The 91,176-nt window shown below is 37.0% G+C and carries 89 protein-coding genes, 2 tRNA genes, 1 pseudogene and 4 other annotated features (1 of these 96 cut by a window edge); of the genes and pseudogenes, 78 read left to right on the forward strand and 14 right to left on the reverse strand.

The window, feature by feature from the left end; all coding sequences use genetic code 11:
• The 11 genes from ACW2QC_RS10005 to ACW2QC_RS10055 form a co-directional block, all read left to right on the forward strand.
• A protein-coding gene (locus ACW2QC_RS10005) for a replication initiation and membrane attachment family protein (protein WP_457543827.1) crosses the window boundary here: on the forward strand, positions 1–441 show its end. It extends 924 nt beyond the left edge of the window; 441 of the gene's 1,365 nt are visible here — the last part of the coding sequence; its start codon lies beyond the left edge, outside the window; its stop codon occupies positions 439–441.
• Between the two features lie 5 nt (positions 442–446).
• Positions 447–1,376, forward strand: coding sequence for a primosomal protein DnaI (gene dnaI / locus ACW2QC_RS10010; protein WP_457543828.1), 930 nt, complete (start codon positions 447–449; stop codon positions 1,374–1,376).
• A gap of 145 nt (positions 1,377–1,521) precedes the next feature.
• The gene (gene ytxC, locus ACW2QC_RS10015; protein WP_457543829.1) at positions 1,522–2,376 is read left to right on the forward strand and encodes a putative sporulation protein YtxC; all 855 of its coding nucleotides are present in this window, start codon (positions 1,522–1,524) and stop codon (positions 2,374–2,376) included.
• Between the two features lie 336 nt (positions 2,377–2,712).
• Positions 2,713–4,662: a threonine--tRNA ligase gene (thrS, locus tag ACW2QC_RS10020; RefSeq protein ID WP_457543830.1), complete on the forward strand. Its 1,950-nt coding sequence runs from the start codon at positions 2,713–2,715 to the stop codon at positions 4,660–4,662.
• Positions 4,663–4,799: 137 nt separating this feature from the next.
• On the forward strand, positions 4,800–5,414 hold the full coding sequence (locus ACW2QC_RS10025; protein WP_457543831.1) for a hypothetical protein: 615 nt from the start codon (positions 4,800–4,802) through the stop codon (positions 5,412–5,414).
• A 91-nt stretch (positions 5,415–5,505) separates the two neighbouring features.
• Complete coding sequence (locus ACW2QC_RS10030; RefSeq protein ID WP_457543832.1) at positions 5,506–6,762, forward strand: MFS transporter; 1,257 nt, start codon at positions 5,506–5,508, stop codon at positions 6,760–6,762.
• A 158-nt stretch (positions 6,763–6,920) separates the two neighbouring features.
• Positions 6,921–7,050, forward strand: a sequence feature (ribosomal protein L20 leader region).
• A 67-nt stretch (positions 7,051–7,117) separates the two neighbouring features.
• Positions 7,118–7,621, forward strand: coding sequence for a translation initiation factor IF-3 (gene infC / locus ACW2QC_RS10035; RefSeq protein WP_106496951.1), 504 nt, complete (start codon positions 7,118–7,120; stop codon positions 7,619–7,621).
• Positions 7,622–7,639: 18 nt separating this feature from the next.
• Positions 7,640–7,837, forward strand: a complete 198-nt coding sequence (rpmI, locus tag ACW2QC_RS10040) for a 50S ribosomal protein L35 (RefSeq protein ID WP_457543833.1) — start codon at positions 7,640–7,642, stop codon at positions 7,835–7,837.
• A gap of 66 nt (positions 7,838–7,903) precedes the next feature.
• Positions 7,904–8,260 (forward strand): 50S ribosomal protein L20, encoded by a 357-nt coding sequence (rplT, locus tag ACW2QC_RS10045; RefSeq protein WP_457543834.1) that lies wholly within the window; start codon positions 7,904–7,906, stop codon positions 8,258–8,260.
• Between the two features lie 66 nt (positions 8,261–8,326).
• The gene (locus tag ACW2QC_RS10050) at positions 8,327–8,599 is read left to right on the forward strand and encodes a DUF1294 domain-containing protein (RefSeq protein WP_457543835.1); all 273 of its coding nucleotides are present in this window, start codon (positions 8,327–8,329) and stop codon (positions 8,597–8,599) included.
• A gap of 80 nt (positions 8,600–8,679) precedes the next feature.
• Positions 8,680–9,252: a TVP38/TMEM64 family protein gene (locus tag ACW2QC_RS10055; RefSeq protein ID WP_457543836.1), complete on the forward strand. Its 573-nt coding sequence runs from the start codon at positions 8,680–8,682 to the stop codon at positions 9,250–9,252.
• Positions 9,253–9,313: 61 nt separating this feature from the next.
• On the opposite strand, the gene ACW2QC_RS10060 is transcribed toward ACW2QC_RS10055, so the two are convergent.
• The gene (locus ACW2QC_RS10060) at positions 9,314–9,706 is read right to left on the reverse strand and encodes a sigma-w pathway protein ysdB (RefSeq protein WP_457543837.1); all 393 of its coding nucleotides are present in this window, start codon (positions 9,704–9,706) and stop codon (positions 9,314–9,316) included.
• Positions 9,707–9,826: 120 nt separating this feature from the next.
• Here ACW2QC_RS10060 and ACW2QC_RS10065 point away from each other — a divergent pair, with 120 nt between their 5' ends.
• Together ACW2QC_RS10065 and ACW2QC_RS10070 are read left to right on the forward strand one after the other, a co-directional pair.
• A complete protein-coding gene (locus tag ACW2QC_RS10065) occupies positions 9,827–10,312 on the forward strand; it encodes a dUTP diphosphatase (RefSeq protein ID WP_457543838.1) in 486 nt (161 codons plus the stop codon).
• A gap of 73 nt (positions 10,313–10,385) precedes the next feature.
• Entirely contained in the window at positions 10,386–11,471 is a 1,086-nt protein-coding gene (locus ACW2QC_RS10070) for a M42 family metallopeptidase (protein ID WP_457543839.1), read from the forward strand.
• A 58-nt stretch (positions 11,472–11,529) separates the two neighbouring features.
• Here the strand turns inward: ACW2QC_RS10070 and ACW2QC_RS10075 are convergent, their stop codons facing one another.
• The 6 genes from ACW2QC_RS10075 to sspI all read right to left on the reverse strand — a co-directional run bounded on the left by ACW2QC_RS10075 (position 11,530) and on the right by sspI (position 17,420).
• Entirely contained in the window at positions 11,530–12,159 is a 630-nt protein-coding gene (locus ACW2QC_RS10075; protein WP_457543840.1) for a lytic transglycosylase domain-containing protein, read from the reverse strand.
• A gap of 67 nt (positions 12,160–12,226) precedes the next feature.
• Entirely contained in the window at positions 12,227–12,898 is a 672-nt protein-coding gene (locus ACW2QC_RS10080) for an ABC transporter ATP-binding protein (protein WP_457543841.1), read from the reverse strand.
• Complete coding sequence (locus tag ACW2QC_RS10085) at positions 12,891–14,012, reverse strand: ABC transporter permease (RefSeq protein ID WP_457543842.1); 1,122 nt, start codon at positions 14,010–14,012, stop codon at positions 12,891–12,893. Before ACW2QC_RS10085 ends, ACW2QC_RS10080 begins: the two co-directional genes overlap by 8 nt.
• Positions 14,009–15,232: an ABC transporter permease gene (locus ACW2QC_RS10090; RefSeq protein WP_457543843.1), complete on the reverse strand. Its 1,224-nt coding sequence runs from the start codon at positions 15,230–15,232 to the stop codon at positions 14,009–14,011. The genes ACW2QC_RS10085 and ACW2QC_RS10090 overlap by 4 nt, the downstream gene beginning before the upstream one ends.
• 22 nt (positions 15,233–15,254) lie before the next feature.
• Complete coding sequence (locus tag ACW2QC_RS10095; protein WP_457543844.1) at positions 15,255–16,844, reverse strand: hypothetical protein; 1,590 nt, start codon at positions 16,842–16,844, stop codon at positions 15,255–15,257.
• 351 nt (positions 16,845–17,195) lie between these two features.
• Positions 17,196–17,420 carry a small acid-soluble spore protein SspI gene (gene sspI / locus ACW2QC_RS10100; RefSeq protein ID WP_457543845.1) on the reverse strand — a complete coding sequence of 75 codons (225 nt, stop codon included), beginning with the start codon at positions 17,418–17,420 and terminating at the stop codon, positions 17,196–17,198.
• 99 nt (positions 17,421–17,519) lie between these two features.
• Here sspI and ACW2QC_RS10105 point away from each other — a divergent pair, with 99 nt between their 5' ends.
• The 3 genes from ACW2QC_RS10105 (at position 17,520) to pheT (ending at position 22,064) form a co-directional block, all read left to right on the forward strand.
• Entirely contained in the window at positions 17,520–18,257 is a 738-nt protein-coding gene (locus tag ACW2QC_RS10105; protein WP_457543846.1) for a TrmH family RNA methyltransferase, read from the forward strand.
• Between the two features lie 46 nt (positions 18,258–18,303).
• Positions 18,304–18,536, forward strand: a binding site (T-box leader).
• Between the two features lie 49 nt (positions 18,537–18,585).
• Entirely contained in the window at positions 18,586–19,620 is a 1,035-nt protein-coding gene (gene pheS, locus ACW2QC_RS10110) for a phenylalanine--tRNA ligase subunit alpha (RefSeq protein WP_457543847.1), read from the forward strand.
• A gap of 14 nt (positions 19,621–19,634) precedes the next feature.
• A complete protein-coding gene (pheT, locus tag ACW2QC_RS10115; protein WP_457543848.1) occupies positions 19,635–22,064 on the forward strand; it encodes a phenylalanine--tRNA ligase subunit beta in 2,430 nt (809 codons plus the stop codon).
• A gap of 55 nt (positions 22,065–22,119) precedes the next feature.
• Here the strand turns inward: pheT and rnhC are convergent, their stop codons facing one another.
• The gene (rnhC, locus tag ACW2QC_RS10120; protein ID WP_457543849.1) at positions 22,120–23,055 is read right to left on the reverse strand and encodes a ribonuclease HIII; all 936 of its coding nucleotides are present in this window, start codon (positions 23,053–23,055) and stop codon (positions 22,120–22,122) included.
• Between the two features lie 136 nt (positions 23,056–23,191).
• Here rnhC and zapA point away from each other — a divergent pair, with 136 nt between their 5' ends.
• The 12 genes from zapA (at position 23,192) to uvrC (ending at position 36,325) form a co-directional block, all read left to right on the forward strand.
• The gene (gene zapA / locus ACW2QC_RS10125) at positions 23,192–23,455 is read left to right on the forward strand and encodes a cell division protein ZapA (RefSeq protein WP_457543850.1); all 264 of its coding nucleotides are present in this window, start codon (positions 23,192–23,194) and stop codon (positions 23,453–23,455) included.
• 3 nt (positions 23,456–23,458) lie between these two features.
• A complete protein-coding gene (locus ACW2QC_RS10130; RefSeq protein WP_457543851.1) occupies positions 23,459–24,013 on the forward strand; it encodes a CvpA family protein in 555 nt (184 codons plus the stop codon).
• Between the two features lie 121 nt (positions 24,014–24,134).
• On the forward strand, positions 24,135–25,853 hold the full coding sequence (polX, locus tag ACW2QC_RS10135; RefSeq protein ID WP_457543852.1) for a DNA polymerase/3'-5' exonuclease PolX: 1,719 nt from the start codon (positions 24,135–24,137) through the stop codon (positions 25,851–25,853).
• A gap of 17 nt (positions 25,854–25,870) precedes the next feature.
• Positions 25,871–28,216: an endonuclease MutS2 gene (locus ACW2QC_RS10140; RefSeq protein ID WP_457543853.1), complete on the forward strand. Its 2,346-nt coding sequence runs from the start codon at positions 25,871–25,873 to the stop codon at positions 28,214–28,216.
• Between the two features lie 34 nt (positions 28,217–28,250).
• Positions 28,251–28,658 (forward strand): DUF350 domain-containing protein, encoded by a 408-nt coding sequence (locus ACW2QC_RS10145; protein WP_457543854.1) that lies wholly within the window; start codon positions 28,251–28,253, stop codon positions 28,656–28,658.
• A gap of 184 nt (positions 28,659–28,842) precedes the next feature.
• Positions 28,843–30,540 (forward strand): long-chain-fatty-acid--CoA ligase, encoded by a 1,698-nt coding sequence (locus tag ACW2QC_RS10150; protein WP_457543855.1) that lies wholly within the window; start codon positions 28,843–28,845, stop codon positions 30,538–30,540.
• Between the two features lie 134 nt (positions 30,541–30,674).
• Positions 30,675–31,259, forward strand: coding sequence for a TetR/AcrR family transcriptional regulator (locus tag ACW2QC_RS10155; RefSeq protein WP_457543856.1), 585 nt, complete (start codon positions 30,675–30,677; stop codon positions 31,257–31,259).
• A 76-nt stretch (positions 31,260–31,335) separates the two neighbouring features.
• Positions 31,336–32,109 carry an enoyl-CoA hydratase gene (locus ACW2QC_RS10160; RefSeq protein WP_457543857.1) on the forward strand — a complete coding sequence of 258 codons (774 nt, stop codon included), beginning with the start codon at positions 31,336–31,338 and terminating at the stop codon, positions 32,107–32,109.
• 36 nt (positions 32,110–32,145) lie between these two features.
• Positions 32,146–32,919 carry an electron transfer flavoprotein subunit beta/FixA family protein gene (locus ACW2QC_RS10165; RefSeq protein ID WP_457543858.1) on the forward strand — a complete coding sequence of 258 codons (774 nt, stop codon included), beginning with the start codon at positions 32,146–32,148 and terminating at the stop codon, positions 32,917–32,919.
• Between the two features lie 28 nt (positions 32,920–32,947).
• Entirely contained in the window at positions 32,948–33,922 is a 975-nt protein-coding gene (locus ACW2QC_RS10170; RefSeq protein WP_457543859.1) for an electron transfer flavoprotein subunit alpha/FixB family protein, read from the forward strand.
• A 151-nt stretch (positions 33,923–34,073) separates the two neighbouring features.
• The gene (trxA, locus tag ACW2QC_RS10175; protein ID WP_457543860.1) at positions 34,074–34,388 is read left to right on the forward strand and encodes a thioredoxin; all 315 of its coding nucleotides are present in this window, start codon (positions 34,074–34,076) and stop codon (positions 34,386–34,388) included.
• A gap of 155 nt (positions 34,389–34,543) precedes the next feature.
• The gene (gene uvrC, locus ACW2QC_RS10180) at positions 34,544–36,325 is read left to right on the forward strand and encodes an excinuclease ABC subunit UvrC (RefSeq protein WP_457543861.1); all 1,782 of its coding nucleotides are present in this window, start codon (positions 34,544–34,546) and stop codon (positions 36,323–36,325) included.
• Positions 36,326–36,373: 48 nt separating this feature from the next.
• On the opposite strand, the gene ACW2QC_RS10185 is transcribed toward uvrC, so the two are convergent.
• Positions 36,374–36,808, reverse strand: coding sequence for a YslB family protein (locus ACW2QC_RS10185; RefSeq protein ID WP_457543862.1), 435 nt, complete (start codon positions 36,806–36,808; stop codon positions 36,374–36,376).
• A gap of 367 nt (positions 36,809–37,175) precedes the next feature.
• On the opposite strand from ACW2QC_RS10185, the gene ACW2QC_RS10190 reads away from it, so the two are divergent.
• The 4 genes and pseudogenes from ACW2QC_RS10190 (at position 37,176) to ACW2QC_RS10205 (ending at position 40,961) form a co-directional block, all read left to right on the forward strand.
• Positions 37,176–37,796 carry a succinate dehydrogenase cytochrome b558 subunit gene (locus tag ACW2QC_RS10190; protein WP_457543863.1) on the forward strand — a complete coding sequence of 207 codons (621 nt, stop codon included), beginning with the start codon at positions 37,176–37,178 and terminating at the stop codon, positions 37,794–37,796.
• Between the two features lie 28 nt (positions 37,797–37,824).
• Complete coding sequence (sdhA, locus tag ACW2QC_RS10195) at positions 37,825–39,576, forward strand: succinate dehydrogenase flavoprotein subunit (RefSeq protein WP_457543864.1); 1,752 nt, start codon at positions 37,825–37,827, stop codon at positions 39,574–39,576.
• Between the two features lie 16 nt (positions 39,577–39,592).
• Positions 39,593–40,357, forward strand: a complete 765-nt coding sequence (gene sdhB / locus ACW2QC_RS10200) for a succinate dehydrogenase iron-sulfur subunit (RefSeq protein ID WP_457543865.1) — start codon at positions 39,593–39,595, stop codon at positions 40,355–40,357.
• 159 nt (positions 40,358–40,516) lie between these two features.
• A pseudogene (locus tag ACW2QC_RS10205) lies at positions 40,517–40,961 on the forward strand (acyl-CoA thioesterase).
• 40 nt (positions 40,962–41,001) lie between these two features.
• Here ACW2QC_RS10205 and ACW2QC_RS10210 read toward each other — a convergent pair.
• On the reverse strand, positions 41,002–41,226 hold the full coding sequence (locus ACW2QC_RS10210; RefSeq protein WP_010651078.1) for a helix-turn-helix domain-containing protein: 225 nt from the start codon (positions 41,224–41,226) through the stop codon (positions 41,002–41,004).
• Between the two features lie 264 nt (positions 41,227–41,490).
• Here ACW2QC_RS10210 and ACW2QC_RS10215 point away from each other — a divergent pair, with 264 nt between their 5' ends.
• The 16 genes from ACW2QC_RS10215 to ACW2QC_RS10290 all read left to right on the forward strand — a co-directional run bounded on the left by ACW2QC_RS10215 (position 41,491) and on the right by ACW2QC_RS10290 (position 56,704).
• Positions 41,491–41,943, forward strand: a complete 453-nt coding sequence (locus ACW2QC_RS10215) for a MarR family winged helix-turn-helix transcriptional regulator (RefSeq protein ID WP_457543866.1) — start codon at positions 41,491–41,493, stop codon at positions 41,941–41,943.
• Between the two features lie 21 nt (positions 41,944–41,964).
• Positions 41,965–42,780, forward strand: coding sequence for a glutamate racemase (gene racE / locus ACW2QC_RS10220; RefSeq protein WP_457543867.1), 816 nt, complete (start codon positions 41,965–41,967; stop codon positions 42,778–42,780).
• A gap of 102 nt (positions 42,781–42,882) precedes the next feature.
• Complete coding sequence (locus ACW2QC_RS10225; protein WP_457543868.1) at positions 42,883–43,968, forward strand: GerMN domain-containing protein; 1,086 nt, start codon at positions 42,883–42,885, stop codon at positions 43,966–43,968.
• A 144-nt stretch (positions 43,969–44,112) separates the two neighbouring features.
• On the forward strand, positions 44,113–44,886 hold the full coding sequence (gene rph, locus ACW2QC_RS10230; protein WP_457543869.1) for a ribonuclease PH: 774 nt from the start codon (positions 44,113–44,115) through the stop codon (positions 44,884–44,886).
• Positions 44,883–45,473, forward strand: coding sequence for an XTP/dITP diphosphatase (locus ACW2QC_RS10235; RefSeq protein WP_457543870.1), 591 nt, complete (start codon positions 44,883–44,885; stop codon positions 45,471–45,473). The genes rph and ACW2QC_RS10235 overlap by 4 nt, the downstream gene beginning before the upstream one ends.
• Before the next feature lie 90 nt (positions 45,474–45,563).
• Positions 45,564–46,082: a metallophosphoesterase family protein gene (locus tag ACW2QC_RS10240; protein ID WP_457543871.1), complete on the forward strand. Its 519-nt coding sequence runs from the start codon at positions 45,564–45,566 to the stop codon at positions 46,080–46,082.
• A gap of 203 nt (positions 46,083–46,285) precedes the next feature.
• Positions 46,286–46,359, forward strand: a tRNA-Gly gene (locus tag ACW2QC_RS10245).
• A 14-nt stretch (positions 46,360–46,373) separates the two neighbouring features.
• A tRNA-Arg gene (locus ACW2QC_RS10250) sits at positions 46,374–46,447 on the forward strand.
• 147 nt (positions 46,448–46,594) lie between these two features.
• Positions 46,595–47,572, forward strand: coding sequence for a tetratricopeptide repeat protein (locus ACW2QC_RS10255; protein ID WP_457543872.1), 978 nt, complete (start codon positions 46,595–46,597; stop codon positions 47,570–47,572).
• 144 nt (positions 47,573–47,716) lie between these two features.
• Positions 47,717–49,003, forward strand: a complete 1,287-nt coding sequence (gene tig / locus ACW2QC_RS10260; protein WP_457543873.1) for a trigger factor — start codon at positions 47,717–47,719, stop codon at positions 49,001–49,003.
• Positions 49,004–49,389: 386 nt separating this feature from the next.
• Positions 49,390–50,667 (forward strand): ATP-dependent protease ATP-binding subunit ClpX, encoded by a 1,278-nt coding sequence (clpX, locus tag ACW2QC_RS10265; RefSeq protein ID WP_457543874.1) that lies wholly within the window; start codon positions 49,390–49,392, stop codon positions 50,665–50,667.
• Positions 50,668–51,212: 545 nt separating this feature from the next.
• On the forward strand, positions 51,213–53,534 hold the full coding sequence (lon, locus tag ACW2QC_RS10270) for an endopeptidase La (protein WP_457543875.1): 2,322 nt from the start codon (positions 51,213–51,215) through the stop codon (positions 53,532–53,534).
• Positions 53,531–54,118: a ribosome biogenesis GTP-binding protein YihA/YsxC gene (yihA, locus tag ACW2QC_RS10275; protein ID WP_457543876.1), complete on the forward strand. Its 588-nt coding sequence runs from the start codon at positions 53,531–53,533 to the stop codon at positions 54,116–54,118. Before lon ends, yihA begins: the two co-directional genes overlap by 4 nt.
• 273 nt (positions 54,119–54,391) lie before the next feature.
• Positions 54,392–55,216 carry a transporter substrate-binding domain-containing protein gene (locus ACW2QC_RS10280; RefSeq protein ID WP_457543877.1) on the forward strand — a complete coding sequence of 275 codons (825 nt, stop codon included), beginning with the start codon at positions 54,392–54,394 and terminating at the stop codon, positions 55,214–55,216.
• Positions 55,217–55,285: 69 nt separating this feature from the next.
• Positions 55,286–55,948 carry an amino acid ABC transporter permease gene (locus ACW2QC_RS10285; RefSeq protein WP_457543878.1) on the forward strand — a complete coding sequence of 221 codons (663 nt, stop codon included), beginning with the start codon at positions 55,286–55,288 and terminating at the stop codon, positions 55,946–55,948.
• A gap of 15 nt (positions 55,949–55,963) precedes the next feature.
• Complete coding sequence (locus tag ACW2QC_RS10290) at positions 55,964–56,704, forward strand: amino acid ABC transporter ATP-binding protein (protein ID WP_457543879.1); 741 nt, start codon at positions 55,964–55,966, stop codon at positions 56,702–56,704.
• A 34-nt stretch (positions 56,705–56,738) separates the two neighbouring features.
• Here ACW2QC_RS10290 and ACW2QC_RS10295 read toward each other — a convergent pair whose 3' ends face one another.
• Complete coding sequence (locus ACW2QC_RS10295; RefSeq protein ID WP_457543880.1) at positions 56,739–57,221, reverse strand: LiaI-LiaF-like domain-containing protein; 483 nt, start codon at positions 57,219–57,221, stop codon at positions 56,739–56,741.
• A 236-nt stretch (positions 57,222–57,457) separates the two neighbouring features.
• On the opposite strand from ACW2QC_RS10295, the gene hemA reads away from it, so the two are divergent.
• From hemA to ACW2QC_RS10335, 8 genes are all read left to right on the forward strand, one after another.
• Positions 57,458–58,828, forward strand: a complete 1,371-nt coding sequence (gene hemA, locus ACW2QC_RS10300; RefSeq protein WP_457543881.1) for a glutamyl-tRNA reductase — start codon at positions 57,458–57,460, stop codon at positions 58,826–58,828.
• An 18-nt stretch (positions 58,829–58,846) separates the two neighbouring features.
• The gene (locus ACW2QC_RS10305; protein ID WP_457543882.1) at positions 58,847–59,665 is read left to right on the forward strand and encodes a cytochrome C assembly family protein; all 819 of its coding nucleotides are present in this window, start codon (positions 58,847–58,849) and stop codon (positions 59,663–59,665) included.
• 25 nt (positions 59,666–59,690) lie between these two features.
• Entirely contained in the window at positions 59,691–60,620 is a 930-nt protein-coding gene (gene hemC, locus ACW2QC_RS10310) for a hydroxymethylbilane synthase (RefSeq protein ID WP_457543883.1), read from the forward strand.
• Positions 60,620–61,396, forward strand: a complete 777-nt coding sequence (locus ACW2QC_RS10315) for a uroporphyrinogen-III synthase (RefSeq protein ID WP_457543884.1) — start codon at positions 60,620–60,622, stop codon at positions 61,394–61,396. Before hemC ends, ACW2QC_RS10315 begins: the two co-directional genes overlap by 1 nt.
• Before the next feature lie 6 nt (positions 61,397–61,402).
• Positions 61,403–62,383, forward strand: a complete 981-nt coding sequence (hemB, locus tag ACW2QC_RS10320; RefSeq protein WP_457543914.1) for a porphobilinogen synthase — start codon at positions 61,403–61,405, stop codon at positions 62,381–62,383.
• 23 nt (positions 62,384–62,406) lie between these two features.
• On the forward strand, positions 62,407–63,696 hold the full coding sequence (gene hemL / locus ACW2QC_RS10325) for a glutamate-1-semialdehyde 2,1-aminomutase (protein ID WP_457543885.1): 1,290 nt from the start codon (positions 62,407–62,409) through the stop codon (positions 63,694–63,696).
• Between the two features lie 119 nt (positions 63,697–63,815).
• Positions 63,816–64,937, forward strand: coding sequence for a stage VI sporulation protein D (gene spoVID / locus ACW2QC_RS10330; protein ID WP_457543886.1), 1,122 nt, complete (start codon positions 63,816–63,818; stop codon positions 64,935–64,937).
• A 455-nt stretch (positions 64,938–65,392) separates the two neighbouring features.
• Entirely contained in the window at positions 65,393–66,397 is a 1,005-nt protein-coding gene (locus ACW2QC_RS10335; RefSeq protein WP_457543887.1) for a hypothetical protein, read from the forward strand.
• Here ACW2QC_RS10335 and ACW2QC_RS10340 read toward each other — a convergent pair.
• On the reverse strand, positions 66,394–66,582 hold the full coding sequence (locus ACW2QC_RS10340) for a hypothetical protein (RefSeq protein WP_457543888.1): 189 nt from the start codon (positions 66,580–66,582) through the stop codon (positions 66,394–66,396). The two genes, ACW2QC_RS10335 and ACW2QC_RS10340, sit on opposite strands and share 4 nt — an antisense overlap.
• Before the next feature lie 132 nt (positions 66,583–66,714).
• Positions 66,715–66,940, forward strand: a binding site (T-box leader).
• 42 nt (positions 66,941–66,982) lie between these two features.
• On the opposite strand from ACW2QC_RS10340, the gene ACW2QC_RS10345 reads away from it, so the two are divergent.
• Positions 66,983–69,628 carry a valine--tRNA ligase gene (locus ACW2QC_RS10345; protein ID WP_457543889.1) on the forward strand — a complete coding sequence of 882 codons (2,646 nt, stop codon included), beginning with the start codon at positions 66,983–66,985 and terminating at the stop codon, positions 69,626–69,628.
• A 20-nt stretch (positions 69,629–69,648) separates the two neighbouring features.
• On the opposite strand, the gene ACW2QC_RS10350 is transcribed toward ACW2QC_RS10345, so the two are convergent.
• Both ACW2QC_RS10350 and ACW2QC_RS10355 read right to left on the reverse strand, forming a co-directional pair.
• On the reverse strand, positions 69,649–70,524 hold the full coding sequence (locus ACW2QC_RS10350; protein ID WP_457543890.1) for an ATP-grasp domain-containing protein: 876 nt from the start codon (positions 70,522–70,524) through the stop codon (positions 69,649–69,651).
• Between the two features lie 362 nt (positions 70,525–70,886).
• Positions 70,887–71,789: an ATP-grasp domain-containing protein gene (locus ACW2QC_RS10355; protein WP_457543891.1), complete on the reverse strand. Its 903-nt coding sequence runs from the start codon at positions 71,787–71,789 to the stop codon at positions 70,887–70,889.
• 84 nt (positions 71,790–71,873) lie between these two features.
• Here ACW2QC_RS10355 and ACW2QC_RS10360 point away from each other — a divergent pair, with 84 nt between their 5' ends.
• The 21 genes from ACW2QC_RS10360 (at position 71,874) to ACW2QC_RS10460 (ending at position 90,875) form a co-directional block, all read left to right on the forward strand.
• A complete protein-coding gene (locus ACW2QC_RS10360) occupies positions 71,874–73,154 on the forward strand; it encodes a bifunctional folylpolyglutamate synthase/dihydrofolate synthase (protein WP_457543892.1) in 1,281 nt (426 codons plus the stop codon).
• Positions 73,155–73,264: 110 nt separating this feature from the next.
• Positions 73,265–74,989: a diguanylate cyclase gene (locus tag ACW2QC_RS10365; RefSeq protein WP_457543915.1), complete on the forward strand. Its 1,725-nt coding sequence runs from the start codon at positions 73,265–73,267 to the stop codon at positions 74,987–74,989.
• Positions 74,990–75,129: 140 nt separating this feature from the next.
• Entirely contained in the window at positions 75,130–76,032 is a 903-nt protein-coding gene (locus tag ACW2QC_RS10370; RefSeq protein WP_457543893.1) for an SPOR domain-containing protein, read from the forward strand.
• 271 nt (positions 76,033–76,303) lie between these two features.
• Entirely contained in the window at positions 76,304–76,993 is a 690-nt protein-coding gene (radC, locus tag ACW2QC_RS10375) for a RadC family protein (RefSeq protein ID WP_457543894.1), read from the forward strand.
• A gap of 592 nt (positions 76,994–77,585) precedes the next feature.
• Positions 77,586–78,626 (forward strand): rod shape-determining protein, encoded by a 1,041-nt coding sequence (locus tag ACW2QC_RS10380; protein ID WP_457543895.1) that lies wholly within the window; start codon positions 77,586–77,588, stop codon positions 78,624–78,626.
• A gap of 11 nt (positions 78,627–78,637) precedes the next feature.
• A complete protein-coding gene (mreC, locus tag ACW2QC_RS10385; protein WP_457543896.1) occupies positions 78,638–79,516 on the forward strand; it encodes a rod shape-determining protein MreC in 879 nt (292 codons plus the stop codon).
• Positions 79,516–80,043 (forward strand): rod shape-determining protein MreD, encoded by a 528-nt coding sequence (gene mreD, locus ACW2QC_RS10390; protein ID WP_457543897.1) that lies wholly within the window; start codon positions 79,516–79,518, stop codon positions 80,041–80,043. The genes mreC and mreD overlap by 1 nt, the downstream gene beginning before the upstream one ends.
• A 71-nt stretch (positions 80,044–80,114) precedes the next feature.
• On the forward strand, positions 80,115–80,801 hold the full coding sequence (gene minC, locus ACW2QC_RS10395; protein ID WP_457543898.1) for a septum site-determining protein MinC: 687 nt from the start codon (positions 80,115–80,117) through the stop codon (positions 80,799–80,801).
• On the forward strand, positions 80,794–81,591 hold the full coding sequence (minD, locus tag ACW2QC_RS10400) for a septum site-determining protein MinD (protein WP_457543899.1): 798 nt from the start codon (positions 80,794–80,796) through the stop codon (positions 81,589–81,591). The genes minC and minD overlap by 8 nt, the downstream gene beginning before the upstream one ends.
• A gap of 121 nt (positions 81,592–81,712) precedes the next feature.
• Positions 81,713–82,492, forward strand: a complete 780-nt coding sequence (locus ACW2QC_RS10405) for a peptidoglycan DD-metalloendopeptidase family protein (RefSeq protein WP_457543900.1) — start codon at positions 81,713–81,715, stop codon at positions 82,490–82,492.
• Complete coding sequence (locus tag ACW2QC_RS10410) at positions 82,479–83,336, forward strand: M50 family metallopeptidase (protein WP_457543901.1); 858 nt, start codon at positions 82,479–82,481, stop codon at positions 83,334–83,336. Before ACW2QC_RS10405 ends, ACW2QC_RS10410 begins: the two co-directional genes overlap by 14 nt.
• Positions 83,337–83,410: 74 nt before the next feature.
• Positions 83,411–83,488 (forward strand) — a sequence feature (ribosomal protein L21 leader region).
• 14 nt (positions 83,489–83,502) lie between these two features.
• Positions 83,503–83,811: a 50S ribosomal protein L21 gene (gene rplU / locus ACW2QC_RS10415; protein WP_457543902.1), complete on the forward strand. Its 309-nt coding sequence runs from the start codon at positions 83,503–83,505 to the stop codon at positions 83,809–83,811.
• Positions 83,812–83,823: 12 nt separating this feature from the next.
• Positions 83,824–84,153, forward strand: coding sequence for a ribosomal-processing cysteine protease Prp (locus tag ACW2QC_RS10420; RefSeq protein WP_457543903.1), 330 nt, complete (start codon positions 83,824–83,826; stop codon positions 84,151–84,153).
• Between the two features lie 14 nt (positions 84,154–84,167).
• Entirely contained in the window at positions 84,168–84,458 is a 291-nt protein-coding gene (rpmA, locus tag ACW2QC_RS10425; protein WP_457543904.1) for a 50S ribosomal protein L27, read from the forward strand.
• 121 nt (positions 84,459–84,579) lie between these two features.
• Positions 84,580–85,101 (forward strand): Spo0B domain-containing protein, encoded by a 522-nt coding sequence (locus ACW2QC_RS10430; protein WP_457543905.1) that lies wholly within the window; start codon positions 84,580–84,582, stop codon positions 85,099–85,101.
• Positions 85,102–85,116: 15 nt separating this feature from the next.
• A complete protein-coding gene (gene obgE, locus ACW2QC_RS10435) occupies positions 85,117–86,397 on the forward strand; it encodes a GTPase ObgE (RefSeq protein ID WP_457543906.1) in 1,281 nt (426 codons plus the stop codon).
• Positions 86,398–86,436: 39 nt separating this feature from the next.
• Positions 86,437–87,294: a prephenate dehydratase gene (gene pheA / locus ACW2QC_RS10440; RefSeq protein WP_457543907.1), complete on the forward strand. Its 858-nt coding sequence runs from the start codon at positions 86,437–86,439 to the stop codon at positions 87,292–87,294.
• A gap of 156 nt (positions 87,295–87,450) precedes the next feature.
• Positions 87,451–88,557, forward strand: coding sequence for a SafA/ExsA family spore coat assembly protein (safA, locus tag ACW2QC_RS10445; RefSeq protein WP_457543908.1), 1,107 nt, complete (start codon positions 87,451–87,453; stop codon positions 88,555–88,557).
• Entirely contained in the window at positions 88,550–89,509 is a 960-nt protein-coding gene (locus tag ACW2QC_RS10450; RefSeq protein WP_457543909.1) for a hypothetical protein, read from the forward strand. The genes safA and ACW2QC_RS10450 overlap by 8 nt, the downstream gene beginning before the upstream one ends.
• Before the next feature lie 27 nt (positions 89,510–89,536).
• Positions 89,537–90,280, forward strand: a complete 744-nt coding sequence (nadE, locus tag ACW2QC_RS10455) for an NAD(+) synthase (RefSeq protein ID WP_457543910.1) — start codon at positions 89,537–89,539, stop codon at positions 90,278–90,280.
• A gap of 58 nt (positions 90,281–90,338) precedes the next feature.
• Positions 90,339–90,875, forward strand: coding sequence for a YhcN/YlaJ family sporulation lipoprotein (locus ACW2QC_RS10460; protein ID WP_457543911.1), 537 nt, complete (start codon positions 90,339–90,341; stop codon positions 90,873–90,875).
• Positions 90,876–91,176 lie beyond the last annotated feature (301 nt).

Here is a 91,176-nt window from a genome sequence, read left to right on the forward strand (position 1 = left end):
AGTGGAAATCATGCTTCAGCACAAGATTTAAAGATAATTAGTGAAATCATGACGACACAAGGGTTGCCATCACCAGTCATGAATGTGCTTATTCATTATGTTTTACTTCAATCGAATATGAAATTGTCAAAAGCATACTTAGAAAAGATTGCTAGTCATTGGTCAAGGGCAAATTTAAGAACGGCAAAAGAAGCGATGGCATTTGCCAAGAAAGAGAAAAATAAATATCAAACAGGATACACCAAAAAACAAAATTATCGAAAACCTGTTTCAAATGAGGTTGTGCCTGATTGGTTTAAAGAGCGAGAAAAAAAGCAAGCAAAACCAATACAGCAAAAAGGGAATATGGACCAGGTCAATGATGAAAAAGAGAAAGAAGAAATTTTAGCACTTCTACGCAAACATTCAAACAGCAACAAAAATAATCATTTGCAAGGATGATGTTAGTGGAACCGATCCAATCAAGTTTAAAAAAATGGATGCAGAATAACCAAAATTTTCAAGAGAACTATTCCAAAATTAAGCAGGAGGTTCTTGAAGATTCAGAAATCAAGGAATTTATTGCACTAAATCCCCAATTAACAACGAAAGAAATTAATAAGAATCTGATGAAATTGTATGAAAGTAAAACACAATCCAAGCAATGCGACAGATGTCCATCTTTTGATAAATGTATTAATATGATTAAAGGGTATTCCCCGATTTTGGCAGTGGAAAATAATGAGATACATCTATCATATGAAAAATGCCATAGACTTGTAGCACATGAAAAACAAAAAGATCAGCAAAACCTGATCCAAAGCCTATACATGCCGAAAGAAATTCTTAATGCTGAATATGAAAATATTGAGTTTGATTTTGCCAGAAAAGACGCAATCCGTGAAACAAGTAATTTTTTGGATCAAGTACACGTGGGAATACCTGCAAAAGGGATCTATTTTTCCGGACCATTTGGTGTTGGAAAAACGTATTTCCTTGGAGCGATAGCAAATAAGTTAAAGGAAGCAAACATCTCATCTATGCTCATTTATATGCCGGAATTTGTTCGAGAAATGAAAGGCTCAATTAAAGATGACTCTATCAATAAGAAAATAGATTATTTCAAAAAAACGGATGTTCTAATGCTTGATGACATTGGAGCTGAAACACAGTCTGCCTGGTTCCGGGATGAGATTTTGGGTTCCATTTTACAGTACCGGATGATGGAACGGTTACCTGTCTTCTTTACGTCTAATTACAGTATAGAGCAATTAGGTGATCAATTGGCGATATCTAATCGTGGAGGTGTAGAAAAAGTGAAAGCCGGCAGAATTATTGAACGCATCAAGCAAGTAAGTAAGGAAGTTTCCATGTTTGGGGAGAATCGACGTGATTAACTGCAAAGGCTAACAAGGAATGGTACGACCGTTCTAGTTAGCTTTTTTTATGGTCACTTTTGCTATTGTTACTAGTTTATCTGGATCATACATTTTTTTATGTGTTTGTCCATATAATGTAACAGTTTGGTTTTGGGTGAGGGTGATGTTGTTGCTGGAAGTTTATTTTGGTTCTGACAAAGAAGTAATCAGTTTTTGCGAGCATTTATTTCGTTATAACAAACAAATTGAGTTGCATTGGAAAACAGATAAAGATTGGGGGAATCAGTTACAACTGGAATATTTACCAAGCAATGAATCGATAGAAACAATCGCAAAAGCAATGGCTGACGTATTTCTAATTCATCGGTTGCAAGCAATGATAAAACATATTATTGAAGATTATTATTATTATAAAAGTACAGACGAAATCGAGCGCATTATGGAATTAACGCATTGGATTTTTTCTGGTGAAGATGATGATAGTCTACAGGTAAGAAAAAACAAGGATCCAAGTAAATTATTAAACTCCTTATTTATTGCAAATATAAAAAACACGACAACAATCCATTATGATTCGATTGTTAAGTTCCGCTTGAAGGTTTTTAAAGATCAATTAGTACATTATGTAGGCCTTGCAATTGATGAATTTAAACGGGAAGAAGATCATCAAGCATTTGTAAATATGTTGCGTGAATATATCGCAAAGAAAGAATCGGCGCATAATGTTGTCCATGTTTTACAGGGTAGTACATTTTCGTTTTTTAGAGCAAATGGAAAACCATTTTCTCAAATGGAATTGCGCACATTAATGCAGAAAGAGCCCTTATATATTGTTGGGCTTGATGAGAATGAATTAAACTTAGCACCATTGATCGCGATGGCACCACGGAAAATAAAGATATATGGTGACCATCCATCAGAACCGAAAACATTAACTGTAATCAATGTTTTTGAGGAAAAAGTGGATTTTGAGCCATTTAAAAATTTTCCATTCTCTATTCATTCGAAAAAACGATGAAAAAGGGCTTGATTTTCTTTAGTTGAAAGGCTATAATACAATTCATATATTATTTATCATTCAAACAGTAAAGATAAGGACATGATCGTTTGATAATTGTATAAAAAAGAGAATGGAAGTCCAACGGCTGAAAGCTTCCAATATACAACCAAATGATTACCACCTTTGAACTCTGCTATTGAACTGTAGTAAATAGTGGCGTATCATCTGCGTTAAAGATTTATGAAGCCGTAGTAACTACGGGAATTAGGGTGGAACCACGTGACCGACGCTCGTCCCTTTGCAAATATGCAGAGGGATGGGCGTTTTTTAATTCGATAAAAAGGAGCGATAATCATGGCAGCAGAAATGACAATTATTTTTCCAGATGGAGCTGAGAAAAAATTTCCTGTGGGAACAACTGGAGAAGAAATAGCTAGTTCCATTTCTCCAGGATTAAAAAAACAGGCGTTAGCAATTAAGTTAGATGGTAAATTGTATGATTTAAAACGGGAATTATCTCAAGGTGGAACAATGGAGATTATTACGTATAAAAATCAAGAAGGAATTGAAATTGAACGACATTCAGCGGCACATTTGATGGCACAAGCAATTAAACGCTTATATAAGAACGTTAATTTTGGTGTTGGTCCGGTAATTGACGAAGGTTTTTATTATGATATGGACATGGAACATACATTAACGCCCGAAGACCTTCCAAAAATTGAGAAGGAAATGAAACGGATTGTTGAGGAAAATTTGGAAATTGAACGGGTGGAAGTCTCTAGGCAAGAAGCAAAAGACATGTTTCGTGAAATTGGTGATGATCTTAAGCTAGAATTGATAGATGCCATTCCGGAAGACGAACAAGTAACAATCTATAAACAAGGGGAATTTTTTGATCTATGTCGAGGTGTTCATGTCCCATCAACTAGTAAGATTAAAGCATTTAAGCTATTAAGCATTTCTGGGGCTTATTGGCGTGGGGATAGCAACAATCAGCAACTTCAGCGGATTTACGGTACCGCTTTTGAAAAACAAAGCCAAGTTGATGAGTATTTACGTGTATTAGAAGAAAGAAAAGAGCGTGACCACCGTAAGTTAGGTAAGGAACTCGGGATATTTACAGTTTCACAAAAGGTTGGTCAAGGGTTACCACTATGGCTACCGAAAGGCGCAACGATTCGTCGCACGGTTGAACGGTATATCGTTGATCTAGAAGAGCGATTAGGTTACGACCATGTATATACACCAGTACTTGCTAATGTTGATCTTTATAAAACAAGTGGACATTGGGACCATTACCAAGACGATATGTTCCCAGTAATGGAAATGGATAACGAGGAATTAGTGCTACGTCCAATGAATTGTCCGCATCATATGATGGTATTTAAAAATCAATTGTGGAGTTATCGTAATTTACCGGTTCGGATTGCAGAGCTGGGTACGATGCATCGTTATGAAATGTCAGGTGCTTTAGCAGGTTTGCAGCGAGTTCGTGCCATGACATTAAATGATGCCCATATTTTTGCTCGGCCTGATCAGTTAAAGGACGAATTTATTCGGGTAGTGGAACTTGTTCAAAAGGTATATGAGGACTTTGGTATTGAAGACTATTACTTCCGCCTGTCTTACCGTGATCCTGAAGATAAAGAGAAATATATTGATAATGATGAGATGTGGGAAAAAGCACAATCCATGCTAAAAGAAACAATGGAAGAAATGAATGTGGACTACGTTGAAGCTGTTGGAGAAGCAGCATTTTATGGTCCGAAGCTTGATGTACAGGTAAAAACGGCTATTGGTAAAGATGAAACATTATCAACTGTTCAGATTGACTACCAATTACCAGAACGCTTTGATCTGACATATATCGGAGAAGATGGAAAAGAGCATCGACCAGTCGTTATCCATCGTGGAGTTGTTTCAACAATGGAACGATTTGTTGCCTTTTTACTAGAGGAATACAAAGGCGCATTTCCAACATGGCTAGCACCAGTACAAGCAAAAGTTATTCCGGTATCCCCACAAGCACACTTAGATTATGCAAAAAAAGTTGTCGATAAACTAAAATATAGTGGGGTACGAGTCGAAGCGGATGAGCGTGACGAAAAGATTGGCTACAAAATTCGTGAAGCTCAAACACAGAAAATCCCATTTGCTTTAGTTGTAGGTGATGATGAAGTAAATAACAATGCCGTTAACGTAAGAAGATATGGTGAAAAAAAATCCGAAACAATGTCATATGATGAGTTTGAACAATTGATTAGAACAGAAATTGCAGAGAAAACATTGCACAATAAATAAACATAAAATCCCAAACGTATTTTGAATACGTTTGGGATTTGTTTTGAATGAATGGTGGACTGAATTTTTTGAATATGGTATATTTCCCTCAAATCATTTTCTGTATTGGGAAATGAAAAATTATGGAGGTGCATATTGTGGGAACTATTCTTAACAAACACACCGCAGATACACCAGAATTGAAGTCAAAGGCCGAGGAACTTGCAGTGAAAAATGCAAATGTGATTTTGGATGTTCTTAGGGGAATGGTGGAGTTTGATCGATATGGTCAACATTTTTGGATTGGTGAGAATAGGGAAGCGATAGAGGCATGGAATAAGGCATTTGAAATTCTACAACAAGTAAAACAGCAACTTGTAAATTTGCAGAAAGAGGAATATGATTTTATGCAAACGCAAGTGATTGCATCTAAAGTTTTGGCAGCAAAAGAATTGGGATTAATGACCCCTGGTACTGAAACAAGTGTAGAATCAATCTTTGGTCAAGGGTTCGTTTATATGCAACGTATGATTCAGCTATTGGAGCATTTGTGTCAAATGCAGTATGCCGGAGAGCAAGCTTTAGCAAAAGGGGACTTAAAAATAGTATATAATGCAGTCTCAACTACATCAAGACGATTAACCAAAGTTGCCCTTGAGATGTATGATACACTATTGGAGCAATCAAAATTTACACACGAGGTGTCTGACGCTACATCAAATATTCTTCCTGATAAGGTTATTAATGTTAAACCACTTTTACAGGAGGCGTAATAATTTAAGGGAAGGGGGGATACCCTTCGCTTTCTTTTGATTTGAATTGGGGATTTTAATATGTCGCTTCTTAGGGTGAGTAATTTTAATAATGAATAGAATAATAAAGACTTTTATTGGAAACTATAGTTGGGTTTTTAAAGGGTCGTTTGCACGTGTTTCGTGGGGGATGATAGCCTCGAATATGGCTGTCTGGCTCTCCGAATTCACCGTGATATGGTGGGCAGTAAATGAGATGAATTCTTCTTTGCATGCGGGTTTCATTGTTGCATCAGGAGGAATTATTACGGTATTGCTATCACCATGGACTGGGTGGATTGCTGACAGGTTCCATAGGGGGAAAATTGTAGCATGCTGTGATTTTTGTTTATTGGTTCCATTTTTGCTTTTGGTGGGTTTGGTTCATTTTGATATGCTTGCTATTTGGCATATGTATATGATACATCCATTAATATCGTTAATTAAATCGCCTATCAGACCTTCAAGTCAGTCGTTGATACCCGAAGTAGTTAAGAAAGAACATTTGGAAAAGGCTGTTGCATTTCAAAATACTGCTGCTGAGGCCTCGCTTGTTTTAGGTCCAGCTTTAGCTGGGGTAATCATTGGTTTTGGATCGTTTGAAATGGCTTGGGTAACCTGTGTTTTATTAGTTGGACTCTCGTCTTTATTCGAACTGCGTATCCAAGATCCGCGTGGTTCACAGATCGATGTTAAATGGAACAAAAAACAGGTATCAACCGGATTTATACAATTATTCAAACGTCCAGCACTAAGGCTATTTGCTATTTCAACTGCTGTTTCACAAATGATTTTCACTGGTTTTCCACTATACCTTGTTGTTTGGGCAGCAAATGTATTACATGTTAATTCGGAAATCGCAGGTACATTCCAATCATTTTTTTCCTTAGGCGTTGTTGCCATATCGTTCGTCCTCGTTTTTGGGGCGAAACAGAGGCATGTCAAGATTGTAGCACCAATGACCGATATATTAACAGGGATTTTTATATTATCTTTGGTATTTATTGTGAAAATCCCTGTGGCTTATGCCGTGTTACTTATGATTGGACTAATGGCAGGTGCTAGTAATGTTTATTATTCCGGTTTTTTGCAACGTATCACTGAAGGACCAGAACGGGGACGTTTGCTCGCAGCTTTTTTTGCCATTAATGCAGGTTTAACACCATTGGGTAATGCTTTTGCAGGTGCGTTAAGTGGTTACTTGGAACCTTTATGGCTGTTTGTAATTGTTGCTATACCCATGCCCTTAATTGCTTTCTTTAATTGGAAGGCAATACGAATAGCTGAAAGTGTTAAGACAGATAGTCAAGAATTAACTTCCTCAGGTTAAGGAACAATCAAGTAATTTGTAATAACTAGGATTATTGTTCATCTTGTCTTCTTTTTAAAATATGTTATAATAATCTATAGGCTAAGTGTAACTTTTAAATGTTGACATCTATCATACTAGATGTTATTCTATAAAAGTTGAATAAAAACTTAATGATCTGAGACAAGTAGGAGCACCCGCTTCTCACCTGCTCGACGCATATGTTGCTGTTGACTGGTTCCGAATTTCTTTGAATAGATAAATGGAGAACGTGTGGGTGCATCATTGTACCGGCACTTTTTTAATGTAAACAGAAACTTGTCAATGATTATCAGCTTTAAAAATATGATGGAGGTGGCTGGCTATTAGCAAAGATATGAACGTTAATGAAAAAATTCGTGCTAGAGAGGTACGCTTAATTGACGCAAATGGTGATCAGCTTGGAGTGAAATCACGTAATGAAGCATTGGATATTGCTTCAACTAGAAACTTAGATTTGGTTCTAGTAGCTCCAAATGCAAAACCACCAGTATGTCGAATCATGGATTATGGTAAATACCGCTATGAGCAACAGAAAAAAGAAAAAGAAGCACGTAAGAAACAAAAAGTCATTAATGTGAAAGAAGTACGCTTTACACCTGGAATTGGTGATCATGATTTTAATACAAAATTAAAGAACGCTAGAAAATTCCTTGAAAAAGGCGACAAAGTAAAAGCATCGGTTCGCTTTCGCGGTCGTGCAATTACCCATAAGGAGCTTGGCCAGGAAGTTTTAGACCGCTTAGCTGAGGAAGTGAAAGATATTTCCACAATTGAGTCTAAAGCGAAAATGGAAGGTCGTAATATGTTTATGATGCTCGCTCCAGTTAACGAAAAATAATTCTAGGAGGAAAACTACATGCCTAAAATGAAAACCCATAAAGGTTCACAAAAACGTTTTAAACGAACTGGTTCAGGAAAGTTGAAACGTTCACACGCTTATACAAGTCACATGTTTGCACATAAATCACAAAAACAAAAACGTAAATTACGTAAATCTGCACTTGTATCTTCAAGTGACTACAAACGTATTAAATCAATGCTTCCTTATAAATAAGAGAGGCACAAACGAAAATTAAACTAAATTTGAGATACAATTGATTTGTATTAGGAGGGTAAACATATGCCACGTGTAAAAGGTGGAACAGTTACGCGCAGACGTCGTAAACGCGTATTAAAACTAGCAAAAGGTTATTATGGTTCAAAAAGGACACTATTTAAAACAGCAAAACAACAAGTAATGAAATCGGGTCAGTATGCATATCGTGACCGTAAACAAAAGAAACGCGAATTCCGTAAACTTTGGATCGCACGAATTAATGCTGCTGCACGCATGAATGATATTTCTTACAGCAAATTAATGCACGGATTAAAAGTTGCTGGCATTGAAGTAAACCGTAAAATGCTTTCTGATCTTGCAATTAATGATGAACAGGCATTTACGCAGTTAGCAGATAAAGCAAAAGCAGCACTTAAGTAGTAAATGATAGAAAATGACCAAGCTCTTGTAGAGTTTGGTCATTTTTACATATGAGAGGGAAAACCAATGGAAAAAATTAATTTATACTTTGTTTACTTGTTCATGATAAATGTTTTTGGTTTTGGATTAATGGGTTTAGATAAGCGTAGGGCAAGAAAACACCAATGGCGGATCTCTGAAAAAATGTTGTGGATGACGATCATTATTGGTGGATCTGTCGGCTCCTATTTTGGAATGAAACTATTCCATCATAAAACAAAGCATCTCTCTTTTAAATTTGGTGTCCCGATTTTTGTCGTTCTTCATGTTGCATTAGCTATTTTTCTATCTGTGTCATAAAGGCTCGTCTCCTGTCATATACATGTACTAATCGTTATGGAAAAAGAATGCCATATGCTTGGTTGTAAAGGAGGCAGGTTATGGAACTTCTTGGCAATTATCTCATGACGATTATCGGCACAGGTGGACTGTTTGCCCCCATTTTGTTCATTAGCTTTCATTTATTACGTCCATTATTTTTTCTTCCTGTTGTATTTATCTGTGTTTCTGGGGGCGTTTTATTCGGAGCTGTAGCTGGTACCTTATATTCGCTCATTGGGATTACCTTATCAAGCGTCATTTTCTATGGAATCATTCGTCGGATGCCTAAAACATTTAACAGACTTACGAACATGAAACAGAAAATAATCGGGAGGCATTCAGATTTTACAACTTCACAAATTGCTGTGCTAAGGCTTGTACCATTTATACACTTTCATCTTCTATCACTATGTCTTATTCAAATCACAGAGGGCTTTAAAGATTATGCAAAATCCTCATTACTATCAAATATTCCATTAGCATTTGTTTATACTTCTATCGGTCAATGGATATCAAGTCTATCCCCTTTATATATCTCCATATTTTTAGTTGCGCTATTACCACTTATTTATTTACTAAGAAAAAAGGAAATTATTATTAAGTGGCAGGACTTTTTTCAAGTAAGCACATAAAAAAATGCTCACATCAAGTGAGCATTTTTTTATGGGTTAAAGCCAGCCTTAAGGGCATTCCTTAGTCTACAGGGGTTATAAGTAACTTATTAATCGGATGTTTCCATTCGATTTGGGCATATGGATAGCGAATTAATAATTCTTTTTCTAAGAAATATAAATCATCACGAGTTAATCCCCGCAATTCGATTGGTTCAGGTGTAGATATATGAATATCAACAACCTCAAATGATTGTTCTGTAGCCCCCAAATATTTTTCACCCTCGAATAAACAGCCCTTATAAACAAATTGCAAATTCTTTTTGCTATTTTGTTCCTCATCAAGTATAAAAAAAGTCATATTGTCCTTAGCGATCCTTAATTTACGCATTGGATTTTGAAAGTAGTGAAAAACCGTGTATGCAAGAAAGGCTAGTGCGATAAGAATCAATATCCGAAACAGTAGTACAATCATTTTTACCCGTCTCCCTCTCTTCGTTATCATCTTGTACGTATTAGAATTCATGCAGGTTTCACTAATTCCATAAATTTCGTGTTACAATCGTAGAAAATAGTGTAAAGGGGCAATACTACCATGGATTGGCAAAAATTATTTACCATGCAAAAACAATTAGATTTTTATATCGAAACAAACCAAAATGTAATAGGAAAGGATTTATTCCAAGAAAAAATGCTTGCACTTTTTGTTGAAATTGGTGAACTAGCGAATGAAACTCGCTGCTTTAAATTTTGGAGTACGAAATCAAAAAGTGAAGAAGACGTTATTTTAGCTGAATATGTGGATGGTCTCCATTTTATTTTATCATTAGGGATAGACAACGGTTATCAATATGAGCCACGTGCTTTAAGACAAATTTTAAATAAGGAAACGGAGCAGTTTAATCAGGTATTTGAAGCATGCGTTTTATTTAAACAAGATCCATCACAAGCGAATTATCGAAATATGTTTGAGTGTTATTTACAGCTCAGCCAAGTAATCGGATTTGACGAGAAATCAGTGTATATGGCCTATTTAAAGAAAAATGAAGTTAATTATGAACGACAGGATCAAGGGTATTAGAGCAAAAATATTTTGTTATTTTTCAAAATAAAGTTATAATAACAGTATATTAAAAAGGGAGGATCTCATATATATGGCAAAATTAGATGAAACATTAACGATGCTAAAAGACCTAACCGATGCTAGAGGAATTCCAGGAAATGAAAAAGAAGTTAGAGATGTGATGGAAGGTTACATTAAACCATTTGCTGATGAAGTTTACACAGATAATCTAGGAAGTCTTATTGCAAAAAAAGCAGGCAATGAAAATGGACCTAAAATAATGGTTGCTGGTCATTTGGATGAGGTTGGTTTTATGGTAACCCGAATTGATGACAATGGTTACATATATTTTCAGACAACTGGTGGCTGGTGGAGTCAAGTAATGCTTGCTCAACGTGTAACAATTATGTCAGGTAAAGGCGATGTAACTGGAATTATTGGTTCAAAGCCTCCGCATATTTTGTCGGCAGAAGTTAGGAAAAAACCTGTAGAAATCAAAGATATGTTTATCGATATTGGCGCAGCGAGCAAAGAGGAAGCAATGGATTTCGGTGTTCGTCCTGGCGATTCAATTGTACCTTACTTTGAATTTACGCCATTAAAAAATGAAAAAATGTTATTGGCCAAGGCTTGGGATAACAGAATCGGTTGTGCGATAGCAATCGAAGTATTAAAACAGTTAAAAGATCAAGACCATCCGAACATTGTATACGGTGTTGGTACGGTTCAAGAGGAAGTCGGGTTACGTGGTGCACGGACTGCGGCACATAAAATAAACCCGGATATCGGCTTTGGTGTTGATGTTGGTATTGCAGGAGACATGCCAGGGGTTTCGGATAAGGATGCAGACAGCAAGCTTGGTGAAGGCCCACAAATCGTTTTATATGATGCATCAATGGTTTCCCATAAGGGTGTTCGTGATTTCATCGTGAACACAGCTGATGAGAACAATATTCCATACCAATTTACTTCAATGGCAGGAGGCGGAACAGACTCTGGATCTATCCATTTAACAGCAAATGGTGTGCCATCTTTGTCGATTACGATTGCAACACGGTATATTCATTCGCACGCAGCAATTTTACACCGTGATGATTTTGAAAATGCGGTTAAGTTAATTGTGGAAGCAATTAAAAAATTAGATCGAGATAAAGTGAACGAAATAATTTTAGCTTAAATAAAAAAGATCGATAGCATCATATAGCTATCGATCTTTTTTATATTTACCGCCACGGTTAGGCAAAATAGGAGTTCATAACCTTTTTTACGTAATTCTGCGTTTCTCCAAACGGTGGGATCCCTTGATGTTTATCAACATTGCCAGGCCCAGCGTTATAAGCTGCAACAGCTAATTCCGTGTTGCCATTATAGCGGTGAAGCATTTGACTTATGTATTTTGTCCCGCCTTCAATATTTTGACGTGGATCGTACGGGTTGGTAACACCAAGCCCTCGGGCAGTTTCTGGCATTAATTGCATTAGTCCTTGAGCTCCAGCATTACTTTTGGCATTAGCATTATAGTTCGATTCCGTTTTGATAATGGAATGAATTAGTTTTGGATCAATACCATACTTTTTAGCTGCTGCAGCAATATGGGAATCGTAATCAGCAGAAGATACAGGATTCTTATTGATAGCGGAAAAAGGATCCATCGTTGCAGATGACAATACTTGTTGGTAATTAGGTTTACTTATTGGTCGATCAACGTTACCATGTAATTCCGCATTGTTGTTTAGCTGTTCTTGTAACATTTGATTAAAGGCTAAGTCAACGATAGGGGAGTTAACGGAAAACGAATGATCAGCTGATGTTAAAATCGACATTGCTTTGTACTGCATCATTGCTTGTAACTCTTTTATTTCCATACTTGAAAATCCCCCTTTTAAACTATATTTAGTTTACTCTCAAACGATGATAAAGGCAATATCTTTATTATAATTTAATCGTTTCTTTACCAGCTTCTTGTAAAACATGCTGATAAAATGGATCATTACCAACACAGTAAACATGGTCACATAAATTGATAATTTCATCCATGTCATGGGATGTATATATAATTATCTTTCCATTATTTTGGGCCAAATCATTTAAATAGGTTCCTATTTCTTTTCGCGACTTTAAATCGATTCCAACAGTTGGTTCATCAAGGAGTAATAATAATGGGTCGTGGATCAAACTGATTGCCAAGTTTAATTTGCGTTTCATCCCGCCAGACAATGCTTTAACAGGTTCTTTCCATTTTTCTAATTTCATGTCCAAACATAGCTGTCTCAATTCCTGTTTGTTTTTATGCTTCCAGGCTAGTCGTTCAAAAAAGATCATATTCTCTTCCACACTAAATTCTTCCCATAACGCAATATCTTGGGGTACAAAGCCAATTTGCTTTCGGATCTTTTTTCGGCTGCTTTTGTATGTATCACTATTTAACTGGATCGATCCTGCTGTTGGCTTTAACAAGGTGGCTAAAATTTTTAACATCGTCGATTTACCTGCGCCATTCTCTCCAACAAGCCCAACAATTTCACCTGGTTTGACTGAAAATGAAACAGAGTTCAAAATTTGCTTTTTGCCATATTTCATTGATAATGAATCGATATTAAGCATCGGTTTTCTCCCTCCTTACATACCACCATATTGCGAGTATAATGATGATCAACGATGAAAGATTCATCATGCCACCTGTCAGAAAAGGTTGAATAGGACTAAGCATATGAATCCATGACGATTTATCTATTATGTCTATGGTTGGTAAGATTGCTCCACTAAAAATTGCAACAAACAGTGTTATTGCAAAAGAAAAAGTATAATAAATGAATGGGTGTTTGAACTGGCTTGCCAGTAAAAAAGCTATTAAATTCAAGATAATTCGATAACTTAACAAACTCCACAAGGAAACCCGCTCTTGAAACAATATATAAAACAGACTGATACTAAGCAAATCGGTAATGAAAAATAGTAGCGTATACAGAAAAAAGTTTCCCACGAGATAGTTTTTCCATGAATAACGTGTAAAAGCGAACCGTTGTATTACATTTGCACGCTGTTCCGTAATCACCCAATCAAATAATAGTAGTGTCGCTAACAGACAGAAAATAGCCCATAAGCCCCACAGATTAAATGTCTGCATTTTATCTGTCTGCACAGTGGTTGTGTGACCAAAGGAAAATGATGTCTCTAATAAGTTTTCCTCTTCTTGAATTTCTTTGGATTTTGTTACAATTTCATCCCAAGTCCACTGCTTGTTTGACTGGTAATGCCCGATGAGTTCCTGGACAACATACGCTGCCTTTGATCGTCCCGTTTCCTGTTGCACATAGGATAGTATCATTTCTTTCACAGGGGTATAGGCGAACGATAGGTCAGACTGATAACTTGTCAGTAAACGATTACGATTACTGTTTCGTATTTTTTGTTCAAAATCATCATGAATTACAAAGACACTATCTAATTCATGCTTTTTTAATTGGTGTAAAGCGTTTGCTTCATCAAGTTGAAAAACGCTTATGAATGGAGTCGCTTTGATTTCACGAAGCAACTCCAATGACGTATCAGTTTCATTTTCTAAAACAATGCCAACCGGAACTTTGCTGTCATCTTTTATTGCGTCGGTTACTATTGTGATTCCAATCGTTGCAGCAATTGGAATCAAGAGCCAAAATAAAATGCTTAACCAATGCTTTTTCCAATGGATCAAGCGCGTCTCTATAATAGGTTTCATTGATTAACACGCTCCTTCCACAATGACACACCCGTTAAAAGAAAGAAACCAGCCAATGTTAGAAGCGAAAGTGGCAGATAATCTGCATAAAAACGTTCATTTAAGACAATTTCCTGTAACCAATGGAAAGCTTGGTTAGAGAAACTGTATGGCAAGTATGCTTGTAAATAGGCTGGAAAATACAATGATGGGATAATGGCTCCACTAATTAATAATGTAAATCCTGTGAACAATGATTGCACAAGTAACCGCAACTTCTGTGTTTGGATTATTGTTTCGATCAGTGCCAAACCTTCTAAAAAGATAAAACTATATAATAGCGTAATGATGGCTATTCGAACGTAATCCTCTTTATATAATGTAATGTCTGTAAAAAGCTGGAATGCATATAAAGCAAAAACTGCACAAAATGCAGTAATAGCAAGCGTTGTTATGATTTTTGCCAGTAGCTGTTGTAACGCTGAAACACCATATAGACGCATCCGTTGTTTTATTCGTATGTGATCATCACGTGTTAGAAATGAATAGAAAGCAATCAACCAGATGGTTATGATGATAAACCAGCTTGCGAGTGCGTAATAATGAAATGGCGTATTTGTTGCTTGGTTGGTTACTGTTTCTTCATCAAGCATTTTATCTTTGCCAATTGTATAAAGGACAAAACTTGTAAATTGGTCAAATAGCATGTCATTGCGTTCATCAGTCCCCATTGGTAATTGTTTTGCAAAAAAATTAATGGTTAAAATATTCGCCTGTGCTGCCCGGATATGTCGGGAAACACTATCAAGGAGTTCTTTAATCACAAAGCTTTCCGTTGGTTTATTCGGATTTCCAGTAATATGTAAAGTAACAGATTTACCTTGATAAAGATGTTCAGTAAACTCTTTTGGAAACGTTATGTATGCACTAAGGTTATTTTGCTCCAGATCATTGTTGGCTTTCTCTTCAGATAGTGCATTGATCGAAATATAGTTGCCTAACTGAGAGGATTCTTCAATTAATTTTACAACCAACTGCGTTTCTTTGGATTGATCCAAATCGACTAATCCTATTTGAATAGGATCTCTTTCATCTTGGTCAATAAAAGAAGCAATCATGATAGCACATAGCGTTATAACAACAATAGGAAAAAGCAAAAGAAGAGGAAGTGATGGCCACTTCCTCCGTAGTATTTTAAAGTCATGTTTCATAAACAAAAATAGATGATTTATAAACAGCATGGTGCCACTTCCTTGTTAAAACTTAAAGTCCGTTGAGACCGCCACCAGCCCCTAAAATACCCATAAGCCATTGCTGGTATTGTGGCATTACGTCAGATTCAAAATATTGCATGATCTCATTTACAGACATACTGCCAAGGTCTTTCACGCTAGAATCATCAGGTGCTTCAACTTTTTTAATCGTTTTTGCATCTTTTGCTACATGTAGGCTGAACATATCTTGTGTTATACCTGGAGCTTCAACTGAAAACGTGTTTTCTGAGTTCATTTTATCATTATCATATGTTGCCACACCAGACCAATTTAAGCTACCTGTTCCAGAGTCTGGGCTATTTATGGAAAATACGCGTTCATAGTCGCGTTTACCGTCCTTTAATGTCTCGGTTCCATCATAACTTATTTCTGTATTACCTGCTACTAGTTTAATAGTATCGTCAGCTTTATTATTTTTCCATGATAAATCACCGGTTAAGGTCATGGATTCCTTATTCGTTGCATCTCCCGCCGTAAACTCATAGTCGAATTTTTGCGTTTCATCGTTTAATAAATGTGTACCTGTAATTGTCAGGGTACCAATGTCATCCTTATTTGGACCAGCACCGATAGTGAAATCTCTTTTTACAATCAAATCATTTTTAACCCAAATAATTGATGTTAATCCTTTAGGAATATGGGCGTCTTTTAATCCTTTGATTGCTTCATCAAGTCCTTTTTCAAAGTTTTTGATTTCTTGATCAATGTCCACGCCAGCAAATTCTGAGCTTAAACCGAATTGTTGTATTTCCATTTGCTCTGTGATAATCTTTTTTAACCGTTTATCGTCTTTTGCTTTTTTCAAGGTTGTTGAGAGGATATCTTTTACCTTTTGCTCTGAAAGATGTAGGGTAATCTTCTTCGTATCAAAACTTTCCTTGTCAACCTTTACTGTTTCATCTGATGAATCAAATGCTTCGTCAGGAATTTCATCATAAATGGTTGTGATATATTCCTCGGTTAAATACTCCTGATCGTCTTCTGGTAAGCCTTTTGCCATTTCAAAAAAGGAATTAAAGTCAATTGTTTCGTCTTTCGGGAATGTTGGGTCTGCTTCATGTAGTAACTTACCCAGATCTCTATCCTTTAATTGTAGTGTTTCTTGAAGAAAAGGAAGACCGAGCATTACCTTATCTGCATCAAGGAAAAGGTTAATATCACCAATTTCCATTTCACCTAAGTTCGCTTGAATATCAGCCGCAACTTTATTTTCTTGCAAGTCTGTTTGTGTTGTCAGCGTAAGCGAAGAATTATTAATGATTTCCTGTGGATTCATCATCCCATAACCTCCGCTAGTTGGGTCGTTATAATTAGCTGATAATTCGACTGCTGCTTCGGTTGGATTTTCTTCTGTTTGTTTTCGCCAATCAAATTCTGACTGATATCGTTCATTGATTCTTTCTTTCATAAATTCGATTGTGTTTTTCTCAGCTGTAAAGTATTGTGCTTTGTCAGAACCAGTGATTAATACGTAAGCGGTCACACCGCCACCAACTACTAGTAATGCTGCAACGATTATTGCAATAATCTTTTTGGAAAATCCTTTCTTTGCTTCCTCTGAATTGTACGTTTCATCCATGTACAAACTCCCCCTCGCTTTCTTTACCCTCTTACTATTTTATTATTAAGTACTTAGCCTATAACAATAATGTATGAATAATTATATATCATTCCTGAAAAAATTGGTCAAATTGTTCCATGTTTTTATAAAAACTAACTAGGTCTTAAGGTGGTGTTTTGTTTTGGGTTAAAAATGATAAGCTAATTCTTTATGTCTACTATTTAGTAATTTATTGGAAACTAAGTTTAAGGTAGCCGATAATTTTTGAGGGATTTTAGATTGCGAAGGATATTTGCAGGACTAATTATTTATTTTGATAAAAAAATGATAGATGCTTGATTGTGCATCTACCATTGTATAAACACCATATTAACCAGTAGTGGTTGCGTTTTTAACACCTTGTTCCAAAGCATCAACCATTTCCTGTTTTTCTTGTTGGTCCGAATGTTTCCAGATTAATTCAAAAAGAACACCTAAACCAGGAAGCATTTTTTCTTCGCCATTCTGAATGGCATCAACGATTGTGGCTTCTAATTGCTCTTGATCATTTTTAGCGATATTCGTTAATATAGCTTTCCGTAAATTTAAATCCAATCATTTCACCCCTTTATTTCATATAGGATTATGGATAGTTTGACCGATTTATGGTGAAATATGTATGATTAACATACAATAAATGAAGGATGCGATGGAATGATAACGTCGGTGCAAAATGATAAAGTCAAACTTTGGAATAAATTGAAAAAGAAAAAAGATCGAATTCAATTAAAAACATTTTTAATTGAAGGTTTTCATTTGGTAGAAGAAGTACATTCAAGTGACTGGGAGATAAAGGAAATCATTCTGCAAGAGGGGATAGATGTGCCTGAGTTTGCAGAGGGATATCCTATTGTTATTGTAAGTTCGCTTGTTTTCAACCATATTTCAAACACGAAAACACCACAAGGAATTGCAGCGGTAGTAAAAATGAAAAATTACAATCAAGAAATGTTTGAACAAGTGTTGATTCTAGATGCTATACAGGATCCAGGAAATTTGGGAACAATGATCCGAACTGCAGATGCGGCAGGGTTTGATGCTGTTATATTAGGTGATAATACAGTTGATATGTATAATGATAAAGTGGTTCGTTCTACACAAGGGTCGTTATTTCATATTCCCATTTTTCAGGCGAACCTTTTAACGAAAATTTCCCAATTAAAAAAGGATGGTTTCACGGTTTGGGCATCTGCTTTAACTAATTCATCTTCTTATTTAGAAATAAAACCTAGTAAGAAAACGGCATTAATCATTGGGAATGAAGGATCAGGTATTCATGAAGATGTGCTGGGATTGGCAGATATTTGTGTTAAAATCCCGATCTATGGAAAGGCGGAATCCTTAAACGCTAGTGTTGCAGCGGGAATATTGATGTATTATATTAAGGGTTAATCATTGCAACATCCATAAATTTTATCTATAATAAAAGAAATTTGTAAATGATGCTATGAAAGAGCCTGTTAACAAGAGAAAAACGGTTTTAGGGAGGAAATGTCTAGGACTGAAAGCATTTCTACTGTTTACTTGTTAATGTTTCACTCTGGAGCTGACACTTGGACCTTGTTCTCAAGTAAAGGTGTACCGGATCTTATCCGTTATCAAGCTTAAGTTGGACACAGCAGTATTGTGTCAACAAGGGTGGTACCGCGAATTTAAAGCCTCGTCCCTTTTTGTGGATGAAGGCTTTTTTGTTTTTGCTATTAAAAAGGAGGTTTGTTCAATGAAGGAACAATTAGAGGCGTTACAAACAGAAGCACTAGCACGTATTGCTGACACGAGTGACAGCAAGGAACTTCAAGCCATTCGTGTTGCTTATTTAGGGAAAAAAGGATCGATTACAGGGATCTTAAAAGGTATGGGTAAACTATCCAAGGAAGAACGTCCGGTGGTAGGGGAAATTGCCAACCGTGTTCGTGAATCAATCACGGAGGCAATTGAACAAAAAAGTGAGACACTTGAACAACAAGCCCTAGAACAACAACTAGAAAAAGAAACAATTGATGTGACATTGCCAGGTCGTCCTGTTCAAGTTGGCGGTCCACATTTATTAACCAACCTCATTGAGGAAATTGAAGATTTATTTATTGGTATGGGATTTGAAGTAAGGGAAGGTCCGGAAGTAGAGACGGATTATTTTAACTTTGAAGCATTAAATTTACCAAAAGATCATCCTGCTCGCGATATGCAAGACACATTTTATATCACAAACGAATTATTATTAAGAACCCATACGTCACCGGTGCAGGCACGAACAATGCGGGCATATGAAGGAAAAAAATCGGTTAAAATGATATGTCCAGGTAAGGTTTATCGACGCGATACGGATGATGCAACACACTCCCATCAATTTACCCAAATTGAAGGACTATATGTTGATAAAGATGTACGGATGAGTGATCTAAAGGGGATTTTAGATGTTTTTGCTAAAAAAATGTTTGGGGAAGATAGAGAAATTCGCCTACGTCCAAGCTTTTTCCCGTTTACGGAACCATCTGTAGAAATGGATATTTCCTGTAAAGTTTGTCATGGTGCGGGATGTTCCGTTTGTAAAGGCACTGGATGGATTGAAATTTTAGGTGCTGGTATGGTTCATCCAAATGTGCTGGAAATGGCAGGATATGATCCAAACGTATACACTGGTTTCGCGTTCGGTATGGGACCGGAACGAATTGCAATGCTGAAATATGGAATTGATGATATCCGTCAATTTTACACGAACGACAAACGATTCTTAAAACAATATCATAATGCATAGGGAGGTATAAAGCTGTGTTAGTTTCATTAAATTGGTTGAAAAATTATGTAGATATCGAAAATAATACACCGGAAGAACTTGCAGAGAAAATAACGAAAAGCGGTATTGAAGTGGAAGGCATTGAATATGTCGCTGAACAAAGCAAGGATGTAGTTGTTGGGTATGTGAAAGAATGTGCTAAACATCCAAACGCAGATAAGTTAAATCTCTGTCAAGTTGATGTAGGTGAAGACGAATTGCTGCAAATTATTTGTGGTGCACCAAATATTCAACAAGGACAAAAGGTAGCAGTTGCAAAGCCTGGAGCGGTTTTGCCTGGGAATTTCAAAATTAAAAAAGTAAAATTGCGTGGCATTGAATCGAATGGCATGATTTGTTCATTACAAGAACTGGGAATTCAGGAGAAGTACGTTCCTAAAGATGTGGCAGATGGAATATTTGTTTTCCAAAATCATCTAGAAATCGGTCAGGATGTTACACCACTTTTAAATCTTGATGATGCTATTTTAGATTTAGGACTGACACCTAACAGGGCAGATTGTCTAAGCATGTTAGGAGTTGCTTATGAAGTAGCGGCCATTTTGGATAAGCCAATTCATTTGCCGGAAGAAAAAGTTAATCAAGCAGACGAACATGCTGATGATTATGTTTCGGTTAAAGTAGAAGATAAGGAATTGAATCCCTTCTATGGAGCGTTTATCGTGAAAGACGTGCAAATTCAATCATCACCAATCTGGATGCGCAATTATTTAATGGCAGCAGGGATCCGACCGATCAATAATGTAGTTGATATCACGAATTATGTATTGCTTGAATATGGTCAACCATTACATGCCTTTGATTATGATCGTTTGGATTCAAATGAGATTGTCGTTCGACGTGCAGCTGAAAATGAGACAATTGTGACACTAGATGAACAAGAACGTAAATTATCACCTGAAAATTTGGTCATCACCAATGGAAAAGAACCAGTTGCTCTTGCCGGAGTAATGGGTGGTGCAAACACAGAAGTGCACGAAGAAACGAAAACGATTTTATTAGAAGCGGCATATTTCGCCCCTTCGTCAGTCAGGAGAACTGTAAAAGAGACAGGGTTACGTAGTGAGTCTAGCACACGCTATGAAAAAGGTATTGACCCAAATCGTGTGAAACGCGCAGGTATCCGAGCATGTCAGCTTTTAGAAACATATGCAGGTGGGACTGTGTTAAATAATCCAGTAGTTGTTGACGAGCTAGATCATTCGGAAAAGGAAGTTGCTATTAATACGGATGAAATAAACAAACGACTAGGTACAACGATTACAACGGAAGAAATTGCAAACATTTTAACGAAATTACGTTTTTCATATGATCAACAAAATGACCATTTCCATGTAAATATACCTACTCGTCGCGGAGATATTTCTATTTTTGAAGATATGCTTGAAGAAGTAGCACGAATTTATGGGTATGATAACTTGCCATTCACATTACCAGCTGGGGCCTCACAAGCTGGTGCACTAACAGAACGTCAATGGCTAAAGCGACAAGTTAAAAATTTTATGCAAGGTGCTGGCCTGATGGAGACGATTACGTATTCCTTGACTAGTGATGATTATGTTTCGAAATTAATTAGTCCAGAAGTTAGAAATGATAATTTGTCACCAGTCAAGCTGGCCATGCCGATGAGTGGAGATCATAAGTATTTGCGTTTAAGTGTACTTCCTGAGTTATTACAGACAGTATCGTATAACCTTGCTAGAAACCAGACAGATATTGCGTATTTTGAACTTGGCTCGATCTTTATCTCGAACGAGCAAGAAACGACGAAACAACCAGATGAAAAATTACGTTTAGCTGGTGTGTTATCTGGCCTTTGGGAGGAGCACGAATGGCAGCAAGAAAAGAAATTAGTTGATTTTTATGTGGTAAAAGGAATTGTTGAAGGTCTGTTTAATTTCTTAGAAGTTCCAGTTTCTTTTGAACAAGCAAAATTACCTGATATGCATCCTGGTCGATGTGCGAAAATTGTCATGAATAACAATGTGGTTGGATTTATTGGTCAACTTCATCCATCACAAGAAAAACAAATGGATTTAAATGAAACATATGTATTTGATATCAATATGGATCAAGTATTTAATGAATATGACAACAATCCAAGCTATCAATCAATACCAAAATATCCATCAATCGTCCGTGACATTGCTTTTGTACTGGATGAAGATGTACAAGCGGGTGATGTTGTAAACGTGATCCAGGAGACAGATAAAGATTTGGTGAAAGATATTCAAATCTTTGACGTTTATACAGGAGAACATTTACCAGATGGGAAAAAATCAGTTGCATATCGGTTGCTTTATCAGGACCCTGAACGAACATTGAAAGATGAAGAAGTAGAAGAATCCTATCAAGCAATTGTTGCAGCAGTTAATGAAACATGTCATGCATATGTGAGGTCGTAAAAAATAAACCTGGTATGGGCTATTCACCGCCCATACCAGGTTTTATTTAACTAAATTATAAATACTTTTCTGCTTTCTTTGTATTAACAAAATGTGTTTTGGCACAAGTCGTTAGTATATCGTGTCCTTTTTTGTTTATTATTTTTGCAATTACTTGGTCAACATGATTAGAAGCACCTTTTGGTAATGTTATGTCAAGTTTATCAGATAGTTTATCCATTTCATTTAAAAAACTGGTTCGAGCGATAATTGATCCAGCGGCAACTGCAATAGAATAGCTCTCAGCTTTCGTCATGAAATATGTCTTATCCGTAATTTTTTCTTGTTCACTGGCAATATACTTCTTATACAGGCTGGGTTCACAAAACTGATCGATCAAGATTCCTTCAAATTTCAATTCGTCAACTTTCTCCAATACATTTTGAATAGCATGATGATGGAGCATCGCTTTCATTTTCCCTTGTGACCAACCTTTGTTTTTCAATGCGTTATATTTTTCATTACGCAATACTAACAGTGAATAGGTAATATCAAGTTTCATTATTTCTTTTGCTATTCGTTTAATTGTCTTATCGGTTAGATTTTTAGAGTCTTGGACGCCAATTTGTTTTAATTTCTCAATTTGATTTGCATGAACAGCCGCACATGCTACGGTTATTGGACCAAAATAGTCACCTGTTCCAGCCTCGTCTGACCCAATATGGGAAGCTACAAATAGACTAGTTGGTGGTGAGTTTTTGTGGGCTGAATTAGTAACAGGCTTCTTCTTTTTTGCAGATTCCTCTCCATTGTCTTTCGTCCATTTTGCTGATTCAATTTCCGGATTTTTGCCCTGAAAAAGGACCTTTCCAGACCGGTAAGCGGTTATAACTGCATTCGATGTTTTAGCCCGAAAGATAGCTCCTTGTGGTGAAGCGGTAACTGAGCTTGCGTAATATTGCTGCATTTCTTTAATAGTTGTAAGCGGAATAACGTGTACGCTTTGTGGCATATTTATCTCTCCATTCCATTGCTTATAATCACTATAGCAAAGGATTTAACATTTTAAAAAGGTTTATTCTTTAGTTTCCTAAATGCATTCTTCATGTTAAGATAAAGTGAATAATTTTTTCCGAGGGGGTAGCCGTGTGACCCAGAATGATAAAACACGAATAACGGTAGAAATACATAATAAATCATATACAATTGTTGGGACCGAACCAGCACACCATGTCCGTCTTGTTGCTAGTTTAGTGGATCAAAAAATGCATGAAATCCAAGCAGCCAATAAAGATTTGGATACGACTAAATTAGCTGTTTTAACAGCAGTTAATTCAATGAATGATTATTTAAAATTAAAAGAAGACTACGCTAAACTGTTAGGTTCAATAAATAAGAAAGAGGATAAGTAACATATGGTCGATTTCATTTTAATAATATTATTACTTTTTGGTTTTTTAATCGGGTTAAAAAGAGGTTTCATTTTACAAGCATTTCATCTAATTGGCTTTATTGTATCATTTATTGTTGCGATCATTTATTATGATGATTTAGCATCAAAATTAGCGCTTTGGATACCATATCCAGAACTTTCTGGAGACAGTTCATGGGCTGTTTTTTTACAATCGCTGCCACTTGAAGTTGCTTTTTACAACGCAATCGCCTTTGCTATTATCTTTTTCGCGGTAAAAATCATTTTACAAATTATTGCCTCCATGCTCGATTTTGTAGCCGAATTACCAATATTGCATTCCGTTAATCGTATATTGGGTGCGGTTTTGGGGTTTTTAGAAATATATTTGCTACTGTTTATCATATTGTATATATTAGCCCTAACTCCTGTTGGCAATGTGCAATCTTGGATAAGTAATTCATTTATTGCACAACTGATTATTGAACATACACCAATATTATCTGAGCAATTAAAAGATTTGTGGTTTACACACATAGAAAGTTTGTTTGATTTTTAGACGATAAAGAGGCTGATTCAAAATACTAGGGTATCCATTTGTGTCTCATGTACAATAGGTATAACCTTAAATGAATCAGTCTTTTTGCATCGATGAACGAGTAAAGCAGGTGAAATTGAACATGACAAAGAATAAAAAAGATGTATTGAAGCTACTTGAAGAAATAGCGGTCTATTTAGAATTAAAAGGGGAAAATCCGTTTAAGATTTCTGCCTATAGAAAAGCGGCACAAGCTCTTGAACGAGATGATCGATCATTAACTGAAATAGATGACTTCACGAAAATAAAAGGTATTGGTAAAGGTACGGGCGATGTTATTACTGAATTTCTAGAGCACGGAGAATCCGTAACACTACACCAATTGGAAAAAGAGGTTCCGAATGGACTAATACCGCTATTAAACTTGCCTGGCCTCGGTGGTAAGAAACTGGCTAAATTGTACCAGCAACTTGGTGTATCGGATGCTGACTCATTAAAAGAAGCTTGTGTTAGTGGACAGGTAGAACAGCTTGCTGGATTTGGTAAAAAGTCAGTTGAAAAAATTATACAAGTGTTAGAAGACGCAAATAATCGCCCAGAACGGTTGCCAATAGCAACAATGCTGCCACTTGCTGAACAAATGGAAGCACGATTAAAAGAGATCCCAGCGATCGAAACATTTTCGCAAGCTGGGAGTTTACGTCGCATGCGTGAAACAATCAAGGATTTAGATTTTATTATTGCAACGATGAAACCACTTGAAGTTAGGGATGCACTGTTGGAAATCGACAATATTAAAGATGTAATAGCAAGTGGGGAAACTAAAGTATCGGTTACGATTGATGATGTTTTTGATATAAATGTAGATTTTCGAATTGTGAAACCAGAGGAATTTGCGTCAACCCTTCACCATTTTACTGGGTCAAAGGATCATAATGTTGCTATGAGACAATTAGCAAAATCCCGTGGTGAAAAAATCAATGAATATGGGATTGAACTTGATGAAACAGGCGAAATTTTGACGTTTAAAACGGAAGAGCAATTTTTTCGGCATTTCGGATTGACGTACATTCCCCCCGAAGTCAGAGAGAATACCGGTGAGGTTGATGCCTTTAAGAAAGATATGGACCTTGTTCAATTAACGGATATTCGCGGTGATTTGCATATGCATACGACATGGAGTGATGGGGCTCAATCGATAGAAGAAATGGTGAATCAAGCCCGAGCAAAAGGATATGACTATATTGCGATTACTGATCACTCTAAATTTTTGCGTGTGGCGAATGGTTTAAATGAGACAAAACTACGAAAGCAACGAGAAGAAATTGCGAGATTAAACGAAAAATACGGAGATATTCATATTTTTGCCGGAGTTGAAATGGACATTCTGCCTGATGCGACATTAGATTTTAGCGATGAATTTTTGCAAGAAATGGACTTCGTTATTGGTGCTATTCATTCTAGCTTCAGCCAGTCCAAAGAAAAAATTATGGCGCGGTTATATACCGCATTGGAAAATCCATACGTTTCATTGATTGCTCATCCAACTGGTAGATTGATCGGCAGACGTGATGGTTATGCTATTGATATCGATAAATTAATTGAACATGCAAGTGAGACAGGAACGGCGTTGGAAATAAACGCGAATCCAAATCGGTTAGATTTATCTGCTGAATGGGTACGAAAAGCACAGGAACAAGGTGTAGCAATCGCAATAGATACAGATGCACACAGCTTTCATATGCTTGAACATATGAAGTATGGCGTTGGTACGGCAAGACGCGGTTGGTTACAGAAGGAAACAATCATCAACACATGGTCAAAAGAGAAACTAATGGAATTTATGAACCGTAAGAAATGATAAAGGAGTAAGCAGGAATGAATGAACGTATTCTCCAAGTACTTGAATTTAATAAAATATTGGAATCTCTGACAAGTCAAGCTGCAACATCATTGGGAAAAGATCTTGCGTCTTTATTAAAACCAGCAACAGATTTGCAGGACGTGAAGGCCCTGCAGCAAGAAACAGATGAAGCTGGACAAGTTGAACGACTAAATTTATCGATTCCACTTGGTGGGATATCTGACATACGGGCAAGCGTAAAACGAAGTATCATTGGTGGTGTATTAAATACCGGTGAATGCCTTGATGTTGCCAACACGATTTACGGCGGGAGACAAGTCAAAGAGTTCATCGCCAAACTAGAAAAAAATCTCCCCATTTTAGAGGGATTGGTTGAACAAATTACGCCTTTACGCGAGTTGGAACGTCAAATAAAAAGCTGTATCGATGATCATGGGCAAGTGATGGATGGTGCATCAGTTAAATTACGTAGCATTCGATCTTCCATTCGCACATATGAATCAAGGGTTCGCGATAAACTAGATAATTACACAAAATCGAAGAGTAACATGCTTTCCGATGCGATTATAACGATTCGAAATGACCGTTATGTCTTGCCTGTTAAGCAAGAGTACCGTGGAACAATTGGCGGGATTGTGCATGATCAGTCTGCATCAGGCCAAACGTTGTTCATGGAACCAAAAGCTGTTGTTGATCTTAATAATCAATTGCAAGAAGCTAAAGTGGCAGAAAAACAGGAAATAGAGCGTATTTTGCGTGAGTTAAGTGAACACATTGCTGGAGCAGAAACATTTTTACTTGAAAATGTTTCTGTGTTAGCTAAAATTGATTTTATGTTTGCCCGGGCTAAACTAGGTAAGCAAATGAAAGCAGCAATGCCCAAGATGAATGATCAAGGTTTTATTAAGATGATGCAGGCACGTCACCCCTTGATTCCAGCGGATAACGTGGTTGCTAATGATATTGAAATTGGAAAAGATTACACTTCAATTGTCATCACCGGACCTAATACTGGTGGGAAAACAGTAACATTAAAGATGATTGGTTTATGTACATTAATGGCACAATCAGGGCTACAAATCCCTGCCTATGACGGATGCGAAATGGCTGTTTTTGAGCATGTTTTTGCAGATATTGGCGATGAACAATCAATTGAACAAAACTTAAGTACTTTTTCTTCACACATGACTAACATCGTTAATATTATTGAGCAAGTTGATAACAAAACATTGGTATTATTCGATGAACTTGGTGCAGGGACAGATCCACAAGAAGGTGCAGCACTTGCAATGTCTATTTTGGATGAAGTGGTATCAAGGGATGCGCGTGTGATTGCAACGACCCATTATCCAGAATTAAAGGCATATGGCTACAATAGGGAAAATGTAATTAATGCTTCGGTAGAATTTAATGTGGAAACATTGCAGCCGACTTATCGATTATTGATCGGTGTTCCTGGGCGAAGTAATGCATTTGAAATTTCAAAGCGGCTAGGATTAAACGATTCCATTATTGAACGTGCAAAAGATCAAGTTGGAGTCGATTCGAAAAGTGTTGAAAATATGATTGCTTCGTTGGAACGATCACAAATACAGGCTGAGAAGGACTATGAGGAAGCTCATCAAACATTAATAAAAAGTGAAGAACTGCGCAATGAAATTCAAAAAGAGTGGCAGCAGTTTGAATATAAGCGTGAGGAATTATACAAAAAAGTTGAGAAAAAGGCAGAAAAAGCATTACAAAAAGCTAGGGAAGAGGCAGAACTAATTATCAATGAGATTCGTGGTATGAAATCCGCTGCTGATTTAAAAGAGCATGAATGGATCGAAGCGAAAAAGATGCTTGAAGAAGCAAAACCGAAGCTTTCCTCCAAGCCATCAAAGCAGGCAAGCAGACCAACAAAAGAGTCCAAAAATGAACTGCATCCCGGTGATGAGATTAAATTGCTAACCGTGAACCAACAAGGGACGGTTTTGGAAAAAGTGAATGAAGATGAGTACCTAGTCCAGGTTGGGATTATGAAGGTAAAGGTAAAACGAAATGATCTTCAGGCTGTTGGAAAGCAAAAGAAAACGATGGAAAAACCATTAACAACTGTAAAAGGGTCAAACTATCATGTACGCCCAGAACTTGATTTGCGTGGGGAGCGCTATGAAGAAGCCCTACTCCGTTTAGAAAAGTATATTGATGATGTATTACTAGCTGGTTATGCAAAAGTATCCATTATTCACGGGAAAGGAACAGGGGCACTTCGGACAGGTGTGCAGGATTTTGCGAAGCGACATCCAAGAATCAAGAATAGTCGTTATGGATCGATGGGTGAAGGCGGAAGTGGTGTAACGATCATAGAATTACAATAACACACAGCGTACGTGGGGAATGGAGTGTTCAAGGATGAATGGTTTTTGGGAAAATGTTTTTGTCGAGACTGCAGCACGCTATAGTGTGGTTATTTTATGTACGATTGTATTTTTGGCTGTGTTCGAACTTGTTACATCCTATAAGAATTGGGAACAAATCAAGAAAGGAAATTTTGCGGTAGCAATGGCAACAGGCGGGAAAATATTTGGTATTTCCATCATTTTTCGCTATTCCATCGAACACAATGATACACTATTACAAAGTATCGGCTGGGGAGTATTTGGATTTTTATTGTTGTTGGTTGGTTATTTCATTTTTGAATTTCTAACCCCAACAATAAAAATCGATAAAGAGATTGGTAAAGGGAATAAGGCAGTAGGATTTATTTCCATGTTGATTTCAGTGGGATTATCCTTCGTGATTGGGGCAAGTATAGGATAAGGGGAGAAGAACGAGAGTGGAAACATTAGCTAAAGTTTTACTTGTTGTAGCAGTTATTTTTATTGTTGTGGGCGTCGTGTATTTACTATAAAAATTAATTATTTTCAGCAAATTGATGAAAAATATTTCAAAAAATACAAATTAATCGGTATACTATAATTATATAGTATAAGGAGGAGATGAAATGGGGGAGGAAAAAATATGGCATGCTCATTATCCAAAGGAAATACCAACAAGTGTTTCCTATGATGAGAAGCCATTACACGCTTTTTTGATAGAAGGTGCTAAACGATACAAGGAAAAGAAAGCGCTTCATTTTATGGGGAAGGAAATTTCATTTGCGGAAGTCTATCTGCAAGCAAAGAAAATGGCTCATTACATGCAGCAGCTTGGTTTGAAAAAAGGTGACCGTGTTGCGGTAATGTTACCGAACAGTCCACAGTCTGTAATTAGCTATTATGGGGCATTAATGGCTGGGGCAACCGTTGTACAAACAAACCCTTTATATAAAGAACGTGAATTGGAATATCAATTGAACGATTCAGGTGCTACGTTTATCGTTTGTATGGATATCTTATTGCCAAGAGTAAATAACGTAAAAGAAGCAACGTCTATTGAACATACAATTGTTACAGCTATTAAGGATTATTTACCGTTCCCCAAAAACATTGTTTATCCGTTTATCCAAAAAAAGCAATATAATATGGTTGTTAAGGTTGAGCAAACCAATGATACTCACGTATGGACGGATATTATTGCAAACACAACGGATAACTACACAGAAGTCGAAGTAAACCCAAAAGAAGATTTGGCTTTGTTACAATATACTGGTGGAACAACAGGGCATCCCAAAGGTGTTATGCTGACGCACTTCAATCTCGTTGCAAATGTTCAAATGTGTCAAGCATGGTTATACAAAGCACAGCAAGGAAAAGAAGTTGTGTTAGGTGTGTTACCATTTTTCCACGTTTATGGTATGACAACCGTCATGAACATGTCGATTATGTTCGGCTCGAAAATGGTCTTGCTACCAAAATTTGATGCGGAAGAGGTTCTAAAAACAATTCAGAAACAAAAAGCAACGTTATTTCCAGGGGCACCGACAATTTATGTTGGGTTATTAAATCATCCCAATTTAAAAAAGTATGATTTGTCATCGATAGAAGCCTGTATAAGTGGTTCAGCTCCACTACCGGTTGAGGTGCAGGAACAATTTGAAAAAGTGACAAATGGACGGCTGGTTGAAGGGTATGGATTGACCGAATCATCCCCTGTAACTCATGCAAATTTTGTTTGGACAAAACGCGTGAATGGAAGTATTGGGATTCCATGGCCTGATACAAATGCTAAGATTTTTTTGTCGGATTCATTAGATGAGGCGGAAATTGGTGACGTAGGTGAACTTGCAGTGAAGGGACCGCAAGTAATGAAAGGCTATTGGAACAACCCTGAAGAAACCGAAAAGGTGTTAAAGGATGGCTGGTTATTTACCGGTGACCTCGGCTATATGGATGAGCAAGGTTATTTTTACATTGTCGATCGTAAAAAAGATATGATTATTGCTGGAGGATATAATATTTATCCAAGGGAAGTAGAGGAAGTTCTATATGAACATGAAGGTGTACAGGAAGCTGTTGTTGCAGGTGTACCGGATATGTATCGTGGTGAGACCGTTAAAGCATATGTGGTGTTGAAATCAGGCTATAAACTTAAAGAGGAAGATCTAAATAAATATTGCCGTAAGCATCTAGCAGCATATAAAGTACCGAGAATATACGAGTTCCGTGATGAACTGCCAAAGACAGCAGTTGGGAAAATTTTAAGAAGAAGTTTAGTTGATGAAGAGAAAGAAAAATTGCAAAAAAATAGTAAGACTGTCTGAGCTTCGTGCTCCCCTTTTTCCTGATAAATGGGACAAGTTCTATATTGACATAATCAATTTGTGAAGGTACAATATAAAATATGAATGATCGTTCATTCATATTTTATACCAAGGTAAGCACTAAGGAGATAAAGATGAAGAAAAACAAGCCAAAATACAAACAAATTATTGAAGCGGCTGTTGAAGTTATTGCGGAAAACGGCTACCATGCGTCACAAGTTTCTAAAATTGCCAAAAAAGCTGGCGTAGCTGATGGGACAATATATTTATATTTTGCGAACAAAGAAGATATTCTCGTTTCTTTGTTTGAAGAGAAAATGGGCCAATTTGTTGAACAAATAGCCATCAGTATTGATAAAAAACAAAATGCAAGTGAAAAACTGCATACATTAATTGAAATGCATTTCCATCAACTTGCACAAGACCATAATTTGGCAATTGTGACACAGTTAGAATTGCGCCAATCAAACACAGATTTACGTTTAAAGATTAATAGTGTTTTAAAACCTTATTTAGCTGTTATTGATAATCTCATTTTGGAAGGTATTGAAGAAAATATCTTTCAAGAAACTTTAAACCTTCCACTAGTGCGACAGATGATTTTCGGGACCTTGGATGAAATTGTTACAAATTGGGTTATGAAGGAACAAAAATACGATTTAGTAGGGCAAGCTTCACAGGTTCATGGATTGTTAATAAATGGGCTTTCGACAAAATAAGAAAAGCGCTTTCACATTTTTCTAGTGAGTCGTTTAATTTTCTGCTATGATAGTGATAGAAAGGGAGGATTAAATTTTGGGAACTTTAGGATATGAAACAGAAAATCACATTGCAACATTAACCATTAAAAGCCCACCTGCAAACGCTTTATCTAGTACATTGATAAATGATCTAGCTGAAAAGCTTGATGAAATAAAAAAGGATGAATCAATAAAAGCTGTCGTTCTAAAAGGTGAAGGGAAGTTTTTCTCTGCAGGTGCCGATATTAAAGAATTTACTTCCTTACAAAACGCTACGGATTATCAAACACTATCCGAAAAAGGTCAGCAGTTGTTTGATCGAATCGAGCATTTTCATGTGCCTGTAATTGCGGCAATTCATGGTGCTGCTTTAGGTGGAGGCTTAGAACTTGCCATGTCTTGTCATATTCGAATCGCTTCAGAAAATACCAAACTAGGATTACCAGAATCAACACTCGGAATTATTCCCGGATTTGCCGGAACTCAGCGGTTACCACGTTATGTCGGAGCTGCGAAGGCGTACGAAATGATTTTAACTGGGGAACCTATTCACGCGCATGAAGCTCAAGCTTTAGGTCTTGTTAATCGAGTAGTTGAAAATGAAGAAGTTTATCCCGAAGCTATGAAACTAGCAGAAAAAATCGTAGCAAAAAGTAAATTAACGATTAAACGAATAATGAAGTTAATTCCATACTCGATTGTTGATCAGTTCGCAGCAGGAGCGAAAGCGGAGGCTGAGGCTTTTGGCGAAATATTTGGTTCCAATGATGCTAAGGAAGGCGTACAAGCATTTATAGAAAAACGTAAGCCTAATTTCCTGGATAAATAATATCGGTTGAACACTAATTAAAGAGGAGGATATCGCATGAATATCTATGTTTTATTAAAAAAGACGTTTGATACAGAGGAAAAAATTGTAGTATCTAACGGTCAAATTGAAGATGATGGTGCAGAATTTATAATTAATCCTTATGATGAATATGCTGTAGAAGAAGCGATTAATCAGCGTGATGCACATGGCGGAGAAGTTACAGTTGTGACAATTGGTGACGAAGAGTCGGAGAAACAGCTTCGTACTGCACTTGCCATGGGCGCCGATAAAGCAGTCTTAATCAATACGGAAGATGACTTGGAAGACGGTGACCAATTTACGACAACCAAAATTTTGGAAGCGTTTTTTGAGGATAAAGACGCTGACTTAATCTTAGCCGGGAACGTGGCAATTGACGAGGCGAGCGGTCAGGTTGGTCCTAGATTAGCTGAACGTCTTGGGATTTCATATGTAACGACTATTACTAACCTTACTATTGATGGTGATAAAGTAAATATTGACAAGGATGTAGAAGGTGACGTTGAAAAAATCGAGACGACTTTACCTGTTCTGGTTACTTGTCAACAAGGATTGAATGATCCGCGTTATCCATCACTTCCAGGGATTATGAAAGCGAAGAAAAAACCATTGGAAGAGTTAGAGATTGATGATCTTGATCTTGACGAAGATGAGTTGGAACCAAAAACAAAGACAATTGATGTATTCTTACCACCAGAAAAAGAGGCAGGTAAGGTGCTTGAAGGTGAGCTTGATGCCCAAGTTCAAGAATTAGTTTCTCTACTTAAAAACGATGCAAAAGTACTGTAAACCTTTATTTTAGAAAGGAGAAAGACTTATGAGTGATAAACTACTAGTTATTGGTGAAACAAGAGATGGTTCATTGCGTAATGTTACATTTGAAGCAATAGCTGCAGCGAAAAAAATAAATACAGACGGTGAAATTGTTGGGGTTGTTTGTGGAGATAATGAATTAAAGTCACTTGCTCAAGAAATGGTATATTATGGAGCGGATCGTGTTATCACGATTAAACATGACGATTTAAAAATGTATACATCAGAAGGCTATGGCCAAGCTGTTTTGGCGGTGATCAATGAAGAATCTCCAAGTGGAATTGTAATGGGCCATACATCAATTGGGAAAGATTTAACACCTAAACTTGCAAGTAAATTAGAAAGTGGATTAATTTCAGATGTGACAGATATTGAAGTGGATGGGGACAAAGCGGTTTTCATAAGACCCATTTATTCCGGAAAAGCTTTTGAAAAGAAAATTAACACGAGTGACCCTGCATTTGTTACAATCCGTCCGAATAACATTCCAGCACTTGATCGTGATGAATCCAGAACGGGAGAAATTACTGCAAAAGATGTAGATATTTCAGATGTTCGCACGGTTATTAAAGAAGTGATACGTAAAGCTTCGGAAGGTGTTGATCTATCTGAGGCCAAAGTAATTGTAGCTGGTGGACGCGGTGTAAAAAGTAAAGACGGCTTTAAGCCATTGCAGGAACTCGCTGACCTGTTAGGCGGTGCGGTTGGAGCTTCACGAGGCGCGTGTGATGCAGAGTACTGTGATTATTCATTACAAATTGGGCAAACAGGAAAAGTGGTAACACCGGATTTATATATTGCTTGTGGAATCTCAGGTGCAATCCAACATTTAGCGGGTATGTCTAATTCGAAAGTGATTGTCGCAATAAATAAAGATCCAGAGGCAAACATATTTAATGTTGCTGACTATGGCATCGTTGGGGACCTATTTGATGTAATTCCAATGCTAATTGAAGAACTTGAAAAGGTTAAAGTATAATTAACTATAGAGCCTGCCCAATAACTGGGAAGGCTCTATTTCGTACGAACGTGAATAGATACCGGTATTACAAGCAAACTATTCGCAAGGTTATACGAACGATGTTATACTCATAAAAAGAGTTAATGATTAATTGAGGAGGAAAATATATATGGCAATTTCACATGTAACAGATCAAAATTTCGCAAAGGAAACTGCTGAAGGCTTGGTTTTAGCTGATTTCTGGGCGCCATGGTGTGGACCTTGTAAAATGATTGCACCAGTGTTAGAAGAAATTGATGGCGAAATGAGCGAAAAAGTACAAATTGTAAAACTTGACGTAGATGAAAATCAGGAAACAGCTGGTAAGTATGGCGTTATGAGTATCCCAACATTATTGTTGTTTAAAGATGGAAATGTTGTAGACCAAGTAATTGGTTTTCAGCCAAAAGAAGCATTGGTTGAACTAATCAATAAACATGCATAATTAGGCAAATTAGGTGATGTTGAAACTGGGCATTTTGTAATGTGTCCACAAAATAATGATTAATACTATGGAAAATCCCTTGTTACGATTGTGGCAAGGGATTATCTTTCGTTATACTGATTTGTATTAGGTGTTTATAAAGAGGGGGGGATATTTTGAATCAAATAATTAAAGAAAAATTAGCTGTTCTCCCAGCATTACCAGGTTGCTACTTAATGAAAGATAGACAGAATACAGTTATTTATGTTGGAAAATCAAAATTATTAAAAAATCGAGTTCGATCCTATTTCACAGGAGCAAACGATCGAAAAACACAGCGGTTGGTTCAAGAAATTGAGGACTTTGAGTACATTGTGACGTCATCGGAAATCGAGGCACTTATTTTGGAAATGAATCTAATCAAGAAGTATGATCCTAAATACAATGTCTTGTTGAAAGATGATAAAACATATCCATATTTAAAAATTACACATGAACGGCATCCGCGCTTACTTATTACACGGAAAGTTAAAAAGGACAAAGGGAAATATTTTGGCCCCTATCCCAATGTATTAGCGGCAAGAGAGACGAAAAAACTGCTCGACCGATTATATCCATTGAGAAAATGTAATAACCCGTCTGGCCGTTTTTGTCTATATTACCATATGGGCCAATGTCTAGCATGCTCGGAAACTCCTCCATCTGAGGAAACATATAAAGAGATTGTCCAAAGCATTACCTCTTTCTTAAATGGTGGTCATAAGAAAATAAAAAATGACCTCAATCGTAAAATGTTAGAGGCGAGTGAACAGTTGAATTTTGAACGGGCAAAAGAAATGCGCGATCAAATTCATCATATTGAGGCCGTGATGGAACAACAGAAAATCACCTTAAATGATCAAGTGAACCGTGATATATTTGGGTATAGTTTTGATAAAGGTTGGATGTGTATTCAAGTCTTTTTTGTAAGACAAGGAAAACTTATCGAACGAGATGTGTCCGTTTTTCCATTTTTCGATGAACCAGAGGAAACATTTATTAGTTATATTGGTAGGTTTTATCTACATCAGAATCACCCCAAACCAAAGCAAATTTTAGTTCCTGTTGGTAGTGATACAGATTTATTAAAAAAACTTTTAGAAATTGATGTTCATGTACCATTACGTGGCAGAAAAAAAGAGCTAGTGGAATTAGCAACAAAAAATGCCGGCATTTCCTTGAAAGAAAAATTCTCATTGATTGAACGTGATGAGTCCAGAACAATTAAAGCAGTCGAACAATTGGGAGAGATTTTAAATGTTGAAACACCTCACCGGATAGAAGCGTTTGATAATTCCAACATTCAAGGGACTGACCCAGTTTCAGCGATGATCGTGTTCATTGATGGTCGCGCAAATAAAAAAGACTATCGGAAATATAAGATAAAAAATGTTGAAGGTCCAGATGATTATGAGACTATGAGGGAAGTTATTCGTCGGCGTTATTCACGTGTTTTAAAAGATAAATTACCGCTTCCTGATTTAATTATTGTCGATGGAGGTAAAGGGCAGATGAGTGCTGCTTTAGATGTGTTGGAGAATGAATTGGGATTGGATATTCCTTTGTGTGGGTTGGCAAAAGATGATAAACATAAAACAAGTGAATTGTTGTATGGTTTTCCACCAGCCGTAGTTCCTTTATCTAGACAATCACAGGAATTTTACCTCGTACAGAGAATTCAGGATGAGGTTCACCGATTTGCGATTTCGTTTCATCGCCAGCTTCGTGGGAAAAACTTGGTTCAATCTGAGTTGGACAAAATACCAGGTGTAGGTGAAAAGAGAAGGCGTTTGCTGCTAACTCATTTTAAATCAGTTGGAGAAATTAAACAGGCATCACTTGAGGATTTAACAAAACTTGGTATACCCAAAAATACTGCGGAACAAATTATTACGCACTTAAATGAAGAAGAAAAGTAGGTACTGTATTTCATAGAACAGTACCTTTCGTCTGTTTACAAATTTCTTTCATGTATAAATTATGGAAAATTCAACCTGAAGGATTTTCTTGTTGATTTCTTCCAGGCATTCACATGATATACCTTTAATCAACTGAAGTGATTCTGCAAGAAAGCCTGCTTCAATACGGAATTCAGTAGGAAATGGGGCATTTAAGCGGTTTGCAACTGAATCAGCCATAAGATTAAAAATAAGTTCTTTTCTTTTTTCTTTTACCAGTTCCAACCTGCCCCATCCTAATTTTTCAAAAATCTGATAGACATCTTCCAGTGATTGTATTTCAAGTTTTCGAGCCAAATTTTTTCCTATGAAATAGAGGAGTGTATTTGCCTCGGAGCCTAATAATTCAGGTAAGCTTATGTATCTTAACACATTATATCCAGCACCAGAAGATTGCAACTCGTCAAGTAGAGTAATGGATAGTGAATTTTGATCCTTTGCCATTGATGTCATCCTTTCTGTCTAAAAAAAGCGATCTATTTTGCACCCAATAGATTTGATGAGAATCATTTATTTTTATTATCCATTTAATTATGGAGTTGCGCAAGGGTCCATTTTTTCTTTTTCTATTCCTTTTGAATGTTTTCTATCTAAAAAACAAGCTGCATATAACCAAATACACGCAAATAATCACAGTTGTAAAAATTTATAGCTTGTTTTCTTGACGCTTATTGTAGATAGAAGTACAATAAATGTGTCACAAATTGTACATTTTTAGGCAGTAAAAGGGAACAACTAATAAACAATGGCATTACTGTTTAGAAACAAGTGCAAAACAAAATAATATTACATAACTTAAGGGGGGTAACACATGGCGGAACAACGCGAGTTTGGTTATCGCAGACTTCACTCACTATTAGGAGTAATTCCAATCGGGTTATTCTTGATTGTTCACTTAGTGGTGAACCATTTTGCTGTGTATGGAGCAGAAAGCTTTAACGATGCAGCTGGGTTTATGGAAAGTCTGCCATTCTTGATTGTATTGGAAATAGTAGTCATTTATCTGCCAATTTTGTTTCATGCAATATTAGGGGTATATATTGTATTTGTAACAAAAAGTAATACGAAAAGATATGGTTATTTTCGAAATTGGATGTATTTGTTGCAACGTGTAAGTGGAATTATTACACTGATTTTCATTGCATGGCATGTTTGGGAAACACGTATCCAAATCTGGCTTGGCAATGCAACATTAGATTTTAATCTGATGGAAGGCATTTTAACAAATCCTGCAATGTTCTGGTTTTATATTGTGGGTGTTATTTCAACTACATTCCATTTCGCAAACGGATTGTGGAGCTTTTTGGTGTCATGGGGTATTACACAATCACCAAGGTCACAAAAAATTGCTACATATGCTACACTGATCGTATTTTTACTAATTAGTTATATCGGTGTACGCGCTTTAATTACATTTGCTTATGGAGTTTAAGACAATTAACAGGGAGTGAGTTTTAATTATGAGTAATCGCAAAGTCATTGTTGTCGGCGGTGGTCTGGCTGGTCTTATGGCAACAATAAAAGCAGCTGAAGCAGGTGTACGTGTAGATTTATTTTCTCTCGTACCTGTAAAACGTTCTCACTCTGTATGTGCCCAAGGCGGTATAAATGGTGCCGTTAATACAAAAGGTGAAGGGGATTCAACCTGGAGACACTTTGATGATACAGTATACGGTGGCGACTTTTTGGCAAACCAGCCGCCTGTAAAAGCTATGTGTGATGCTGCACCAAGTATCATTAACATGCTTGACCGGATGGGAGTTATGTTTAACCGTACCCCAGAAGGTTTACTTGATTTCCGACGCTTTGGCGGAACAGAGCATCATCGTACGGCATATGCAGGTGCAACTACTGGACAACAGTTATTGTATGCATTAGATGAACAAGTAAGACGCTATGAAGTAGATGGTTTGGTAACAAAATATGAAAACTGGGAGTTTCTTGGAGCAATCCTTGATGACGAAGGTGTTGGCAAAGGAATTGTCGGACAAAATATTAAATCACATGAAATTAAATCGTTCCCTTCCGATGCAACCATTATGGCAACTGGTGGTCCTGGAATTATCTTTGGTAAATCAACGAATTCTATGATTAATACAGGATCTGCAGCAAGTACGTTGTATCAGCAAGGTGCAAAATATGCTAATGGTGAATTTATCCAAATTCATCCGACAGCAATTCCTGGTGATGATAAACTACGATTAATGAGTGAATCTGCACGTGGGGAAGGCGGTCGTATTTGGACTTATAAAGATGGTGAACCTTGGTACTTCTTAGAGGAAAAATATCCTGCTTACGGAAACTTGGTAACTCGTGATATCGCAACACGTGAGATATTTGATGTTTGTGTAAACCAAAAGTTAGGTATTAACGGTGAAAATATGGTATACCTTGATTTATCTCATAAAGATCCAAAGGAATTGGACGTTAAACTTGGTGGTATCATCGAAATTTATGAAAAATTCGTTGGGGATGATCCACGTAAAGTTCCAATGAAAATTTTCCCAGCTGTTCACTATTCAATGGGGGGACTTTGGGTAGACTTTGATCAAATGACTAGCATTCCAGGGATTTTTGCTTGTGGAGAATGTGATTATTCACAACATGGCGGAAACCGTCTAGGTGCTAACTCATTACTGTCAGCTATTTATGGTGGTTCAGTTGCTGGACCAAACGCAATTAAATATATTGATGGACTTGACACACATGTAGAAGATATGTCATCTGAACTTTTTGATGCTAAACAAAAAGAAGAACAGGATAAATTTGAAGAGCTTATGAACATGAAAGGCGAAGAAAATGCTTATCAGCTTCATAAAGAGCTTGGAGATTTGATGACAGAAAACGTTACAGTAGTTCGCTACAATGATAAATTGCTGGAAACCAATGAAAAAATTAAGGAACTACAAGAGCGCTGGAACAACATTAATATTAATGACACATCACGCTGGAGCAACCAGGGTGTTATGTTCACACGTCAATTGAAAAATATGCTTCATTTAGCTCGTGTAATAACAATGGGTGCATACAACCGTAATGAAAGTCGCGGTGCACACTATAAACCTGATTTCCCTGACCGTAATGATGAGGAATGGTTGAAAACAACGATTGCACAATTTGACAAAGAAAACAACGCTCCAACGATTTCTTACGAAGAAGTAGACACTTCGTTAATTGAACCAAGATTACGGGATTATTCTAAAAAACACTAAGGGGAGAAAATAAAAGATGGCTGAACAAAAAACAGTTACATTTATCATAACTCGACAAGACAGCCCAGATTCTGCTCCTTATGAGGAAACGTTTAATATTCCTTATAAAACAAATATGAATGTTATTTCTGGGTTGATGGAAATACGGCAAAATCCGATTAATGCAAATGGGGAGAAAACGACACCAGTTTATTGGGAAATGAACTGTTTGGAAGAAGTTTGTGGTGCATGTTCAATGGTTATTAATGGAACTGCGCGTCAATCTTGCGCAGCATTGGTTGATAAGCTAGAACAACCAATCCGCTTAGAACCAATGAGTACATTTCCTGTTGTTCGTGATTTAATTGTTGATCGCGAGCGTATGTTTGATGATTTAAAACGGATCAAGGCATGGATTCCGATTGATGGTACGTATGATTTAGGACCAGGACCACGTATGCCTGAGAAAAAACGCCAATGGGCATATGAATTGTCCAAGTGTATGACTTGTGGTGTTTGCTTGGAAGCTTGTCCAAATGTTAACGATAAATCAGACTTTATTGGACCTGCATTACTTTCTTTACCACGTCTATACAATGCGCATCCAACTGGAGAAATGAACAAGAGTGAACGGTTAGAAGCATTAATGGAAGACGGTGGTGTATCAGGATGTTCAAACGCACAAAACTGTGTGCAAGTATGTCCTAAAGGTATTCCATTGACGACTTCTATCGCAGCAATGAACCGTGCAACAAATATACAAGCGTTCAAAAACTTCTTTGGCAGTGATAACGCGCAATAATAAATTTTCAAGTTTATAAATACCATGGTCCTTACCTTTAAATGGTAAGGGCCTTTTTTAAAGAGTAAAATTAAATAGTGTACAAAAAGTCACCGTTGACATTTAGCGACTATTTGTACAACCCCTTTTAGAAAAAATAGAATAGGAAAGGAGAAACGCATGAAATCAATTTCGTACATTGAGGATATGGAAAAGTGGAGAGAAGCGTTTTCTTTTTTTATTCCAATTAAAATCCGTTTCTCTGAGACTGATATGTATGGTCATGTTAATAATATATCTCCATTTATTTATTTATTTTGAAGAAGCTCGTATTGAATTTTTAAAGTCCATTGGATTATTCAATAACGCACAAAATGAAGATGGCATACCAGTTGTTGCAGATTTGCAATGTGATTACCATAAGCAGATGTTTTTTAATGACAAAATAAACTTATATGTAAAAGCGAATAGCGTCGGAAATACTTCTGCTGATATTCATTATATGGCACTAGACGACAAAGGTGATATAACATTGACTGGAAGAGGACGATTAGTACATATTCATCCGAAGACTGGTAAACCAATCGCATTAACCGATATCATGAAACAAAAATTGAAACGTTGATCTAAAAACCGGCTTTCGCTTAGCGAAAAGCCGGTTTTTATTAGAGCTTTAATTCCCCCATACGAAGGAGCTCTACTACTGCTTGTGAACGCCCCTTGACTCCTAATTTTTGCATAGCATTTGAAATATGGTTTCGGACAGTCTTCTCAGATATAAACAGTTCCTGGGCAATTTCTTTTGTTGTTTTGTCTTGTACTAAGAGTTCGAATACTTCCTTTTCCCGTTTTGTTAATAATTGCTTCGGTTTATACTCGTTGTCCTTCAAATGTTAACCCCTCCTTACTGTCATAGAGCTGCAGAATGAAGGGAAATTATTTAGTCACTAATAGCTTATGAAGATGTATGTAATCGGTGAGCACAAATTGAAGTGACTTCTGGATTATTTCATTAAATTCACAGTTATAGCGTTATAGAATAGCAACAACCTATGTAATACAGGAACAGTTTGTATGTTGCTAAACGGGCGCTTATGCAATTCTTGTGTTAAAATAAGAAAAGAGTTTGAGCATATGTACGGGAGGTAACCCACTTGAAAAATGAAATCTCAACAGAAACGATCGCTGATTTAGAAAAAAGATTACGTTATATAGCAGGTGTTATCAAGCAAAATGGTCGAAAAATATTAGCGAATTATCCCATCACCTCACCGCAATTTATTGCTCTACAGTGGCTGATTGATGAAGGTGATTTAACAATTGGAGAACTATCTAAAAAAAACGGTTTAGCATTTAGTACGACAACAGATTTAGTTGATCGGATGGAAAAAAACAAACTAGTGGAACGAAAGCGAGATACTAATGATCGACGTGTTGTACGGATACATGTGTTAAAAAAAGGAAAAACAATTATTGAGGAAGTTATTGCAAAACGGCAGGAATATTTAGGTGATGTTTTAAAAAGTGTTTCACTTGAACAGACAAGTGCCCTAAACGAGCTATTATCAATATTATATGAACAAATGAAAAGTATACACGAAAACTAACAGCGAAGATGAGGCGATTTTTTGGATTCGGCAATTGGAGTTATTGATTCGGGAGTTGGAGGCCTAACAGTTGCGCATGAGCTTATGCGTCAGCTACCAAAAGAAAAATTAATTTATTTAGGTGATACACTAAGATGCCCATATGGGCCGCGGTCAAGAGAAGAAGTAAAAAAATTCACTTGGGAAATGGTCGAATTTTTATTGAAAAAAAAGATAAAAATATTGGTGGTAGCTTGTAATACTGCTACCGCTTTCACATTAGCAGAGCTACAAGAAAAATTACCAATTCCGGTCATAGGTGTTATTCAGCCTGGGGCGCGGGCAGCGATTAAATCTACGGAAAATGGTCATGTTGGTGTAATTGGAACAGAAGGGACAATTAACAGTAATGCATACCCGGAGGCCTTAAAGGACATTCGTGCAGATATCCATGTAAATGCCTTAGCATGTCCGATGTTTGTTCCAATGGTAGAGCGAGGAATACTAGCAGGTAAAAAAGCAAAACAAGTCGTAGAGGAAGCGTTACAACCGTTACAAGAAAAAAACGATATGGATACGTTGATTCTTGGATGTACACATTATCCGTTACTTAAAAATACCATTCAAGAAGTAATCGGTAATAATGTAACTGTAATTTCCTCAAGCGAAGAGACTGCCAGGGAAACAAGTACAATTTTAGAATTCCACAATTTGTTATACAGAGGTAATCGAATTCCAAATCATCAATTTTATACGACAGGGGATTTAGCGATTTTTAGTAGAATAGCGAAAGAAATTTTTAAAACAACCATAACTGATTTTAAAACCGTTTCAATTGAAAAAGCAGTCATTAGTTAATATCAAGATTATATATTTTTGATATTTTTTCTTTATTGATTGGTCTAATTTTACGATGGGCTCGTATATATAATAGTACAAACCATCGTAGGAGGGAAAATCATGAAAAAGCGCGGCATATTACTTTTGACTGGAATAATGAGTATTTCCATCATATTGACAGGATGTTTTGAAGGGGAACAATCATTAGAGAAAATGGATCCGCCGCAAGATGCGGAAAAAGTAAATAACCTTGAAAATGCAACGTCAGATGGGAAGACTGCAAATGAAAAAGATAAGGCAGATGAAACCGAGGATGCAGCTGAAGAAAAGGTTGAGCGGCAATTATTTTTGATTGATGCAAATGGATTGGTTGCACCCCAAACATTAGAAATACCGAAAAATGATTCAAAAGAAGTTGCTGCACAGGCATTGGAGTATTTAGTAAAGGATGGTCCAGTCGCTAATTTATTACCGAATGGTTTTCAAGCAGTTCTACCAGTTGGAACGGACGTTCTGGGATTGGATTTAGAAGAAAATGGCACGTTAATAGTAGATGTCTCGAAAGAATTTGAGGACTATGAAGCAAAAAATGAATTGAAAATATTGCAAGCAATGACATATACATTAACACAATTTGATAGTGTCGATAGAATCCAGTTGCGCATAAATGGCTATCCTCAAGAAGAAATGCCTGTAAATGGAACACCAATTGGAGAAGGTTATTCAAGAGCAAATGGTATTAATTTAACGGATACAGATACAATTGACCTAATTGATAGTAAAGCAGTAACCATGTATTATCCTACTGAATACAATGATTCAAAATACTTTGTCCCAATCACCGAACATATAAAAGCAGATGAAGAGGAGCTTTACCAGTCGATTGTCACTTCATTGTTTGATGGTCCAGGGTATAGTGTCAATGCAAAACAAGTCTTTAATGCGGGTGTATCACTAGCTGCCGATCCTACACTAGATAGTGGTGTTCTAGAATTAGTTTTTAATAAAAAGATTATGGAAGATGCAGATAAAAAGATGATCTCGGATGATGTGATGGGTACGCTCGTTCGGACATTGACGGAACAGCGAGATGTAGAAGCTGTTCAAGTGAAAGTGGAGAATGTGGAGAAACTATTTAACGAGAATGGGGAAGAATATAACAAACCAGTGACAAAGGAAATGGTTTCACCAACAGAAAAATTATAGTATGGGTGGCTGGATTGTACAGCCTCCCTTTTTGTTTGAGTATAAGAAAAAAAGAATGATTTCTAATTCAACCCTGATGTATGATCATGTTGCGATAGTGAAAAATATGTTACGATAATGGTTGATACAAGGAGGAGTTTTTATATGAGAAATGACCAACGTAATACAAATAGTTTACGACCAATTACCATTACATCTGATTTTGTAAAACATCCTGAGGGTTCCGTTTTAATACAAGTTGGTGACACTAAAGTAATATGTAATGCAAGCATCGAAGACAAAGTTCCTCCATTTATGCGCGGACAGGGGAAGGGCTGGATAACAGCAGAGTATGCAATGTTGCCTCGGGCCACTGACCGACGGAATATTCGTGAATCATCTAAAGGTAAAGTAAGTGGCAGGACAATGGAAATCCAACGGTTAATTGGTAGGTCATTACGAGCAGTTGTTGACTTAGAAAAGATTGGGGAACGCACAGTCTGGGTGGATTGTGATGTCATTCAAGCCGATGGTGGAACAAGAACTGCGTCAATTACAGGGGCATTTGTTGCTGTTGTACAAGCTTTTGGTAAACTTTTGGAAAATAAAACATTGACAAAAATGCCGGTTACAGATTACTTAGCAGCAACCTCTGTAGGAGTATTACCTGACAGGACAGAAATATTGGATTTGAATTATGAGGAAGATGCAAAAGCAGATGTTGATATGAATATTGTCATGACGGGTGCCGGTGAATTTGTCGAAATTCAAGGGACAGGAGAAGAGGCAACATTTACAATGAACCAATTGCAAGCTATGCTTGGACTAGCATCGAATGGATTATCGGAAATTATTGAAAAACAAAAAGAAATATTAGGGGAATTGGCAAATAGAATTGGAGAAACAGCACGAAATAATGATCCAGGAGTAGGCAGATGAACCAAATAATTATTGCGACAAAAAATCAAGGAAAAGCAAAAGAATTCAATGATTTCTTTAATCCATTTGGCTGGGATGCGATTTCGCTCTTGGATCTACCTGAAACAATACCAGATGTGGAAGAAACGGGTACTACTTTTGAAGAAAATGCTGCTCTAAAGGCAGAAACTATCGCAACCAGAATGGAATCTCCCGTTCTGGCCGATGATTCAGGATTGATCATAGATGCATTGGATGGACGACCAGGCATCTACTCTGCAAGATATGCTGGACTGGAAAAGAATGATCAAGCAAACGTTAATAAGGTATTAGAAGAATTAGAAAACGTCCCACTTAATCAGCGATGCGCGCGTTTTATTTGTGTACTTGCTATTGCCCGACCAAATCAACAAACTACATTTTACAAAGGGATCTGTGAAGGGAAAATTGCACTTTCACCTAAAGGTTCACATGGTTTTGGTTATGATCCAATTTTTATTCCCGATGGCTATGAGAACACAATGGCTCAATTAACACCAGATGAAAAGAATAAAATAAGTCATCGCAAGAAGGCTATTTCCCAATTAGAGCTTGAATTTTTAACGTAGTATATAAAGAGAATGAAGTCATTATTTTTATTATAAAGAAGATGTTCAAAAAGTCCGGTATACCTCCTTTTTGAATACGCGCTAAAAGAGGTGATTGAATTGCCAAAAGTTTTAATCATTAGTGATAGTCATGGTTTAACAAACGAAATTGAACAAATAAAAGAAAAACTTGCAGTCGATCATATGATCCATTGTGGGGATTCGGAGTTGGATTTAGACGCACCAGAACTTGCTGGTTTTGTTAAAGTAGGAGGGAACTGTGATTTTGACACTAGATTTCCTGATGAACAGGTTATCACAATAGCGAATATTAACGTCTATATAACGCATGGACATCTGTATCAAGTAAAAAGAAATTTAATGCCATTATCATATCGTGCCCAAGAAACAGGAGCTCGTGTTGTCTGTTTTGGTCATACTCATATTGCTGGAGCGGAGAAATCTGGAGATCAATTGTTCATTAATCCAGGAAGTATACGCTTGCCCAAAGGTAGGCAAGAAAAGACATATGCGCTTATGGAATGGAGTACAGAGGATAATGTGACTGTATTTTTTTACACAATTGATGGAGAAAGAGTGGATGAACTTACATATCATACCACTTTCTAAACAGTGTAAAAGGCTTGTCAATAGCCTGGTGAACAACCGGAATTGGTAAGCCTTTACAGCTATTTTTGATTTATGTATTGACAAAAAGGACCTTAGTAGATATAATTATTCTTGTCTCTTAAAGAGTATCTATATGGCATTGATTTAAATGCATTTGAAAATATAGAGGCATGAAGTGTGTGAATAAGATTTAATATCCAAATGCGGGTGTAGTTTAGTGGTAAAACCTCAGCCTTCCAAGCTGATGATGAGGGTTCGATTCCCTTCACCCGCTCCATACATAACTAAAATGTCCCAGTAGCTCAGCAGGATAGAGCAACAGCCTTCTAAGCTGTGGGTCGCAGGTTCGAATCCTGCCTGGGACGTCACCGAGCGAGAGAAACCTATACTGATTTAGATAGGTTTCTTTTTTTACATAAAAAAGAAACATAGAAAGGTTTCATTTTTATTGCGTTCGGGTATGTATATTCAGTATCATAATATAACATAGTATAAACGAAAGGGGTGATGGGATGCATGATAACAATAATGTAATACTTTTTCCTAAATGGAAAACAATACTTGAAGAAGAAAGCTTAATTGCGCTTAAAGAAAAAAGATATGACGAAGCGTTGAAAAAATTAAACAAGTTATTAGATTATCACGTTAATAACCATGAAATTATAATTGGGAAATTGATTTGTTTGATGGAATTAGCTTATTATGACGAAGCACAAGATCTGTGTGAGAAGTTACTTGTTCAGAAAGACGAGAATTATTTTCAATATGTACATATTTATTTAACCTTGCTTTTCCAGACAAGTCAGTACAATTTGCTTCTGGAACAAGTAGATTATGAATTTCAAACAGAAAAAGTGCCGAGTCCATATCGAGAACAATTTGAACAGTTATATGATATGAGTCAAAAAATGAATGATCAATTGAAAGATGAAAAGATGTTGAAGTACATAAATGAATTTGTGCAAGCAATTGAAAATCAGGATCATATGAAACAATGGCGATTGGTCGAGAATATGCGGAATATAAAGGCACAGCCAAAACAAAAAATGATTGCTCCGCTACTGACCAACGATACGATTCATCCAGTTACAAAAACAGCTATTTTTCAATGGTTACAGGAATTGAATGTTGCCCAATTATTTGATATACATAAATTAGGTTTGCAATTTACTGTAAACCCAGTAGAAATAACCGAATTAAACATACACACAGTTGTTAAACAAACATTTTTGTTAATCGCCGAGTTGGAGCAAACTAATCCAACACTATTTCATTTACTAGAAAAAATACTACATCAATATGCCTATGTCCGTTATCCAATCATGCCAACGAGTGAGGATGTGGCGGCAATTGCCGATGCCTTAATAATTGTTGGGAAACAGTATTTGAATCTACCAGATAATAATGAGGTTAAAAACGACAAAACTTTACATTACATAGAAGAAATCAAAATGTGTGAAGCATTATATTTATCGATCATTGATGAATAGACCATTAGTAAATGCTTGAAAGGGTTAGTAAATATGTTATAATAAGATGGTTGTAAATTTGCAAGACATATAGAATGTGTAATTTAAAAATTAATGATTGTGAACAATTAATTAATGGGAATAATAGATTTTGGAGGGAATAGTATGTCAGCAAAATGGGAAAAACAAGAGGGTAATGAAGGAGTACTAACGTTTAGTGTTAGTGCCGAAGAATTTGATCGTGCATTGGATCAAGCATTTAAGAAGGTTGTCAAAGATGTGCAAATTCCTGGATTTCGTAAAGGGAAAATTCCTCGTAAAATTTTTGAAAACCGTTTTGGCGTAGAAGCACTTTATCAAGATGCAGTTGACATTGTTCTGCCTGATGCTTATATGAAGGCAGTGGAAGAAACTGGTATTGAACCGATTGAACAACCAGCAGTTGATATCGAAGAAATTGAAAAAGGAAAAGATCTTGTTTTTACAGCAAAAGTAACGGTTAAACCAGAAGTGACTCTTGGCGAATATAAAGGACTTGAAGTAGAAGAGCAAGATGTAACAGTAACGGATGAAGATGTTGACCATGAAATAGAACATCAACGTGAACATCATGCAGAGCTTATTGTCAAAGAAGAAGGAAAAATAGAACAAGGTGACACTGTTGTAATGGATTTTGAAGGATTTATCGATGGTGAGGCCTTTGACGGTGGAAAAGGTGAAAATCATTCACTAGAAATAGGTTCAGGTCAGTTCATCCCTGGTTTTGAAGAAGAATTAGTTGGTAAAGAGTCAGGAGAAGATACTGAAATCGAAGTAACATTCCCTGAAGATTACCATGCAGAGGAATTAGCAGGTAAAAAAGCTACGTTTAAAGTAACAATTCATGAAGTTAAAACAAAAGAACTACCAGAACTTGATGATGAATTTGCAAAAGATGTTGATGAAGAAGTAGAAACATTAGATGAATTAAAAGCTAAGAAAAAAGAAGAATTAGAAGCACAAAAGAAACAAGATGCAGAAAATCAAAAACGCGAAACATTAATTGAAAAGGCTTCTGAAAATGCAGAAGTTGACATTCCGTCTGCAATGGTTGATACAGAACTTGACCGTATGTTAAAAGAATTTGAGCAACGCTTGCAAATGCAAGGTATGACAATGGAAATGTACTTCCAATTCTCTGGACAAGACGAAAATGCATTGCGTGAGCAAATGAAAGCTGATGCAGAAAAACGTGTAAAAACAAACCTTACATTGGAAGCTATTTTCAACAGCGAAGGACTCGAAGTAACCGATGAAGACGCAAATGCAGAACTTGAAAAAATGGCATCTATGTACGGAACAGATATTGATCAGCTTAAACAAATGCTAGGTGGGAATACAGACGCATTAAAAGAAGATCTTAAATTCCAAAAAGCGATCGATTTCTTAGTTGAACAAAGCAAAACTGTTTGATCACAGACGATTAACGTTTAATTACAATTAAAAATAGGCAAGATATAAACAAGGTGCGAAATTTTCGCGCCTTGTTTTCACTTAATAATATATAAAGATAAGTTAGGTGATCGCTTTTGTCTGATGCTTAGTTTTATTATACTGATCAGTTTGTTGTGATAATAAGCTAAAAAATATTTGGCTTATGATTTGACATTTTTATGAATTTCTCCATAATTAAAAAATAAAGATTAAATAAAGTGAAGATTGTTTTTTCTATGATGTACTGGAAAAGGGATATTATTTTGTTTTCTATTTATGATCTGATATGATTGGCTAAGAAAGTTGAAACCGATGCAATAAATCTTAGGAGCAAAGTGAAGTGAACTTTTAGGGGTGAAAATGAAATGTTTAAATTTAATGAAGAAAAAGGACAATTAAAATGTTCGTTTTGTGGAAAGAGTCAGGATCAAGTTCGTAAGCTAGTGGCTGGGCCTGGTGTTTATATATGTGATGAATGTATTGATCTTTGTACAGAAATAGTAGAAGAGGAACTTGGTACAGAAGAAGAAACGGAATTCAAAGAAGTCCCAAAGCCAAAGGAAATTTGTGAAATTCTTGATGATTATGTGATTGGGCAGGAAAAAGCGAAGAAGAATTTATCAGTAGCCGTTTATAATCATTACAAACGAATTAATGCACCAAAAAATGCTGATGATGTTGAATTGGCTAAAAGTAATATTGCGATGATTGGCCCTACCGGAAGTGGTAAAACATTACTAGCCCAAACACTGGCACGGATTCTTAATGTTCCGTTTGCAATTGCAGATGCAACTTCTTTAACGGAAGCAGGCTATGTGGGTGAAGATGTCGAGAATATTCTGCTAAAATTAATCCAATCTGCTGACTACGATGTGGAGAAAGCTGAAAAAGGGATTATTTATATCGATGAAATTGATAAAGTTGCTCGTAAATCAGAGAACCCTTCGATTACACGTGATGTTTCTGGTGAAGGTGTACAACAGGCATTGTTGAAAATTCTTGAAGGTACTGTAGCAAGTGTCCCACCTCAAGGCGGGCGAAAGCACCCACATCAAGAATTCATCCAAATCGATACATCAAATGTTTTATTTATATGTGGTGGAGCATTTGATGGAATTGATCAGATCATTAAACGCCGACTTGGCAAAAAAGTTATCGGTTTTGGTTCAAATGAAAGTCAGCAGGATTTAGATAAAGGAGAATTACTATCTAAAGTATTACCTGAAGATCTACTCCGCTACGGACTTATCCCGGAATTTATCGGTAGACTTCCAGTAATCGGGGCATTAGAGCCACTGGATGAAGAAGCATTAGTAGAAATCTTGACTAAACCGAAGAATGCCTTAGTAAAACAATATGAAAAATTATTCCAAATGGATGAAGTTGAGTTAGAGTTTGAAGAGGAGGCACTAATTGAAATAGCCAAAAGTGCTATTGAGCGTAAAACGGGAGCACGTGGCTTACGTTCCATAATTGAAAGTATTATGTTGGATGTAATGTTTGAACTACCATCACGTGAAGATATTGAGAAATGTGTCATTACAAAGGATACAGTCGCAGAAGAAGATGGCAGTCCAAAACTTGTTTTTAATGATGGAACGGTTACTCAAGGAGACAAAAAAATTCCTAAAGAAAGTGCTTAACGATAAACTCATATAAATGTGAGACTAGCTTAAAGCTTATTGACTCCTTTCCTTTTAGTAAATTGTGCGGGAGTTTATCAATGCTTTTTCGCTAGTCTCTTTTTTGTTCACATAAGACGTTTTCGTAATGATTGTGGTTGCTTTTTAAATTCGTAATTGATATAAAATGCGCGTAGTGTTTTATTGATTGGTGCTTCATCATCGCTGCGGAAATTGATATGGGAGTATTGTGCTCCGTTGATTTCCGTAGTGGTGGAAGAGCACCATACATCGTCTCAGATAACATCGCATTCTATATTTATTGTGCAAAAGCAACAAATGTTTTCGATAGGGCGAGTAATCGCAATCGCAATCTTTTAGAAAACAGCCTTACATAATGTATAATGTACAGTGAAATATTTGTTTAGTTCACGAGCAAAAGGTAATACTAAACACAGCTTGATTTCTCCTATCTGTTTTACAAATGGATAAGATTTCTATAAAATTTAAGAAGATAAAGAGGATTACATAGAACAAATACTAAAGAAAATGTGGAGGTACATATAATGACAAACAGTACAAATCAAATTCCCCTCCTACCGTTACGTGGATTACTTGTCTTCCCATCAATGGTGTTGCACCTTGATGTGGGAAGAGATAAATCAGTTGCAGCGTTAGAAAAGGCGATGATGGGTGATCAGACTATTTTTCTTGCTGCACAGAAGAAAGTTAGTATTGATGACCCAGAACCAACGGATATTTATCGAATAGGCACGTTGGCTAAGGTCAACCAAATGCTTAAGCTACCAAATGGAACAATCCGAGTACTTGTTGAAGGGTTATACCGTGGTGAAATTGTCCGCTTTGTTGACCAATCAGATGAATTTGCAGTTGAAATCAATAAATTAGAAGACATACATGGAAAGACAAACGAGGAAGAGGCTTTAATGCGCTCATTGTTGTCGCAATTTGAACAATATACAAAAGTCTCCCGAAAAATCACAAAGGAAACATTTGCAACGGTTTCGGACATTGATGAACCAGGAAGACTTGCTGACATTACGGCATCACATTTATCCCTTAAATTAAAGGACAAGCAAGATCTTCTTGAAATGGAGAATGTTAAGGATCGCTTAAATCATTTAATTGAGTTGATTTCCAACGAGAAAAAAGTACTTGATCTAGAGAAAAAAATAGGGCAACGTGTCAAGACATCGATGGAAAAAACGCAAAAGGAATATTATTTACGCGAACAATTAAAAGCAATTCAAAACGAGCTTGGTGAAAAGGATGGCAAAAGTGGTGAAGTAAGTGATCTACGGGATAAAATTGAGAATTCCGATATGCCGGATCGCATTCAAGAAGTAGCATTGAAGGAGCTTGACAGATATGAAAAAGTTCCCCAAAGCTCTGCAGAAAGCACTGTTATCAGAAACTACTTAGAATGGTTATTGGCTCTTCCATGGGCAAATAAAACGAATGATACAATTGAAATTGAAAAAGCGCACAAGATTTTAGATGAAGACCATTATGGATTGGATAAAGTAAAGGAACGTATTTTAGAGTATTTAGCCGTGCAAAAATTAACAGAATCAATTAAAGGACCGATTCTTTGTCTTGTTGGCCCTCCAGGTGTTGGAAAAACCTCGTTAGCTAAGTCGATTGCAAAGTCAATCAATCGGCATTTTGTCCGTATTTCATTAGGCGGTATTCGGGATGAAGCAGAAATACGGGGGCATCGAAGAACTTATATCGGTGCAATGCCTGGAAGAATTATTCAAGGAATGAAAAAAGCCGAGACCATTAACCCGGTGTTTTTATTGGATGAAATTGATAAAATGTCAAATGATTTTCGTGGTGACCCTTCATCTGCAATGCTTGAGGTATTAGACCCTGAGCAAAATAGTAATTTTAGTGATCATTTTATTGAAGAGACATATGATTTGTCGAATGTGTTATTCATTGCTACCGCCAATTATGTAAATAATATACCAGGACCATTACTAGATCGAATGGAATTAATATCAATTGCTGGTTATACAGAAGTAGAGAAATTGCATATTGCGAAAGAGCATTTATTGCAGAAACAATTGAACGAAAACGGATTAAAGCGGGGGAACCTGCAAATACGTGATGATGCATTATTGAAATTAATTCGTCAGTATACGCGTGAAGCTGGAGTTCGAGGACTTGAGCGACAAATAGCAAAACTGTGCCGGAAAGCTGCTAAAGTGATCATTTCCGAGGATAAAAAGCGGGTTATTATTACGGAAAAAAATATAGAAGAATTCCTTGGAAAAACAATCTTTCGTTATGGACAAATGGAATCAGAGGATCAAGTAGGTGCAGCAACTGGTCTAGCATATACGACAGCAGGCGGAGACACTTTATCAATCGAGGTTTCACATTATCCTGGCAAAGGAAAGCTGACACTGACGGGTAAATTAGGAGATGTCATGCGAGAGTCTGCTCAGGCTGCGTTTAGTTATATACGTTCGAGAGCGGAAGAACTCCAGATTGAACCAGATTTTTATGAGAAATATGATATTCATATTCACGTTCCAGAAGGGGCTGTACCAAAAGATGGTCCATCAGCCGGAATTACGATGGCAACGGCTCTTGTTTCTGCACTATCAGGAAAGGCCGTGAAAAAAGAGGTAGCCATGACTGGGGAATTAACATTACGTGGTCGTGTTCTACCAATTGGCGGTTTAAAGGAAAAATCATTAAGTGCACATAGGGCAGGCATTACAACCATTATCATGCCGGCAGAAAATAAAAAGGATATTGATGATATCCCGGAAAGTGTACGTAACGATTTAACATTTATACCTGTTGATCATTTAGATACCGTATTAAAGCATGCACTTGTTGGGGGAAAATCATGAAAGTAACCAATGCAGAAATTGTTATTAGTGCTGTAAGTAAAAAACAATATCCCGGCGATCAGTTGCCAGAAATAGCACTTGCTGGCCGTTCCAATGTTGGGAAGTCATCATTCATTAATAAGTTAATTAATAGGAAAAATTTGGCACGAACATCGTCTAAACCTGGTAAGACGCAAACACTGAATTTTTATAAGATTAATGAGATGTTTTATTTTGTTGATGTTCCCGGATATGGCTATGCTAAGGTGTCCAAAAAGGAACGAGAAAAATGGGGCGGCATGATGGAGGAATACTTTGAGACTAGAGACACTCTACAGGCTGTGTTGTTAATAACCGATATTCGTCATGAACCAACGGAAGATGATGTATTAATGTACGACTTTTTGAAACACTATGAGCTCCCAGTTGTTGTGATTGCAACAAAGCTTGATAAAATCCCCAAAGGCAAAAGAGCGAAATATTTGCAGCGGACAATCCAAACATTACAGGTAGAAACAAATGATATTGTTTTACCATTTTCCGCTGAAACCGGCGAGGGCAAAGATGAAGCATGGGGGATTTTGAAATCATATATAAATAACTAAAAGGGCTGTCCACGGGGAATTAAGGTACCCCAGTGGATAGCCTTTTTAGATTTTTTATTCTGAAAATCAAAAGCATTCTTAAGTATTAGCGCGCATTTTCCTGTATATATAAGGATGTGGTAGTTATATATACGAGATAAATAGAAACGTTCTTGTACATGATTATATAGGTAAGGATACGGTTAGGACATGATTTAGATTATTGCTATAATTTAGAATATAAATGCTTGTATTATTTTATTTCAACTACTTATTCGAGGGGATGGTTAGTTTATGAAAAAACTGAAAATTACGGTATTTTTCGCATTATTTTTGTTTTTGTTAACTGCATGCGGTTCAGATGAAACTTCTTCAGAGGATTCAACAAATGAAAATGATGACAATAGTAAAAGTAGTGAAACGTATGACCTCATTGAAGATGGAAAGCTTACATTTGCAGCATCAGGTGAATTTAAACCATTTAGTTATATGGAAGATGGAAAAATGATTGGTTATGATATTGCGGTTGCTGAAGCAATTGCTGATAAATTAGATCTGGAACCTGTTCAACAAAAAGCCAAATTTTCTGGTATTGTTACCGGTGTAAAGCAAGGGCGGTATGACATTGCAGTTGCAAGTCACACGATTACGGATAAGCGACTGAAACAGGTTGATTTTTCAGAAGCATATTATTATTCCGGGCCAGTAATTTATACAAGACCTGATAGTGATATTCAAGCAGCTGATGATCTGGAAGGTAAAGAGATTTCCGTATCTAGGGGATCCACATACGTGGAAATGGCGCAAAAATACACAGAAAATATTCCACAAGTTGATAGTGATGTAGTAGCACTTCAATCGTTAGCTAAAGGGCACCATGATGCAGTAATTACGGACTCGATTACAGGACAAACGGCAATTGATAATGGATTAGAGATTGAGAATAGAGGCCAGCTTGGTGTCAGTGAACAAGCAGTAGCAGTTGCTAAAGATAATGATAAGTTACAAGAAGCGGTAAATGAAGCATTAAAAGAAATGAAAGAAAGCGGCGAATTGAAAGAATTAGCTATGGAATGGGTTGGTGTTGACATTACAGAAGAACCTGAAGAATTGAATTAATAGCTACCACTACTAAAGCAAATGTGCACATAATTTGTGCACATTTGTCCCTTTAAGGAGTTGAATTCGTTGACTGCAATTACACACTTTTTTGATGTATTTATGAATAGCTTTGACTTATTTTTAAACGGGTTTTGGATTACAATCAAGTTATCTGTGGCATCATTATTAATCGCCTTTATAATCGGACTATTTTTTGCAATATTAAAGATTTCTAATGTTAACGTTTTGCAATGGATTGCCGATGCATATATCTGGCTTGTCCGAGGTACACCACTTATTGTACAAATATTTATTCTTTACTATGGTTTAACGGAAATAGTTCTCCTTGATAAGTTTTGGGCTGGTGTAGCTGGACTTGCCTTTCATAGTGGAGCATACATAGCCGAGATTATCCGTGGAGCAATACAATCAATCGATAAAGGCCAAACAGAAGCTGGCCGATCACTGGGGATGACTACAGGGCTAACGATGCGACGGATTATTTTACCTCAGGCATTCCGCCGTGCAGTCCCATCACTTGGTAACCAATTCATTATTGGTATAAAGGATTCCTCACTTGTCTCCTTTATTGGTATGCAGGAGTTGTTTGGTGTTGCTAGTACTCAAGGATCTAACAACTTTGACTACCTTCCTTATTATTTTACCGTAGCAATTTATTACTTAATTATCGTATTGGTACTAACTGTATTAGTTAACATGCTTGAGAAAAAGATGGCTGAAAGTGATTAAGCGAGGAGGGTCGGTATGTGTGAAAAACAAGAGATGATAAAAGTGGAAAAGTTGAATAAATCATTCGGTGATCTGCATGTACTAAAAGATATTGATCTATCAGTTAAAGAAAGCGATGTCGTTGTGTTGATTGGTGCAAGCGGATCAGGTAAAAGTACATTACTAAGATGTCTAAACTTTTTAGAAATGAAAAATAGCGGAAAAATAAGTATCGAAGGCGAACAAATTGAAAAAAATACACACGATTTAAATAAGGTTCGCGAACGGGTTGGCATGGTGTTTCAACATTTTAACCTGTTTCCCCATAAAACTGTACTTGGCAACGTTATCGAGGCACCAACACAAGTGAAAGGGGTTGAACGAGAGCAAGCGATAGAAGAAGGTAAAAAGTTGTTGGATAAGGTTGGTCTTGGTGATAAATATAATGTGTATCCTTCGACATTGTCAGGTGGTCAAAAACAACGTGTAGCAATAGCCCGCGCATTGGCAATGAAACCGGAAGTTATGCTTTTTGATGAACCAACATCTGCACTTGATCCAGAATTGGTCGGGGAAGTACTCTCCACAATGAAGGAGCTTGCCGTAGAAGGGATGACAATGGTCGTTGTTACACATGAAATGGGGTTCGCTCGTGAAGTAGGAGATTGGGTTATTTACATGCATGACGGTAGGATAGTAGAATACGGGCCACCTAGTGAATTATTCGATAATCCAACAGAAGAGCGAACACAAGCATTTCTAAGTTCCATCTTATAATAATAACGAGGCGGTCCATTTAAGGACTGCCTCGTTATTTTCTTTTCTTTAAAAAGTAAATTCCAATAATGATAATAACAATTGGCCAAAATCTTTCGATAAAGTCGACAATGGTATAGATCCAATCAAACCAGACAGGTAGTCGTATAGAGAAGATCAGTAATAACGAGATCGCTACTAAAATGACACCTGGTAGCAATCCTTTTTTTGTTCGTAAATAACGAACGATAAAAGCAATTCCCACAATAAGCGGATACACAGCCCAATGATCGATCCAAAAAGTATAATGATTGACGCCATGGAAATGGATACCAAGCCCTAAAATAATTGTTCCAGTGAATAAGTTTTGATAATCTTTGGAACTATAGCTATGTATAAGCAATGCAAAACCAATAATAATTAAGAGTGTTGTCCATGAATAAAAATCAGTTACAATTGGCAATTTTAATTCGCGCAATAAGAAAAATGCTCCAAGGCCAATTAATAAGTAACCGGCAAATGAATTTTGTTTTTTCATAATTTGCTTCCTTTCCGGAATGTAAACAGATTGATTTCTTGCTTCGTCATGTTAGGTATGATAAAGTACAAACGAGTTAAATGAATATACGTTTTATCCTATCATATTGTTTCAAAATCTGTTCACATTTTTAAAAAATATGATGGGTTTTTCATGTTATAATAAGATTTAGATTAGAAAAGTGTATGCAAACGATTATGTTTGAATATCCTTTTATGTTTTGTGGGGGTAATAAAGTGCATATCATCAAGGTTGGATTTAATTATAAGTCAGCCCCAGTTGAAATTAGGGAAAAACTACAATTTCCTGAACAAGAAATTGGTCGTGCCATGTTACGGTTAAAAGATCAGAAAAGTATTTTGGAAAATGTTATTGTTTCAACATGTAACCGTACGGAAATTTATGCGGTCGTTGATCAAGTTCATACAGGACGCTACTATATTAAACATTTTTTAGAGGAATGGTTTCAAGTTGATAAGGAGGAGTTTTCTTCCTATTTGCGAATTGCGGAAAGTGATGGTGCGATTGAGCATCTATTTCGTGTAGCATCTGGTCTTGATTCCATGGTACTTGGAGAAACTCAAATCCTTGGGCAAGTAAAACAGGCATTCTTAACTGCACAAGAGATACAAACAACAGGAACCATTTTTAATGAGTTATTTAAACAGGCGATCACGTTTGCTAAACGGTCACATAAAGAAACTGCAATTGGCGAACAGGCAGTTTCTGTCAGTTATGCGGCAGTAGAATTAGCTAAGAAAATCTTCGGTGATTTACAAAATAAGCATGTTGTCATTCTCGGTGCGGGCAAAATGGGTGAATTAGCAGCTGAAAATCTTCATGGTTCAGGGGCAACCAAAATAACGGTGATCAACCGAACACTTGAAAAGGCTGAGCATTTGGCTGAAAAATTTCAGGCAAAAGCAGAACAATCGGATCACCTGTTGGAAGTCATGAAGGATGCTGACATCTTAATCAGTTCAACTGGATCGGATTCTGTTGTATTGACAAAAGAGGATCTAGAACCAATTCAGAAAAAACGTAAAGGTAGTCCGTTATTTCTTGTTGATATTGCTGTTCCGAGAGATCTAGATTCACGGTTAGGTGAATTAGATAGTGTTTTCTTATATGATATTGATGATCTGCAACATATTGTAGATGAAAATTTGGCATCACGTAGAACGGAAGCAGAAGCAATTGAAGTAATGCTGGAAGCGGAAATTGTGACATTTAATGATTGGTTACAGACGTTGGGAGTAGTTCCTGTCATATCGGCACTACGAAAAAAGGCATTAGCTATTCAATCAGAGACAATGAAAAGTATCGAACGGAAAATGCCAAATTTAACGGCTCGTGAGAGAAAAGTATTAAATAAACATACAAAAAGTATTGTTAATCAATTGTTAAAAGATCCTGTTACACAAGCAAAAGAAATGGCGGCAAAAGAAAAAGCGGATGAATCATTGGCGTTATTCATGAGTATTTTTGGAATAGAAAATGACGTGAAGGCTGAGATTGAAAAACAGGCAAAAAAAAATAGTAAAGTAGAACAAAACAAAAATGAAAATGTATCCTTTCCAAATTTAAAAACGTTGAATGCGCAGTAAGATGAAAGGATTCCACTTATGACTGAATCAAAATGGCTTTATGAGATCATACTTATCATTTATGGTTTAAGTTTGATTGGATACTTTATTGACTTTATACAACATAACCGGAGGGTAAACCAAATTGCCTTCTGGTTACTTAGTATGGTTTGGGTTATACAAACCGTTTTTTTGTTAAGTGAAGTATTTTTTGAAGCGGCTTTTCCTGTCTTTACAATTTATGATAGTTTATTCTTTTATTCGTGGGTGCTTGTAACGTTCTCGCTAATTATAAATAAATTATTTTCGATACACTTTATCGTGTTTTTTACTAATGTTTTTGGCTTTTTTATTTTATTATTCTATTTATCAACTAAAGTACAAGAAGGAACGCAACAACGTGGAATAGAGATAGTTAATGAACTGCTAATCACCCATATAACGCTTGCCATTGTGTCATACGGATTCTTTACTATCTCGTTTCTTCTGTCCATCATGTATATCGTGCAATATCGATTTTTAAAACAGAAAAAAGGCTTTAAATGGATGTGGCGATTTGGTGATTTAAAACGACTTGATACCTATTCTTTTATGGCAATTACACTAGGTGTACCCTTACTTTTAATCGCTATTATACTAGGTTTTGTGTGGGCAGAAGTTGCCAATGCTGAATTTTATTGGTTCGATTTAAAAACGATTGGCTCACTGTTTGTATTAGGAGTCTACATCGTGTATTTATTTCTGAGGATCATGAAAGGGTATCAAGGGAAGTCAATTTCTGTATACAATACGGCTGCATTTTTAATTTTATTAATAAACTTCTTTTTATTTAACTTTTTATCAAATTTTCATATCTAACTTACTTAAGGAGGTTGGTTGTCAAATGCGCAAAATTGTTGTTGGAACTAGAAAAAGTAATCTGGCAGTAACGCAAACGGAATGGGTTATTGACCAATTAAAGAAAAAAGGAATAAAAAATGAATTTGAAATAAAGAAAATTGTAACTAGAGGTGACCGAATTCTTGATGTGACATTGTCAAAAGTCGGTGGTAAAGGACTTTTTGTTAAGGAAATTGAACAAGCAATGTATGATAAAGAGATTGATTTTGCTGTTCATAGTATGAAAGATATGCCCGCTATTATACCAGAGGGACTTACCATCGGTTCCATTCCTGAGCGTGAAGACCATCGAGACGCTTATATTGCAAAAGATCACAAAGCCCTGACTGATTTGCCTGAAGGAGCGATTGTCGGGACAAGTAGTTTACGTCGAGCTGCCCAAATTTTGGCAGTGCGTCCAGACGTTTCGATCAAATCGGTAAGAGGAAATATTGAAACAAGATTACGTAAGCTTGAAGAAGAGGACTATGATGCCATTATTTTAGCAACAGCTGGTCTGAAACGGATGGGCTGGAGCGAAGACCTTGTCACTGAGTTTTTAGATCCAGAAGTTTGTGTTCCAGCTGTAGGACAGGGGGCTTTAGCGATTGAATGCCGTGAAGACGACCAAGAAGTTAATGCACTGTTGAATGAACTAAACGATGCATACACAACCAAAACCGTTACAGCAGAGCGAACATTCTTGCACTTATTAGAAGGTGGCTGTCAAATTCCAATCGCCGGTTATGCCTATTTAGAAGGCAATGAGATTGTTTTAACTGCTTTAGTTGCCACATCAAATGGCAAAACTGTATTAAAAGAAGTTGTTCGAGGAACAGATCCTGTTGCAGTCGGTAGAGAAGCATCTGAAAAACTGATTAAACGTGGAGCAAAAGATATCGTCGATGAAGTGAAAGAGGAGCTTGACGAGTAATGAACTGTGCTTTACACGGTAAAAGCATCCTGATAACCCGAGAGAAAAATCAGGCTAAGGAATTTTCTGAAATGATTATACGACATGGTGGAAAACCAGTTGAGGCACCACTTTTGAAAATTACGTGTAAGGATGCAGTAGGAAATCGAGCGATATTAAAAAAATTGCATTCGTATCAATGGATATTTTTCACGAGCGCAAATGGTGTACGTTGTTTTTTTCAAATTATGAAAGAAAATAATATCTCCGATAAACAGCTGGCAACAAGTATGTTGGCTGCTGTTGGTCATAAAACAGAAGTTGCACTTAAAGAATTTGGTTATGAAGCTGACTTTATTCCTTCCACGTATAATGCAGAAGTAATGGCGGAAGAGTTTTTAGCTAGATTTACGGCCGACAAAACGGTTTTACTAGTTAGGGGAAACCGATCACGTGACGTGTTGCCTGATACCTTTCATAGAAACAATATTACCTTTGATACAATAGAAGTATATGAAACCACGTATAATGTGGCAATTAGATCGAAATTGCAAAGCTTGCTTTCAGAACAGAGCATTGATTTTATTACGTTTACAAGTCCGTCGACAGTGGAAGCATTTATGGAAATGAACTTGAAACATGTAGAAAAAATAAAGAGACTGCCATGTGTTTGTATTGGGACAACCACACAACAAAAGGCTGAAGTATCAGGATTTGTAAATACATTAATTCCAATGCATTTTACAATCGAAGGAATGCTAGAAAGTATTAGTAATTACATCGTTCAGGAAGGATAGATGAAGATGACAGATACATTGAACTTTAAACGCCATCGTCGCTTACGTTCATCAAAAGCGATGCGTTCATTAGTAAGGGAGAATCAAGTAAACAAAGAAGATTTAATTTATCCTCTATTTGTTGTTGAAGGTGAAAGGGTGAAGAATGAAGTACCATCAATGCCTGGTGTTTATCATATTTCCCTTGACTACTTAGAAGAAGAAATGAATGAATTACAAGCACTTGGGATAAAAGCAGTTATTCTTTTTGGTGTACCAAATGAGAAAGATGAAGTAGGGACAGGAGCATTTCACGACCATGGTATTGTGCAAAAGGCTACTCGTGAAATAAAAAGTAAAACACCCGAAATGCTTGTTATCGCCGATACATGCTTATGCGAATTCACCTCTCACGGTCATTGTGGTGTAATTCACGATGGGGACGTTGATAATGATGAATCACTTAAATTATTGGCAAAGACGGCCGTATCACAGGCTGAAGCTGGTGCAGATATTATTGCACCATCCAATATGATGGATGGCTTTGTAGTTGCAATTCGTCAAGCTTTAGATGAAGCTGGATTCATAAATATACCAATTATGTCTTACGCGGTTAAATATGCATCAGCATTCTATGGTCCATTCCGTGATGCGGCAAATAGTACACCACAGTTTGGCGATCGCAAAACCTATCAAATGGATCCTGCCAATCGTTTAGAAGCATTACGTGAAGCAGAATCAGATATGGATGAAGGCGCAGACTTTTTGATTGTTAAACCAGCAATGTCCTACCTTGATATTGTTCGCGATGTTCGTAACAATTTTAATGCACCGATTGTTGCTTACAATGTTAGTGGTGAATATGCGATGGTGAAAGCTGCTGCGCAAAATGGTTGGATTAATGAACGTGAGCTAGTGATGGAAAAATTAACAGCAATGAAACGTGCTGGAGCAGAATTAATTATCACGTATTTTTCCAAAGATGTAGCAAAATGGTTGAATGAGTAAATAATCATACGAGGTGATGAAAAGTGAAACGTTTCGATAAATCAGTGGATGCATACAAGGAAGCAGTAGACCTTATGCCAGGTGGTGTGAATTCACCAGTACGGGCATTTAAATCAGTTGGGATGTCGCCTATTTTTATGGATCATGGAAAGGGTTCGAAACTAACAGATATTGACGGCAATGAGTACATTGATTATGTATTAAGTTGGGGACCTCTTATCTTAGGACATGCTGATGATCGGGTTGTTAATAGGTTGAAGGAAACGGCTGAAAAAGGAACAAGCTTCGGTGCACCAACATTGATGGAAAATAAATTAGCACAACTTGTGGTAGAGCGTGTACCATCGATTGAACTTGTCCGTATGGTGAATTCAGGAACAGAAGCAACAATGAGTGCTTTACGGTTAGCAAGAGGATACACAGGACGGGATAAAATTTTGAAATTTGAAGGCTGTTATCATGGCCATGGTGACTCACTGCTTATTAAGGCTGGGTCAGGTGTTGCGACATTAGGTTTGCCTGATTCTCCTGGTGTTCCAGAATCAATTGCCAAAAATACAATTACGGTACCATACAATGATGAGGAAAGTCTCCGTTTGGCATTCGCTAATTATGGTGAGGAAATTGCCGCCGTTATTGTTGAGCCTGTCTCAGGAAATATGGGTGTTGTCCCACCACAAGAGAACTTTTTGCAAAATCTTAGAAAGATTACAGAGGATAACGGTACATTGCTGATTTTTGACGAGGTAATGACGGGATTCCGTGTTGGTTATAATTGTGCACAGGGTTATTTTGGTGTGACACCAGATTTGACTTGTTTAGGAAAGGTTATTGGTGGAGGTCTGCCGGTTGGTGCATTTGGCGGAAAAAGGGAAATTATGGAGAGCATTGCACCAACTGGAACCATCTATCAGGCAGGAACCTTATCAGGAAATCCGTTGGCAATGACTGCAGGGTATGAGACATTAAGCGCAATGGATGAAAATTCCTATGAATTATTAAATCAAAAAATAGATCGCTTAGTTGAAGGTTACAAACAGGCAGCAATTGATTTTGCTATTCCACTCCATATTAACCGTGCTGGTTCCATGGTTGGTGTCTTTTTCACGAATGAGCCGGTTATTAATTATGATACGGCAAGACTGTCTAACTTGGACTACTTTGCGCAGTATTATCGGGCGATGATTGAAGAAGGCATCTTTTTACCACCTTCTCAATTCGAAGGACTATTCCTTTCGACTGCACATACGGATGAAGATATTGATAAAACGATTCAAGCGGTTCGAAATGCGTTTGCAAAAATTGAAAAGTAGGTTAGTTAGCTATCCATTATTGGGTAGCTTTTTTATTTAGCATATATTTTGTTTGTTTTCATATAGTTAAATAAGGCATATAAGTAGATTGGCTATATATGTTGAAGGGAGGAAATCACTTGTCAAATGATCAAGCTGTATTTAGTTTTGAATTAAACGAATCCCTCTATTTTGAAAGAGGACAGGAAGTTAGCGAGATAATGGGGATAGCTTTGGATCCGGAAATTTCAATCCAAGCTTTTCATGAGTACATTTCGATTAGAGGAGTAATTGAGCTTCGTGGTGAATATGTGAAAGCGGATGCGGATGAACAAGCTGATAATGTGGATGAATTAGATGATTATCATGCAAGACGATATGTTGAACGGGTAATGGATACAGAAGACGGGGAAACGGAATTTTCACATCGATTTCCTGTTGAGATATCCGTTCCGACATATCGAGTAGGTGATTTGGATGAGGTGACAGTCAGTATCGATTCGTTCGATTATGAATTACCTGATTCTAATCAACTTAAATTTACCTCGACAATTGCAATTCATGGGATTAGTGAGCAGGAAGAAAGTCCGAGAGATGAAATTGAGGAGACAGATTACCAGCTAGAAACTGACCAAACGTTCGAATTTGATATCAAAGAGAGTGAAGATTTGGATATGCCAACGAAGCTAGAATCAGTTGACTACTCTAACACACCAACATTATCGGACGGATTGGTTGAGACAGATTCACCCGATCGCTGGAAAAATAAGAAATCACAGAGTTTCGCTGAATTTTTCAAAAAAGATCCTGAACAAGAGTCTGATTCTCCATATGTGGAAAGTTCAACTGCTGATTCGTATCAAGCATCACCGAATGTTAATGATGATGTGGATTCACCGGATCTATATGAAAGCCGTGAAAGTGAAGAATCTAAAATTCAGTTAAATAGCGGCCAAAATCAAGAAAGACATGATAGCGATAAATCTAGTGATCAGCTAGAAAGCAGTGATAATCAAGAAAATCGTGATAATCAAGACGAATTAGTAAAAGATGTTGGTTATTTATCTGACATGTTTAGAGATGATGAAGAACATTTCTCGAGAATGCGGATGTGTATTGTTCAGGAAAATGACACGCTTGAAACAATTGCTGATCGTTATAAGCTTTCGGCACTTCAATTGGCAAAACAAAATCGATTAGCTGATGATACATTATCGGAAGGTCAATTATTATATATCCCTGTTAAGAAAAACAAAGAATAATAGATGTCAATTTACTACCTATAATCGTTGTACCCCTTGCGCTTTTGTTCAAGTATAAGAAAGTGTAAAATTCGAGGCGCTATTATGCTCACATCAAAGTAGGCCATGTCCAGTTTCAGCGCCCAGCAGCTAGCAAATGGTTTCGATGGGGCGAGTAATCGCAGCCCCAAACTTCACATTCCACCACTACGATAAGTCAACAGCGGCAAAGTTTTAAAGGAAGGCCGACTAAGAGCGGGCTTTGCGCCCAGCATCGGCATACCCCTTTTTTAGTGGCATGTTTCCTTTATCTCATTGCGAGTCTTTTTGGTGGGGCGAACGGAGTGCAAACGGTTTTCGGTGGGACGAATGAAATACAGTCCCAGAGTACTTCAGTTTGTACGTTGCTAATCGGGCGCTTGCGCTTTTCTTGTATCAAGGGGTATCTAGTTTGTCAAAAGGTGGAACGATAAGAAATGGATAATATTAGAAAAGTGTTAGCATCGTATCGGATAAATGCAGTAACAATGGAGTATCAAACAGATAATCTATTGAAAATATCAGATTCCCACCATTCCTATGCCTTGAAAAAAAGTAAATTAACTAGTGAAACTATTGATAACTGGGAAAATGTCTATCACCAATCATATCAACAAAACATGCCAAGTATTTTACCTGTCTATTTAACAGAACAAGGAAAATTACACGAAAATATCAATGGTACGTTCTATTATCTGACACCATGGCTTTCGTCCAATCCAATCGAACTCGAGCAACAAATTAAACGGATGTACCATAGTATTGGAATGATTCATGCTAAAACAAGACAGTCTTTAGCTATGGATAGTGAAAAGGTCATGAAAAGATTTGAAAGATATCAGGTACAACTTAGGAAAAATAGGGCAGCATTATTACAATATGTGGAACAGTTTGAAAAGAATCGCTACATGTCACCTGTTGAATTGTTGGTTTGTACCCAATATCGTGACCTTGAGTTTGTTTTTGACGAATTAATAAATCGAATCGAGCAATTTGTATACGATTTACAAAGCCAATCTGTTTGGTATTATTCTTTATGCCATGGTCAGCTTGACTTTTCCCATATTATCTATGACCATCACATCCACTTCATAAATTGGGAGAAAGCACATTTTAATAATGCTGCTGTTGATTTGGCCGAATTATTCCATAATGTGACTAAATATTACGATAATCCGGCTGAAAGTCTCGTTGATATATTTTATGCTTACCTGGAAGAAAATAAATTAACAGAGACTGAATTATGTTTGCTTTCCATTTATTTATTAGACCCTAGTAAATACATAACAGTTGTTAATCAATATGTCGAGAACATGGCTGAATATTCCATGGTTGACCAGGTAATACAATTGCAGCATTACCATCGACAGCTATCATTTGCAGTAAAATGGACAGCGTATTCTGACACAGTTACCGAGTCCATTGATGAATCGGAAAGTTAAATCCATTCTAAATAAAAAGCAATAAATAGCCCGACAAGTAATCCTAATAAAAACACGTCTAATGTTGTTGGGAAAAATAAAGTACGAATTAATTGAAAAATTAAGATTGGAAGGGTACATTTTTCAACGACATAAAGACAATTTCTTACCCATGGTGGGAGCCGATAGCGATAATAACGAGCCAATTTACTCACCTTCTTCTTATCACTTTTTAGTATCTTTTTAATATGATATGAATAAATCAAGCTGTTTTGTGCAATACGTATATTAATTGTTGATTTTTTTAACCAATATCGCTAAAATAAGTTATAATGAAACGAAATGCGATGATAGGGAAGAGTACAGATGAATCACCTAAAGAGAGGGAAATCATGAGCTGAGAATTTCCTAGGATAGATTATTTGGAAGGTCGCCCTTGATGCAGCTTTTTTGAAGGAATTAGAAAAAGCCGGATCTTGTCCGTTATCAAGCATGAGTGTACGAGTGTAAAACGGCTTGTAAACAAAGGTGGTACCACGGAAATATATCCTTTTCGTCCTTTATTGGATGGAAAGGATTTTTTTGTTGACAAAAGGAGGGCTATATATGAGTGAAAAACCAAAATCGTCCTTACCTTCAAAATATAATCCACAGGAGATTGAGAAGGGACGTTATCAATTTTGGGTTGATGGTAAGTTTTTTGAAGCAACAGGTGATGAAAATAAGGATCCATATACAATTGTTATTCCACCGCCAAATGTAACGGGAAAACTACACCTTGGTCATGCGTGGGATACAACTATGCAGGATACGATTTCACGGATGAAACGAATGCAAGGTTATGATGTATTATGGCTACCTGGAATGGACCATGCAGGAATTGCAACACAGGCTAAAGTTGAAGCGAAATTGAGAGAACAAGGGAAAAGCCGTTATGATTTAGGCCGTGAAAAGTTTCTGGATACAGTATGGGATTGGAAAGAAGAATATGCCGATTTCATCCGAAAGCAATGGGAGAAGTTAGGTCTTGGTCTTGATTATTCTCGGGAACGATTTACGATGGATGATGGACTATCAAAGGCAGTTCGTGAAGTTTTTGTTACCCTTTATGAAAAGGGACTAATTTATCGCGGCGAATATATTATTAATTGGGATCCGCAAACAAAAACAGCACTCTCCGATATTGAAGTTATTTATCAGGAGTTGCAAGGGCATTTTTATCATTTGCGTTATCCGTTAAAAGATAGCGGCGAATTTATTGAGATTGCTACTACGCGTCCGGAAACGATGCTTGGTGATACTGCAATCGCAGTACATCCAAAAGACGATCGTTACAAGCATTTGATTGGCCGTAAAGTAATTCTGCCAATTGTTGGTCGCGAAATTGAAATTGTTGCTGATGAGTATGTAGATATGGAATTTGGTTCGGGTGCCGTTAAAATCACACCAGCCCATGATCCGAATGACTTTGAAGTTGGTAACAGGCATAACTTAAAACGAATTCTTGTGATGCATGAAGATGGGACAATGAATGAAAATGCGGGTAAATACGAAGGACTAGATCGCTTTGATTGCCGCAAACAAATTGTGGCAGATCTTCAAGAATCAGGTGTTCTATTTAAAATTGAAGACCATACACATCAAGTTGGTCATTCCGAGCGAAGTGGAGCAGTTATCGAACCATATTTGTCCACGCAATGGTTTGTAAATATGCAGCCTTTAGCAGATGCAGCAATTGATTTACAACAAAGTGATGAGAAAGTTAATTTTGTGCCAGAGCGTTTCGAACGGACTTATTTACATTGGATGGAAAATATCCGTGATTGGTGTATTTCCCGTCAATTATGGTGGGGGCACCGCATTCCGGCTTGGTACCATAAAGAAACTGGCGAGCTTTATGTTGGCAAAGAAGCACCAGCAGATGCAGAGAATTGGGAGCAGGATGAAGATGTGCTGGATACATGGTTTTCATCTGCATTATGGCCCTTTTCCACGATGGGATGGCCAGATACAAAGGCAGAAGACTTCGACCGTCATTTCCCAACAAATGCACTTGTGACTGGCTATGATATTATTTTCTTCTGGGTCGCACGAATGATTTTTCAGTCGAAAGAATTTACTGGCAAACGACCATTTAAAGATGTACTGATCCACGGTTTAATTCGTGATGCTGAAGGAAGAAAAATGAGTAAATCACTCGGCAATGGTGTGGATCCAATGGATGTCATTGAAAAGTATGGAGCTGATTCATTAAGATATTTCTTATTGACAGGCTCATCACCAGGCCAGGATTTGCGTTTCCATTGGGATAAAGTAGAATCAACTTGGAACTTCGCCAATAAGGTGTGGAATGCATCCCGCTTTTCATTAATGAATATGGAAGGTTTTTCCTATGAAGACATTGATTTAACGGGTGAGAAATCACTAGCTGATAAATGGATTTTAACGAGATTGAATGAAACGATTGAACAAGTAACAAGGAATACGAATAAGTATGAATTTGGTGAAGCGGGACGCCAATTGTATAATTTTATCTGGGATGAATTATGTGATTGGTATATTGAAATGGCCAAGATTCCGTTATATGGGGATGATGAAACGAAAAAGCAAACGACAAGATCTGTTCTGGCGTATGTGTTAGATAACACAATGCGTATGCTACATCCATATATGCCATTCATTACCGAAGAGATTTGGCAGGCACTACCACATCAAGGAGCATCAATTACAATCGCAAAATGGCCTGAATTCCATCCTGAATTACACGATGAAAAGGCTTCTGATGAGATGAAACGACTTGTGTCGATTATTAAAGCGGTACGAAACATTCGAGCGGAAGTAAATACGCCAATGTCAAAGCAGATCAGTCTATTGATTCAAACAGAGGATAAAGCTGTATTACAGGAACTGGAAAGCGAACGTGATTATTTAGAACGTTTTTGTAATCCGAGTGAACTTCAGATTGCTCTTAATGTGGATGTTCCGGAAAAAGCAATGTCGGCTGTCGTTACCGGCGCAGAATTATTTTTACCGCTTGAAGGCTTAATTGATTTTGACAAAGAAATCAAGCGGTTGGAAAGTGAACTGGAAAAATGGAATAAGGAAGTCGAACGAGTGCAGAAAAAACTGGCGAACGAAGGGTTTGTTAGCAAGGCGCCACAAGCTGTTGTAGATGAAGAAAAACAAAAAGAACAAGATTACCTGGAAAAGCAGGCGAAAGTTAAAGCACGATTAACAGAATTAAAAGGATAAGTAAAAGCGGAATTCCCCTATTAAAGGGAATTCCGCTTTTGTGTTAGTTTGGTCTTTATGTGTTTTATGTATATTTCCAATATATTAATATCACTGACGGCGCTAAGCGTTCTTGATCCAACTACATCTTCAATTTCATTAAATAATAGTTTTCCATCTTTGTCGATTAAAAAATCAATCCCAACCATATCAAAATCAAAAGATTGAATGATTTTATTGATCATCGCTATTTCTTGTGACGTTAGCACATACCATTTTGCCGAGCCGCCTAGTTTATAATTTGCACGAAAATCATTGTCATTCTCCCGTAGTACAGCACCAACAATTTCACTGCCAACAACAAATACACGTACATCTTTACCAAGAGATACATCACAGGATTGGATGATTACTTCTTCTGTAGAAAGGGAGGCTAGACCAGTTTTCCAATCTTGTATATTACGAATATAATATACTTGTTTTCCACCCCTTCCGCCCGTTTCTTTCAAGATAAAAGGGAAGGGAGCAGGAGGATTTGTTGACAACGTATGTTTTTTGTTAAATATCGTATCTACCATAGGGATATTAAGGTTGTTGACATGGTGATGTGTTAATGCTTTATTATTACAGATCCTGGCTGTATGAGAAGAGTTGCATACAGTAATACCGCAGGCTTCCAAATGCAAACGTAATAGTTGGTCAATTGTACGAATCACCGCAAATTCTGGCAACTGCACTGGTTTATTATTATAGCGTATCACCCGTTGATTTTGGAATATCCCAATTGTAAGATGCTCGCGTAATATTAGTTCGAGATGTATCCCTTGCAAGTGTGCTTCTTCTAAAAACCAATTAATATAGTTACTATTTAGTTCTGCATCTGTTTTGCTATATACTAGCCATCCATTCTGTTCCACGATTAACCAGCCTCGCTTCTTTTTAAGGAAAGATTCAATCTCCCAGGAATTAAGTTAGTTGTCGAACTTCTAGAGGTTGTTCAAAAAGTCACCAAATGATAAGCGGCGAATCTCTTCGTTGGCGGCAAAGGAACTTCTACTAAACCCGCTCACGTCAATAGCCAACGCAGAAGTCAGCACGTCCTGTGCAAGTCCGGTCCTCATGTAGATTTTGCCTACATTCCGGTCCTCAAGACTACTCCGCTTCGACCTTTGACGCACAGGACAAGGAAGGCTACGACAGCGATACATCGCACGAAGAAAAAGTGTGTTTCTTTTTCGAGGACGTGCTAGTGTCGGCGTTGGCTATTGACGTGACGAACTTAGTCGACCTTGCTTCTATAAAAAATATTCTTGATATAACTGATGATATAATCAGCGACATCTATGTTTGTGCAGTTATACATATTACGGATATGCGCATTAGAGTTGATTTCGCAAATGATTGGATTATTATTTGGTCCAAATAATAAATCAACTCCCGCAAAATCGGCACCTATCGCTTTTGTTGCAGCTACAGCAATTTCCTTTTCCCGTTCAGATGGTTGATAAGCTTTCATGGTACCACCTGCTGTTACATTCGCTCTAAAATCATCAGATGCATATCGAGTCATTGCCGCAACAACTTCATCGCCAACTACGTGTAGACGCATATCCTTGCCATAACTTGTAGTAATCAATTCCTGGAAGACAAATGGCTTATCGTTTATTTGTTCTATTTTAGCAACCATTTCTGCTTGTGTATGCACTAAATAAACTTGTTCACCAAAAGACCCGTAAGCTTCTTTGAGAATCATTGGAAATCCGAATTCATCGATTACCTGTTGGTAAATGTCCAACTCCAAATTACTTGAACCTGAAAATCGCTTTGGGGCTACAATTGTTTTCGGTATCGGCAGATGGTGTTGCGCCAAAACTTGGTACGTTGCAATTTTGTTGTCGCTTATTTCAATTGTTTTGGCGCAATTAAAAACTGGAATACCTAGTAATTCTAATTGTTTAGCTAAATAAATGTCTTTATCGGTGAAAATAACAAAGTCGGGTAGCAACTGTTCGCCGATAATGGTAAGTTTATTGTCTCCTAAATAGGAAAAAAGTTCATTATTTTTGTATATCACCGTTTCGATCCCTTGTTTTATCGCTGCACTTTGTAGCCACTTGGCGAAATCAAGAAATTTAGTTCCAGCCAATTGCCCGTTATAGATGATCCATCCGTTTCTGTTCAACAATTATTTTCCTTTCTATACATTCGATTGTTTTTGATATACTTAATATACTATTTAATAATTTATCAGAAAAGCGGTGTACATATGTTTGAAAATTTTCAGCAAGTACAAGATTTTTTTGCGAACAGGAAAAAGTTCGGTATAAAGCCAGGTCTTGATAGAATGAAGCGTTTGTTACAATTACTCGACAATCCACAAAACAAGCTGAATGCGATTCATGTTGCTGGGACTAATGGGAAAGGTTCAACCATTAATTATTTAAAGGATGCGTTAAGATTTAATGGTTACCGTGTTGGCGTTTTTACATCTCCAAGCCTTGATGGATTAACCGGACATGTTTTAGTAGATGATCAGGCAATTCCGGAAAAAACGTTTATTTCTCTAGTTGAGGAAATGTATCCTGCCATACAAGAGCTGGATAAGGCAAATAATCATCCTACTGAATTTGAAATTATCACGGCACTTGCATTTATTTACTTTGTTGATCGAGTTGACTTTGCCTTAATTGAAACAGGGATGGGAGGCTTGCAAGATACAACAAATTGTTTTACTCCCATGTTATCTATTATAACAAATGTAGCGAGGGATCATATTGCTTTTTTGGGAGACACAATAAAAGAGATTGCCCATCATAAAGCAGGAATTATAAAAAAAGATATACCTGTTATTGTTGGTGAAATGGTCCAGGAGGCATTAGCAGTTATGAAGTATGAGGCTATGACACATCATGCACCGTTCTATCAATTTGCCAGAGAATTTAAGATGAACCCTATAGAACAATCAGCCGATGGACAACGTTTCAAATGGATCAACACAACACACAAAATGAATGTATCGTTAAAAATGAATGGCAATCACCAACAAATAAATGCATCCTTAGCAATAATGGCATTGGTATTAGTAGAGGGTGAAGGTTATTCGATTAACTGGGACAGGGCCCTCGCTGGAATTCATCAATCACAAATGCCTGGTAGATTTGAGTTGATACACCATAACCCTACGATCATTATTGATGGTGCGCATAATACAGCAGGAATTCAATCATTTATTCAAACTGTATTACAAAAATACGCAGACAAAGAAAGGTATTTGATTTTTGCGGGTTTCAAAGATAAAGAATTGGATTTGATGTTAGAGCAGTTGAGTGTGCATTTCACACAAATTACATTAACGACATTTGACCATCCTAGGGCTGAATCTGCAGAGGATTTATATCATTCTGTTTCATTTAAAAATAAATTAATAAACAGGGACTGGCATGATGCGGTTGCTGATATAAGCAAGAAACCTGCAAATGCCTGCTATTTTATTACTGGATCATTACATTTTATTTCGTCGGTTAGGAAATATTTTGTAAAAAACTAGGCATTATGATATATTTTTATTATCAGAAATTTTCTATTTAATAAGTACATATACCTAGAAAATAAAAGATGGATTATCTGTCTGTCTTTGATAGGAGATGCGTGGTGAATATGGTGACAAGAAAAAATGCGATTATGCTCTGGTTTTTTTGCCTTATACTATGGCCGTTGGTATTATGGCTGTCACATGAATATTATTTTTTAAATGTGGAAGGTCATCTGACAGACATAATTTTATTTGGAATTTTTATGTGTGTTGTTTCTTTGTTCCCCATAATAATCAACAACCAACCCGTATTTTTCGTGAATGGGATTAGTATTGTCGTATTTCTGTCATTCGGACTGTTTGTAGAAGTTATTCTAACGCAAATAGCAGTTTTATTAGTGTTGAAAGTAGGTAAAAAAGACCTCTATCGTATTCCATTAAATATGATTATGTTTTTGGCTGTTTCCGTGATATCCGCGGCAGTATTTTGGTTGCTCGGTGGAGATCACCTAGCATTTGACTATCGTGATAGTACAGATATCATAGCTGTATTTGGATATGCCATTTCGACTTTTATCGTTAACCAATCCATTATTAAATTGTTTCGCCGATTTTTATTTAATCATAAAATGAGGTTCTTTGATAAAGGGTTGGTATGGGAGCTTACATCTTCATTACTCGTTATACCCGTGGGGTTAGTTTTAGCTGTGCTGTATACGGAGATTGGCAGGGCAGCGATTTTTTATATGGGGACCCCTATTATTAGTATTTCCGTTATCTTAAGACTTCTTTATTCCTATCAGCAAATTAACAGGTATTTAGAGCGAACAGGGCAAATTGGTCATCAATTAACAAAACGACTAGAGATAGAAGAAGTTTACGATGTATTTATACAAGAATTAGGTAATTTAATACAGGTAGACTATGCGTATATTTATGTAACAAATAATAATGAATATTTGAAGTTAGAAAGGTTGTATGACGGCAATAAAAAAGTGAAAATAGCTACTGATTACGAACGATTAGAACGAGATGAAGCGTTTAGTGGAAAGGTTTGGTCAATAAAAAGACCAATTACATTTGGCAATGCAAAAGAATGGTCAACGATTAACAATGAAAAAATACCATTAGATATGGAAAGTGTTTTGTCATTACCTGTGGAATATGACAATGACGTGATTGGTGTCGTAACGCTTGTTTCAAAACAGAAAAAGGCATTTGAAAAATATCATTTCCGAATTTTGGACATCCTAACAAACTATTTGGGAGTGGCGATTGAAAATGCTAAAAACTATGAAGAAACCAAGTCAAAAAGTGAACGAGATAGCTTAACGGGCCTCTATAATTATCGGTATTTAGAGAATCAAATGGATCATTATTATCAAGTACTACCCATAGATCAAAGTGAAATAGCTTCTCTAATCATTTTGGATATTGATCACTTTAAAACAATAAATGACAAGTATGGTCATGAATCAGGAAATGAAATACTTTGTCAAATTGCAACTCGATTAACTGGTTTGTTTGATGAGCACGCAATAATAGCACGTTACGGAGGGGAGGAGTTTGTCGTTTTTCTTCCGGCAACTGATTTAACGCAAGCGATCCAACTTGCCGAATCATTACGTGTCAATATTGCTTCGATCCCATTTGTTCTTAGAGAGCATATTTTAGACCATAATAATAGTACTGAAGTATCAATTACATCGAGTCTCGGTGTCTCTACATATCCACTACATTGTAAATCACACAATGAGTTAATTCGTCACGCTGATCGAGCAATGTATATTGGAGCCAAGCGGAAGGGCCGGAATAAAGTAGCTGTTTATGAAGAATTGCAAACATTGTAGGCAGAAACCTATTACCCTAGTCTTTCTGTGTGTTTTGTAAATTTATGTTGAACATTTTTTAACAAAACCGACAAGACTCGCCTTACTTTTTAATAGACCTATGCTAGAGTAAAAAAAAGTAGCTAAAGTGAGGGGAGTAAATGACTGAAAAAAAGCCACCAATCATACGGATGAACGGTAAAAAGACTAAAACAAGCAGGAACGATGACATGAAGAAAAACGGTATGATTCACGATGAGCACGCCTCCACGTTGGAAGAATCAGATAAAAACGAACGAATTCCGACATTCGATAGAAACCATTCCATTGATGAAAATGATAGAAAATACGCTGCAAAAATAAAGAGGTTGCAAAACGTCAAGCCGATTATTGTCGCAGCAGTTTCTGCTGTTGTCATTGGCATTTGCTTAGGGATTATTATGTTGAATATGTTTGATGGAAAGGGTGACGGGGGTAATAGTGAAATAGGATATACAACAACTTCAAATACGGATAAAAATAAACAGAATTCAGAGCAAACTTTATCAAGTGCTACGTTAGACCCAATCCATGCTTTTGTGTTACAGGCAGGGGTTTTTTCAACCGAAGCAAACGCATCAAAATGGTCTAAAAAATACCAGAAAGCAGGGTTTCCAACTACCATTTGGCAAAGAGATGATCAATTCTTTTTATTAGCAGGTATTGCTGAAACGGAGGAACAAGCGGACTCACTAAAAGCAAATTTCGCTGATTTTGATATTTATGTGAAAGAATGGAATACGAAGGAGACGGAAAAACAGTTTACCCAATCAGGAAATGAATGGATTTTGTCATTTACGGATTTGTGGCATGAATCATTAAAAGCCATAAGTGCTCACGAAACTGTATCGGCAGAAGCATGGCAAAAGTTGCTCGATGGTTATCCTAAACAGGCAGAAAAATTGTCACCGTTCGTTGAGCAATTAAGTGATTCCTATAAAAAATTTGCGGAGACAAGTGCGGCGAATGAACAAATTTTCCTCATAGAGCAATGGCGTCAATTTGAAATGCTAGTGTTAAATTAATATAGTTACGAAAACAGGTATATTCAGAAAAATCACCAAATGATAAACTTAGTCAACCTTATCTTTGATTTGCTGACTTTTAGAACACGTACTTTTAGCAAATACCTGTTTTTGTATTTCCTGCTGTAAAACATGTTCCAAAATGCCATTTTTCCTTAGTAGATATTCCGATTTTATCGTCCTAAACTCTCATGAAATCACCATTTTACCAAGTTGTTGAAAATCCTCATAGTCGCTAATATGGGATTATTAAATATAAGGGGGAAAAATAATGACAACTTCATCGATTATGATTAAGGATGTACCGAAAGAAGATAGACCAAGAGAACGCTTATTAAAGCTTGGGGCAAGCCATCTATCCAATCAGGAATTGTTTGCGATTTTACTTGGCAGTGGAACAAGAGAAGAGTCTGTGATGGCACTGTCACAGCGGTTATTGATGCATTTTGAAGGATTGAATTTATTGAAGGATGCAACGATAGAAGAACTAACTGCCATTAAAGGTATTGGTACAGCCAAGGGTGTTTTGCTTCTTTCTGCAATTGAAATAGGAAAAAGATTGAATCAATATAAGCCGAGCGATAGGTATGTCATCCGTTCACCAGAAGATGGAGCAGATTACATTATGGAAGAAATGCGTGGGTTAAAACAGGAACATTTTGTTGTTCTTTTCCTTAACACGAAGAATCAGATTATCCATAGGCAGACCATTTTCATTGGCAGCCTTAATGCCTCTATTGTACACCCCAGAGAAGTGTATCGGGAAGCGGTCAAACGTTCAGCAGCTTCCATAATTTGTGCACATAACCATCCTTCCGGAGACCCCAGTCCTTCCCAAGAAGATATTCATGTAACAAGACGATTGGTTGAATCAGGGAAAATGATCGGGATTGAGCTTTTAGACCATATTGTTATTGGAGATCGAAAATTTGTATCATTAAAAGAAAAAGGTTATTTGTAGGTGAATTCCTATAAGAGAATGTTCAAAAAGTCCGGTAAAAATGACACATCGTTAAGGGGAACTTCAACTAAGTACCGACACGTCCAGTGTAGAACGTTGAAGTCACCACGTCCTGTGGAAGATCGTTGGCTTGCTTTTCCGTTCCTTGGAAAAGAAAATCACTTTTCCTTCGTGTGAAGCGAACTCAAAGAAGCTTTCCTTGGTGCTCATGTATTAATATTGCATACATTTCGCTACTCAAAGCTACGCTGCCTCGAACTTTCGACGCACAGAACGTGCTAGTGTCGGCGTTGCAACAGGACGTTGTGATCTTAGCCAACGCGGTCCTTTTTATCCTCCTCTTTGAACACTCACTACTATAACACTATCTATTTTTTATTTTTTTTCGTATAATATGATAGACACTAGGCAAATAGGCGCCATTTTTCAATCTGGTTGTTGAAATTGGCGCTTATTATGATTAAAAAAATGTACTAAACATGATTATTACGTGTTAAAATAAAGGTTAGTCTACATTGCAAAACGCTAAATTAATCGCTATAGTTGAAGCTACATACAACTAATGATTGCTTGTTTGGAAAGGGAGATTTTTTTGGGACGATTCAGTTTTTCACAAGATTTAGGAATAGATTTGGGAACAGCAAACACGCTTGTTTTTGTGAAAGGTAAAGGTGTTGTTTTAAGAGAACCATCAGTTGTAGCAAAAAACATTGAAACAGGTGATATAGAAGCGGTGGGAAGTTCAGCACGTAATATGATCGGCAGAACACCTGGAAATATTTCTGTGATCCGCCCGATGAAGGACGGGGTGATTGCCGATTATGATATAACAGCTGTTATGATGAAATATTATATAAAAAAAGCAATGCGAAATCGCTCTATGTTTGCTAAAAAGCCAAACGTGATGATTTGCGTACCATCAGGTATTACAATGGTTGAAGAACGAGCTGTCATTGATGCTACAAAACAAGCAGGTGCAAAAGATGCCTTTCCAATTGCCGAACCATTTGCTGCAGCAATTGGTTCGGGATTACCTGTCTGGGAGCCTACTGGCAGTATGATTGTCGACATTGGCGGTGGCACGACCGAGGTTGCTGTTATTTCGTTGGGTGGGATTGTCACAAGCCAATCTATTCGTACCGCTGGTGATAATATGGATGAATCCATTATTCAATATATCCGAAAAACGTATAATTTAATGATTGGTGAGCGATCTGCTGAGTCCATAAAAATGGACGTAGGAACAGCTGGTGAGGTCCAAGAAAACGAAGAAATGGATATTCGCGGACGAGACATGTTAACCGGTTTGCCAAAGACAATCACCATTACAGCTCAAGAAATTGCTGGTTCATTAGCCGATACGGTCGAAGAAATTGTAAATGCTGTTAAAAGCACACTGGAAAAAACACCGCCAGAACTCGCTGCTGATATTATGGATCGTGGTATTGTCCTTACTGGCGGAGGATCATTGTTACGGAATTTAGATCAAGTCATAAGTGATGAGACAAAAATGCCTGTATTTGTAACGGAAGATGCTCTTGATAGTGTAGCAATTGGTACGGGTAAATCATTAGAATACATTCAACATTTCCGCAGCCATCCGAATGTGTCATCTCGTCCTACTATTGAATAGGTTGTGTTTTTATGCCGTCTTTTCGAAAAAAACGATTATTTATTATCTTGATTGGCATCATTATTCTTGTTGCTTTAATCGGTTATTCACTTCGGGATAGAGAGAATTTATCTACACCTGAACAATTTATTAAAGACTCCGTTGGATGGGCGCAGAGTGTTATACACACACCGGTTAAAGTTTTAACGAACATATTTACGAATATTGATGATCTCAAGGATACGTATAAGGAAAATCAGTTGTTAAAAGAAAAATTATCACAATATAAAGGACTTATTTATGAGGTTCAAGAAATTAAAGAGGAAAATGAAGAACTACGAAAAACATTAGATAAGACAGAATCTATTCGAGATTTCGATCCTATTCAAGCGACTGTTATGTCACGAACACCTGAACGTTGGGTTGATCAAGTAACGATTAATAAAGGGATACAAGATGGTGTTGAAACAAACATGGCTGTTATTACTGCAGATGGGATGGTTGGAAAAATACAGACAGCATCACAGTTCACTTCAACGGTTCAATTACTTACTGGTTTCGATCAATTCAATCGTATATCCGCAACAATTTCCCGTGAGAAGGGGAAAGACATATTTGGCTTAATTGAAGAATTCGATGAAGAGAGTAATTCACTACTGTTTAAGATCATTGAAGAGTCAGATAAAGATTTGAAAAAAGGTGAATTAGTCGTTTCATCTGGAATGGGCGGTGTTTTTCCAGCTGGTTTACTGATTGGGAAAGTAAAAGAAGTTGTACCAGATCAATATGGATTGACCCGTACTGCTCTTGTGAAACCGGCAGCCAATATGTATGAAATTAATCATGTGATTGTTGTTGATCGTAACCTGACCGACAATGAGGATAAAAGTGATCAGGAGGATAAAGAGTAATGAAACGATTATTTATACCACTGATTCTTTTCTTAGTTGTCATTTTGGAAGGTGTCGCACTGGAATTATTGCCAACCCGTCTTGTAACAGGTGATTTTTTAATTATTCCTCACTGGGCACTTGTGTTTTTAGTTTACGTTTCAATATTCTATGATAAAGAAAATACGTATTCCTCCGTGTTTTATGGGATACTGTTTGGTTTGTTAATTGATATTGTATATACCGGCGTTCTTGGTGTGTACATGTTTACATACGCTTTTGTCATTTACATCGTTCAAGGATTAAAAAAATTGTTGCATGCAAATATTTATGTAACGATGTTGCTGGGGATTTTTGGTATAATGTTGGCTGATTTTACAATTTATATTATTTTCTCTGTGATTGGTATTACCGAAATAGCCTGGCAACATTATATAATATATCGACTTCTGCCAACCCTTTTAGCAAATTTGGTGTTTTTACTAGTTTTATATCCATTGGTAAGGAGACCTCTTATAAAATGGAAAGAAACGCAGTTACATGGTTGATTTTGTCGATGAAAAATGAATAATAATAGTAATTTATTTTAAGGTACAGCAATTAATGAGGTGAGCATATCGTGCGTGAGAAGAAGCAATTGATAACAATAAAAGGAACAAGAGATGGACTTACACTGTTTATCGACGATTCGTGCTCATTTGAAGATGCGTTCATCGAATTGAACGAAAAACTTATCGAAAATCATTCCAGCAAAGAAGAGCCAATGGTATCAGTGATCGTAAAATTGGGTAATCGTTATTTGGACAGGGAGCAAACAGAGCGATTACAATCGTTAATTAGCAAGGATAGTCATTTCTTTGTTCAGTCTATTGAATCAAACGTGATCCCAAAAGAAGAAGCCTTGATGTTAAAGGAAGAAAGTGAAGTTAAAGCAATTAATAGAATAATAAGGTCTGGACAAGTCCTGGAAGTGAAAGGTGATTTACTATTAATTGGTGACGTCAATCCAAGCGGAAAAGTAGTTTCAACAGGTAATATATATGTTATGGGGAACTTACGAGGTATTGCACATGCAGGATCGGACGGCGATCGAAATGCAATCATAGCTGCGTCTTATATGAAGCCCAGCCAACTCCGGATAGCTGATTATATCAGTCGCGCTCCAGATTATGAATCTGATGGTTTGTATATGGAATGTGGTCTCATTGATGAAGAAAAAGATAAAATTATTATTGACCGATTGCAGGTTCTTTCACATAAGCGGAAAGATTTAAGTAGGTTTGAAAGGAGAATGCTAAATGGGTGAGGCAATCGTAATTACTTCCGGAAAAGGCGGGGTTGGGAAAACAACAACAACCGCAAACATTGGTACAGCTCTAGCTTTAATGGAAAAAAAAGTTTGTTTAATTGATACTGACATTGGTTTGCGCAACCTTGATGTTGTAATGGGGTTAGAAAACCGGATTATATACGATATTGTTGATGTCATTGAAGAACGCTGTAAATTAAAACAAGCATTGATAAAAGATAAACGCTTTGAATATTTATCTTTATTACCGGCTTCACAGACTAGCGATAAGTCTATTGGGACAATGGAAAATATGAAAAAGATTATTGCTGAGCTAAAACAAGATTATGATTATATTATTATTGATTGTCCGGCAGGGATTGAACAAGGATTTCAAAATGCTATAGCGGGAGCTGATAAAGCAATTGTTGTCACCACCCCTGAAAAGTCAAGTGTAAGAGATGCGGATCGAATTATTGGTTTATTAGAAAAAGAAGAAATGGAAGCACCAAGTTTGATCATTAATCGCATTCGAAATCATATGATGAAAAATGGAGATATGCTAGATATTGATGAAATTATCCAAGTTTTATCGATAGATTTAATTGGAATCGTTATCGATGATGATGAGGTAATCAAAGCCGCTAATAAAGGTGAGCCGGTCGCCTTTCATCCGAATTCAAAGGCTTCGATCAGCTATCGAAATATTGCAAGAAGGATTTTGGGGGAGACCGTTCCATTACAATCCCTTGAAGATGAAAAAGGAATATTTCAAAAGGTTAAGAAATTCTTTGGCTTACGTTCGTAATGATTAATAATATTAAAAAGCAATGAATTGATTAAAATCAACATTGCTTTTTTATTTTCAACATAACTTGTCTATCTTGCACATACACTTGTAAAAAAGTCTGATGAAGGAATGTGAGGATATGAATAAAGGTGTAAAACAAGTTCGTAAATCAATTGCGCAACGGAAAAATTTACGCTCCTTAAACTCCGAGAAAGAAACAAGAAAGAAACTGACACCTGCCTTCCCCCAAGAGGAAGAAAAGCATGGTTATTATCCGATTTTTCCTGACAATCCACAAAAACAACAACGTCCAGTGAAACAGCAGAATCGGTTGGTTTCAAGTATTGTGTTGAAAGGGGTTTTGTCGGTTATCATGTTTTTTGGTGTGGCGTTTTTATACCAAACCGATGCCACCTTTTTAAGTAAGCCAATGACCTGGACAAGCAATGCATTAACAAAGGAATTTCCATTTGCTCGGGTGAATCAATGGTATCAGGAAACATTTGGCTCACCCATGGCATTAGCGCCAAAGGAAAAGCAGAAAGTAAGTAATAAGCAGGCATTGGCACTTCCAGTTAACGGAAAGGTGTCTGAGTCTTTTCAAGCAAATGGTTCAGGTATTATGATTTCACCACAAGATAAAGCTGACGTTGTTTCATTGGATAAAGGTGTCGTTATTTTTGCCGGAAATGATCGTGAGACGGATAAAACAGTGGTTGTACAGCATGCGGATGGAAGTAAATCGACTTATGGCTATTTAGATTCTATTGACGTTCATTTATATCAATCGGTTGCTTATAATCAACGAATTGGGGAATTTGTACCAAATGAAACGAATAAAACAGTATTTTTTGCTATTGAGAAAGACAATAAATATGTCGATCCTGTGCAGGTAATTAAAGTCGATGATGTTCCGTAAATATGTTCCTCCTGTCCATATTCATCCTATTCTCCTGTTGTTTATAGCGATCTCTCTACTGACAGGTACCTTTGTGGAACTGTTTATTATCCTAGCTATTGTATTTATTCATGAACTAGGACATTATACGATGGCAATTATCTTTAAATGGCGTATTAGAAGTATCATGTTATGGGTTTTTGGGGGCGTAATGGATACAGATGAACATGGAAATAGGCCAATCCATGAAGAAATGCTTGTTACGATAGCGGGTCCATTGCAACATCTTTTTATTTATGGCATCATATTTTTTATTTCGGGTGGTGAGCTTGTTCCACCATCGTTAATTGAATTAATGTTTCATTATAATACACTCATTCTCTTGTTTAATTTAGTACCAATATGGCCGTTAGATGGCGGAAAGTTTTTATTTTTATTGCTTTCTTCTTTTATACCATATCGTCGGGCATATCATTCTGTTATCATTATTTCGTTGCTTGCTTGTATTAGCATTTTATTGCTTCAATTATTTATTTTTCCATTTACATTAAGCTCCTTTTTAATCATACTTTTTCTGCTAAAGGAAAACAGAATGGAATGGAAAGAGCGGTATTATGTATTTATCCGATTTTTATTAAAACGTTACCAAGGTGATCCAACTGTGAAAGGTGTTCGATCCATTGTAGTCCCACATCAAAGTTCTTTACTGGAAGTGTTTGCGCAATTTCATCGGGAAAAGAGGCACTCTATTTATATTCAATTTCCGGAAAGTGAACGAAAATCCATTGAGGAAAATGATTGTTTACAGCAGTTTTTTTACGAAAGACAGTATAACAAGACAATTGGTGAACTTGTTCAATACTAGAAAGCGATAACGTTTGAGTGCTTGACAATTGTTCATTAATCATGCTATCATCAATACGTTATTCATCGTAGCACCACATGCTACAACCGCGCAGAATAGGTTGCTAAACTCTTTCTTGAAAGGGTACCTAAATGGCGAGTCTGAGTTCACTAAGGAGGTGCAAGTTATGTACGCAATTATTGAAACTGGTGGTAAACAAATTAAAGTTTCAGAAGGTCAGGAAATTTACGTTGAAAAAGTTATTGCAGATGCAAATGAATCTGTAACTTTTGATAAAGTACTTTTCGTTGGCGGCGAAGATGTAAAAGTCGGTGCTCCATTTGTTGATGGTGCAACGGTAACTGCTAAAGTTGAAAAACATGGTCGTCAAAAAAAGGTAACTGTATTCAAATATAAACCTAAGAAAAACTACCATCGTAAACAAGGTCATCGTCAACCGTATACGAAATTAGTAGTTGAAAAAATCAATGCATAAAGGTTTTTGTCTATGATTCATGTAACTGTTTATCGTTCAAATAATCAAATAACAGCATTTGAACTTTCTGGACATGCTGATAGTGGTCCTTATGGTTATGATTTAGTGTGTGCAGGTGTGTCTGCTGTATCATTTGGTGCAGTTAACGCAGTTCTTGAATTATGTGAAATCGACCTTGATATTGAGCAGGGGAATGAAGGTGGTTACCTTCGTGTTGCACTTCCTGACACGCTGGATAACACGTTAAAGGAAAAAGCACAGCTCTTGTTTGAAGGCATGATTATTTCATTAGAAACAATTGCGAGTGAGTATAATCAGTTTATTTCGATACAAAGTAAATAAGGAGGTGCAGCTCAATGTTACGTCTAGATTTACAGTTTTTCTCACAGAAAAAAGGTGTTGGTAGTACTAAGAACGGTCGTGATTCTGAATCAAAACGTCTTGGTGCGAAACGCGCAGATGGTCAGTTTGTAACTGGTGGATCTATTTTATTCCGTCAACGCGGAACAAAGATTTACCCAGGTGAAAACGTAGGCCGTGGTGGGGATGATACTCTTTTTGCTAAGACGGATGGTGTTGTTAAATTTGAACGCTATGGTCGTGATCGTAAAAAAGTAAGTGTTTATCCAATAGCTCAAGAAGCGTAAAAGCTTATAAAAAAGCTCCAGCCAATTGATTGGTTGGAGCTTTTTTATATCTTTAATACGTGAAGGCATGACGTTTTTTTTCGTTTCTGCTATACTCTTGTTATTAGTGGGGGGATTTCTGTTGGATGAGAAAGCAATGGTAGATTTACTACGGTTATACAGGCATGATCTAATGAATGATTTGCAGATTGTTCAAGGATATGCTTCAATGGGGAAAATTGATCGCGTTCAAACAAAAATAACGGAAAGTATGAATCGGTTTCATGAAGAAAGAAAGTTAATGAGTTTGGACGCTGCCAAATTTGCTTTATGGCTAATTCAATTTAATTCCATACATGCGAATATTCGATTATCATATTATATAAACGTTGAAGATAAAAAATTACAGGGTATTGATGAAACATTGTTAAATCAATGTCAATTGGCGATTGAGTTGCTGGAGCAGTTGCTTGATGATGAGGAATTATATGACGGCAAAATGGTGTTGGATCATACCTCGTCTGCAATTGAGGTAAACTTATCGTTAACTGGAAACTTTCAAGCACATACTATTTTAGAGCTGAATGAAAAATACATGGATAAAATGAATTTCTGTAAAGCGGAAAATGGAGTGACGTGTCATGTTTCCATACCGTTTTACTAAATGAGGTGAGCAGTAATGTTTGTAGATCAGGTTAGTGTATACATAAAAGCTGGTGACGGTGGTAATGGTCTTGTTGCTTATCGTCGAGAGAAATACGTGCCAAAAGGCGGACCTGCTGGCGGCGATGGTGGAAATGGCGGCGATGTGATTTTTGAAGTAGACGAAGGTTTGAATACATTAATGGACTTTCGATATAATCGCCATTTTAAAGCAAAACGCGGAGAAAATGGGATGAGTAAAAATCAGCATGGTAAAAATTCTACACCATTAGTTGTACCAGTTCCTCCTGGTACAACTGTTGTAGATGAAGAAACGAATGAAATTATTGCTGATTTAACACATCATAAACAGCAGGCAGTTATCGCACATGGTGGCAGAGGTGGACGTGGAAATTCTCGTTTTGCCACACCAAGAAATCCAGCACCCGAGTTTGCCGAAAATGGTGAACCAGGACAAGAACGCAATATTAAAGTAGAATTAAAACTAATTGCAGATGTTGGGCTTGTCGGCTTTCCTAGTGTTGGAAAATCTACATTTATTTCGGTTGTGAGTGCCGCCAAACCGAAAATAGCTGATTACCATTTTACGACATTAACACCTAATTTAGGCGTGGTTGATACAAGTGACCACCGGAGTTTTGTGATGGCTGACTTGCCTGGTTTGATTGAGGGAGCCCATTCTGGCGTTGGTTTAGGACATCAATTTTTACGACATGTCGAACGAACAAGAGTAATTGTCCATGTTATTGATATGGCTGGGACAGAAGGGCGTGACCCATATGCTGATTTTGTGAAGATTAATCAAGAATTAAAAGAATATGATAGCAAGCTCATGGATCGTCCGCAAATTATTGCAGCAAATAAAATGGACATGCCGGGTGCAGAGGAAAATATAACGGTTTTTAAAGAAAAGCTTACGGAAGATTATCCGGTTTATCCAATATCATCTCTTACAAAAGAGGGGCTTAGAGATATTTTATTTGCGATTGCAGATACACTAGAAAGGATACCAAAAGTTGCTCCTAAGGTTGAAGAGACGGAAGAAGAAGTTGTTTATCGCTATCAACGACCACAAGCCTCCTTTGACATATCCCGTGATGATGATGGCGCATTTGTACTATCAGGGGTAAGAATTGAAAAGCTATTTAAAATGACTGATTTTAATCGGGATGAAGCTGTACAGCGTTTTGCTCGTCAACTGAGAGGAATGGGTGTCGATGAAGCGTTACGAAAACGTGGGGCGAAAGATGGTGACACCATAAGATTATTGGATTATGAGTTTGAGTTCATTGAGTAATTTGATGTTTATGATAGGAAGATAAGGGGGAAGGTTTGCTTGACGTTAAGAATAGGGTATTTAGGACCTAAAGGAACATTTACCAAGCTAGCTGTTGATGCAGCATTTAATGGAGAAATGAAACAGAGCTTTGAAACGATACCAGAATGCATCGATGCGGTTGATGCTAATCAAATAGATATTGGAGTTGTGCCGCTTGAGAATGCGATCGAGGGGACAGTGCAATTAACCGTTGATTATCTTGTTCACCAAGTACGCTTGCCAATTGTTGCTGAAATTGTTGTTCCAATTCAGCAGCATTTGCTTGTTCGACCAGATTTTTCTGGGGAAGAAATATCTGAACTTAAAGAGATTCACTCACATAGCCATGCTATTGCACAATGTCATCAATACATTCATCAATACATACCAAATGCGATGATTCGTTTTACCTCTTCAACAGGAAGAGCGGCTGAAATCGTCAGCACCAGCAACGAATCCATAGCCGCCATTGGCAATAAGCTTGCGGCCAAGGAATATGGTTTATCGATCTACCAAGAAGACATCCATGATTATCCAAATAACCATACACGTTTTGCTGTTTTAGCAAAAGATGAAGAAATTGTTAGGGTGAAACATGAAGTTGATGCGGAGAAGACTAGCCTTTTAATTACATTACCTAGTGATTATGCAGGTGCACTGCATCAAGTCCTTGCAGCATTCGCTTGGCGAAAAATGAACCTATCAAAAATCGAATCCCGACCAATGAAAACTGGATTGGGCAATTATTTCTTTATTGTGGATGTTAACCAGCCATATGATGGTGTCTTATTCCCAGGTGTTAAAGCTGAATTAGAGGCATTGGGATGCAAGGTAACGATTTTGGGTACATATCCGGTTTATCAACTGAATATATAATTGGGAAGCGAAATAAAAACCGTCTATTTTAAACTGGAATAGATGGTTTTTTGGTTGTGTAAGAATTTAGTTTTCAACTTTTCTTAAGTTGGTGCATATGTTGATAATGAGTGATTAGCCCAATTGTAACTTGAAATGAAGGGAGTTTGGTTTAACTTGAAAATTCACGTCGTTCAAAAAGGCGATACATTGTGGGAATTAGCAAAAAAATATGGTGTTGATTTTGAAGAATTAAAACAACTCAACTCACAATTATCAAGCCCGGATATGATTATGCCAGGTATGAAAATAAAAATACCTAGTTCAACAAAAACCGTACAGAAGGAAAGCATGAAAATGAAAGAGACACAACAACCGCAAGTCAACCAGCCATACAAGGACATATCGCCTAAACCAGTACCAGTAATTAAGGAGGATGAAAAGGAAAAGCCAAAACAAATGCAACCGCATATGCCAAAGGAGCAACAAATGCCAATGCAACCACAAATACCAAAGCAACCGGAAATGCCACAGAAACCAGAAATGCCGATGCAACCGCACACACCAACACAGCCGATGCAGCCAATGATTCAAATGCCGATAATGGAACAAGAACTACAAAATTACACGACGATTAATATGCCACAGATGCCATATTATCCGGAGGCAAAAGAAGAGCCAGTAAAACAAGAAAAACCAAAGCCGATGCCACAACCACAACCACAACCGTTACCACAACCAATGCAAATGGTTCCAATGTGTTGTCATGTGATTCATCCGTGTGGTCCACCAATGCCACATGACTTTTTTCCGGTAATGGGTACATTTGCTGGCGGACATATGCAACCTAACGCTGCGATGCATCATGGTGACAATTTTCATCCATATCATCATTATGAAAATAAGATGGAATCGCCAACAATGGAAATACCAACAATGAAAATGCCAACATTAGGAATGTCAACAATGGAAATGCCACCAAAATCAACACAAGCAGGGGATCAAGATTGTGGGTGTCATGGTAAGGAGCCAATACCGCCGTATCAGATGGGGTATCACCAGAACCAACCCCCAATGTATGGTGGCGGTTTTCCAAGCGGATATCAGCATTATCCAGCATTTAACCCACAACAGACACAACCAGAACATCTAACCAATAAACAAACATATCCTCCGCAGTTTATGCCCCCGACAAATAAAAATCCGTACCCGACACCACCAGGATATCCACCATTTTCTGAATTTGATTTTCGTTCAGAAGAGGATGACTCGGAAAGTGAATAATTTTAAGCGAAGAGACGACATGCAAGTTGATCGTCTCTCTTCTTTTTTATATCAAAAAGGGAAATTAGAATGTGCAAAAATTATCCCTATTAAAGCTAATGTTTTCCATGTAACGACAAGCCAGGGAATAGAGCAAATTGTAAAAAAGCATCATAGCCTTCAAGTTGTTGAACAACAATGGAATTTGTTTGAAGAAATTAACCTATCAACTGTTAACGCTTATGAAAGGTTTCCAAATGGGAAAAAATATATCAAACATAATCAACATATTTGGACACTTGCTCCATTTATTCAAGGAAGGAAACTAAATTATGCTATGGAGGCTGACCGAAAATCTTGTTTGAACACACTGCGACAATTTCATGAACATGCTCGGTCAATTACAGTTCCCAATCCTGTCAAACGGCAACTTTTTTATGTTCGTTGGGCCAACCGATTAGCATCTTTTAAAAAAACAGCACATTTTTTTGCGAAAAATGGTTTTGAAACATTATTTAAGGATATCGTACAAACGTCTGAGGTATATTTACGATATGTACACCAACTTCCTTGGAAATCATTGGAACAGAACGTTGCAAGGTATTCCGAATGGATTCACGGTGACGTCGCTGGACACAATTTTATTCGTAACAAAGAAGTGCATATGATTGATTTTGATTTACTTGCGAGCTCACCAATGCTTCATGATTACATTCAATTAGGACAGCGTTTTTTACCATACTTGGATTGGAATTTCGACAAATTACTCGACTATGGAATGGTAAAAGACAATCAATTGAAATTATGGATTAGCGCTATGGTTGTACCTGCTGATGCAATGCGGGAATGGCTGCATTTTCTTAACAGTAAAAGTTCTACTTCTGTTTACAATTATTTGGCCGGAATGGAGAAGGACTGGATAAAGCGACAATCTTTTTTGAAAAAAGCACAATCAATGCTAAAATCGATTTAGATAGGTATCAGAGAAGGAGCGATTGCAATGAAAGAAACAGTAGATAAAATTGTACAGTGGTTACAACAACAGGTGCAGGAAACGGGTGTAAATGGTCTTTTGGTTGGAGTAAGCGGAGGACTAGATTCGGCAGTCGTGGCTCACTTAATCAAGCGGGCTGCACCTGATCATTCATTGGGTGTTATTATGCCTTGCAAAAGTAATCCGACTGATATAAATCACGCCCAGGATGTTACAGAAAGCTGTGAGATAAATACAGTAACAGTTGACTTAACAGAAACACATCAAGTACTTTATAACGGGATTCAACAACAAGTAAGGCAAAAAGGAGAATGGCAAGAAGCAAATGATCAATTGGCTGATGCAAATCTTCGGGCCCGATTACGCATGAGTACGTTATATACCCTTGCAACGAACTATAATTATTTAGTTGTTGGTACAGATAATGCTGCTGAGTGGTATACTGGTTATTTTACAAAATATGGTGATGGCGGTGTTGATATTCTTCCCATTGTCGAATTTACGAAACAGGAAGTTCGCGAAATGGCAAGTTATCTAGGTGTTCCAGAACAAATTATCGATAAAAAACCAAGTGCTGATTTATGGGAAGGGCAAACAGACGAAGCTGAAATGGGTACAACGTATGATACTATTGATGCCTACTTACGGGGTGAGGAAATTCCAGAAACAGATAAAGAAACAATCGAACAATTGCATAAACGTACCGAGCATAAACGAAATGGAGCAAAACATTTTGTCATAAAGGGATAAATTAACTGTTTAAAAACACCTCTTTTATACAACCTATTGGATAGGGAGGTGTTTTTTTATGAATAAATTAATTGTTACTTTGCTTTTTACAGCCACTATTATGGTCGGATGTACCAATTCAAATGAAGATGCTCAAAGCGATAACCTAAATACGCAATCCGTGAATTATGAAACGGACAACGAACAGGAAAATCGGTTAGGGGAACGGGGTGAAAAAGGTGGGTACCCACAGAGCGATCAAAGTGATACAAATGCAGCAAAAGGGAACCGCAACTACTCCGATATTTTTGTTAATGAAGAGTCGGATAAAATCTATAATCAGCTCATTAAACGGAAGGAAATAAAACAGGCACAAGTTGCTTCGATGGATGATAAAGTTGTTGTCGCGGTGATGTTAAATGATCATACCGACCATAACATTCGGGATATGATTGAACAAGAAACACAAAAAATCGTACCAAATAAACAGATTGTTGTGTACACAGATGATATTCATTGGGATCGGGTAAATAATTTAAAAGCTCGTTTAGGACCTAAAAATGCAGCAGAAAATGTAAAGGATGAAATTAAAGATTTATTTAACATGGATGATTAACCTTTGCTTGACGGCAGAGGTTTTTTCAATTGATTAGTATAAAATTTGAGGCGCTATTATGCTTACAGCAGAGTAGGCCATGTCCAGCTCCAGCGCCCAGCAACTAGCAAATCTTTTTGGTGGGACGAGCATTTAGCGCAGTCCCAAACTTCACACTCCTCCACTACGATAAGTCAACATCGGCTCGTACCTCGCCGTGTTTCCTTTATCTCATTGCGAGTCTTTTTGGTGGGGCGAACGGAGTGCAGTCCCAGAGTCCTCCAGTTTGTACGTTGCTAAACGGGCGCTTGCGCTTTTCTTA

The organism is Virgibacillus sp. FSP13 (assembly GCF_054048505.1).

Coding starts and splice junctions, on each gene's coding strand:
- ytxC (WP_457543829.1), top strand. CDS start 1,522: ATGTTGTTGCTGGAAGTTTATTTTGGTTCTGACAAAGAAGTAATCAGT.
- thrS (WP_457543830.1), top strand. CDS start 2,713: ATGGCAGCAGAAATGACAATTATTTTTCCAGATGGAGCTGAGAAAAAA.
- ACW2QC_RS10030 (WP_457543832.1), top strand. CDS start 5,506: ATGAATAGAATAATAAAGACTTTTATTGGAAACTATAGTTGGGTTTTT.
- infC (WP_106496951.1), top strand. CDS start 7,118: ATGAACGTTAATGAAAAAATTCGTGCTAGAGAGGTACGCTTAATTGAC.
- rpmI (WP_457543833.1), top strand. CDS start 7,640: ATGCCTAAAATGAAAACCCATAAAGGTTCACAAAAACGTTTTAAACGA.
- rplT (WP_457543834.1), top strand. CDS start 7,904: ATGCCACGTGTAAAAGGTGGAACAGTTACGCGCAGACGTCGTAAACGC.
- ACW2QC_RS10050 (WP_457543835.1), top strand. CDS start 8,327: ATGGAAAAAATTAATTTATACTTTGTTTACTTGTTCATGATAAATGTT.
- ACW2QC_RS10055 (WP_457543836.1), top strand. CDS start 8,680: ATGGAACTTCTTGGCAATTATCTCATGACGATTATCGGCACAGGTGGA.
- ACW2QC_RS10060 (WP_457543837.1), bottom strand. CDS start 9,706: ATGATTGTACTACTGTTTCGGATATTGATTCTTATCGCACTAGCCTTT.
- ACW2QC_RS10065 (WP_457543838.1), top strand. CDS start 9,827: ATGGATTGGCAAAAATTATTTACCATGCAAAAACAATTAGATTTTTAT.
- ACW2QC_RS10070 (WP_457543839.1), top strand. CDS start 10,386: ATGGCAAAATTAGATGAAACATTAACGATGCTAAAAGACCTAACCGAT.
- ACW2QC_RS10075 (WP_457543840.1), bottom strand. CDS start 12,159: ATGGAAATAAAAGAGTTACAAGCAATGATGCAGTACAAAGCAATGTCG.
- ACW2QC_RS10080 (WP_457543841.1), bottom strand. CDS start 12,898: ATGCTTAATATCGATTCATTATCAATGAAATATGGCAAAAAGCAAATT.
- ACW2QC_RS10085 (WP_457543842.1), bottom strand. CDS start 14,012: ATGAAACCTATTATAGAGACGCGCTTGATCCATTGGAAAAAGCATTGG.
- ACW2QC_RS10090 (WP_457543843.1), bottom strand. CDS start 15,232: ATGCTGTTTATAAATCATCTATTTTTGTTTATGAAACATGACTTTAAA.
- ACW2QC_RS10095 (WP_457543844.1), bottom strand. CDS start 16,844: ATGGATGAAACGTACAATTCAGAGGAAGCAAAGAAAGGATTTTCCAAA.
- ACW2QC_RS10105 (WP_457543846.1), top strand. CDS start 17,520: ATGATAACGTCGGTGCAAAATGATAAAGTCAAACTTTGGAATAAATTG.
- pheS (WP_457543847.1), top strand. CDS start 18,586: ATGAAGGAACAATTAGAGGCGTTACAAACAGAAGCACTAGCACGTATT.
- rnhC (WP_457543849.1), bottom strand. CDS start 23,055: ATGCCACAAAGCGTACACGTTATTCCGCTTACAACTATTAAAGAAATG.
- ACW2QC_RS10130 (WP_457543851.1), top strand. CDS start 23,459: ATGGTCGATTTCATTTTAATAATATTATTACTTTTTGGTTTTTTAATC.
- polX (WP_457543852.1), top strand. CDS start 24,135: ATGACAAAGAATAAAAAAGATGTATTGAAGCTACTTGAAGAAATAGCG.
- ACW2QC_RS10140 (WP_457543853.1), top strand. CDS start 25,871: ATGAATGAACGTATTCTCCAAGTACTTGAATTTAATAAAATATTGGAA.
- ACW2QC_RS10145 (WP_457543854.1), top strand. CDS start 28,251: ATGAATGGTTTTTGGGAAAATGTTTTTGTCGAGACTGCAGCACGCTAT.
- ACW2QC_RS10150 (WP_457543855.1), top strand. CDS start 28,843: ATGGGGGAGGAAAAAATATGGCATGCTCATTATCCAAAGGAAATACCA.
- ACW2QC_RS10155 (WP_457543856.1), top strand. CDS start 30,675: ATGAAGAAAAACAAGCCAAAATACAAACAAATTATTGAAGCGGCTGTT.
- ACW2QC_RS10165 (WP_457543858.1), top strand. CDS start 32,146: ATGAATATCTATGTTTTATTAAAAAAGACGTTTGATACAGAGGAAAAA.
- ACW2QC_RS10170 (WP_457543859.1), top strand. CDS start 32,948: ATGAGTGATAAACTACTAGTTATTGGTGAAACAAGAGATGGTTCATTG.
- trxA (WP_457543860.1), top strand. CDS start 34,074: ATGGCAATTTCACATGTAACAGATCAAAATTTCGCAAAGGAAACTGCT.
- ACW2QC_RS10185 (WP_457543862.1), bottom strand. CDS start 36,808: ATGGCAAAGGATCAAAATTCACTATCCATTACTCTACTTGACGAGTTG.
- ACW2QC_RS10190 (WP_457543863.1), top strand. CDS start 37,176: ATGGCGGAACAACGCGAGTTTGGTTATCGCAGACTTCACTCACTATTA.
- sdhA (WP_457543864.1), top strand. CDS start 37,825: ATGAGTAATCGCAAAGTCATTGTTGTCGGCGGTGGTCTGGCTGGTCTT.
- sdhB (WP_457543865.1), top strand. CDS start 39,593: ATGGCTGAACAAAAAACAGTTACATTTATCATAACTCGACAAGACAGC.
- ACW2QC_RS10225 (WP_457543868.1), top strand. CDS start 42,883: ATGAAAAAGCGCGGCATATTACTTTTGACTGGAATAATGAGTATTTCC.
- rph (WP_457543869.1), top strand. CDS start 44,113: ATGAGAAATGACCAACGTAATACAAATAGTTTACGACCAATTACCATT.
- ACW2QC_RS10235 (WP_457543870.1), top strand. CDS start 44,883: ATGAACCAAATAATTATTGCGACAAAAAATCAAGGAAAAGCAAAAGAA.
- ACW2QC_RS10255 (WP_457543872.1), top strand. CDS start 46,595: ATGCATGATAACAATAATGTAATACTTTTTCCTAAATGGAAAACAATA.
- tig (WP_457543873.1), top strand. CDS start 47,717: ATGTCAGCAAAATGGGAAAAACAAGAGGGTAATGAAGGAGTACTAACG.
- clpX (WP_457543874.1), top strand. CDS start 49,390: ATGTTTAAATTTAATGAAGAAAAAGGACAATTAAAATGTTCGTTTTGT.
- lon (WP_457543875.1), top strand. CDS start 51,213: ATGACAAACAGTACAAATCAAATTCCCCTCCTACCGTTACGTGGATTA.
- yihA (WP_457543876.1), top strand. CDS start 53,531: ATGAAAGTAACCAATGCAGAAATTGTTATTAGTGCTGTAAGTAAAAAA.
- ACW2QC_RS10280 (WP_457543877.1), top strand. CDS start 54,392: ATGAAAAAACTGAAAATTACGGTATTTTTCGCATTATTTTTGTTTTTG.
- ACW2QC_RS10290 (WP_457543879.1), top strand. CDS start 55,964: ATGTGTGAAAAACAAGAGATGATAAAAGTGGAAAAGTTGAATAAATCA.
- ACW2QC_RS10295 (WP_457543880.1), bottom strand. CDS start 57,221: ATGAAAAAACAAAATTCATTTGCCGGTTACTTATTAATTGGCCTTGGA.
- ACW2QC_RS10305 (WP_457543882.1), top strand. CDS start 58,847: ATGACTGAATCAAAATGGCTTTATGAGATCATACTTATCATTTATGGT.
- hemC (WP_457543883.1), top strand. CDS start 59,691: ATGCGCAAAATTGTTGTTGGAACTAGAAAAAGTAATCTGGCAGTAACG.
- ACW2QC_RS10315 (WP_457543884.1), top strand. CDS start 60,620: ATGAACTGTGCTTTACACGGTAAAAGCATCCTGATAACCCGAGAGAAA.
- hemB (WP_457543914.1), top strand. CDS start 61,403: ATGACAGATACATTGAACTTTAAACGCCATCGTCGCTTACGTTCATCA.
- ACW2QC_RS10335 (WP_457543887.1), top strand. CDS start 65,393: ATGGATAATATTAGAAAAGTGTTAGCATCGTATCGGATAAATGCAGTA.
- ACW2QC_RS10345 (WP_457543889.1), top strand. CDS start 66,983: ATGAGTGAAAAACCAAAATCGTCCTTACCTTCAAAATATAATCCACAG.
- ACW2QC_RS10360 (WP_457543892.1), top strand. CDS start 71,874: ATGTTTGAAAATTTTCAGCAAGTACAAGATTTTTTTGCGAACAGGAAA.
- ACW2QC_RS10365 (WP_457543915.1), top strand. CDS start 73,265: ATGGTGACAAGAAAAAATGCGATTATGCTCTGGTTTTTTTGCCTTATA.
- ACW2QC_RS10370 (WP_457543893.1), top strand. CDS start 75,130: ATGACTGAAAAAAAGCCACCAATCATACGGATGAACGGTAAAAAGACT.
- radC (WP_457543894.1), top strand. CDS start 76,304: ATGACAACTTCATCGATTATGATTAAGGATGTACCGAAAGAAGATAGA.
- mreC (WP_457543896.1), top strand. CDS start 78,638: ATGCCGTCTTTTCGAAAAAAACGATTATTTATTATCTTGATTGGCATC.
- mreD (WP_457543897.1), top strand. CDS start 79,516: ATGAAACGATTATTTATACCACTGATTCTTTTCTTAGTTGTCATTTTG.
- minD (WP_457543899.1), top strand. CDS start 80,794: ATGGGTGAGGCAATCGTAATTACTTCCGGAAAAGGCGGGGTTGGGAAA.
- ACW2QC_RS10405 (WP_457543900.1), top strand. CDS start 81,713: ATGAATAAAGGTGTAAAACAAGTTCGTAAATCAATTGCGCAACGGAAA.
- ACW2QC_RS10410 (WP_457543901.1), top strand. CDS start 82,479: ATGATGTTCCGTAAATATGTTCCTCCTGTCCATATTCATCCTATTCTC.
- rplU (WP_457543902.1), top strand. CDS start 83,503: ATGTACGCAATTATTGAAACTGGTGGTAAACAAATTAAAGTTTCAGAA.
- ACW2QC_RS10420 (WP_457543903.1), top strand. CDS start 83,824: ATGATTCATGTAACTGTTTATCGTTCAAATAATCAAATAACAGCATTT.
- rpmA (WP_457543904.1), top strand. CDS start 84,168: ATGTTACGTCTAGATTTACAGTTTTTCTCACAGAAAAAAGGTGTTGGT.
- obgE (WP_457543906.1), top strand. CDS start 85,117: ATGTTTGTAGATCAGGTTAGTGTATACATAAAAGCTGGTGACGGTGGT.
- nadE (WP_457543910.1), top strand. CDS start 89,537: ATGAAAGAAACAGTAGATAAAATTGTACAGTGGTTACAACAACAGGTG.
- ACW2QC_RS10460 (WP_457543911.1), top strand. CDS start 90,339: ATGAATAAATTAATTGTTACTTTGCTTTTTACAGCCACTATTATGGTC.